The organism is Bacillus sp. DHT2 (genome assembly GCF_026241455.1).
GTDB classification, from domain to species: Bacteria; Bacillota; Bacilli; order Bacillales; family Bacillaceae_G; genus Bacillus_A; species Bacillus_A pseudomycoides.
The window spans coordinates 229,029-344,371 of the sequence record NZ_JAPHWH010000005.1 but is presented as its reverse complement, the minus strand read 5'-3'; the positions used below and the strand labels follow the sequence as shown (position 1 = coordinate 344,371).

118 protein-coding genes, 4 pseudogenes, 1 riboswitch and 1 other annotated feature (2 of these 124 cut by a window edge) are annotated in these 115,343 nt (G+C 37.6%); of the genes and pseudogenes, 77 read left to right on the top strand and 45 right to left on the bottom strand.

Going from position 1 to position 115,343, the window contains the following annotated elements; genetic code table 11:
• The 3 genes in view from ORL93_RS15255 to ORL93_RS15245 are tightly spaced (at most 11 nt apart) and all read right to left on the bottom strand, a layout consistent with a single transcriptional unit that may run on beyond the window.
• Positions 1-181: the beginning of an ABC transporter permease gene (locus ORL93_RS15255; protein ID WP_265959176.1), read on the bottom strand. It extends 626 nt beyond the left edge of the window; the window shows 181 of its 807 coding nt (coding positions 1-181); its start codon is at positions 179-181; its stop codon lies beyond the left edge, outside the window.
• A complete protein-coding gene (locus ORL93_RS15250) occupies positions 174-938 on the bottom strand; it encodes an ABC transporter ATP-binding protein (protein WP_006096294.1) in 765 nt (254 codons plus the stop codon). The genes ORL93_RS15255 and ORL93_RS15250 overlap by 8 nt, the downstream gene beginning before the upstream one ends.
• 11 nt (positions 939-949) lie before the next feature.
• Complete coding sequence (locus ORL93_RS15245; protein ID WP_265959175.1) at positions 950-1,954, bottom strand: ABC transporter substrate-binding protein; 1,005 nt, start codon at positions 1,952-1,954, stop codon at positions 950-952.
• A 120-nt stretch (positions 1,955-2,074) separates the two neighbouring features.
• Here ORL93_RS15245 and ORL93_RS15240 point away from each other — a divergent pair, with 120 nt between their 5' ends.
• The 7 genes and pseudogenes from ORL93_RS15240 to ORL93_RS15210 all read left to right on the top strand — a co-directional run bounded on the left by ORL93_RS15240 (position 2,075) and on the right by ORL93_RS15210 (position 9,197).
• On the top strand, positions 2,075-2,371 hold the full coding sequence (locus ORL93_RS15240) for a DUF3986 family protein (RefSeq protein WP_006096292.1): 297 nt from the start codon (positions 2,075-2,077) through the stop codon (positions 2,369-2,371).
• Position 2,372: 1 nt separating this feature from the next.
• A complete protein-coding gene (locus ORL93_RS15235; RefSeq protein WP_265959174.1) occupies positions 2,373-2,606 on the top strand; it encodes a hypothetical protein in 234 nt (77 codons plus the stop codon).
• Between the two features lie 222 nt (positions 2,607-2,828).
• Positions 2,829-3,791 (top strand): metallophosphoesterase, encoded by a 963-nt coding sequence (locus ORL93_RS15230; RefSeq protein WP_373926185.1) that lies wholly within the window; start codon positions 2,829-2,831, stop codon positions 3,789-3,791.
• 116 nt (positions 3,792-3,907) lie between these two features.
• A pseudogene (locus ORL93_RS31520) lies at positions 3,908-3,994 on the top strand (DUF2196 domain-containing protein); the annotation flags it as partial.
• A gap of 266 nt (positions 3,995-4,260) precedes the next feature.
• Complete coding sequence (locus ORL93_RS15220; protein ID WP_265959173.1) at positions 4,261-6,078, top strand: acyltransferase family protein; 1,818 nt, start codon at positions 4,261-4,263, stop codon at positions 6,076-6,078.
• A 363-nt stretch (positions 6,079-6,441) separates the two neighbouring features.
• On the top strand, positions 6,442-7,641 hold the full coding sequence (locus ORL93_RS15215; RefSeq protein WP_265959172.1) for an ATP-binding protein: 1,200 nt from the start codon (positions 6,442-6,444) through the stop codon (positions 7,639-7,641).
• Positions 7,642-7,976: 335 nt separating this feature from the next.
• Positions 7,977-9,197 carry an ATP-binding protein gene (locus ORL93_RS15210; RefSeq protein ID WP_003201289.1) on the top strand — a complete coding sequence of 407 codons (1,221 nt, stop codon included), beginning with the start codon at positions 7,977-7,979 and terminating at the stop codon, positions 9,195-9,197.
• 122 nt (positions 9,198-9,319) lie between these two features.
• Here ORL93_RS15210 and ORL93_RS15205 read toward each other — a convergent pair whose 3' ends face one another.
• Entirely contained in the window at positions 9,320-9,556 is a 237-nt protein-coding gene (locus ORL93_RS15205; RefSeq protein WP_003201290.1) for a hypothetical protein, read from the bottom strand.
• A 96-nt stretch (positions 9,557-9,652) separates the two neighbouring features.
• Positions 9,653-10,570 carry a Nif3-like dinuclear metal center hexameric protein gene (locus ORL93_RS15200; protein ID WP_018782074.1) on the bottom strand — a complete coding sequence of 306 codons (918 nt, stop codon included), beginning with the start codon at positions 10,568-10,570 and terminating at the stop codon, positions 9,653-9,655.
• A gap of 126 nt (positions 10,571-10,696) precedes the next feature.
• Between ORL93_RS15200 and ORL93_RS15195 the strand changes: the two genes are divergently transcribed.
• Complete coding sequence (locus ORL93_RS15195; RefSeq protein WP_006096284.1) at positions 10,697-11,020, top strand: iron-sulfur cluster biosynthesis family protein; 324 nt, start codon at positions 10,697-10,699, stop codon at positions 11,018-11,020.
• Between the two features lie 114 nt (positions 11,021-11,134).
• Positions 11,135-12,040: a DMT family transporter gene (locus ORL93_RS15190; RefSeq protein ID WP_199666635.1), complete on the top strand. Its 906-nt coding sequence runs from the start codon at positions 11,135-11,137 to the stop codon at positions 12,038-12,040.
• A gap of 28 nt (positions 12,041-12,068) precedes the next feature.
• Here the strand turns inward: ORL93_RS15190 and ORL93_RS15185 are convergent, their stop codons facing one another.
• Positions 12,069-12,290, bottom strand: coding sequence for a hypothetical protein (locus ORL93_RS15185; RefSeq protein ID WP_018782076.1), 222 nt, complete (start codon positions 12,288-12,290; stop codon positions 12,069-12,071).
• Between the two features lie 502 nt (positions 12,291-12,792).
• On the opposite strand from ORL93_RS15185, the gene ORL93_RS15180 reads away from it, so the two are divergent.
• On the top strand, positions 12,793-13,164 hold the full coding sequence (locus tag ORL93_RS15180) for an ATP synthase subunit I (RefSeq protein ID WP_017153754.1): 372 nt from the start codon (positions 12,793-12,795) through the stop codon (positions 13,162-13,164).
• Positions 13,165-13,674: 510 nt separating this feature from the next.
• On the opposite strand, the gene pckA is transcribed toward ORL93_RS15180, so the two are convergent.
• Entirely contained in the window at positions 13,675-15,261 is a 1,587-nt protein-coding gene (pckA, locus tag ORL93_RS15175) for a phosphoenolpyruvate carboxykinase (ATP) (protein ID WP_265959171.1), read from the bottom strand.
• A 229-nt stretch (positions 15,262-15,490) separates the two neighbouring features.
• Positions 15,491-15,613: riboswitch (SAM riboswitch) on the top strand.
• 164 nt (positions 15,614-15,777) lie between these two features.
• Between pckA and metK the strand changes: the two genes are divergently transcribed.
• Positions 15,778-16,977 (top strand): methionine adenosyltransferase, encoded by a 1,200-nt coding sequence (metK, locus tag ORL93_RS15170; protein ID WP_098161045.1) that lies wholly within the window; start codon positions 15,778-15,780, stop codon positions 16,975-16,977.
• A 495-nt stretch (positions 16,978-17,472) separates the two neighbouring features.
• Here the strand turns inward: metK and ORL93_RS15165 are convergent, their stop codons facing one another.
• Genes ORL93_RS15165 through ORL93_RS15155 form a run of 3 tightly spaced genes read right to left on the bottom strand, consistent with a single transcriptional unit; the run spans position 17,473 to position 18,388 of the window.
• Positions 17,473-17,997, bottom strand: a complete 525-nt coding sequence (locus tag ORL93_RS15165; RefSeq protein ID WP_003201303.1) for a GNAT family N-acetyltransferase — start codon at positions 17,995-17,997, stop codon at positions 17,473-17,475.
• 13 nt (positions 17,998-18,010) lie between these two features.
• On the bottom strand, positions 18,011-18,202 hold the full coding sequence (locus ORL93_RS15160; protein ID WP_098161047.1) for a hypothetical protein: 192 nt from the start codon (positions 18,200-18,202) through the stop codon (positions 18,011-18,013).
• Positions 18,203-18,208: 6 nt separating this feature from the next.
• Positions 18,209-18,388 carry a hypothetical protein gene (locus ORL93_RS15155; protein WP_003208786.1) on the bottom strand — a complete coding sequence of 60 codons (180 nt, stop codon included), beginning with the start codon at positions 18,386-18,388 and terminating at the stop codon, positions 18,209-18,211.
• 408 nt (positions 18,389-18,796) lie between these two features.
• Between ORL93_RS15155 and ORL93_RS15150 the strand changes: the two genes are divergently transcribed.
• Complete coding sequence (locus ORL93_RS15150; RefSeq protein ID WP_003201309.1) at positions 18,797-19,306, top strand: MogA/MoaB family molybdenum cofactor biosynthesis protein; 510 nt, start codon at positions 18,797-18,799, stop codon at positions 19,304-19,306.
• The gene (locus ORL93_RS15145) at positions 19,303-19,911 is read left to right on the top strand and encodes a molybdenum cofactor guanylyltransferase (RefSeq protein ID WP_098161049.1); all 609 of its coding nucleotides are present in this window, start codon (positions 19,303-19,305) and stop codon (positions 19,909-19,911) included. Before ORL93_RS15150 ends, ORL93_RS15145 begins: the two co-directional genes overlap by 4 nt.
• Positions 19,912-19,992: 81 nt before the next feature.
• Here ORL93_RS15145 and ORL93_RS15140 read toward each other — a convergent pair whose 3' ends face one another.
• The 3 genes from ORL93_RS15140 to ORL93_RS15130 all read right to left on the bottom strand — a co-directional run bounded on the left by ORL93_RS15140 (position 19,993) and on the right by ORL93_RS15130 (position 22,348).
• Positions 19,993-21,135 (bottom strand): glycosyltransferase family 4 protein, encoded by a 1,143-nt coding sequence (locus ORL93_RS15140; RefSeq protein WP_265959170.1) that lies wholly within the window; start codon positions 21,133-21,135, stop codon positions 19,993-19,995.
• Between the two features lie 12 nt (positions 21,136-21,147).
• Positions 21,148-21,690 carry a phosphatase PAP2 family protein gene (locus tag ORL93_RS15135; RefSeq protein ID WP_003201315.1) on the bottom strand — a complete coding sequence of 181 codons (543 nt, stop codon included), beginning with the start codon at positions 21,688-21,690 and terminating at the stop codon, positions 21,148-21,150.
• Positions 21,691-21,835: 145 nt separating this feature from the next.
• Positions 21,836-22,348, bottom strand: a complete 513-nt coding sequence (locus ORL93_RS15130; RefSeq protein WP_097794255.1) for a gamma carbonic anhydrase — start codon at positions 22,346-22,348, stop codon at positions 21,836-21,838.
• Positions 22,349-22,422: 74 nt separating this feature from the next.
• On the opposite strand from ORL93_RS15130, the gene ORL93_RS15125 reads away from it, so the two are divergent.
• Positions 22,423-23,226 (top strand): alpha/beta hydrolase, encoded by an 804-nt coding sequence (locus ORL93_RS15125; protein WP_018764577.1) that lies wholly within the window; start codon positions 22,423-22,425, stop codon positions 23,224-23,226.
• Positions 23,227-23,262: 36 nt separating this feature from the next.
• Positions 23,263-24,324: a tetraprenyl-beta-curcumene synthase family protein gene (locus tag ORL93_RS15120; protein ID WP_029427349.1), complete on the top strand. Its 1,062-nt coding sequence runs from the start codon at positions 23,263-23,265 to the stop codon at positions 24,322-24,324.
• Between the two features lie 146 nt (positions 24,325-24,470).
• Here the strand turns inward: ORL93_RS15120 and ORL93_RS15115 are convergent, their stop codons facing one another.
• The 6 genes and pseudogenes from ORL93_RS15115 to mnmL form a co-directional block, all read right to left on the bottom strand.
• Positions 24,471-25,781: a PepSY-associated TM helix domain-containing protein gene (locus ORL93_RS15115; protein ID WP_003208782.1), complete on the bottom strand. Its 1,311-nt coding sequence runs from the start codon at positions 25,779-25,781 to the stop codon at positions 24,471-24,473.
• Between the two features lie 174 nt (positions 25,782-25,955).
• Positions 25,956-26,498: a hypothetical protein gene (locus ORL93_RS15110; RefSeq protein WP_097794257.1), complete on the bottom strand. Its 543-nt coding sequence runs from the start codon at positions 26,496-26,498 to the stop codon at positions 25,956-25,958.
• 12 nt (positions 26,499-26,510) lie between these two features.
• A complete protein-coding gene (locus tag ORL93_RS15105) occupies positions 26,511-27,194 on the bottom strand; it encodes an aspartate/glutamate racemase family protein (RefSeq protein WP_097794258.1) in 684 nt (227 codons plus the stop codon).
• Positions 27,195-27,439: 245 nt separating this feature from the next.
• Positions 27,440-27,586 (bottom strand): annotated as a pseudogene (locus ORL93_RS15100) (ATP-binding cassette domain-containing protein); the annotation flags it as partial.
• Between the two features lie 128 nt (positions 27,587-27,714).
• Positions 27,715-28,287, bottom strand: a complete 573-nt coding sequence (mnmM, locus tag ORL93_RS15095; RefSeq protein WP_097794260.1) for a tRNA 5-(aminomethyl)-2-thiouridylate-methyltransferase MnmM — start codon at positions 28,285-28,287, stop codon at positions 27,715-27,717.
• Positions 28,284-29,243, bottom strand: coding sequence for a tRNA modification radical SAM protein MnmL/YtqA (gene mnmL / locus ORL93_RS15090; RefSeq protein WP_265959169.1), 960 nt, complete (start codon positions 29,241-29,243; stop codon positions 28,284-28,286). The genes mnmM and mnmL overlap by 4 nt, the downstream gene beginning before the upstream one ends.
• Positions 29,244-29,353: 110 nt before the next feature.
• Here mnmL and ORL93_RS15085 point away from each other — a divergent pair, with 110 nt between their 5' ends.
• The 9 genes and pseudogenes from ORL93_RS15085 to ORL93_RS15045 all read left to right on the top strand — a co-directional run bounded on the left by ORL93_RS15085 (position 29,354) and on the right by ORL93_RS15045 (position 38,798).
• On the top strand, positions 29,354-29,617 hold the full coding sequence (locus tag ORL93_RS15085; RefSeq protein WP_003208776.1) for a YtzC family protein: 264 nt from the start codon (positions 29,354-29,356) through the stop codon (positions 29,615-29,617).
• A gap of 15 nt (positions 29,618-29,632) precedes the next feature.
• Positions 29,633-29,782 carry a hypothetical protein gene (locus ORL93_RS15080; protein ID WP_003208774.1) on the top strand — a complete coding sequence of 50 codons (150 nt, stop codon included), beginning with the start codon at positions 29,633-29,635 and terminating at the stop codon, positions 29,780-29,782.
• 4 nt (positions 29,783-29,786) lie between these two features.
• A pseudogene (locus tag ORL93_RS15075) lies at positions 29,787-29,918 on the top strand (DUF418 domain-containing protein); the annotation flags it as partial.
• Positions 29,919-30,069: 151 nt separating this feature from the next.
• Complete coding sequence (locus ORL93_RS15070) at positions 30,070-30,432, top strand: VOC family protein (RefSeq protein WP_097794261.1); 363 nt, start codon at positions 30,070-30,072, stop codon at positions 30,430-30,432.
• Positions 30,433-30,881: 449 nt separating this feature from the next.
• Positions 30,882-31,643 carry an ABC transporter ATP-binding protein gene (locus tag ORL93_RS15065; protein ID WP_018782089.1) on the top strand — a complete coding sequence of 254 codons (762 nt, stop codon included), beginning with the start codon at positions 30,882-30,884 and terminating at the stop codon, positions 31,641-31,643.
• Between the two features lie 16 nt (positions 31,644-31,659).
• Complete coding sequence (locus tag ORL93_RS15060) at positions 31,660-33,513, top strand: FtsX-like permease family protein (RefSeq protein ID WP_097794262.1); 1,854 nt, start codon at positions 31,660-31,662, stop codon at positions 33,511-33,513.
• Positions 33,514-33,677: 164 nt separating this feature from the next.
• Entirely contained in the window at positions 33,678-34,871 is a 1,194-nt protein-coding gene (locus tag ORL93_RS15055) for an MDR family MFS transporter (protein ID WP_003201342.1), read from the top strand.
• A 52-nt stretch (positions 34,872-34,923) separates the two neighbouring features.
• Positions 34,924-35,211: a binding site (T-box leader), on the top strand.
• A gap of 66 nt (positions 35,212-35,277) precedes the next feature.
• A complete protein-coding gene (gene leuS, locus ORL93_RS15050) occupies positions 35,278-37,686 on the top strand; it encodes a leucine--tRNA ligase (RefSeq protein ID WP_018782090.1) in 2,409 nt (802 codons plus the stop codon).
• 146 nt (positions 37,687-37,832) lie between these two features.
• The gene (locus ORL93_RS15045; protein ID WP_265959168.1) at positions 37,833-38,798 is read left to right on the top strand and encodes a hypothetical protein; all 966 of its coding nucleotides are present in this window, start codon (positions 37,833-37,835) and stop codon (positions 38,796-38,798) included.
• Between the two features lie 483 nt (positions 38,799-39,281).
• Here the strand turns inward: ORL93_RS15045 and ORL93_RS15040 are convergent, their stop codons facing one another.
• The 5 genes from ORL93_RS15040 to ORL93_RS15020 form a co-directional block, all read right to left on the bottom strand.
• On the bottom strand, positions 39,282-39,710 hold the full coding sequence (locus ORL93_RS15040; RefSeq protein WP_003201351.1) for a pyrophosphohydrolase domain-containing protein: 429 nt from the start codon (positions 39,708-39,710) through the stop codon (positions 39,282-39,284).
• A gap of 96 nt (positions 39,711-39,806) precedes the next feature.
• Positions 39,807-39,992, bottom strand: coding sequence for a hypothetical protein (locus ORL93_RS15035; protein WP_003201353.1), 186 nt, complete (start codon positions 39,990-39,992; stop codon positions 39,807-39,809).
• A gap of 125 nt (positions 39,993-40,117) precedes the next feature.
• Positions 40,118-41,197, bottom strand: a complete 1,080-nt coding sequence (locus ORL93_RS15030) for a Ger(x)C family spore germination protein (RefSeq protein ID WP_097794264.1) — start codon at positions 41,195-41,197, stop codon at positions 40,118-40,120.
• A complete protein-coding gene (locus ORL93_RS15025; RefSeq protein WP_097794265.1) occupies positions 41,173-42,267 on the bottom strand; it encodes a spore germination protein in 1,095 nt (364 codons plus the stop codon). The genes ORL93_RS15030 and ORL93_RS15025 overlap by 25 nt, the downstream gene beginning before the upstream one ends.
• A gap of 16 nt (positions 42,268-42,283) precedes the next feature.
• Entirely contained in the window at positions 42,284-44,194 is a 1,911-nt protein-coding gene (locus ORL93_RS15020; RefSeq protein WP_265959167.1) for a spore germination protein, read from the bottom strand.
• A gap of 202 nt (positions 44,195-44,396) precedes the next feature.
• Here ORL93_RS15020 and ORL93_RS15015 point away from each other — a divergent pair, with 202 nt between their 5' ends.
• The 5 genes from ORL93_RS15015 (at position 44,397) to ORL93_RS14990 (ending at position 48,227) form a co-directional block, all read left to right on the top strand.
• On the top strand, positions 44,397-45,515 hold the full coding sequence (locus tag ORL93_RS15015; protein WP_097795427.1) for a homoserine O-acetyltransferase family protein: 1,119 nt from the start codon (positions 44,397-44,399) through the stop codon (positions 45,513-45,515).
• Between the two features lie 703 nt (positions 45,516-46,218).
• Positions 46,219-46,524 carry a rhodanese-like domain-containing protein gene (locus ORL93_RS15005; protein WP_003201171.1) on the top strand — a complete coding sequence of 102 codons (306 nt, stop codon included), beginning with the start codon at positions 46,219-46,221 and terminating at the stop codon, positions 46,522-46,524.
• Between the two features lie 135 nt (positions 46,525-46,659).
• Positions 46,660-46,887, top strand: coding sequence for a spore germination protein (locus tag ORL93_RS15000; protein WP_003201173.1), 228 nt, complete (start codon positions 46,660-46,662; stop codon positions 46,885-46,887).
• Between the two features lie 18 nt (positions 46,888-46,905).
• Positions 46,906-47,226: a hypothetical protein gene (locus tag ORL93_RS14995; RefSeq protein ID WP_003201175.1), complete on the top strand. Its 321-nt coding sequence runs from the start codon at positions 46,906-46,908 to the stop codon at positions 47,224-47,226.
• Between the two features lie 404 nt (positions 47,227-47,630).
• Positions 47,631-48,227 carry a YHYH domain-containing protein gene (locus ORL93_RS14990; RefSeq protein WP_265959166.1) on the top strand — a complete coding sequence of 199 codons (597 nt, stop codon included), beginning with the start codon at positions 47,631-47,633 and terminating at the stop codon, positions 48,225-48,227.
• Between the two features lie 73 nt (positions 48,228-48,300).
• Here the strand turns inward: ORL93_RS14990 and narI are convergent, their stop codons facing one another.
• The 6 genes from narI to ORL93_RS14960 form a co-directional block, all read right to left on the bottom strand.
• On the bottom strand, positions 48,301-49,002 hold the full coding sequence (narI, locus tag ORL93_RS14985) for a respiratory nitrate reductase subunit gamma (protein ID WP_144568868.1): 702 nt from the start codon (positions 49,000-49,002) through the stop codon (positions 48,301-48,303).
• 17 nt (positions 49,003-49,019) lie between these two features.
• The gene (gene narJ / locus ORL93_RS14980; protein ID WP_003201180.1) at positions 49,020-49,550 is read right to left on the bottom strand and encodes a nitrate reductase molybdenum cofactor assembly chaperone; all 531 of its coding nucleotides are present in this window, start codon (positions 49,548-49,550) and stop codon (positions 49,020-49,022) included.
• 18 nt (positions 49,551-49,568) lie between these two features.
• Complete coding sequence (narH, locus tag ORL93_RS14975; protein WP_018782825.1) at positions 49,569-51,044, bottom strand: nitrate reductase subunit beta; 1,476 nt, start codon at positions 51,042-51,044, stop codon at positions 49,569-49,571.
• The gene (locus ORL93_RS14970; RefSeq protein WP_097795424.1) at positions 51,034-54,717 is read right to left on the bottom strand and encodes a nitrate reductase subunit alpha; all 3,684 of its coding nucleotides are present in this window, start codon (positions 54,715-54,717) and stop codon (positions 51,034-51,036) included. The genes narH and ORL93_RS14970 overlap by 11 nt, the downstream gene beginning before the upstream one ends.
• Positions 54,718-54,934: 217 nt before the next feature.
• Complete coding sequence (locus ORL93_RS14965; RefSeq protein WP_016116713.1) at positions 54,935-55,627, bottom strand: Crp/Fnr family transcriptional regulator; 693 nt, start codon at positions 55,625-55,627, stop codon at positions 54,935-54,937.
• Between the two features lie 172 nt (positions 55,628-55,799).
• Positions 55,800-56,471: an NAD(P)H-dependent oxidoreductase gene (locus ORL93_RS14960; protein WP_018782823.1), complete on the bottom strand. Its 672-nt coding sequence runs from the start codon at positions 56,469-56,471 to the stop codon at positions 55,800-55,802.
• 140 nt (positions 56,472-56,611) lie between these two features.
• On the opposite strand from ORL93_RS14960, the gene ORL93_RS14955 reads away from it, so the two are divergent.
• The 3 genes from ORL93_RS14955 (at position 56,612) to ORL93_RS14945 (ending at position 59,207) form a co-directional block, all read left to right on the top strand.
• Entirely contained in the window at positions 56,612-56,938 is a 327-nt protein-coding gene (locus ORL93_RS14955) for a winged helix-turn-helix transcriptional regulator (RefSeq protein ID WP_018764554.1), read from the top strand.
• 225 nt (positions 56,939-57,163) lie between these two features.
• Complete coding sequence (gene moaA / locus ORL93_RS14950) at positions 57,164-58,177, top strand: GTP 3',8-cyclase MoaA (protein ID WP_018782822.1); 1,014 nt, start codon at positions 57,164-57,166, stop codon at positions 58,175-58,177.
• A gap of 16 nt (positions 58,178-58,193) precedes the next feature.
• Entirely contained in the window at positions 58,194-59,207 is a 1,014-nt protein-coding gene (locus ORL93_RS14945) for a molybdopterin-synthase adenylyltransferase MoeB (RefSeq protein ID WP_018782821.1), read from the top strand.
• Between the two features lie 35 nt (positions 59,208-59,242).
• On the opposite strand, the gene moaC is transcribed toward ORL93_RS14945, so the two are convergent.
• Positions 59,243-59,734, bottom strand: a complete 492-nt coding sequence (moaC, locus tag ORL93_RS14940) for a cyclic pyranopterin monophosphate synthase MoaC (RefSeq protein ID WP_018764551.1) — start codon at positions 59,732-59,734, stop codon at positions 59,243-59,245.
• 95 nt (positions 59,735-59,829) lie between these two features.
• Here moaC and ORL93_RS14935 point away from each other — a divergent pair, with 95 nt between their 5' ends.
• From ORL93_RS14935 to ORL93_RS14910, 6 genes are all read left to right on the top strand, one after another.
• Positions 59,830-61,119: a molybdopterin molybdotransferase MoeA gene (locus ORL93_RS14935; RefSeq protein ID WP_033799161.1), complete on the top strand. Its 1,290-nt coding sequence runs from the start codon at positions 59,830-59,832 to the stop codon at positions 61,117-61,119.
• Positions 61,083-61,604 carry a molybdopterin-guanine dinucleotide biosynthesis protein B gene (mobB, locus tag ORL93_RS14930; RefSeq protein ID WP_026008463.1) on the top strand — a complete coding sequence of 174 codons (522 nt, stop codon included), beginning with the start codon at positions 61,083-61,085 and terminating at the stop codon, positions 61,602-61,604. The genes ORL93_RS14935 and mobB overlap by 37 nt, the downstream gene beginning before the upstream one ends.
• Positions 61,601-62,071 (top strand): molybdenum cofactor biosynthesis protein MoaE, encoded by a 471-nt coding sequence (locus tag ORL93_RS14925; RefSeq protein WP_018782819.1) that lies wholly within the window; start codon positions 61,601-61,603, stop codon positions 62,069-62,071. The genes mobB and ORL93_RS14925 overlap by 4 nt, the downstream gene beginning before the upstream one ends.
• Positions 62,068-62,301, top strand: coding sequence for a molybdopterin converting factor subunit 1 (gene moaD, locus ORL93_RS14920; protein ID WP_018782818.1), 234 nt, complete (start codon positions 62,068-62,070; stop codon positions 62,299-62,301). The genes ORL93_RS14925 and moaD overlap by 4 nt, the downstream gene beginning before the upstream one ends.
• A gap of 91 nt (positions 62,302-62,392) precedes the next feature.
• Positions 62,393-63,562, top strand: coding sequence for a nitrate/nitrite transporter (locus ORL93_RS14915; protein ID WP_006096249.1), 1,170 nt, complete (start codon positions 62,393-62,395; stop codon positions 63,560-63,562).
• Positions 63,563-63,655: 93 nt separating this feature from the next.
• Complete coding sequence (locus ORL93_RS14910) at positions 63,656-63,868, top strand: hypothetical protein (RefSeq protein ID WP_142308414.1); 213 nt, start codon at positions 63,656-63,658, stop codon at positions 63,866-63,868.
• On the opposite strand, the gene ORL93_RS14905 is transcribed toward ORL93_RS14910, so the two are convergent.
• On the bottom strand, positions 63,865-64,359 hold the full coding sequence (locus tag ORL93_RS14905; RefSeq protein WP_003201207.1) for a CarD family transcriptional regulator: 495 nt from the start codon (positions 64,357-64,359) through the stop codon (positions 63,865-63,867). The two genes, ORL93_RS14910 and ORL93_RS14905, sit on opposite strands and share 4 nt — an antisense overlap.
• 285 nt (positions 64,360-64,644) lie before the next feature.
• Here ORL93_RS14905 and ORL93_RS14900 point away from each other — a divergent pair, with 285 nt between their 5' ends.
• Complete coding sequence (locus tag ORL93_RS14900) at positions 64,645-64,881, top strand: DUF2553 family protein (RefSeq protein ID WP_029427646.1); 237 nt, start codon at positions 64,645-64,647, stop codon at positions 64,879-64,881.
• A 1-nt stretch (position 64,882) separates the two neighbouring features.
• Positions 64,883-65,065: a sporulation protein Cse60 gene (locus ORL93_RS14895; protein WP_003201211.1), complete on the top strand. Its 183-nt coding sequence runs from the start codon at positions 64,883-64,885 to the stop codon at positions 65,063-65,065.
• On the opposite strand, the gene ORL93_RS14890 is transcribed toward ORL93_RS14895, so the two are convergent.
• Positions 65,049-65,318 (bottom strand): DUF3973 domain-containing protein, encoded by a 270-nt coding sequence (locus tag ORL93_RS14890; RefSeq protein WP_265959165.1) that lies wholly within the window; start codon positions 65,316-65,318, stop codon positions 65,049-65,051. The genes ORL93_RS14895 and ORL93_RS14890 overlap by 17 nt on opposite strands.
• A 359-nt stretch (positions 65,319-65,677) precedes the next feature.
• Here ORL93_RS14890 and ORL93_RS14885 point away from each other — a divergent pair, with 359 nt between their 5' ends.
• Both ORL93_RS14885 and ORL93_RS14880 read left to right on the top strand, forming a co-directional pair.
• On the top strand, positions 65,678-66,106 hold the full coding sequence (locus tag ORL93_RS14885) for an SRPBCC family protein (RefSeq protein ID WP_006096246.1): 429 nt from the start codon (positions 65,678-65,680) through the stop codon (positions 66,104-66,106).
• Positions 66,107-66,430, top strand: coding sequence for an ArsR/SmtB family transcription factor (locus ORL93_RS14880; protein ID WP_003208744.1), 324 nt, complete (start codon positions 66,107-66,109; stop codon positions 66,428-66,430).
• Between the two features lie 71 nt (positions 66,431-66,501).
• On the opposite strand, the gene ORL93_RS14875 is transcribed toward ORL93_RS14880, so the two are convergent.
• Together ORL93_RS14875 and ORL93_RS14870 are read right to left on the bottom strand one after the other, a co-directional pair.
• A complete protein-coding gene (locus tag ORL93_RS14875) occupies positions 66,502-67,935 on the bottom strand; it encodes an MDR family MFS transporter (RefSeq protein WP_018782815.1) in 1,434 nt (477 codons plus the stop codon).
• A 107-nt stretch (positions 67,936-68,042) separates the two neighbouring features.
• On the bottom strand, positions 68,043-69,314 hold the full coding sequence (locus ORL93_RS14870) for a BaiN/RdsA family NAD(P)/FAD-dependent oxidoreductase (protein WP_006096244.1): 1,272 nt from the start codon (positions 69,312-69,314) through the stop codon (positions 68,043-68,045).
• Positions 69,315-69,464: 150 nt separating this feature from the next.
• Here ORL93_RS14870 and ORL93_RS14865 point away from each other — a divergent pair, with 150 nt between their 5' ends.
• Together ORL93_RS14865 and ORL93_RS14860 are read left to right on the top strand one after the other, a co-directional pair.
• Positions 69,465-71,117 (top strand): putative polysaccharide biosynthesis protein, encoded by a 1,653-nt coding sequence (locus ORL93_RS14865; RefSeq protein ID WP_003201221.1) that lies wholly within the window; start codon positions 69,465-69,467, stop codon positions 71,115-71,117.
• Between the two features lie 42 nt (positions 71,118-71,159).
• Positions 71,160-71,894 (top strand): pseudouridine synthase, encoded by a 735-nt coding sequence (locus tag ORL93_RS14860; RefSeq protein ID WP_003201223.1) that lies wholly within the window; start codon positions 71,160-71,162, stop codon positions 71,892-71,894.
• Positions 71,895-71,976: 82 nt separating this feature from the next.
• Here ORL93_RS14860 and ORL93_RS14855 read toward each other — a convergent pair whose 3' ends face one another.
• Complete coding sequence (locus ORL93_RS14855; protein ID WP_000805512.1) at positions 71,977-72,198, bottom strand: DeoR family transcriptional regulator; 222 nt, start codon at positions 72,196-72,198, stop codon at positions 71,977-71,979.
• A 357-nt stretch (positions 72,199-72,555) separates the two neighbouring features.
• Between ORL93_RS14855 and pepV the strand changes: the two genes are divergently transcribed.
• From pepV to ORL93_RS14835, 4 genes are all read left to right on the top strand, one after another.
• Complete coding sequence (gene pepV / locus ORL93_RS14850) at positions 72,556-73,962, top strand: dipeptidase PepV (RefSeq protein ID WP_006096242.1); 1,407 nt, start codon at positions 72,556-72,558, stop codon at positions 73,960-73,962.
• A gap of 113 nt (positions 73,963-74,075) precedes the next feature.
• Positions 74,076-74,630, top strand: coding sequence for an RNA 2',3'-cyclic phosphodiesterase (gene thpR, locus ORL93_RS14845; RefSeq protein ID WP_097795421.1), 555 nt, complete (start codon positions 74,076-74,078; stop codon positions 74,628-74,630).
• Between the two features lie 431 nt (positions 74,631-75,061).
• A complete protein-coding gene (gene pulA, locus ORL93_RS14840) occupies positions 75,062-77,203 on the top strand; it encodes a type I pullulanase (RefSeq protein WP_098641423.1) in 2,142 nt (713 codons plus the stop codon).
• Between the two features lie 486 nt (positions 77,204-77,689).
• Positions 77,690-78,487: a phosphotransferase family protein gene (locus ORL93_RS14835; RefSeq protein ID WP_003201231.1), complete on the top strand. Its 798-nt coding sequence runs from the start codon at positions 77,690-77,692 to the stop codon at positions 78,485-78,487.
• Positions 78,488-78,495: 8 nt separating this feature from the next.
• Here ORL93_RS14835 and ORL93_RS14830 read toward each other — a convergent pair whose 3' ends face one another.
• Entirely contained in the window at positions 78,496-78,774 is a 279-nt protein-coding gene (locus ORL93_RS14830) for a YtzH-like family protein (protein WP_003201233.1), read from the bottom strand.
• A 274-nt stretch (positions 78,775-79,048) separates the two neighbouring features.
• Between ORL93_RS14830 and trmB the strand changes: the two genes are divergently transcribed.
• The 7 genes from trmB to ORL93_RS14795 all read left to right on the top strand — a co-directional run bounded on the left by trmB (position 79,049) and on the right by ORL93_RS14795 (position 86,977).
• Entirely contained in the window at positions 79,049-79,702 is a 654-nt protein-coding gene (trmB, locus tag ORL93_RS14825) for a tRNA (guanosine(46)-N7)-methyltransferase TrmB (protein ID WP_097795419.1), read from the top strand.
• A 229-nt stretch (positions 79,703-79,931) separates the two neighbouring features.
• On the top strand, positions 79,932-80,795 hold the full coding sequence (locus ORL93_RS14820) for a YtnP family quorum-quenching lactonase (protein WP_097795418.1): 864 nt from the start codon (positions 79,932-79,934) through the stop codon (positions 80,793-80,795).
• A gap of 203 nt (positions 80,796-80,998) precedes the next feature.
• Entirely contained in the window at positions 80,999-82,561 is a 1,563-nt protein-coding gene (locus tag ORL93_RS14815) for a fatty acid--CoA ligase (RefSeq protein ID WP_097795417.1), read from the top strand.
• Positions 82,561-83,706, top strand: coding sequence for an acyl-CoA dehydrogenase family protein (locus ORL93_RS14810; RefSeq protein WP_018782807.1), 1,146 nt, complete (start codon positions 82,561-82,563; stop codon positions 83,704-83,706). Before ORL93_RS14815 ends, ORL93_RS14810 begins: the two co-directional genes overlap by 1 nt.
• A complete protein-coding gene (locus ORL93_RS14805; protein WP_029427643.1) occupies positions 83,706-84,821 on the top strand; it encodes a CaiB/BaiF CoA transferase family protein in 1,116 nt (371 codons plus the stop codon). Before ORL93_RS14810 ends, ORL93_RS14805 begins: the two co-directional genes overlap by 1 nt.
• A gap of 135 nt (positions 84,822-84,956) precedes the next feature.
• Positions 84,957-85,829 (top strand): 3-hydroxyacyl-CoA dehydrogenase family protein, encoded by an 873-nt coding sequence (locus tag ORL93_RS14800; RefSeq protein ID WP_265959164.1) that lies wholly within the window; start codon positions 84,957-84,959, stop codon positions 85,827-85,829.
• Entirely contained in the window at positions 85,826-86,977 is a 1,152-nt protein-coding gene (locus ORL93_RS14795; RefSeq protein ID WP_265959163.1) for a thiolase family protein, read from the top strand. The genes ORL93_RS14800 and ORL93_RS14795 overlap by 4 nt, the downstream gene beginning before the upstream one ends.
• Positions 86,978-87,169: 192 nt before the next feature.
• Here ORL93_RS14795 and ORL93_RS14790 read toward each other — a convergent pair whose 3' ends face one another.
• The gene (locus ORL93_RS14790) at positions 87,170-87,481 is read right to left on the bottom strand and encodes a PepSY domain-containing protein (RefSeq protein ID WP_003201250.1); all 312 of its coding nucleotides are present in this window, start codon (positions 87,479-87,481) and stop codon (positions 87,170-87,172) included.
• A 142-nt stretch (positions 87,482-87,623) separates the two neighbouring features.
• Here ORL93_RS14790 and ORL93_RS14785 point away from each other — a divergent pair, with 142 nt between their 5' ends.
• From ORL93_RS14785 to ORL93_RS14715, 15 genes are all read left to right on the top strand, one after another.
• On the top strand, positions 87,624-88,697 hold the full coding sequence (locus tag ORL93_RS14785; RefSeq protein ID WP_016116681.1) for a M42 family metallopeptidase: 1,074 nt from the start codon (positions 87,624-87,626) through the stop codon (positions 88,695-88,697).
• 201 nt (positions 88,698-88,898) lie between these two features.
• Complete coding sequence (locus ORL93_RS14780; protein ID WP_003201255.1) at positions 88,899-89,408, top strand: DUF84 family protein; 510 nt, start codon at positions 88,899-88,901, stop codon at positions 89,406-89,408.
• A gap of 82 nt (positions 89,409-89,490) precedes the next feature.
• The gene (locus ORL93_RS14775; protein ID WP_003201257.1) at positions 89,491-89,805 is read left to right on the top strand and encodes a thioredoxin family protein; all 315 of its coding nucleotides are present in this window, start codon (positions 89,491-89,493) and stop codon (positions 89,803-89,805) included.
• 80 nt (positions 89,806-89,885) lie between these two features.
• Positions 89,886-90,698, top strand: a complete 813-nt coding sequence (locus ORL93_RS14770) for a DUF1444 domain-containing protein (protein ID WP_097795415.1) — start codon at positions 89,886-89,888, stop codon at positions 90,696-90,698.
• Complete coding sequence (gene ytpR / locus ORL93_RS14765; protein ID WP_018764527.1) at positions 90,695-91,309, top strand: YtpR family tRNA-binding protein; 615 nt, start codon at positions 90,695-90,697, stop codon at positions 91,307-91,309. Before ORL93_RS14770 ends, ytpR begins: the two co-directional genes overlap by 4 nt.
• Positions 91,310-91,842: 533 nt before the next feature.
• On the top strand, positions 91,843-92,199 hold the full coding sequence (locus ORL93_RS14760; RefSeq protein ID WP_003201263.1) for a hypothetical protein: 357 nt from the start codon (positions 91,843-91,845) through the stop codon (positions 92,197-92,199).
• 239 nt (positions 92,200-92,438) lie between these two features.
• Complete coding sequence (locus ORL93_RS14755; RefSeq protein ID WP_265959162.1) at positions 92,439-93,413, top strand: N-acetylmuramoyl-L-alanine amidase; 975 nt, start codon at positions 92,439-92,441, stop codon at positions 93,411-93,413.
• Between the two features lie 322 nt (positions 93,414-93,735).
• Positions 93,736-97,491 carry a DNA translocase FtsK gene (locus ORL93_RS14750; RefSeq protein WP_265959161.1) on the top strand — a complete coding sequence of 1,252 codons (3,756 nt, stop codon included), beginning with the start codon at positions 93,736-93,738 and terminating at the stop codon, positions 97,489-97,491.
• Positions 97,492-97,551: 60 nt separating this feature from the next.
• Positions 97,552-98,670: a nicotinate phosphoribosyltransferase gene (locus tag ORL93_RS14745; RefSeq protein ID WP_006096096.1), complete on the top strand. Its 1,119-nt coding sequence runs from the start codon at positions 97,552-97,554 to the stop codon at positions 98,668-98,670.
• A 251-nt stretch (positions 98,671-98,921) separates the two neighbouring features.
• Entirely contained in the window at positions 98,922-100,232 is a 1,311-nt protein-coding gene (gene murC, locus ORL93_RS14740; RefSeq protein ID WP_003201097.1) for a UDP-N-acetylmuramate--L-alanine ligase, read from the top strand.
• 39 nt (positions 100,233-100,271) lie between these two features.
• Positions 100,272-100,706: a DMT family transporter gene (locus ORL93_RS14735; RefSeq protein ID WP_098160169.1), complete on the top strand. Its 435-nt coding sequence runs from the start codon at positions 100,272-100,274 to the stop codon at positions 100,704-100,706.
• A gap of 64 nt (positions 100,707-100,770) precedes the next feature.
• On the top strand, positions 100,771-101,319 hold the full coding sequence (locus ORL93_RS14730; protein WP_006096098.1) for a GNAT family N-acetyltransferase: 549 nt from the start codon (positions 100,771-100,773) through the stop codon (positions 101,317-101,319).
• Positions 101,316-101,807, top strand: a complete 492-nt coding sequence (locus ORL93_RS14725) for a GNAT family N-acetyltransferase (RefSeq protein ID WP_018782796.1) — start codon at positions 101,316-101,318, stop codon at positions 101,805-101,807. Before ORL93_RS14730 ends, ORL93_RS14725 begins: the two co-directional genes overlap by 4 nt.
• 90 nt (positions 101,808-101,897) lie before the next feature.
• The gene (locus ORL93_RS14720; RefSeq protein WP_033799127.1) at positions 101,898-102,296 is read left to right on the top strand and encodes a PH domain-containing protein; all 399 of its coding nucleotides are present in this window, start codon (positions 101,898-101,900) and stop codon (positions 102,294-102,296) included.
• A 13-nt stretch (positions 102,297-102,309) separates the two neighbouring features.
• Positions 102,310-102,495 carry a hypothetical protein gene (locus tag ORL93_RS14715; protein ID WP_018764520.1) on the top strand — a complete coding sequence of 62 codons (186 nt, stop codon included), beginning with the start codon at positions 102,310-102,312 and terminating at the stop codon, positions 102,493-102,495.
• A 69-nt stretch (positions 102,496-102,564) separates the two neighbouring features.
• Here ORL93_RS14715 and ORL93_RS14710 read toward each other — a convergent pair whose 3' ends face one another.
• Entirely contained in the window at positions 102,565-103,680 is a 1,116-nt protein-coding gene (locus tag ORL93_RS14710) for an aminopeptidase (RefSeq protein ID WP_033796453.1), read from the bottom strand.
• 142 nt (positions 103,681-103,822) lie between these two features.
• Between ORL93_RS14710 and ORL93_RS14705 the strand changes: the two genes are divergently transcribed.
• The 5 genes from ORL93_RS14705 (at position 103,823) to ORL93_RS14685 (ending at position 108,301) form a co-directional block, all read left to right on the top strand.
• On the top strand, positions 103,823-104,380 hold the full coding sequence (locus tag ORL93_RS14705; protein ID WP_003201109.1) for a DUF948 domain-containing protein: 558 nt from the start codon (positions 103,823-103,825) through the stop codon (positions 104,378-104,380).
• Position 104,381: 1 nt separating this feature from the next.
• Positions 104,382-104,708, top strand: coding sequence for a bacillithiol system redox-active protein YtxJ (gene ytxJ / locus ORL93_RS14700; protein ID WP_265959160.1), 327 nt, complete (start codon positions 104,382-104,384; stop codon positions 104,706-104,708).
• A gap of 355 nt (positions 104,709-105,063) precedes the next feature.
• Positions 105,064-106,134, top strand: coding sequence for a bifunctional 3-deoxy-7-phosphoheptulonate synthase/chorismate mutase (locus ORL93_RS14695; RefSeq protein WP_006096104.1), 1,071 nt, complete (start codon positions 105,064-105,066; stop codon positions 106,132-106,134).
• A gap of 273 nt (positions 106,135-106,407) precedes the next feature.
• Positions 106,408-107,406 (top strand): catabolite control protein A, encoded by a 999-nt coding sequence (gene ccpA / locus ORL93_RS14690; RefSeq protein WP_018782792.1) that lies wholly within the window; start codon positions 106,408-106,410, stop codon positions 107,404-107,406.
• Between the two features lie 622 nt (positions 107,407-108,028).
• Positions 108,029-108,301: a DUF3917 domain-containing protein gene (locus ORL93_RS14685; RefSeq protein ID WP_018782791.1), complete on the top strand. Its 273-nt coding sequence runs from the start codon at positions 108,029-108,031 to the stop codon at positions 108,299-108,301.
• Between the two features lie 47 nt (positions 108,302-108,348).
• On the opposite strand, the gene mscL is transcribed toward ORL93_RS14685, so the two are convergent.
• Positions 108,349-108,753 (bottom strand): large conductance mechanosensitive channel protein MscL, encoded by a 405-nt coding sequence (mscL, locus tag ORL93_RS14680; protein WP_098160172.1) that lies wholly within the window; start codon positions 108,751-108,753, stop codon positions 108,349-108,351.
• 156 nt (positions 108,754-108,909) lie between these two features.
• A complete protein-coding gene (locus ORL93_RS14675; protein ID WP_018782789.1) occupies positions 108,910-109,836 on the bottom strand; it encodes a Gfo/Idh/MocA family protein in 927 nt (308 codons plus the stop codon).
• A 132-nt stretch (positions 109,837-109,968) separates the two neighbouring features.
• Here ORL93_RS14675 and ORL93_RS31515 point away from each other — a divergent pair.
• Positions 109,969-110,076, top strand: a pseudogene (locus ORL93_RS31515) (DNA-binding response regulator); the annotation flags it as partial.
• Between the two features lie 5 nt (positions 110,077-110,081).
• On the opposite strand, the gene ORL93_RS14670 reads toward ORL93_RS31515, so the two are convergent.
• From ORL93_RS14670 to ORL93_RS14655, 4 genes are read right to left on the bottom strand one after another with little or no spacing between them, the layout of a single operon-like run.
• Positions 110,082-110,939 (bottom strand): alpha/beta fold hydrolase, encoded by an 858-nt coding sequence (locus ORL93_RS14670; protein ID WP_098160173.1) that lies wholly within the window; start codon positions 110,937-110,939, stop codon positions 110,082-110,084.
• Positions 110,940-110,991: 52 nt separating this feature from the next.
• Positions 110,992-112,158 carry an acetoin utilization protein AcuC gene (locus ORL93_RS14665; protein WP_080548460.1) on the bottom strand — a complete coding sequence of 389 codons (1,167 nt, stop codon included), beginning with the start codon at positions 112,156-112,158 and terminating at the stop codon, positions 110,992-110,994.
• Positions 112,155-112,799 (bottom strand): acetoin utilization AcuB family protein, encoded by a 645-nt coding sequence (locus tag ORL93_RS14660; RefSeq protein WP_003201129.1) that lies wholly within the window; start codon positions 112,797-112,799, stop codon positions 112,155-112,157. Before ORL93_RS14660 ends, ORL93_RS14665 begins: the two co-directional genes overlap by 4 nt.
• A gap of 17 nt (positions 112,800-112,816) precedes the next feature.
• Positions 112,817-113,449 (bottom strand): GNAT family N-acetyltransferase, encoded by a 633-nt coding sequence (locus ORL93_RS14655; protein WP_018764512.1) that lies wholly within the window; start codon positions 113,447-113,449, stop codon positions 112,817-112,819.
• A gap of 180 nt (positions 113,450-113,629) precedes the next feature.
• Here ORL93_RS14655 and acsA point away from each other — a divergent pair, with 180 nt between their 5' ends.
• A protein-coding gene (gene acsA, locus ORL93_RS14650; protein WP_098160174.1) for an acetate--CoA ligase crosses the window boundary here: on the top strand, positions 113,630-115,343 show its 5' portion. It continues 5 nt past the right edge of the window; 1,714 of the gene's 1,719 nt are visible here — the first part of the coding sequence; it begins with the start codon at positions 113,630-113,632; its stop codon lies off the right edge, out of view.

Below are 115,343 nucleotides of genomic sequence, written 5' to 3'. Positions count from 1 at the left end.
ATAACTCCCAAATACTTGAAGGTGAGCTAAAGAGTAAAGGATCGATCCACTCCTGTTTACTGGAGGTTTCCCATAATGTAAAGAAGAGAATGAGAAGTAAAAATTGTAAAGAGGCAGCTGTCCAAGTACGCTGACGCTCTTTTTTTCGAAACTGTTTGTGTAATTGTTTTATATTATCCAAGGCGCTCCAGCTCCTTCCATATGTCTTGAAAGAGGGCTGGAAAATCAGGGTGGTACCTTGCTTGTAACGGTGGTAGAGAGCGAATGCTTTTTGGTACTGAAAATATTTTTGCGATTTTCCCAGGGTTTGCTTGAAGCAAGTAAATACGATCACTCATTGCGATTGCTTCTTCAATGTCATGCGTGACGAGAAGAGATGTTTTCTTATATTTGTGTAATAAAGAAAATACGAGCTCCTCTAATTTTAATTTCGTTTGATAATCAAGAGCTGAAAATGGTTCATCAAGCAACAGGATTTTTGGATTTGTTGCAAGTGTACGAACGAGTGCTGCCCGTTGGCGCATGCCACCGGATAGTTCCCGAGGGGATTGCTTTTCTACGCCTTGCAAGCCGACTTGCTTTAAAAGTTGTAAGGTATGTTCTTTCGTTTCCTCTCCATATGTTTTTGTAATGTGCAGCCCAAGCATTATATTTTCTTCAATTGTTTTCCAGGGAAACAAGTAATCTTGTTGGAGCATATATCCCATTGAAGAAGTTGATTTTGTCACTGGCTCATCTTCTACAAAGACAATACCTTCAATTGGTTTTAATAGTCCTGCAATAATAGAAAGAAGCGTTGTTTTTCCACAGCCGCTTGGGCCAAGAAAGGAAATAAATTCCCCTTCTTCTACGTGTAAGTTAATATCTTCGAGGACGAGCCGGGCATTTTCTTTTGCAAAAAAGCAGTGGGAAACATTAGATATTTGTAAGAAACTCATTGTATTCGCCTCTATTTCTTAATAACGCTTTCGGCAATTTTTGTATCGACGAGCGCCTCATGTGGAACTTCTTTTTGTAATTCTCCAGCTTCTTTCATAATTTTTTGTAGTTGTTTCCATTCTTCCACGTCTAATAATGGATTTGTCGCATACGAATGTTGCTTTTTGTAGCGCTCGATTACTTTTACCGTAATATCTTTTGAAGTATCTTTAAAAAGTGGTGTAACAGCCTCGGTAATTTCTTCTGGACTATGCGTATCAACCCATTGCTGTGCTTTATATAATGCACGTGTGAATTTCTCCGCTGCTGCTTTGTCTTTCTTTAAAAAGCTTTCTTTTGCCATAAATGTTGTGTATGGAACAGTTCCAGATTCAGTACCAAAAGAAGCAACGATATAGCCCTTTCCTTCTTTTTCAAAAATACTCGCTGTTGGTTCAAACAACTGGACAAATTCGCCTGTACCAGACGCGAAGGCATTAGCGATATTAGCAAACTCAACATTTTGAATTAAATTTGTATCTTGGTGTGGATCAATGCCATTTTTCTTCAAAACGTATTCCCCAACCATTTGCGGCATACCACCTTTACGTTGACCAAGGAAAGTAACACCCTTCACATCGTTCCAATTAAAGGAGTCTAATTTTTTGCGAGAAACTAAAAATGTACCATCAGTTTGCGTGAGCTGAGCAAAGTTAATAACCGGGTCTTTTGCTCCTTGCTGGTGAACATAAATGGATGTTTCAGAGCCGACAAGTGCAATGTCAATTCCACCAGATAACAGCGCAGTCATTGTTTTATCGCCACCAGCTGTCGTTTGTAGGTCGATATCTAATTCTTCTTCTTTAAAGAATCCTTTTTCAATCCCAACATATAACGGTGCGTAGAAGAGGGAATGTGTAACTTCACCAATGCGAATCTTTTGCACTTGTTGCTTCGTATCGTCTTTTTTACTACAAGCCACAAACGTAAAAACAGTAAGTACAAGTATACAAAAAACAGCTATAAATTTTTTCAAAATGTGACACCTCCTAGAAATGAATCTACTGCCATAATATGTAGGTAAGTGCCTAGATGTGAGTGGATGTAGAAGGAATTTTTTGGATGATAAAGAAGTACAAATATAAGGGGTGATAAAATGAAATATGAATATGATGATAGCATGCATTTACATCTTGATTATTTTGGAGATGAATTTGATGTGGAATCGATTGCTTATAAAAGAAAACATGAAGATGTGTGGGATGTATTTTTTAACTTTGCTTTTTATGGGATTCCGCTAGTACAGGTACAGGAAGATGAATTTATGGATGACTATTCCGGGTATCGCGTTTTTTCTGTACATGCAAATGACTTAAGCTGGGAATTTGGAAGTGCTAAGTTTGAAGAATGGCTTTTGGAACATCGTATATTAGAGAAATCAGTGCAGAAATAGAGTGATTGACTTTCTCGTTTTGTTACTTATAGTTGTAGCAGGATTTATGATATTACAGCTTCTTGTTTATCGATTTGCAAAGAAGAATGTCTATAAATATAAGGGAATGAAACTTATGCATATTTGGTTGAATATGCATGTAAAGAAAGGGTCTAAATTAGATTTTGGTGATTATACATTTATATTAATTGTATGCATCATATGGGAAATTTGGCTACTTCCTCTCATAAGGTAAAATCTTATAAAATCATCCAAACTGCTTCTAATAGTAGAAGTAAATATCCTATCATTTTTCCCCTTAATAGAAGGACCACATGCTGCATCAAATCTTAATTTTGGTTTAATTAGTTTGCTCATGTTCACCTCAATTTTCAAAAGACATACGTTTGTAACATAGAAATGCTACAACATTATTTAAATCGTATCTTTTTATGAAGATGAATTTAGAGGTGGACACATGAAAGCGAATTTAGAACACGCCAAAACAAATAGAATGAATTTGAACGAAGAAATACCTTCTTTGGAACAAGCCAAAGAAGGTACTTCCTTATTGCGGTTTAGAAGAATATGTATCATTTCCCTCATACTATTCATTCTTCCAATAACAATTTATGTATATGCTTTTCATTTGGAAACAAAATCAATTTCAGTTACATGGAACGCTATTGAAAATCCAAATATTCCAGAAGGTTTTCATGGTGTAAAAATCTTACAGTTTTCAGATACACATTTCGGACCAAACTTTCCTCATAAACAGCAGCAAATATTAGTGGATAAAATCAATAAGCTAAAGCCTGACATTGTGGTTTTTACAGGTGATTTAATTGATAAATTTGGAGAATATGTTGTGGAAAGAGAGTACTCACAAACGATTTTGAAACAAATTCGCGCTCCTCTTGGAAAATATGCTGTGTTTGGCAATCATGATCGAGGAGGTGGCGGGGGACACTTATACGAACAGTATATGGAGAAGGCTGGCTTTACTGTTTTGAATAATGAAATGAAGAGGATTAAAGTTGCTAATGGTGATTACATTACCATTTCTGGTCTAGATGATTTTTTACTTGGAAAACCAAAAGTTAAACCTACTCTTCAGCACCTTCGAACAGAGGATTTTAATCTCCTGTTAGTACATGAACCAGATGCTGTTGATCAAATATCTGAATATCCAGTGGACCTTCAACTATCTGGTCATAGTCATGGTGGACAAGTACAGCTTCCGTTCATAGGTTCTATCATTACTACTTCACTAGCAAATAAATATGTAGAAGGACTTTATTCATTGGAAGGAAAGAGTAAGCCATTACAGTTGTATGTGAATCGTGGTATTGGTACTACTAGAATGCCGGTACGGTTTTTAAGTAAGCCGGAACTTTCTGTTTTTTCATTAAAGAGAACAAGCAGTTATGAGAAAAGATAGCGTGTTTATTGTTTGCGAAGTTATTAAAAAACAAACAATTGGATGTAACTGAGTGAAAATTCGACAAGTTACAACAAAGCTATACCCTTGTATCTGTTATCTTAAATAAGTTCGTTATTTTAACAAACACGGAGACGCATACATACGGTATTAAAGTACGATTACAAGATGGGAAAGTTGGTAGAGTTCAGAGTATCGGTTAATAAGAAAGGAGGTTATCCTAAAAATAGGATTTTTAGGATAACCTCCTTTTTTACATGAAAGTTCATAAATGAGACTATTTCATGTTAATACATAACATGGTAAAATTTTAGTTACTGTGCATGCAATCATAAAAATTGAGTGTGTTTGTTAATAGGTTTTGTAATATTTTGATTCGGTTCATATTTTTTAGAGGTAATACATATTGATAGAGTTTTATATTGTAAATATTCATGTAATTTTAGAGAAATACGGGGGTGACTGGCGGATGCCCGAACCATTAAAGAAAAGTAGTCGCTATATGGTTGGATTGGACAGTCTAAGGGGCCTAGCTATACTAGGCGTCATTTTATATCATATTAATTTTAATTGGATGCCTGGAGGATTCCTAGGTGTTACTGTATTTTTTGTACTTTCGGGTTATTTAATTACAGATATTCTAGCTATAGAATGGAAGAGAAATAAGAGGATTGACTTGAAGAAATTCTGGCTCAGTAGGGCAAGGAGATTACTTCCTGGAATGCTTGTCATGCTTGTAATTGTTTTAGCATGGATTACAATTTTTCATAGTTCTTTGCTAGGAAAGATGCGTGGGGATTCGCTAGCAGCTTTATTATATTTCAGTAACTGGTGGTATATTTATCATAAATTATCGTACTTTGATAGTTTTAGCCAACTTTCTCCACTGAATCATTTTTGGTCGTTAGCTGTTGAAGAACAGTTCTATGTAATTTGGCCATTTATTATTAGCCTGGCGTTTCGTTACATAAAAAAGAAATCACATATCATTTTATTCATTGTTTTAGGGGCAGCTGCTTCTGCATTGGCAATGGCATTTCTGTATGAACCAGGAGCTGATCCAAGCAGAATTTATTACGGTACTGATACAAGGGCCTTTTCCTTATTGATTGGAGCGGCACTTGCCTTAATTTGGCCAAGCAGTAGGCTTGCAAATAAAATTATTCCACAAGCACGTCTCATTCTTGACGTAGTTGGAGGAATAGCTCTTATTATTATCCTCGTTATGTTTTGGAAGACAAATCAATATGATCCGTTTCTATATCGCGGAGGAATGGTCATTTTATCAATTGCTACTGCCTTATTAGTGGCGAACCTTGCTCACCCAGCTAGCCGAATTGCTCAATTTTTAAGGTTTAGACCACTGCGTTGGATGGGAGTACGATCGTATGGGATATATCTTTGGCATTATCCGATTATCACGTTAACGACTCCGAAGGTAAGTGCTGGAGAGTTTTCGCTTACAAGAGCGATTCTTCAATTTTTACTTATTATAGTAGCTGCACAAATTTCATGGAAGTTTATTGAAAATCCAATCCGACAAGGGGCATTGAAGAATATTCGCTCTAGGAATTGGGAAATGAAAAACTTAGCATTAAGTGGTAAGCTAGCCTTAGTATGCGCACTATTCGTTTCTACGATCGCTGTTTTTGGATTATCAACAGCTAGTAAAGCGAAGGATAATCCAAAAAAAGATAAGGTGGAAGCAGTACAAACGGAACAAAAAGAAAAACCGAAACATCCAGTGGCAGTTAGGGAAAAACCAGCTGATGAGCCACCTCGAAATAAAGAACAACAAGAGGCTGCTGCGCAGCCTAAAGGTCCTCAAACAGTTACAGCTGTAGGTGATTCTATTATGATTGACGTCGCCCCGTATTTGAAAAATTCATTTCCTAATATTAGGATTGATGCAAAAATTGGTCGCCAACTGTCTAAAGCAATTCCTGTGGTGGAACAGCTAAAGAATGAGGGGAATTTAGGGAATCATGTCATTATTGGATTAGGTACAAATGGTGCCTTTACAAAGGATCAACTCGTATCATTAATAAAAGTGATTGGGAATGAACGTAAAATTATATTCATCAATACGAGGGTACCACGTCCGTGGGAATCATTAGTGAATGAGAAATTAAAAGAAGTCGCATCTGAGTACCAAAATGTGACGTTAGTCGATTGGTATTCAGCAAGTGCTGATAATAAGGCGTATTTTGAGCCGGATGGCGTACATTTAACGAAAACAGGTGCAGAAGCATATGCTGCGCTTGTAGCAAAAGCGGTGAATCAATAATTTGATTTGCATCACACTTTGACATAACTTCAAAGTGTGATGCAATAGATTGATTGAAATCAAAAAAGAACTTGTAGATACGCTACAAGTTCTTTTTGACTTATATTTAATAACGGGGTAGGCTCAAACACAAAGAACGGGGAGTTCTCTTTACAGTTAACCTGACAAGTTCAGTATATAACAAATAATAGCGTTTTTTAGTACATATTATTGAAAATTATGTGACTTATCAAATTGATAAGTCGGGGTAAACTTTTCTACATTATTTGATATTATTTTGGTCAAACACTATTGTCGTTTATTATAATAATGAGTGTTAGTAATAATATAGCGAAAGTATATAGCTTTTGAGGAAGTGTTAAAGTGAAAGAAAACTTTATCTCATTTCAAGAAGAAAAGAAAAATGCTCGACTCTTTTTATGGGTATTGAATATTGTATGGGTTATATATGAAACAGTTTATTCTGTTATGCTAGGAGATTCTGAAACACTAATAAGATTAGAGGTTCAAGTTCCAAAGTTTTTGTATGGAGCCTGCATAATAGCATGTAGTATGTATATGATGAAAAGGGAACAGGCATATCGTGTTAAGTATATATATTTAATAGCTTATATGTGTTCAGAAATTTTAAACTTATATTGGTATGCACTTCACAATAAAGTAGCATTTGATGATGGGCATACAATTGAATTTGTTTTTATTTTATTTGTGCCAATCTTTATGAGTAAACGGTATTTGCTTTGGTTATTTTTGGTTATTATGGGGAAATACAGTGTACTTTTGGTCCTAGGGAAAAAAGCGGCATTTATGCCGTTGGTTATGTATAGCCTCTTATTATTTGTAACGTATCTCCTATTGAATCGATTTTTACAGTACCTTTCTACTGTAAACAACGTGATGATAGAAAAGCGAGAGTCTGAAAAGCTCGTAGTTATTGGAAAAATGGCAGCATCTGTTGGACATGAAATTAAAAATCCACTTTCATCGTTAAGGGGATTTACACAATTGCAGAAAGAGAAATATGTAGATGATAAAGTGTATGAACATATGATTGATGAAATTGAGCATATAAACAATATGATAAGTGAGCTTATGGTAATGGCAACTTGTAAACCTTCTACCTACAGTAGTTATTTAATAGAAGGTATTGTATCAAATGCGTTGAAAGAAATGAGTGCAGAAATCAACAGGAAACAGCTGTATCTCATTTATGATGTTGCACCTGATCAAATAAAAATAGATTGTGATCATCGTAAATTAAAAGGAGTATTTCTATACATAATAAAGAACGCAATTGAAGCGATGGAACATGGCGGAACACTTCAAATACATATAAACAAAAGAAATGAAGATGGTGTAATAGTAAGTATTGTAGATAATGGGTGCGGTGTGCAGGAAGAGAATTTACAGCGTATAACAGAAGCCTTTTATACGACAAAGAAAAATGGCATCGGTTTAGGGCTTACTGTTGCTTGCAAGATTATTGAAGAACATGATGGGAAAATACACATTACGAGTAAAAGAAACGTAGGAACGAAAGTAGACATTATTTTACCTATATAAGAAAATTGAAAAACCGACATAAAACCTTTCTTTTTAGGTGAGAGAGAGCATCCGGCCATGGATAGAAGCGGTCAGATCCTTTTCCAGCCCCATGCCAAGTGAAAACAAAGAGAGAACACGAGTGCAGGTCACCTTTTGTTTTTCATAGCAGCTTATATGTGAAAAATCAAAAAGGAGTTATCCCGCAAAAGCTCGACGGGTGATGGAAGTTTCACTTTATATAAATACAAATTGAAAAATCGACAGAAAACCTAATTTATGTTAAAAATCAAAATGGGTTTATAGAGAAGGCAAGATTCGCGAAGTATGTGTATTGTGAATAGAGGAGTTACTACATGGACAGTGTTTATAAATTAACAAGGGAAGAGATTCGAACGTTAAAGCTGTTTTTAAGTTTATTCTTTACAACTTTTTTTATTTATGATGTTGCATATTATTATATTATGCCTAAGCTAGAAGGGGGAGGAGATGGGGGTCCAATTCTAGAAATGGGTTTAGGGATATGGTTGTATATTCTCATGGTTATATTGGTGTTTGTGGGAATATATGTGGCGAAGCGACAGAATCCATATGCTGTGAAATATATTATTTTCATAGGATATAATATATTAGATTTCATTCATAATTTTATCATTTACTATGGAACAGATTTAGAGTTTGATGCAGGGAATATAGTGGAAGGGTTTTTCTTTCTTTTTGCACCATTATTTGTAAATAAACGCTATTTTTGGTTAGTAACCGGAGGGACAATAATAAAGTATGTTTTAATGGGATTCATTGTGAATTCTTTTATTGTTCTCATTCCTATTGTTCTTTGTAGCTTGTTTTCCATTATAGGATGGATTATTTTATTGAGATTCCAATCTTATATACACACAATTGAAATGACACATAAGGAATTGCAACAATCGGAGAAGATGGCTGTAATTGGAAGGGTGGCAACAGTTATCGGTTTTAAAATGCGTAATCCATTGATGCTGTTGAACGGTTTTGTTAGAGGACAAAAAGAAAAGTATCCTGAGGATAAAGCCTATTGTGATATTATGGAGCAAGAAATCGAAAGAATCGATACAATTGCCACCGAACTGGTGGAGCTTGGAAATTCTAAGCCAATGGAATGCGGGAATCATAATATAAAAGACATTCTTTCATACGTGGTAAGAATTATGGGACAGCCTGCTTCGGAACGAGGAATTAAAATACATACCATTTATAAAGGTGAGTTACCAAGTATAATATGTAATGAAAAACGTTTAAAACAAGTGTTTTTAAATTTAATAAAAAATGCGATTGAATCTATGCAAGATGGTGGAATAATTATCATTGAGGTTACATTAAAAGATGCAATGATCATTCGAATCAAGGATGAGGGATGTGGCATACCGAAAGACAAAATGCCTAAACTGAGCGAAGCTTTTTATACAACGAAAGATGATGGAACTGGTTTAGGATTAATGGTTACATATAAGATTATTGAAGAACATCAAGGCAAGATACAGTTTGAGAGTGAAGTTGGAGTAGGGACTACAGTTGAAATTACGTTGCCAATTCACTGATGAATGGGAAAGAGAGGGAAGCAGATCCTCTCTTTTTATTTAAAATGATCGTTACATATACCTTATTAGATTTATTATCTATTCCTGATAACTAAAAGATCCGCAGTATTAGCGAATCTTTTTTAATCTCGTAGACCAAATCCAATTACTTTCTTTGTTTTCATATCAACAAATGCATCTACATTTCCAAGTTTGTAAGAACGATCAGATGGGAATGAAATACGATAAACCTCTTTTCCTATATAAGAGGAATCTTTGACCGAAGATATTCCGGCTTGCAATGTTTCAGTTGTAATTGTAGCATGCTTCCAGCCATCACTTAGTTCTTCTTTCGTATGTTCAGATAATTGATCCCACACTGTTTTTCTTAATTCGTCTTCAGGGTTATTTTTACATGCACCTAATAAAAAACAGGTAAGAAAGAGAAATATGAAAAAATTTTTTCGAATGCGCATTTAATACCACCATTTCTTTTGCGGAAGTAAAACAACATCCACATCAAAGTTTTCTATAAACCAATCACGCATTAATGTTTTCTTCACTAAGTATTCAGAAGCAGAGTGTGACACACCGATAAGTGACATATTCGTTTCTTTCACATATTCCATAATTAATGAATACTTATGTTTGCCGTATTCGTTATCAATATGGCAATGAATTTCACCTGTAATATACGCCTCAGCGCCCTTTTCTTCTGCTTCTTTAAGAAGATCTATTTTATCACCGCATCCAGCGATAATTGCAATTTTTGTGATAAATTCATGTCGTTTGCCTTCAAAGTCTATATATGGAATGTGAAAGAGTTCTTTTAGTTGGTTTTCGAGTTTTCTTGTTGTTGTTTCAGGAATTTTGCAAATGAGTCCACATGGTATATCTTTACCATCATAAGCAAAACCATCTACTATATCGGCCTCTAGAGCTTTTGCAATCGCAATGCTTGTTCCGTATGTTTGATGATGATCCATTGGAACATGGCATGTATAAATAGAAAGGTCTTTATCTTTGATTTCTTGTAAATAGTGAGCTGGAATCGGTAAAAAGCCTCGTCCGGATTTTCCAAGAGGATCACCGCATTCCATCACAAGAGGATGATGCATAAAAAGTAAATCACCTGGTTTCGATTGTAAGATGAACTTTTCAAGAACATCATCTGTTGGGAAGACTGCTAAAAAGACGCTATTTACAGTTGCAGCCCCTTTTATCATAAGTCCGTTAAAGGTATTTACAAAGTCTGTTTCAAAAAAATGTTGCCAAGGAAAATCAATTGGATCGTATACAGCTGGAATAAAGCGGCTGAAGGCACCGTCTTTTCCATATTTTTTAATTTGAAATAAATGATCAAGTGCTTGTTGTATTTCTTGTAAAGCTGGCATAATTCATCCTCCTTTATCACATACATTTTATATTAGTCTTAATTTTCTGTATGCAATAAATAGATAGAATTCATAAAAAGAATGGTACAATATAAGAATTATGTACCGAGGTAGGAGGGACAATATATGTACGTTACTGTAACAGATGCAGCATATAAAAAGATTATGGATACGATTCCAAGTGAAGCGAAGTTTATAAAATTATTTTATGATAATGAAGGATGCGGCTGTGTGATGAGTGGAATTATTGATTTGGTGGCTGTATCAGAGAAAGATGAACGTGATGTAGATATTGATTCAAATAAACTACAGTTTATTGCGGATCGCACAAAGCTTGTTTTTATGGATGATAAATTGACTGTTGATTTACATGAATCAGGTGGATATTTTCAATTGAAGAGTCCGAATCAGTTTTATAATCCGAATATGAAACTCCATATTCGAGTATAACTTATGAAAAAAGGAGCAAACTGTACGCTCCTTTTTCTTATGAAATTCTTCAGTTCATAAAATGTACATTTAATTAAATTTTCTGTATAATCATCTGTGCGGAGGGGATTACGCATGAGAAGATGGGGGATTGAATTATTACTTTTAAATGTTGTTATCATTTGGGGGATAAATTATACGATCGGGAAATACGGACTTGAGGAGTTTTCAGCAGTTGAGTTTACTGCGCTCCGTATGATAGCAGCAGCACCGCTACTATTATTGCTTACATTTTATATTGAAAAGTCATTGTATATGGAGAGAAGGGACATACTAAGGCTCATTGTTGTGAGTATTGTCGGTATCGTATTGTATCAAACGTTATTTATGGAAACTATTAAATATACATCCGCTACGAACGCTTCTTTACTCATTTCTATTTCACCTATTTTTACAACGATGTTTGCCATTTTGTTTAAGCAAGAGAAATTTTCTTCGCGAAAATTAGTTGGTTCTACCATAGCCTGTGGGGGAGCCGCTCTCGTTTTATTAGCTGGACATTCGCTTGTTGGGTCTTTTTACGGAAATGGAATTGGACTGATTACATCAATGTGCTGGGGGCTATATCCAGTGTTAGCAGGACCACTTATTAAAAAATATTCAGCGCTTCGTGTGACTGCATGGTCAGCAGTTGTTGGAGCGATTCCTCTTGTTATACTAAGCGGATGGCATATTTTTTCGATGCCGTTTCAAATTGAACAAGGAATGACATGGTTTGCACTATTATATTCTATTTTCTTTGTAACGGTATTCGGTTTAGTTATGTGGTATATTGGTGTTCAAAAAATTGGAGCTTCTCATACGATGGTATATATGTATATTACACCGCTTGTTGCGGTTGTATTTGCAGCGGTATGGGCGAAGGAACAGATTTCATTACAACAAATAATTGGCGGGTGTGTTATTTTTCTCGGATTATGGTTTGTGAAATCCGAAAAACCTGGGACGCAGCCTGTCGCGTCAGAACATATATCAAAATAGGAAAACAGATCAGTCATGATCTGCTTTCCTATTTTTTTATTTTGGGTAGAAATATGAGGAACAAAATGGCAGTAATAAGTGGGATTAAGTTGAGAAAAGGTATGCGGAACAGTGCAATGAGAATAATTCCGGAGAGAAGAACACTGAGGACAGCATAGAAGATACTATGTTTTTTTGTGTACCAATATAATGAGAGTCCTATAAGTGCAGGGATAATGAGGTGAATGAGAGCCATTAAAAAATAAATCATTATACGCCCCCTTTTTTGTGTACTTACTACATGCATGTAAATTGAAAAACTGACGTAAAACCTTTCTTTTTAGGTGGGAGAGAGAATCCGGCTATGCGTAGTAGCGGTCAGAGTCCTTTCCTGCCCCATGTCAAGTTAGAACAGAGAGGAAAAGAGTGCAGGTAACTTTTGGTGCTTCGTGGCAGCGATTTTATATGTTGGAAAATGAAAGCGGATATATATACATCATATCCATATTCTTATAGATTGATATCACTTTTTTATAAATCTATGAAAAAATGTTTGCAAAAACGTCACAAAATGATCCTACTTCCAAGCTAGAAATCTTGTATAATATTATTTCCGAAAAATATTTTAACAACATAAGTGTAGTGGTTATGTTGTTTTTCTTTGAATGTAACAGATAAAGTGAAACTTTAATCAGTGGGGGACTTCCTGCCCGTTAAGGCGGGATAAAGTCTGATGATATGTAAATAAGATGATAATGATAAAGGAGAATTGCATGATTAGTATGTCACTAAGGTCATTTAAAATCCAAATGTATTATTTGCTGGGCGCGATGCTATTAGGCTGGGCGATGACACCTTTTTCTGCTCACTTTTTAGGTGTGGGGATTGGTTTACTCGTTAGTATGTATTGTGTTTGGATTTTAGGAAGACGTATTGAAAAGCTTGGAGATAGTATTGTAAAAAAGAGTAAGGCACCAACACTTGGTATGATTAATCGCTTTGCAGCAGCGATACTTGGTGCGATTATTATGTATGAGATTGAACACCATATGGTCATGTGGGCATTTGCTGTTGGAATTATGGGTGGTTATTTTTTAATCGTTATTAATTTAGGGTATTACAGTATGAAGGATGCGAAGAAATAAATACAAAAACCTTTTCTTTTAGGTAGAAGAGAGGCTCCGTCCATGGATAGAAGCGGTCAGTGCCTTTTTTCGCCTCATGCCGCGTGAAAACAAAAGGAGAAGGTGAGTGGGGAATCTGTTTTTGTTTTCGAAGCCGCGATTTATATGTTGGAAAATGAAAGTGGATATATATAAATTGCCCCCTTGGTATAAAATCTTTTCTTTTAGGTAGAAGAGAGGCTCCGTCCATGGATAGAAGCGGTCAGTGCCTTTTTTCGCCCCATGCCGCGTGAAAACAAAAAGAGAAAGTGAGTGGGGAATCTGTTTTTGTTTTCGAAGCTGCGATTTATATGTTGGGAAATCAAAATATATATAGAAAGAAGCTTACGTTTTTATCGTAAGCTTCTTTTTTATTGTAAGTATGTGTAACCTATTAAGCCGCATGGGTTTTGTCGGTGAGTACGCGCACTTTTTAGGCTACAACATACTTATTCATATGAGTAAAGGGGTATTCAAACAGTAAAGGTTAAATTAAGCGATTGGACCGCCTAATTTGATCATGTTTTCAGAAACGTTCTCGAACTTCTTGAAGTTTTCTTTGAATTTACCTGCAAGTTCGATTGCTTTTGTTTTGTAAGCAGATTTATCAGCCCATGTTTGTTCAGGCATTAATACTTCATCAGGTACACCTGGTACATGAAGTGGTACTTCAAGACCGAAGATGTCATGTTTCACTGTTTCAGCGTTATCAAGCTCGCCGTTTAATGCGGCTTGCACCATTGCACGAGTGTAACCTAAGTTCATACGTTTTCCAACGCCGTATTCGCCACCAGTCCAGCCAGTGTTTACTAGGAATACTTTTGCATCATGTTTCTCGATCTTCTCACCAAGCATTTCAGCATAGCGAGATGCATCAAGTGGTAAGAATGGAGAGCCGAAGCAAGTTGAGAATGTCGCTTGCGGAGATGTTACGCCGCGCTCTGTTCCAGCTAGTTTGCTAGTGTAACCGCTTAAGAAATGGTACATAGCTTGCTCTTTATTTAATTTACTGATTGGAGGTAATACCCCAGATGCATCAGCAGTTAAGAAAATAATTGTATTTGGATGTCCAGCAACACTTGGTACGACGATATTATCAATCGCATCAATTGGGTATGCAGCACGTGTATTTTCTGTTAATGTAGTATCATTGTAATCTGCAACGCGTGTTTGATCATCAATTACAACGTTCTCAAGTACAGATCCGAATGTAATGGCATCAAAAATTTGCGGCTCTTTTTCATGAGAAAGGTTAATACATTTTGCGTAGCAACCGCCTTCAATATTGAATACACCGTTATCAGACCAACCGTGCTCATCATCACCAATTAATTTACGGTGTGGGTCAGCAGATAATGTTGTTTTACCTGTTCCAGATAAACCGAAGAATAAAGCGACATCGCCTTCTTCACCTACATTTGCAGAGCAGTGCATAGATAAAATATCTTGTTCTGGAAGTAAGAAGTTCATAATAGAGAAGATTGATTTTTTCATTTCTCCAGCGTATTCCGTACCACCGATTAATACGATGCGTTTTTCAAATGAAACCATGATGAATGCTTCAGAGTTTGTACCGTCGATCTCTGGATCTGCTTTAAAGCTTGGTGCAGAAACAATTGTGAACTCAGCTTCATGATTTGTTAATTCTTCTTCAGTTGGACGAATAAATAATTGATGTACAAATAAATTGTGCCATGCATATTCGTTAACAACTTGTAATGGAAGACGATAGTTACGATCAGCACCAGCGAATCCTTTAAATACGAATAATTCTTCTTTTTCCTTTAAGTATTCTAATACTTTTGTATATAATTTATTAAAATGTTCTTCAGAAATCGGTTGATTTACAGGTCCCCAAGCGATCTTATCGGCAACCGACGCTTCTTTCACAATAAATTTATCTTTAGGAGAACGTCCTGTATATTTTCCTGTAGAAGCAGAGACGGCACCAGTAGAAGTTAATTTTCCTTCATTTCTCATTAGTACTTTTTCCACTAATTGTGGAACGCTTAATTGAACCTGTGCATTGCTTCCGTTCAGTAATTCGTGTAATCCAATTTGGACATTCACAGTACTCATATTTATATACCATCCTTTTCATTTTAATGAAATATTTCTCGTAATCCCCATCAAGAGTATAACACAATCATATAAATAATGTATACTATTTATTTATTTTTGTTTGTGCGAATGTATTATTTTCCTATTTATATTTCGTCCAACAAATAATGCGAAAAACTTGTAGGAATATGTGAATATTAATTGACAAATGAATATCATTTCTTTAGTATAGGTTGGGACGGATACTCTCTTATCCCGAGCTGGCGGAGGGACAGGCCCGATGAAGCCCAGCAACCTCACTTGTAACGGTAATAAACAAGTGAATAGGTGCTAAAACCTGTGCGAGGCGAACGGTCTCGAACGATAAGAGCGAAGGGCAAAAAGCAGTATGCAAGTAGCAAATCAAACCTTTCCTCTATATAGGAAAGGTTTTTCTTTATACTTGTGTGGGAGAATAAATGAATGTCGCAGTTTGTGGCAAATTAAGGATGAGTTCCGTACAATATATACGATTACTGTAGGGAGGTTTACCACATGACAAAACAACGTCATCTGTTCACATCTGAGTCTGTAACTGAAGGACATCCAGATAAAATTTGTGACCAAATTTCTGATTCAATTTTAGACGCGATCTTAGCAAAAGACGCAAATGCACGTGTAGCTTGTGAAACAACAGTAACAACTGGTTTAGTATTGGTAGCGGGGGAAATTACGACTTCTACTTATGTAGATATTCCAAAAATCGTTCGTGAAACAATTCAAGGTATCGGTTACACTCGTGCAAAATACGGATTCGATGCAGAAACTTGTGCAGTTTTAACATCTATCGATGAGCAATCTGCTGACATCGCTATGGGTGTTGACCAAGCGTTAGAAGCACGTGAAGGTCAAATGACTGACGCTGAGATTGAGGCAATTGGTGCAGGGGACCAAGGTTTAATGTTTGGTTTCGCATGTAATGAAACAAAAGAATTAATGCCACTTCCAATCTCACTTGCTCACAAATTAGCTCGTCGTTTAACGGAAGTTCGTAAAGATGAAACATTAGAATATTTACGTCCAGACGGTAAAACGCAAGTTACAGTTGAGTATGATGAAAATGGTAAACCAGTACGCATCGATACAATTGTAATTTCTACACAGCATCATCCAGAAGCTACATGGGAACAAATCGATCGCGATTTAAAAGAGCACGTAATCAAAGCTGTAGTACCAACAGAATTAATGGATGAGGAAACGAAATTCTTCATTAACCCAACAGGCCGCTTCGTAATCGGTGGACCACAAGGGGATGCTGGTTTAACAGGACGCAAAATTATCGTTGATACTTACGGCGGATACGCTCGTCACGGCGGCGGTGCATTCTCTGGTAAAGATGCAACAAAAGTTGACCGTTCTGCAGCATACGCAGCTCGTTATGTTGCGAAAAACATCGTAGCAGCTGGTCTTGCTGAAAAAGCAGAAGTACAACTTGCATACGCAATCGGCGTGGCACAACCAGTATCAATTTCAGTTGATACATTCGGCACTGGTAAAGTATCTGAAGAAGTACTAGTAGAACTAGTTCGTAACAACTTCGATCTTCGCCCAGCTGGTATCATCAAAATGTTAGACTTACGTCGCCCGATTTACAAACAAACAGCAGCTTACGGCCACTTCGGACGTACTGATGTAGAGCTTTCATGGGAACGTACAGACAAAGCAGCAACTTTAAAAGAGCAAGCTGGTCTATAATATAAGAAGAAAAAAGCTTTGCGCGAAGGCGCGAAGCTTTTTTTTAGGCATGTTAACACACATTTGGGTAAAGTTAATCTTGAACTTTATTCAAATGTATATTGGTTAATTTGATTGCACATAATTGTGGAATCAAATTTAGGAAGTTAACTACTGTCAATAATTGGATGGGTGTTAATGGTTTAAAATATCCCCCAAAATATTCATCACTTGTTACATGGATAAAATAATATGAGATTATTGCAGATAATATATTGCCTATTATAAAAGTGGCTGTAGTATTCAAGCATTTACAACAAAAAGCAAGTAGTGAAGTTACAAGCAGCATAATGAAATAACCAATCATAGAACGATCAGTGAAATCTTTATACATGGAAAAATATACGAACGGAAAGCAGTATACACAGATGATTAGTATAGTAAGGATTACTTTTTTATTTATTTACCACCTTAAAAAGTAGTTGTTTTACATTCTTCACTGATGGAAATTTCACATTACTTGTAGTTGTTCTGCAGCAAGGCAAACATTTCAATATCATGCCATTTCCCATTTCGGAATACAGCTTCTTTACAGGTACCTTCATGTTGAAAGCCGAGCTTTTTATAGAGAGAAATGGCTTTATCATTAAATGAAAATACACGTAAGGATACACGATGTAAGTTCAATTCTAAAAAGGCATAATTTAATAACACTGTTAAGGCTTCTTTCCCGTATCCTTGTCCCCAGCAATTCTTTTTACCGATATCAATAATACATTCCGCATTCCGATTGTGTGGATCGATGTTAATTAAAGAAGTGAGACCAATAGGAAGATGACTATCTTTTTGTTCAATGATATAACTTTTAGAAGTGGGAGAGTGGATGATTTGTTTGCAAAACGCTTCTGTTTCTTGAACGGAATGGACATCAAGATTAAGGATAGTGGTATTCATAACTTCTATATCGTTCCGCCAAAGATGATAGATGGGAATATCGTCTTCTGAAAACTTTCGTAAGCGAATTCGATTTGATTCGAACAATTCGGTATACCTCCTATTTCACCTCATTATTTTGTTTCGTGAATACTCCAACACACGAACCACAATATACTTCTCCATCAAGCTCAATATATTTTTTCATATTCGTCATCCCGCTTGGAGGGAACGGCATATGCATCCATGCTTTTTCATATGTTTGAATCTCTTTTCCGCATGATCTGCAAATTGTAGGTTTTTTGCGAAACAATGGTCATCATCCTTTCTTTTGACGCGCTTTTCCAGCACAAAATGCACTGCATAGTAAAAAGAGTGTCGCAAATCCCCAGCCGCCAATTGCTGAATATGGAACAGCATCCTTTAATGCCATCCCAGCACTGATGGAAGCGACAAATAGAAGGATAAATACCGTTGTGAGTTTTTGATAAAGTTCCATGAATGAACCTCCTAATTATGAAAATTTATTTAGTATGTATCTGGTTATTTCGTGCAATTCCTAATCCATTGAAATAAAATAAAGCAAGAGGAACCACGGTTCTCGATAATAACGAATAGAGTCGTCTGGCATGAATACGTATCATTTTAGAAAATTGATACCTAATCTATAGGTAATGAATTGGAAGGGAATTAGGATTATAAGAAAAGGAATTCATGGGACAGGTTGTTTAAGATTATAAAGAGATATAGAAAAACTCCCTTTTTATGGTTATATATACTTATATTGTATCATGATGTTTCGGTTATGTAATAGATAATTGTGGATATGTGATGTATTTCATATGTAATAAAGTTTCTATACGATATGATAAAATTATGAGTAGTTCATAAGAAGGGGCGAATAAAAATGAGCGTAATAGAACATAAAAAACAAGCACCCACAGAGGTGCGTTGTAAAATTATTACAATCTCTGATACACGTACAGAAGAGACGGATAAGAGTGGTAAGTTGTTAAAAGAATTATTATTAGAAGCGGGCCATATAGTAACCGCTTATAAAATTGTAAAAGATGATAAAGAAAGTATTAGGCAAGCTGTATTAAGTGGATATCATCAAGAAGATGTTGATGTTGTCTTAACAAATGGAGGAACTGGTATTACAAAGCGTGATGTTACGATTGAGGCGGTTTCGGCATTATTAGATAAAGAAATTGTTGGATTTGGTGAATTGTTTCGGATGATTAGTTATTTAGAAGATATCGGCAGCGCTGCAATGCTAAGTAGAGCAATTGGCGGAACAATTGGAAGAAAAGTTGTCTTTTCGATGCCAGGTTCTAGCGGGGCAGTTCGCCTTGCGATGAATAAATTAATTTTACCAGAGTTAGGACACATTACATTTGAGCTGCATCGTCAATGAAAAAGCTCGCTGGGATTGTATTAGCTGGTGGTATGTCGAGACGATTTGGTGAGCCGAAAGCATTGGCAAGCTGGCAAGGACATACTTTTATCGAACAGATTGTTCAAATGATGCGGGATACTATACAAGATGTAGTTGTGATTAGTCATCCTGATATAAAAGAAAGAATTGTTACCTTAGTAGACGTTCCTGTTATAGAAGATATTCCTCCCTATAAAGGAGATGGACCGCTTGCTGGAATTGTATCGGGGATGGAGCATATAGAGACGGAGTGGTATATCGTTTCGCCTTGTGATGCACCGAACCTTTCAAATGAGTGGATTACAGCATTAATAGGACAAATAAGTGGTGAATATGAGGCAATTGTTCCGGTTATTGATGGAAGAAAGCAGCCGTTATTAGCAGCGTATCATTATCGTGTAAAAGAAAAAATATACGTATTACTAAATGAAGAAAAACGAAGTATGGGACAAATTTTATCACAGTGCAACGTAAAATATGTGATGGAAGAGGAATGGAATGTAGCGAAAGAATTATTTGTGAATGTAAATACAAAAGAGGAATATGCGCGGTTACTGAATGAGAAAAAGAACAAAAAGGTATGACGTTATAGAGTCATACCTTTTTGCTCTTTATGAATACGATGGATGAGTTCATTGCTATATGTTTTGAGGTCAATTTTTTTATTACGCAAGTAGTTCGGTATTGTTTTGGTGAAGCACCTCTTCATATTGCATGTATAAACCATGAAAAATTTCATCCCAGCTTTGTGTAGTGGCGTAGAATCTAGCGGCTATGCCCATCTGTTTACGCATTTCTTCGTTATTTAACAACTGATAAATAGATGATAAAAATGAGTTCGAATTTTTGGGCTCGCAAAGAAAACCTGTTTTTCCATCTGTAATAATATTTTTTACCCCGCCAGAATTCGCACCAACGACTGGTGTACCACATGCGAGCGATTCAAGAACGACATTGCCAAACGTTTCTGTGGCCGATGGAAATATCATGAGATCGGAGCATGCATAAGCTTCTGCTAAATTTTCTTCTTGTAAATATCCCGTAAACGTAACGTTTGCTGGTAAAGTTTCACGTAATTCTTCAGCAAGGGGACCATCTCCTGCAATGAGCCAATGAATATTATCTTTTCGTTCTTTTATTGTTGTGTGAATCAGTGTACGCAGTGTTTCGATATCTTTTTCAGGGGCAATGCGTCCGATATAGGGAAGAATGTATGGAGCAGTAATATTATATTTTTTTCGGAATAGGTCTTTATTGTAAGCCTGATGGAAGAGGGAACAATCTACGCCGCGCCCCCATATATATAAATTTCGAAATCCCTTTTGAGTTAATTGCTGTAATGTTTCAGGAGAAGGGACAAAGTTTTTTTGCATACTACTGTGAAACCACTTTAAATAATTCCATAACATATTGGAGAAAAATTCAATTTTATAATATTGCAAGTAGGAATCAAAGTCAGTGTGATAAGAACCGACAAGAGGGATATTTAATTTTTTCGCGTAATACATGCCGCATAGTCCCATGTTAAAAGGAGTAGCGACATGAATGATATCCGGCTGAAAGTTAAGAAGTTCCCGCTTAATACGCGGAGTTGGAAAAGCGAATCGACATTCTGGATACAGTATTTTTAGCGGAATACTTCTCATTTTATTCACATTGGCTACGAAATCATCTTCTGCTGTATGCTGCGGTGCGAATACGGAGTAAGCAATATTTTGTTTTTGAAAATAAAGGGTCAAACGATCTAGTGTGTTTGCCACGCCATTTACTTGCGGTGTAAATGTATCAGTAAATATGGCGACTCTCATCCAATCTCTCCTTTACATGAAAAATGGAATGAATTGATAAAAAGAGATGATGCCAGAACATGTGCCAAGGCACATACCTACAAATACATCTGATGGATAATGAAGCCCGAGATAGATGCGGGAAATTCCTACAATAATTGCTAATAGAAGTAAAACGACTAATAAGTTTGGATCATAACAAATAAATGGAACAACTACCGAAAAAATAGCTGTTGTATGACCTGACGGAAAAGAATGATCTTTTAATGGATGCGATGGATATTTTGCATCTTGAATTGTTAAATAAGGCCGTTTGCGTGGATACCACCTTTTTAATATTTGCACAGGAATATGACTAATTGTTAATGAAAGAGCTGCTGTAATTGCTGCATCGTGCAGAGGACCCTGTGAAAATATAAGAAAGCATAACGTGAGCGAGATGGAAAAGATTGCACCACCGATATGTGTAATGGTACGGAAAAAGATATTTAATGTTTTTTGATCAAAGTAACGGTTAATTCCTTTGAAAATGTAACATTCTATTTTATATAAGGAGCTGCCGGATTTAGCTTTCATGAAATCTCTCCCCCTCATTTACATATATATTGAGATTATATCTTCTATTTTAATAAGACTTTATTGAGGGAATAATAAGATTTTGTAAAGAAAACGTTAGAGTTTTAACGAAAAAAGCTGCCATCGTGGTGGCAGCAAGTAGAGACTATTTTTGCAGTGACTTATAGTACTGTCCTTTTTCAACATATTGTTTGCGAATGCGTTCCATATCTTTGTGATCTTCATCTGTTAATTCGCGAATGACTTTTGCCGGACGACCGAAAGCCAGTGTATTAGGTGGAATTTTCTTTCCTTGTGAAACTAAACTACCAGCACCGATGAATGCACCTTCACCAATTTCAGCACCGTCTAAAATAATAGATCCCATCCCGATTAAAGAGTCTTTTTTTAAGGTACAGCTATGTAAAATAACTTGATGTCCAACTGTTACATCATCTTCTAAAAGAAGAGGGTACTGTGGACTTTGATGAAGTGTACATTGATCTTGTACATTTACGCGGTCTCCAATTATTACCTTAGACACATCACCACGAATGACTGTATTAAACCAAATGCTTGATTCTTCACCAATTGTGACATCGCCTGTAATCGTAACATAGTCAGCGATAAAAGTACTACTCGCAATTTTTGGATTTTTATCTTTATAAGGATATATCATGTAAAGCCTTCCTTTCTTAGAAACTAGTTTTAGTGTATCAAATTAAGGAAAAGAGTGAAATGGAGGAGTTTCGTATGTGGAATTATGAAGCGGAAGCAGCCAAAGCGGTAATCGTGATGGTGCACGGTGCGATGGAATATCACGGACGTTATGAGGCGCTAGCAGAAATGTGGAATCATTTCGGGTATCATGTTGTCATGGGAGACCTTCCAGCTCATGGAACAACTTCAAGAAATAGAGGACATATTGACTCATTTGATGAATACATAGAAGAAATAAAATTATGGGTGAAAGAAGCAAGAAAGTATCGGCTACCTATTTTTTTATTTGGACATAGTATGGGCGGTCTTATTGTCATTCGAATGATGGAAGAAACGAAGAGAGACGATATAGATGGAATTATATTAAGCTCGCCATGCTTAGGTGTATTAGCTGTACCTGCTGCTCCGCTTCGAGCTGTTTCAAAGGTGTTAAATATTCTCACGCCAAAACTTCAATTTCCCACCAAACTTACAGTAAACATGTCAACGAGAAATAAAGAAGTTCGCGATGCGATGGAAAATGATTCATTGTTCTTGCGCAAGGTATCGGTTCGTTGGTATAGTGAATTGATAAAATCTATTGAGATTGCTCATGACAAAATAGATGAGTTTCCAGACGTTCCGCTCTTGCTAATGCAGGCATGTGAGGATAAAATTGTAGATAAAACACGTGTCCGTAAATGGTTTGATAACTTAAATATTAGTGATAAGGCATATAAAGAATGGTCAAATTGTTACCATGAGCTATTAAATGAGTATGAGCAAGATGAGATTTTGAACTATATCAAGTCATTTACTGAAATACATGTAAATAACATAATAGAAACAAATAAATAATTATTTGTACATTTAATAGAGGAGATGAAGGAAGAAGTGAACGTACCGAGTAATCCCATAACGCTCATGGCGAAAGTATACCGTGATGTGTTTCCGGTTGTACACCATGAGCTAGCGATGTGGAAAGAGCGTGCCTACCATATTCCAAATGACGAACTTCATAGTCAAGCGATTGCAAGTATTGAGCATAAAACATTTCATTGTGAAGGCGGTGGTATTTTAGCGCTGCTCGCAAATGAACAACGCGAGGAATGTATTCGTTTTATTGTGGCGTATCAGACGATTAGTGATTACTTAGATAATTTATGTGATCGTAGTACATCGCTTGATCCGAATGATTTTGCTGCACTGCATGAATCAATGCTGACTGCATTAACACCAGAGAGTGAAGGAAGCAATTACTATCGTTATCGAGATGATCAAGATGATGGTGGTTATTTAGATGAGCTTGTTGCAACATGCCAAGATGTTTTAAAGAAAACGAAGCACTATGATAAAATCGCTCCGATTCTTCACGAACTTGCTTGTTATTATTGTGATTTACAAATTCATAAGCATGTGAAACTAGAAGAAAGAGAACCGCGCTTACAAACATGGTTTGAGGCTCATAAGGAAAATGTACCGCCAATGAGCTGGTTTGAATTTTCGGCATGTGCAGGATCAACACTTGGAATCTTTTGTCTCGTGGCGTATGCGTTTCATGATGAATTACTTGATGAAGATATTGCAAAGATTAAGCAAGGTTATTTCCCGTACGTACAAGGGCTTCATATTTTGCTTGATTACTTTATTGATCAAGAAGAAGACCGACTTGGCGGGGACTTAAATTTCTGTAGTTATTATGAAAATGAACAAGTCGTATTAGAGCGAATGAAGCATTTTGTGGAAGAAGCAGAAAGAAATATTGATGGCTTACCACATGCGAAGTTTCATCGCCTTATTAGCCGCGGTCTCCTTGGGATTTATTTATCTGATCAAAAGGTATCAGAGCAAAAGAATATGCAGCAAATGGCACGGCGCATCGTGAAATATGGTGGATTCACTTCACGATTCTTCTATTGGAACGGGAAGATGTACCGAAAGAAAATGGCGCAGTGATAGAAATAGAAAAAGATGTGCATTTGGTGCACGTCTTTTTCTATATTGATTTTTGGTGATGTTCTTTTTTTAATTCGTGAGAGAAAGAAAAAATTGGTCATAAATAAAAAGCATTTGTACAAGATGAATTGTACAAATGCTTTTTTCTATACTTTTTTTACCCGTATTTTAGAGAATAGATATAGTAAAAACTCAACTACAAAAATAATAAGAACAGATAAACCGAATAAAGGCATGACAATTCCTAATAAAATCATAATAAGTATAAAGGCAAATATGCTTTTTTTATCCTTTTGTTTTGATGGTGCTCCCACCTTACCTTGTGGCTTTCTTGCTAGCCACATTTTAACACCGAAATAAATGAGGAATAGTAAGGACAAGGTTGTAAGTAAGCATAGTATTTTGTTTGGCCATCCAAATAAATGTCCTTCATGAAGGGGGATGCCATAAGAAAACCACTGTGCAAATAAGCCATAATCACGATAGTCAATTTTTGAAATGAGAGTGCCGCTATATTGATCAAAATAAGCAGTAATCTCTTCATTTGGTGATACGTGCATTCCTGTAATACCAGAACCGCTAGATTTTGAAATAGTGAATACTCCTTTTGGCTCATTTGGTAATGAAATGACATATGGTTTTTCAATTTGAATAGATTTCTCTAACTCATCAATTGAAAGAGCTGTCTGTTCGTTTGAATCTGATTGTGGCGGTGTTTCTTGTCTAGTCGCCCACGGTAACTCTTTAAACTTAGACTCTGGAGGAGCCATATATAATTTCGGATATCCTAGTGATTCATTGGAAGTTGCTATGTTATAAATTTGTTTTCCCATGAAAGCAGACCAAGGTAATCCTGTTAGTACTAAGAGAACGAGTGGAATTGTAAATACAATACCGATTATGCTATGAAGTCGTTTGGATCTCTCTCTAGCGTTTGATACTGGGGGTTTCTTGAAGCGTTTTATACTCATATATAAACCAGTAACAATTAAAAAAATCGTCCAGCAAGCGGCTAGTTCGACTAAGTAGTTTACAACGGTACCGCCTACTAGAAGAGAGCTATGTAATTCTCGCATAATATTTGCAAACGTTGCATCAGCATTTTGATCCCCAACAATTTGGTTATGTTTATCTAAGTAAACATACTTCTGATCACCTGTATATTCATTTGCCATTGTGAGTCTTGTATTATGATCATCTTTAAAATAGCTAATTTTCGTCACGTTATAGTGAGGATATTTCTTTTCTGTTGTTGAAATGGATTCAGACATAGAAAGAGATTCTGTTTGCCTACTATTTCCAAAATATAAATCTTTATAGATGAAATTCTCAACTTCCTCTCGAAACAAATAACCAATGCCACTGAGTGATAAAGTAATGAGTAGTGGTGCTATGAAGAGACCGGCGTAAAAATGCCACCTCCAGAAAATATAATGAAGCGATCGATTCTTTTTCATATTTTAAATCCTCCGTCCAACCTTTTATAAAATGAATGCTCATTTAATATATCGGGATAAAGTGTGATTACTTTGAAAGAATTGTGAAAAATGTTAAAAGTTTTAGGGGCATATAAAAAAGACGTGCAGCATGTGCACGTCTTTTTAGCGATTTCTGTCGAGGGGTTGATATATTTATAGGCGCGAGGAACAATGTTGGATACATAGTTCTGTCGAGCGAATAAGTTCTTCATTTCCTTTTTTTATTCGAATTTGGAGTGCTTTTTGAAAGTAAGGTAAAGCTACATTCAGATCTCCTTCATCTAGTTTACTTTTTCCGTAATGTTGATAGAGAAAATCTTCGTAATTTGTTAAATCATTTTGGTGCAACATATGAAAGAGTTCAGCAAAGATTTCATTTGCTTTTTCAAAGTCACTTTCCCAATGATATACATGAGCAAGGCGAAGTTTGTTAATAAAAATTCCTTGCGTATGTTGTAAGGCTTCATATCTTTCTATGGCCTTTTGTAAGTAGTATTTGCTCTCAGAAAGGTTTCCTACGATTCGGTCGTAAACACCGATTAAACTGCATTGCTTCGCATATGATATATCTGAATGAGCTAAATTTGTTTTTAAAAATGTAATCCCTTGCTTCATTTCAGCAAGGGATAGTGGTTTTTCGCGGAGATTTTCATCGAATGTATAGCCCATTTCAAAAGGGATGTTTTCTATTTGCATGGAATTCTCCTTCTATACTTTTTTGTTGGATAAGTATTCATTCACCACTGCCTTCGCAAGGCAAGCTGATGAATCCACTAAATAAAGGCTGTGTGCTCCGGTGTTTAATACAACGTTTAAATCTGTACAAGCTATAATAACTCCATCTACCGTTTCAGCTAATTCTATGCAAAGTGTACGCCATGATTTAGTTGCGTCAGGCAAGTCTCCTATTTTTATGTTTGAGATAATTTGAGTGATAGCCGTTTGCCAGCTATTTTTATGTATATAGTCCATACCACGTTTTGCAATCCCATCTTGATATATACCGGATTGAACAGTCGCATCGGTTGCTAAGAGAGCTACTTTCCTTACGTGATCGGGTATTTCTTTTATCGTCTCATCCACCATATTTAAAATGGGAACTGAAATTAAATTTTGTAATTCATAAAAATATAAGTGCGCTGTATTACAAGGCATGGCAATAAAATCGACACCTGTGTTTTCAAGTTTTTGTGCGCCATTTATAATAGCATTTTCCATAGCTTTATGATCAATAGGTTTATCCATATAAAAAGGTGTTGGACAGGAATAAATCATCATATGAGGAAAATCCATATCATGTTTCGCACCGTATACTTTTTGGCATTGCTCAACTACTGTATCAACGAAGGGGCCTGTGGATTTCGGCCCCATTCCTGCTAGTATTCCAATCATTGTTGTATATCCTCCTGATTTCATAATCTAAATTTAGAAATTCTTGTTTTCGTCTACATGTTCCTTCTTTTTCGTACAAGATAAAGAAACAAACTCATTAAAACAAATGAATATGCAAGTGCTCATGCAGTAAGCCAAAGCACGTGAACAAGCAAATGATGTTCATATTGTCCAAACATCAGAAAACTATTGATAGGTGGAAAAACCGATAATAGTTCCGGCATTTCTTTTTTGAGATGAATGGAAGCAATCATTTTGAGTAAAGTACTTTTTCCAGTACCATTGCCACCGATAATGGCAACCGCCTGTCCTTTTGGAATAGATAAATGAATGTCTTTTAGTAGCAGTTGTTTGCCATCGGCCTTTTGTATTTCCTTTCGTTCTAATAACAAAATGATTGCCTCCTTCTTTATAGATTTCGCACATCCATTATATGGTATATTTTATTCTCGGAACAATAAAAAAACGTGCAGCACATGCACGTTTTTTTATAACGATCCTTGTTGAATCGCCGATATATTTAGCGTTTCTCAATCGCCACAATAAATGGCGGGTTATTTTGTTGGTTGATGAAGCCGTAACGAAGTACGTGAGCTTGTTTTTGATCCAGCTCTTCGGCGAATTGCAGGACAGCATCGCGCTCGACTTGTCCTTCTGGATGTCCATGATAAATGACTAGGACGATGATGCCTTCTGGTGCCATGACTTCTAATAATTGTTCGATAGCAGCTATCGTTGAATTTGGTTTTGTAACGATATGCTTGTCACCGCCAGGAAGGTAACCTAAGTTGAAAATGGCTCCGGTTACCTTGCCTTTTGCTTCTTCTGGTAATACAGATAACAAAGTATCGTGGCTATCATGAACGAGAACAGTTCGTTCTTCAAGTCCTCTTTCTTTTAGGTGAGTAGCCGAACTTTCAATTGCTTTACGCTGAATATCAAATCCGAATACTTTCCCGTGTTCGCCAACAATCTCCGCTAAAAAACAAGTATCGTGACCGTTGCCAAGTGTTGCGTCTACAGCATAATCACCTTCTTTGATAGCTGTTTGCAAAAGCGTGCGTGCAAACGGTAATACACGTTCTAATTTCATACGGGTTTCACCTCATTTGCATATTTTCCTTGCCAGCTTCCGCGGCGTATAAATTCCGCATCGATGGAATTTAATACTTCCCATTTATTTAAGCTCCACATTGGACCAATCATTAAGTCAGGTGGACCGTCACCTGTGATGCGGTGCACAATGACATCTGCTGGAATGATTTCAAGTTGGTCCACAACAAGACTGACATAATCTTCAAGAGAAAGGAATTCTAACTGTCCTTTTTCATATTGCTTCACCATTGGTGTTCCTTTTAATAAATGAAGTAAGTGAATTTTAATACCTTGTACATCAAGTTTTGCGACTTCACGTGCAGTTTCCATCATCATGTCGTAGTCTTCAAGCGGAAGCCCATTAATAATATGGGAGCATACTTTAATGCCATGCTTACGAAGTTTGTTTACACCTTCTACATATGATGGATAATCATGAGCACGGTTAATGAGGTTCGCAGTGCGCTCATGAACGGTTTGCAGTCCAAGTTCAACCCAAAGATACGTGCGTTTATTTAAATCAGCTAAATATTCAACGACATCGTCAGGTAAACAGTCGGGACGAGTTGCGATTGAAAGACCAACAACATCTTTTTCTGCCAACAGCGGTTCGAATTTTTCTTTTAGCATTTCTAATGGAGCATGCGTATTGGTGTATGCTTGGAAATAAGCGATACACTTTCCATCTTTCCACTTCGAGTGCATTTTTTCTTTCATTTCATGATACTGCGTTACAACATCATCGCGGCGATCGCCAGCAAAGTCACCAGAACCAGCAGCGCTGCAAAATGTGCATCCGCCGTATGCAACTGTGCCATCACGGTTTGGGCAATCAAATCCAGCGTCTAATGAAACTTTAAAGATTTTTTCGCCGTACTCTTTTCGTAAGTGATAATTCCACGTATGGTAACGTTTATTGTCATTTGTATATGGAAAAGGGTTTTGAACCTTCATTACATATCCCTCCTAAAGCCTAAAATGAAACAAAATCCATTATAACATACTCATAAGGTCGATATGGAAGGGACACACTAAGGGAGAACTAAAGGCAAGGAGGCTACATCATGGCAGAGCGTCAATCACTTGAAGAATACATTACGCAAGCAGAGCAAGCTATAGAATATGCAAAAGAGCAATTAGATATCGGAAGTAGACAAGAGCATTACAATACAATGGAGTATTCTGATGCACAATTACAATTAGAACAAGCTTATAATGATTTACAAATTATGCAGCAACATGCGAATGATGAACAACGTGAGCAATTAAATCGTGCACGTATGGCAGTTCGTCAATTACAGCACCAAATGATTATTACACCGCACTAATAAGGAGTGAATGTAATGGCAAAGCGCTCAGATCAAAATAACCCAGAGCAAAAAACGCAAAATGGACATAACGCTGAGTTCTCAAATGAACTCGATCCAGTGGTACAAGCAAAACAGCGTAATCGTAAAAAAGGACAACCACAAAAATCAAAGCAATCAGAGTAAGCCAGGTCGCTTGTTTAATTTTACAGGAAACCTGATGTATATGCAGACTCTATATGTATGTATCGCAATTTATACAATCTAAATTATTTTCAGTGTCATCTAGATGAAGTTTTTCAAGATGGGGCCATTCGAATAAATTTGGCGTGTGATTACGTATTGGACAGTTACGCCTTTAAAAAAATAATGTTGGAGAAAAAACTGCTTCAGAAATGGAGCAGCTTTTTGTATTTTTGAATCTCTCCGTTATAATTAAGTTTCAAGTAAGAATAGTAACGGAGGAAGAAATAATGATTGCACATATCGGCACAGTAGCGATTTACGTAGATGATCAACAACAGGCACTTGAATTTTGGACAGAGAAAGCGGGATTTGAAGTATATCGTAACGATCCAATGGGACCAAACGCAAGCTGGATTGAAGTAGGACCAAAAGGCACACGTTCGCACTTAGTCATTTATCCCAAAACAATGATGCCAAATGCAAATGGGCTAAAAGCATCAATCGTGTTCGTAACAGAAAATATGACAGAAACGTATGAAACAATGAAGAAGAACGGGGTAGAATTTACACAAGAGCCAAATAAAATGCCTTGGGGTACATTCTCTATCTTTAACGATAATGAAGGCAATGAATTCGTTTTAAAAGGTTAAAACAATAAAAGGAAAAGCTGAGCTTACATGGGCTCAGCTTTTTGTGTGGCATTATAATCTGAATTGCTGAATATTACGAATTTTTTATCGTTATTTATGGTAATATATGGTATGTTAATAGGTGGACATTTAAATTTTTGGATGTATTGGTTTGTTTATAAAAAGCATGTTAAGGAAAATGTGAAGGGGAAGGGATATAGATGAACAATACTATGAAAATAAAGAATGTCGATGTATATCCGAATGTAAATGTTAGCAAGGTAACACGTTTTTAATGTGATTTTTTCTATGAAATTGAATGGAATGAATCTATTGATATGGTTCTAAAAAAATGAAAAATAAGCATTTGTATTACAAAAGTGTAAGGTAAATGTAATGTTAAACAATGGTAGATGATGCAGAAATGGTACAAACTAGGAAATGGAAAAACAATTGTAGGAGGATATAGGATGAGCAAACCAGTTGTAGACGTAAAAAACGTCCAAAAAGTATACGGTAAAAAAGGCGAGAGCCAATCACATGCCTTAAAAGGTGTATCGTTTTCGATTCAAGAAGGTGAATTCGTTGGAATCATGGGACCATCTGGTTCAGGGAAAACAACGTTATTAAATGTAATTTCAACATTGGATAAAGCAACGGGCGGCGTTGTTGAAATTGCAGGTACAGATATTACAAAAATGAAGCAAGGAGAACTATCTGATTTTCGCTCACAAAAGTTAGGATTCATCTTCCAAGACTTTAACTTATTAGAAAACTTATCAATCTATGAAAATATTGCTCTGCCACTTTCTTTGCAAGGCGTTCCATCACGTAAGATTGGACCGAAAGTAGAAAAGGTAGCTGAAATGTTAGGAATTTCAGAAATACTTCAAAAGTACCCATCTGAAGTATCTGGTGGACAAAAACAGCGTTCAGCAGCAGCGCGTGCGCTTGTACATGAGCCAGCGATCATTTTAGGAGACGAGCCAACAGGAGCGCTTGATTCTAAAAATGCAACGAGTCTTTTAGATGCAATGACAAACTTAAATGAAGAACAAGGTGTATCGATTATGATGGTTACCCACGATCCATATAGCGCAAGTTACTGTCAGCGTATTTTATTCATTCAAGACGGCGAGTTATACAAAGAAATTCACCGCGGTGGTACGCGCGAAGCGTTCTATAAAGAAATTTTAGATGTGCTTGCAGACTTAGGCACACAAAAAGCATAAGAAAGGAGGTTCAGACATGTTATTTAAGCTTTCTATGTCAGGACTGAAAAGTAAGCTGAAAGATTACATTGTCTTACTTGTTGGTCTTGTAATGTCAATTTCGATCTTTTACATGTTCCAAACGTTAGCATTGAATAAAGCGTTTATTGAGGCGAATTCTGTAATCAGTAGTATTCAATTCGTCTTCCATGCTGGTGCGGTACTATTAGCTATCATTACATTCTTCTATATTTTATATGCTAATTCTTTCTTGCTATCACTTCGTCAAAAAGAATTTGGTATGTATATGATGTTAGGAGCCAAAAAGCATAAGGTGACACTGCTTATGTTTATTGAAACTATTGTATTAGGAGCAGCATCTCTTGTAGTTGGTATTGCAGTCGGTGTAGGGCTCGCGCAAGGAATTGGTAAACTACTTATGCAACAGCTTGAATTTACTGCAGGTGGCTATCATGCATTTTATGTTCCATCTATGCTTGTTACATGTATTTTCTTCTTAGTACTATTTGTTTTATCAGCAATTATGAATAGTATCAAATTATCACGTATTACGGTTCTACAACTGGTTCATGCTGATTCTAAAACAGATCGTGTTTCTAAAGCAGGAGTAAAGACTGTTATAGCTGCATTCGTTGGAATTATTCTATTAGCAATCGGCTATGCTTCTATGATTTACATGGGTAAGTTGGCGCAAATGGGGGTTATTATTGCATTAATCACTGTAACGTCCGGAACTTACATGTTATTTGGAACATTCCTTCCGCTTATTATTAAAAAGCTAAAGAGTAATAAAAAGCGTACTGAAAAAGGACTTAATGCTTTTACATTTGCACAGTTAAATTTCCGCATCAATAGCTTAACAAAAGTACTAGCTACAGTAGCGATGTTAGTGGCGCTTGGAGCGGGTGCGATTTCAGGCGGTATGGCGTTCAAAAATAACGTTATGCTTACTGTCGATGGTTTGGCAATTTATGATGTTGCGATTCATAATCCAATAGCCGAAGAGAAGAAAATTTTAGATGGTATTACATTTAAAGAGAAAAGTGAATATCGTTACAAAACAGACGATAAATATGTCTATTATTTAAAAGAAGATTTAGAGAAAAATCGTCCTTTAATACAAGATTTAAAAGATTTTAAAGGAATGAAAGATATTGGTAAAGTGAAACGAGTTTCTGAAGAACTGCCAGTAGGTGCGATTTCGAGTTCCGGTCAAGAAAAATCTGATAATGTGATTCCAAAGGAGTGGGATCAGGCATTAAGCACGATTCATCCAATTTATGTATCCCCTAATCAAACAATTAAAATTGTAGACCAAAAAATGTATGATGGTTTGCAAGGTAAAGAGGGCGTTGCATTACTTGGAAAAGTAGGTGATTTCTTAACATATAAAAAAGAGTGGAAAAAAATTGACGAGTTGCAGCTAGTTAAATATAAAAATGTAAAAGAAAATTCCTTGCAAAGTAAGAACCAGTTTTATACTGGATTTTACGGCATCGCTAGTGGAACAGTATTTATGGGGCTCTTCCTAGGAATTGCTTTCTTAGCAATGATGGCAAGTTGTTTAATGTTTAAAATTCTATCGGGTGCATCAAGCGATATTACACGTTACCAAATGCTTCGTAAAATCGGTGTTCGCCGTGAATTATTAACGAAGTCTATCTATAAAGAATTATTCTTAGTATTCTTATTCCCAGCGATTGTCGGTATTGTTCACGTGTTAGTTGGTATGAATATTTTCGGATTTATCTTAATTGACCCGTATTTCCGTATTTGGTTACCAATTGTAATTTTCGTGGTCATTTACACAATTTACTACTTCATTACAGTTCAATTGTATAAAGGAATTGTTCTTCCGAAAGAGGACTAAGAGTTAGAAAATACCGAGCAGAGGGTGCTCGGTATTTTTTCTTTTTCATTTAAATATCATTATCTGAATTTCACCAACTATTAATCAGTTGCCTTCCTATTTAAAAACGACTACAATTTTACTGTTATGTATAGAACGAAAAAAACAGAATAGGAGGGGAAACTATGCCAAGGAAAGTATGGCTATTAGTAGCTGGGATGATTATTAATGTCACGGGTGCTTCTTTTTTATGGCCATTTAATACAATTTATTTACATGATCATTTAGGAAAATCGTTATCTGTGGCCGGAATGGTATTAATGATTAACTCGTTAACAGGAGTAATTGGTAACTTACTCGGCGGTGTTTTATTTGATAAATGGGGCGGATATAAGTCGATTTTAGTAGGAATTGTGATTACACTATTAGCGATTTTAGGTCTTGTATTCTTCCATGGTTGGCCATTATATGTTGTGTGGCTTGCGTTAATTGGATTCGGTTCTGGTATGGTCTTTCCATCGATGTATGCGATGGTTGGTACGGTTTGGCCAGAAGGCGGACGGAGAGCATTTAATGCGATGTATGTTGGACAAAACGTTGGAATCGCTGTTGGTACAGCGTGCGGTGGTTTAGTTGCTTCTTATCGTTTTGATTATATTTTCTTAGCGAACTTTATTTTATACTTTATTTTCTTCTTAATTGCTTTTATCGGATTCCGTGGTATGGAAGATCAGAAAGATAAGAGTGTAGAAGTAAAAGAAGGAAAGAAAAAAGGTTGGTCACTTACCCCAGGATTCAAGGCACTTCTTATCGTATGTGTAGCATATGCTTTATGCTGGGTTACATATGTACAATGGCAAGGTGCGATTGCGACACATATGCAGGAATTAAATATTAGCCTTCGTCATTACAGCCTGTTATGGACGATAAACGGGGCGATGATTGTTTGTGCGCAGCCATTAGTAAGTACGATTATTCGTGCGATGAAGCGTTCTTTGAAACAACAAATTATGATCGGAATCGGCATTTTTGCAGTGTCATTTATTGTACTTAGTCAAGCACAGCAATTTACCATGTTCCTTGTCGCGATGGTGACATTAACAATTGGTGAATTATTTGTTTGGCCAGCTGTTCCAACGATTGCGAATATCCTTGCACCAAATGATAAGCTCGGTTTTTATCAAGGTGTTGTAAATAGCGCAGCGACTGTTGGGAAAATGTTTGGCCCAGTTGTTGGCGGAGCAATTGTTGACTTATACAATATGGAAGTATTGTTTATAGCAATCATGGTAATGCTTGTAGTAGCGCTTATCGCAACGAGCATTTATGATAAACGAGTGAAAGTGGAAGAAACAGTAGAAGAAAAAATTGCAGTTTAGTTTGACGGAACATGTAACATGTTTTAGAATATATTTAAATTAACTCATACTTGTAATAACAGTGAGAAGGAGTAGTAGTAATAGAAGCTGGTTTAGAGAGTTGACGGTTGGTGCAAGTCAATCCACGTTTCGTTATGAACTCGCCTTTGAGTTGCAGTTGTGAACCAAAGTAGCAATTGCCGTCTATCCACGTTACGGATCTAAGCGAATGTATATATTAGTGCTTGTTCAAAAGGAAGATAAAGAAATGCGACAGCTATCTTTACCGAACGTTTTGAACATCCTTTATTACATTAATTTAGGGTGGTACCGCGGGAATCTATAACCTCTCGTCCCTTTCTAGGGATGAGAGGTTTTTTGTATTTTAGGCGGTGAAAATAAATACAATTTGAATGGAGGATATCTCATGAGCTTTAATCATCAAGAAATTGAGAAGAAGTGGCAAGCGTATTGGGAAGAGAATAAAACATTCCGCACGCCAGATGAGACAGAAAAACCAAAATTTTATGCACTAGATATGTTCCCATATCCATCAGGAGCTGGGCTACACGTAGGACATCCAGAAGGATATACAGCAACGGATATTTTATCTCGTATGAAACGTATGCAAGGATATAACGTTCTTCATCCAATGGGATGGGATGCATTTGGTCTTCCAGCAGAGCAATATGCACTTGATACTGGAAATAGCCCAGCAGAATTTACAGAGAAAAACATTAACACGTTCCGTAACCAAATTAAAGCACTTGGCTTCTCTTATGATTGGGACCGTGAAGTAAATACAACAGATCCAAACTACTACAAATGGACACAATGGATCTTCTTACAGCTATTTGAAAAAGGATTAGCTTACGTAGATGAAATACCTGTAAACTGGTGCCCAGCACTTGGTACAGTACTTGCGAACGAAGAAGTTATCGACGGTAAGAGTGAGCGCGGTGGACATCCTGTTGAGCGTCGTCCGATGAAACAATGGATGTTAAAAATCACTGCATATGCAGATCGTCTACTTGAAGATTTAGATGATCTTGATTGGCCGGAAAGCTTAAAAGATATGCAACGTAACTGGATCGGTCGTTCTGAAGGTGCAGAAGTACACTTTAACATCGATGGTACAGATGAGAAGTTTACAGTCTTCACAACGCGTCCTGATACACTATTTGGTGCAACTTACTGTGTACTTGCTCCAGAGCATGCGCTTGTTGCAGAAATTACAACTGCGGATCAAAAAGAAGCAGTAGAAGCGTACATTGATTCTGTAAAAGCGAAAAGTGATTTAGAGCGTACAGAACTTGCGAAAGAAAAAACAGGCGTATTTACTGGTGCTTATGCAATTAACCCAGTAAACGGTGAGAAATTACCAATATGGATTGCTGACTATGTACTTGCAACTTACGGAACAGGTGCTGTAATGGCAGTTCCAGCCCACGATGAGCGTGATTATGAGTTTGCACAAGTATTTAGCCTTCCAATGAAAGAAGTTGTAAAAGGCGGAGACATCACGAAAGAAGTATATACAGGTGATGGTCCACACGTAAACTCAGCATTTCTTGATGGTCTAAATAAAGAAGAAGCAATTGCAAAAATGATTGAATGGCTTGAAGTAACAAGTGCAGGAAATCAAAAAGTAACATACCGTCTTCGTGACTGGTTATTCAGTCGTCAACGTTACTGGGGTGAGCCAATTCCAGTTATCCATTGGGAAGATGGCACAATGACAGCTGTGAAAGAAGAAGAATTACCATTAGTTCTTCCAAAAACAGAAAACATTCGTCCATCTGGTACAGGTGAATCACCACTTGCAAACATCGAAGAGTGGGTAAATGTTGTCGATCCTGAGACTGGTAAAAAAGGTCGTCGTGAAACAAATACAATGCCGCAATGGGCTGGTAGCTGCTGGTACTACCTACGTTACATCGATCCAAACAACAGCGAAGCACTTGTAGATCCTGAAAAAGTAAAACAATGGCTTCCAGTTGATATTTATATCGGCGGTGCAGAGCACGCTGTACTTCACTTACTATATGCTCGTTTCTGGCATAAAGTATTATATGATATCGGTGTGGTTCCAACGAAAGAGCCATTCCAACAATTATTTAACCAAGGTATGATTCTAGGTGAAAATAACGAGAAAATGAGTAAATCAAAAGGGAATGTTGTAAACCCTGATGATATCGTAGCAAGCCATGGTGCAGATACACTTCGTCTTTACGAAATGTTCATGGGACCATTAGATGCTTCAATTGCTTGGTCTGAAAATGGTCTTGACGGAGCTCGTCGTTTCTTAGATCGTGTATGGCGTCTATTTGTTCAAGATAACGGTGAACTAAGTGAGAAAATCACAGATGCCTCTAATCAAGAACTTGAGAAAGCATACCATCAAACAGTGAAGAAAGTTACAGAAGACTATGCAGAGCTTCGCTTTAACACTGCGATTTCTCAAATGATGATGTTCATTAACGATGCATATAAAACAGAAGTACTTCCGAAAGAATATGTAGAAGGTTTCGTGAAAATGATTGCACCAGTTGCACCGCACGTTGCGGAAGAACTTTGGAGCAAGCTTGGACACAGTGAAACAATCACATATGCAAGCTGGCCAACATTTGATGAGTCTAAACTTGTAGAAGATGAAGTTGAAATCGTTGTTCAAGTTATGGGGAAAGTTCGTGCGAAACTGAAAACGAAAAAAGACGCATCAAAAGAAGAAATGGAACAACTTGCTATCGAAGTAGTGAAAGAACAAATTGAAGGGAAAACAGTTCGTAAAGTAATTGTTGTTCCTGGAAAACTTGTTAATATCGTTGCAAATTAATAGGAAAGAGCAGTCCTTATGAGAGGGCTGCTCTTTTTTTTAGACAACTGAAAAATGAGTGGAATTCCCTTATAGACAAACACCTATTCTTGTATGAGAAATATGATAACAAAGGCAGGTTAAATTGAGAGAAAGAGGTGAAAGAAATGAAAGGGATGGATAATAATGCACCGCACGGCTTTATGATAGGTGAGGATGGCTATGCACAAATGCTAATGGGAGGAGCTGGACAACAAGGATATGGTGGGAACCCAACATGGATGGGCGGATCATCAGAAGGAGTTCCTACATCTGTAGCTGGAGCGCAAACAGGAATGCCAACATTCGTGGGAGGAGCGCAGGGTGGAGTTCCTATAGGAGTACCAACTACATTTCCGGCATTTGTAGGAGGAGCACAAGGTGGAGTTCCTGTAGGGGCACCAACTACATTTCCGGCATTTGTAGGAGGAGCACAAGGTGGAGTTCCTGTAGGGGCACCAACTACATTTCCAACATTTGTAGGCGGGGCACAATCTGGCTTCCCTGCACCAGTTGGTCCGCAACCAGGATTTGGTGGTGTTGCTCCTATTCTAGTAGGAGGAGTAGGTCCACAAATGATTCATGGTCATCACGTCCATCACGTCCATCACGGTCACCACCAACATCACGGTCACCACCAACATCATGGTCACCACCAACATCACGGTCACCACCAACATCATGGTCACCACCAGCAACACGGTCACCACCAGCAACACGGTCACCACCAGCAACACGGTCACCACCAGCAACACGGTCATCATCAGCAACACGGTCATCATCAGCAACAAGTACATCATCATGGTCACCATCAAATTCATCCACAGGCTGTTTTATATCAAACACAACACCATGGTCAGCATCAACACCATGGTCAGCATCAACACCATGGTCAGCATCAACACCATGGCCAGCATCAACACCATGGTCAGCATCAACACCATGGTCAGCATCAACATCATGGTCAGCATCAACACCATGGCCAGCATCAACACCATGGTCAACAACATCAAACATGGTATGGCGGAGCGGGAAGTGCAGGAAGTACTGCAGGAACAGCGGGCGCGGCAGGGCATGCTGGACACGGACACTAATAGAGTAAATGAAAAACATAAAAAAATTCTCTTGTACGCAAGGGGATTTTTTATTTTGGGAATAGTAAGGAGGAGAGGAGGTGCATTACATATGGGAAAAGGTAGAAGTAATAATGCTGGTAAAAAGCAACCGAATTTCGATGATTCATCTAATTTCGCTAAACAAAGTCAACCGACAGAAAAGAAGAAAAAATAAAGTGAAACTTTAATCAGTGGGGGTTTTCTTCATCCCCACTGATTATTAGCCCTCACCAATCGGGCTTTTACGGGCAGTTTATCTCTCACCTAACTTCTTTGCTTTCACCGAATTTTGAGGTGGGGGTATTACTGCCCGTTAATGCGGGATAAACAAAAAGGAGCTCTCTTCATAAAGAGAGCTCCTTTTTCAGATATATCGGCGTTTCGACACGACATATAGTTCGCTCGAAAAAATAAGACATAAGTGCGGGGCTTAACTTCCCGCGAATGGTAGCCTATTCAATCTTATTTCCCTGCTTTTGCTAATGCTTCTTGGCGTTGACGCTCAATTTCAGCACGTAACTGTGGTTCTGGTGCTTGCCAGCCTTCTGGTTTTAAAATTTTGCCATCGCCTTCACGGAAACGTGGTTTTCCGTCAGGGAATAGTTTTGCCATATTTGCATTGTTTACAATTTCAAAGCCTTTATCGGGACGAACTCCCATTTCTGCAAATGTTCCAAATGCGAAATAGATAAGGTCAATTAACGCATCATATTGATCTTCTACAGTATTAGCTTCTAAAAATTCCTCTAACTCTTCTTGCATAAAGCTTGCGCGAATTTTTGCGCGTTCTTCTGTTAATTTTGTTGGTACATCTGTAACAGGGTGTCCAAATACCTCGTGCATTTTTGCAACAAGTTCATATCCTTTATCTAAACCTTTTTCGTTAGCCATGTTGTTTCATCCTTTCACGTTTTGTGCCGAACTTTATTGTAACATAAGGAGATTGTTTAATAAAAAAAACACCTTATAAAATAAGATGTTCTTTCCCTACTCTTCTTTCTTTATTAAAAATGATAAAGCGAGATCAATTCCGAACATCCCAACAAGTAGTGTCGGTACGACAACAAGTAAATAACGTGTAAATGAAACATTTTTTAAGTATGTATGAGCAAATAAAAAGACGCCGAGAAACAGAATACCATTTAAAATAGGTTTTACTAACTTTTTAGACATAAGCTCCCCCGTAAATATCTTTTTTCTTTATGTAAGTATTATCAAAAAACTCCTCTCTCCGTTGTATCATGCCCGGAAGAGGAGTTCAATCATTATCTGACATTTTGAGGAAACTATATTTCATATTATTCGATTACACCGGAGTTTGAAATATCAACTTCATATTTTACTGTGATAGGAACGTCTTTGTACATTTTTTTCCATTCTGCTAATTTAAATGGTCGATAGTGTTGTCTAAATTTAGCTCCTAGCCCAAGAGGATCAACATTTAAAGATTTTAATTTTTTGATGAGTTTTGTGGCTTCAGTATTTAAGCTTTTTTCAACTTCTTGTGATATTTTTTTTGTGTTCTGTTTATTTTCTAGGTTTACTTGTTTCGAAAGTTCTAAGATACGTGCATCTATTTTTACTTTAATTAAAAAGGAAGGCTTTCCAGCTTTTATATTTACAGTATACGTTGGCTTGGAGCGTATATTATTGATCATTACATATCCATTATTACTTTTAAATTCGTGTGAATCTAACCGATGTTTTTCCAATAACCCCTTAAATACGAACATATCTTGTCGATCAATTTTTCCGACATACTTATCCTTTTTTAAAAGTCCAATGCCAGTGATTTTGATTTTGTCTTTACTCTTTTTTAGGATAGGCATATAAGAGTCTTGGCCTTCACGATAATAACGAAATGCACCTAAATGTAAATTATCAGTTGGTACGGGGCCAGTTTGCATGTTATGCTCTAACATTTTTTTTATATAGATAGCCACATTAGAAGAAGTTGTATATTTTCCTTTTAATAGCTCAGGTCCATTTCCTTCTAATAATCCAACATACACTGAGTTTCCGATGCTGACATCGCGAATCAGGGTATCAAAGGAGGTCGACAATCCTTTTTTTGCAATTCTTGTAGTAAATAAAGCAACGCGCATTTGTCCGCTTGCAAATGGTTGAGAAGATTCCAAAGAAGTATCAGCTTTTACTTGTTTAACGGCATTTGCTATTCCTTCAAAGACCTGTACTTTATTTCCTTTTCGCTGCACCGGACAAACCGATGTTACCTTTATTTTATTATTTTTTGCTGTATCAAAAACAACCCCTTGAATTAACTGAACATCATCAACAATATTTTTTTGCAAACAGCCTGTTATGATGAATAAACAAATACATGAAAGAAGAATTAGTTTTTTCTTGATTTTTTCCATTTTCTTTTCACCCACACGATAAGAAATAAGATTGGGATGTAAACATATATAAGCCAAAGACTAACTTTGGAAGTATGACTAATAAAATCGTTGATATCATGCCTGTTTGTTAAAAGTTGTGACACAATAATTGTAATGAACATGAAAGAAAGTAAAATGTATTTTTGCTTTACATGAAAGATTTCATGTGTTCCTCTTGTAGCAGCCCATAATGGAAGAATAAAACTTGTAAGAATTACAAGTGCATAGCCGGAGATGGCAATGTACTCTAGTCGTTCGATAAAGGGTAATTGAATAACTTGTGTCATGGAAAGCTGAGACCAAATTGTTTTTGATAACTGTTTTTCGCTAAAAAAAGCGAATGCCAAAATCGTGCTAAATAAATATAAAATGTTAGAGAATAATACACCATATTGTGCAAATTTATGAGATTTCTCGGGATTCTTCACAAATGGGTATGCCATAAGAAAAATTTCAAAGCCCGTCATAGTATAAATTGACAATTGGGATGCTTTTAAAATATTTCCCAAAGAATGCGTAAAAACAGGAAGTAAATTTTCCCAATGCGCGTACTTGAACATAAATAGGCTAAGAAAAATATAACCTAGTGTCCCACTAATTGAAACGACACAGATACCAGTGATGATGCGGAATCCTGATGAGATGATGTAGTAACTTAATAAACATAAAAAGGCGGTGAACATCCAAGTGGACCCGGTAGGAAACATCCATACTTGAACAATCTCAACATACGTTCGAACAACGGATATACTCGCAACCAAAAAATACAGCATGAATACAATATTAATGCCATTACCGAGCCACTTTCCAAAGGTTTGGTGATGAAGGTCTATTAGGTTGCCTTCTGTATTTTTTAATAAGTAATACATCATCCAAACGAGAATGTGAATGATGATTCCTGTGATGAGAACACCAATCCAAGCGTCGTAGCCCGCAGCTTTGGCGATAATGCGTGCAAATCCGAGAACTCCAGCGCCGAACTGTGCACTATGAATCAAGAAGAAAACAAAGATAGGAGATATTTGATATTTTGTTTTGACTTTACTCATATGTGCACCTCGTTTCTTATTCATCAAAATCAGATGTATGTTTTGTTGAAATCCCATGTGCTGATTTTTTTACGTGTTGCGGCCTTGCTTGAATATCTCTTGTATCAATCATAGATAATGGAAACCGAATCCAAGAGTCTTTTAGTGATTGTCGCCTTGCTGGATAAAAGAGCGCGAATGGTTTCTGTAAAGAAGAAAGCCTGAATAGATGAGTAAATAAAAAGATAAAACCTAGTGAAATTCCGAATAGTCCACCTAATTCTGCAAATAAAAGGAATGGGAATCGTAGTAAGCGAACTGCGTTCCCCATCTTATAAATCGGTGTGATAAAGGAAGCTAACGCGGATAAGGCGACAATGATTAATAAAATATTACTTGTTAGTCCTGCTTGTACAGATGCTTGTCCGATTACGATACCGCCTACAATACCGAGTGTTTGGCCTACTTTCATTGGTAGTCTAGCCCCAGCCTCTCTAAGTAAATCAATAACCAGTTCTAGAAAGAGTGCTTCTATTAAAGGTGGGAAAGGAACTTGTGCTCTTGATAAAATTAATGTTTCGAGTAAATCGCTTGGAATTAATTCGTAATGATAACTTAAAATGGCAACATATAATGGTGCTGCGCAGATGGAAAACAGAACAGCAATGAGTCGTAAAAATCTTGAAAACGTAGCGTAAAGCCAAGATACGTTGTAATCCTCTGGCGAAACAAAAAAATCAAAGTATGAAACAGGAGTGAGTAAGACGCTCGGTGAACCATCTACAAAAATAGCGATTTTTCCATCAATTAATGCGGTCGTTACTCGGTCTGTACGTTCTGTATTAATAAATAGTGGGAAGATTGATTTTTCTCCCATCAATTCTTGAATATAGGAACTGTCGTTGATTTGATCGTATTCAATTGTACGAAGTGACTCTTCTAAATAATCAACACTGTCTTTTTCAGCAAGGTTCTCTAAATACATCATGACAACTTTTGTTTTAGAGAATGTCCCAATGATAACCTCTTTTGTTTGTAGTGCTAACACTGGAAGGCGTTTCCGTACTAAGTTAAGATTCGTATCAAGATCCTCTACAAATCCCTCTTGTGGACCAATAACTGTAGATTCATTTAATGGAATAGATGGCGCCCGATAATTATCAATTGTGATATTTGCTAAGATACATTTTTGATCTTGTTCATGTAACTGTACGATAGCGTGCCCTTTTAAAACCATATCTTCGATTTTTTGAAGATCATTTGTGATCGTAATTCCGCTCATTGGAATATGCTCTTTTAATTCTTCTAATGTAGAACACGTATGCTCTAATAAAGCTGGCATTAAATACTTTTGTAATTTTTCACCATCAAGCGATGGCCGGTAATAAGAAATCCAATACGGCATTGTTTCATCATCTGATGTGTGATAACTTACAAAATCACTAGATGTTTTTAGGTTTTCTAATAAATCTTGAAGAGAGTGAACCTTTTCTTTCTCGGGTTTACTGAAATCATAAATGCTATTGCTACTATTATTTTGCTGCTTGCCTGGTGTTTGCTGGTCTTGTTTAGTAGCTTGTGCAGATTGATGTTGTTTGTTTTGTGTTTGCTGGTCTTGTTTAGTAGCTTGGGCAAATTGATGTTGTTTGTTTTGTGTTTGCGCGTCTTGTTTAGTACCTTGAGCAGATTGATGTTGTTTGTTTTGTGTTTGCTGGTCTTGTTTAGTAGCTTGGGCAGATTGATGTTGTTTGTTTTGTGTTTGCGCGTCTTGTTTAGTACCTTGAGCAGATTGATGTTGTTTGTTTTGTGTTTGCGCGTCTTGTTTAGTACCTTGAGCAGATTGATGTTGTTTGTTTTGTGTTTGTTCCTCTTGTTTAGTAGTTTGATTTTGCTCTTTTGAATCTGTTTTACTTGATTTTTTTTTCTTTCGAAACCATTTCCATATCATACGTATTCCCTCTTTAACTCATGTAAGATAATGTTAGTTTATGGCGTATTTTGTATATTATGCACATGTTTATGGGGAATCAAAAATCCTTTTTGTTAAAAGAAGGGTTTCTTTTGGAAACGTAAAAGTGTTTTGGTAAACGGGATAGATTTGTTATGGAGGATTGATATATAATGACGTATTTACAATGGAGTAGAAATTTATGATGTATGTAAAAAAAGAAAGCTTTCATTTAAAAAAGTTTACATTTGAAAATGGCATAAAGATCCCTGTTCAGATTGGATATGAGACGTACGGTAAATTAAATCGGGAAAAATCAAATGCGATTTTAGTCTGTCATTATTTTAGTGCAACAAGCCATGCGGCAGGAAAATATACGGAGCAAGATCTCATTCCTGGTTGGTGGGACGGACTGATTGGACCGGGTAAAGCAATTGATACCGATCGCTATTTTGTGATATGTACCGATAATCTTTGTAATGTACAAGTGAAAAATCCTTACGTGATTACAACGGGACCAAAGTCAGTTAATCCAATAACGGGATCTGAATATGGGATGGGGTTTCCAGTATTTACATTTTTAGATGTAGCACGTGTGCAATATGAATTAGTGAATGCAATGGGAATTACAAGGTTACATGCGGTAATCGGACCATCAGCTGGTGGAATGATTGCGCAGCAATGGGCTGTTCGTTATCCCCATATGGTAGAGCGAATGATTGGTGTAATTACGAATCCGCAAAATCCGGTTGTGACATCGGTTAATGTTCTGCAAAATGCAATTGAAGCTATTCAGTTAGATCCAAAATGGAATGATGGAAATTATGGGGATGAACAGCCGACGAAAGGGCTGCATTTAGCAGGGAAAATGATGTTTATAAATGGGTTTGATGCTCAGTATTATGAAACGACATTTCTGCGTAATAGTGCGGAAACGCTACCTTATGAGAATTTCTCAGCACGGACTTCATTTGAACAAAATATAAATGCATTGACACTTCAAAATATTACTTTTGTGGATGCGAATTCATGGATGTATACAGCGAAAGCAACGTTATTACATGATCTTGCACACGGTTTTTCCTCTTTAGAAGGGGCACTTTCTCAAATAGAGGCAGATGTGCTTATGATTCCGTGTAAACAAGATTTACTGCAACCTTCTCGTTATAATTATAAAATGGTAGAGCTGCTCCAGAAACAAGGGAAATACGCAGAGGTTTATGAGATTGAAAGTATTAATGGCCATATGGCTGGTGTATTTGATGTTCATTTATTTGAAAAGAAAGTGGATGAGTTTTTAAAGAGAAGAGTGTTTGTATAAGTGCAAATTGAAAAAAGCACATAAAACCTAATCTTTAGGTGGAAGAGAGCATTTGGCCATGCATAGAAGCGATCAGCCCCTTTTTTCTGCCCCGTGCCAAGTGAAAACAAAGAGAGAAAACAAGTAGCGGTCACTTTTGGTTCTTCGGAGCCGCGACTTATACGCTTGAAAAATTGAAATAAATATATAGCAATGTGTGAAAAAAGGTGCGAGCCGTTAAGCGAGCACCTTCTTTTTAGATGATTTTTAAACGGAAGACGTATGTAGCAATGCATAATCCAAGGCAAGCGATACTAAGTAATAAATAAAAGAATGCTCGTTCTTGAGAGGATCGTGTGGGTCTTCTTTTGTTAAATATACCGAGTGAAATGATAGCGAAAATTAAAAAAATGAGACCTATAATGAAAAGAAAAAGTGTCATGTCGATCGACTCCTTTCGTAAAACAAGTATATTGAGGATACAATGTGAGAGGTAGATTTGTAAATGTAATAAATTCACAAATGAGTTGAGGAATAATGCAAATGAGGGAATTTTCACTTCTTTGCGTTCGTAATTTTCCATGCTAAAATTGGTGATGAATAGATGAGTAGAGAAAAAATTTACTACGTCAACTACCCTTCACTTAAATACGAACGCGTTTTGAAGTGGGGACTTCTTTCGGAAATACGTTAAAGTTTTAATTATATTAAGGAGGAACGACATATGACAGAAGTAAAAACAATTACAACAGAAGAAGTGCAAGAGCGCTTAGAAAACGGGGAAACGTTATTTTTAGTAGATGTACGTGAAGATGAGGAAGTAGCACAAGGGAAAATTCCAGAAGCTGTACATATTAAAATGGGTGATATTCCAAATAAAGTAGAATTCTTTGATAAAGAAAATGAGTATATTTTTATTTGTCGATCAGGAATGCGCAGTGAAAATGTATGTCATTATTTAAATGAACAAGGGTTTAAAACAGTGAATATGGTCGGCGGTATGCTGCAATATGAAGGTGAAATTCAATAATTCATTTTTAAAACTTGAAACGCGTCTGTTTCAAGTTTTTTTCTTTTGCATACAGTGTATACAAGAATTGTTTTTCGCATATGAGTGAGCAACAATTCCTGCGATTATAATCGATTTATATAGAAAGGAGGGAGGATGGTGAGTGCGCGAATTCGTAAAATAAAGATTGTTAATAACACAGGAGCTGTTAATGTAGGTGATTGTTATACTATTGAACCATTTGCTGCTTTGAAAATATATGCTGGTTCTGGTGGATCGAGCATCGCTACTTTTTTGAATGGAAAACGGATGCCGTCAGTTACTCCTAGGACGCCAGAATTCCTTCCACCACTAGAAACAAGTGAATTAACATTAGGTTCATAACAGAAAGGTTGACTGGTCATGCCGGCAAATATTAAAGAGTTTGTGATTGTAAATAACTATGGGAATTTATTTACGGGGGATAACTTGCGGGATACTTCATTTGTTGCATCAAAGACATATAGTGGAGCAACAGGGCCAACTTGTATTGATGTTGTGACTGTAATAGGAACGGCAACAAATCTTTGCTTGAACCCAGGGGATGTAGTGACAACGACGTATACGAAAGGTTCAGCGATTGGAACAAGTATGAGCACGAATACCGCTCCAAGTGCCAACACGTCAGGTACTATGCAAGCTGTTCCGAATGCGGATAGCTTGGATTCTGTACCAGGTTTATAGAAAGAGTCCTCTACTAAAAGTAGGGGATTTTCTTATTTTTTCATTGTTTACGCCTTTTTCGTACATATGGTTGTCAAGGAGAACAAGGAGAGGGAAAAGGTGGGGGCTTGCTGCCTGCAGATAGCGGGATAAATTGGATGTTCAATACCTTTGTTGTAATAGAAACAAGAGGTTCACCTAGTAATAATATAAAATCACTATTTATTTGGGTTAGTGTCAGATACTGCCGTAGTAAAACGATTTATAAAAGGAAACGCATTATTTTAGTAGATAGAGAATATTAGAAGTCTGGGAATTTATATTTTTATAATATGTAAAAAACACAATTCTTTATTAATATCATTCGGTTATCATATAATAATGCTTGATAGATAAATAGATAGAGAGAAGGGGAAAGTGAATCTATGAAAAAGAATATGAAAGTTTTAGTGATGGCAGTTGGTCTAACAATTATGGGATCAACGACAGCTGCTTATGCAAGCCCTGGTGGATTGGACAAAAATGGTGGACATACTTGCCGAACAAACTGTGGGAAATATGGGCTTGAAACAGGAGAATACCATTATCATAACAATTGGAAACAAGATAATGGAAAGTGGTATTTCTATGATCAAAATGGAACGAAAGCGAAAGGTTGGCAACAAGTAGGTACGATATGGTATTACTTTAACGGAAATGGAGCAATGCAAACAGGCTGGCAACAAGTAGGTACGACATGGTATTACTTCAACGGAAGCGGAGCAATGCAAACAGGCTGGCAAGCAATTAGCGGCACATGGTACTACTTCAACGGAAGCGGAGCAATGCAAACAGGCTGGCAAGCAATTAGCGGCACATGGTACTACTTCAACGGAAGCGGAGCAATGCAAACAGGTTGGCAAGCAATTGATGGAAAATGGTACTACTTCAACGGAAGTGGGGCAATGCAAACAGGTTGGCAACTCATTAAAGGAGTAAAGTACTATTTCGAAAGTAATGGTGCTTGGAATCCGAATAAATAGTAAAATGAATATGGAAGATTAACGGAAAAATAAAATAGCACCTATCTTATTTTTATAGGATAGGTGCTATTTTTTATTGGATTTTTGCTTTTTCAGATTCAATAGGTTGTCTTTTTCGATAAATAACATAACTGCGTCGTAAATATTTCACTGGAACGCTAAAGACATGTACAAGTCTTGTAAATGGCCATGTTGCAAAGAGCCCCATCGCTGCAATGATATGGATTTTAAACCAAATAGGTACTTCTGCCATATATTCTGCTTTCGGCTGAAAAACAAAGAGGCTGCGGAACCATGGACCAATTGTTGTTCGATAATCAAATCCTTTTGCATCAATATTGAAAAATGTAGAGGATAGACCTGCTAACATTACAATGAACAAGAGGACGAGGGCGACATAATCTCCTTTTGTACTTGTTGCGATAATGCGTTTTACTGTAAAGCGACGATACATTAAAATCACTAAACCAACAATTGAAGCAATTCCTGCAGGAAGACCGAAGCCGATAGCGACTATATGATACATATGCTCAGAAATACCAAAAGAGGTATATACAAATTCTGGTATTAATATTCCCATGATGTGTCCACCGATTACAAACATAATGCCAAAGTGAAAGAGTAAACTTCCGATTCGGAGCATTTTCTTCTCTAATAGTTCGCTAGATTTTGATGTCCAGCCAAATTGATCATAGTTGTATCTGAAAATGTGTCCACCGATAAAGATTGCGAAAATGATATAGGGGAACAGCACCCATAAAAATTGATCCATCATTTTGACGACACTCCTTTCTAATTCGCTTGTACTCCCCAGGCATCGATGGCGAGGAGAATGGCAGCAAGAATTGGTTCGTACATACAATTTGCTTCTTTTAACTGTCCGTGCAATGCTTGTATATCTTTCGTGTATCTACTCATAATTGGTTCGCTATCTTCTTCATTTGCGTTTGCGAGAAACTCAAGTAGAAGCGGTAGATAATCAGGTAGTTCTTTATCTGTTACCGCAAAGCCAGCTTTTTGATAGTGTTGTTTTAGCTCTAATAATTCAATTCCACGCTCTCTTTGTTCACCTGTGTTCATGTAAGTGAGATACATATTTGTTTTCTTTCCAAAGTCGAATGTATATACGTAAGAATCAATGAGTTGATCGTTTGTTTTTTCTTGAGCTTGTTTGATGAAAGCTGTAAGCAACGTGTGAATTTCTTCATGCGTAATCGTATCAATTGTTTCTTGTAGTTCTGGTAAAGCTTCTCTCCATCCTGTTTCAGGATAGGAGAGAAGGAAGGAAGCACAAGAAAAAGCAGTTTGTAAACCTTGTTTCATAGCTATTACCTCCTTAGTTTAAGAGAGTGTCATACAAGAACCTGGGCCGCCTGCGAAGGAAAGGCCGCAGCTTCCTTGTTCACTATATAAATCTGCAACTTGTTCACGGTGAGATGTAGGGATAACGAAACGGTCTTTATATTTTGCAATCGCAAGAAGGCGATACATATCTTCTACATCTTCTTTTGTTAAACCGAGTTCTTTTAATACAGCTTCATCTGGTTCTTTATTAATTTGCAGTGCTCTCATATGAGTTCGCATAACAGCCATTTTTTTCAATGTAAGACGAATATGTGATTCATCTCCTGCAGTAAGTAAGTTAGCTAAATATTGAATTGGAATACGCATATTATCAATAGCAGGGAAAATTTCTTCTGCTTGCCAGTTGCTTCCTTTCCCTTCCACCATATTCATAATCGGGCTCAGCGGTGGAATATACCAAACCATCGGCATTGTCCGGTACTCTGGGTGAAGAGGAAGGGCGATTTTCCAATCAATAATCATTTTATAAATTGGTGATTCTTGAGCCGCTTTAATCCATTCTTCAGGAATACCTTGTTTTTTTGCTTCCGCAGCTACTTCTGGATCATTTGGATCTAAGAAGACAGTAAGCTGAGATTCATATAAATCTTTTTCGTCTTCGACAGAAGCGGCTTCCTTTACTTTGTCAGCGTCATATAACATTACCCCAATATAACGAATACGTCCTACGCATGTTTCCGAGCAAATCGTTGGCATACCAGCTTCGATACGCGGGAAGCACATTGTACATTTTTCTGCTTTATTTGTTTGCCAGTTAAAATATACTTTTTTATATGGACAAGAAGAAACGCAGAATCGCCAAGCGCGGCATGCATTTTGATCAACAAGGACAATCCCGTCTTCTTCACGTTTATACATCGCTCCAGATGGGCAAGAAGAAACGCAAGATGGATTCATACAATGTTCGCAAATGCGAGGCAGATACATCATAAAGACATTCTCGAAATCTGTTTTAATATCTTCTTCCATTTTCTTGACGTTCGGATCTTGCAAGCCTGTTATATGTCCGCCTGCTAAATCGTCTTCCCAGTTTGGGCCCCATTCAATTTTGTCGATAAACTCTCCAGTAATTGCTGATTTTGGGCGAGCTACCGGTTGATGTTTTCGCTGCGGACTATTTGTTAATGTTTCATAATCATAGTTCCAAGGTTCAAAGTAATCATCGATTGTAGGTTGATCTGGGTTATGAAAAATGTTCATGAGACGTTTCATTTTTGAACCGGATTTTAGCTGGATTTCACCGTTTTTTAATTCCCAGCCGCCTTTATATTTTTCTTGATCTTCCCACTGTTTTGGATAACCAATCCCAGGTTTTGTTTCCACGTTGTTGAAATACATATATTCAGCACCTGGACGATTCGTCCAGGTGTTTTTGCACGTTACGCTACAAGTATGGCAGCCGATGCATTTATCTAGGTTCATTACCATTCCGACTTGCGCTTTAATCTTCAAGCCAATCTACCTCCTTCAGTTTGCGGATCACGACGTTTAAGTCACGCTGGTTACCAGTTGGACCGTAGTAGTTAAATCCATAGCTTAATTGACCGTATCCACCAATCATATGTGTTGGTTTTACATGAATGCGGGTTGGGCTATTATGCGTTCCTCCGCGGTTGCTCGTTAATTTTGTACCAGGCACATTAATATGACGGTCTTGTGCGTGGTGCATAAAGGCCATTCCTCTTGGTATGCGGTGCGTTACAACGGCACGTGCTACGACAACGCCGTTACGGTTAAAGCATTCGATCCAGTCATTATCACTAACACCAGCTTCGGCGGCGTCATCTTTGTTCATCCAAACAGTTGGACCACCACGGAACAGCGTTAACATCGGTAAGGAATCGAAGTACATACTATGAATCGACCACTTATTATGCGGTGTTAAATAGTTTAGTGTAATTTCTTTTCCTTCTACCTCAGGGCGTGATTTACGGAACGGTTTATGTTGCAAGATTGGCTTGAATGTTGCCATTGTTTCACCGAATTCCTTCATCATATCGTGATCTAAGTAGAACGATTGTCGTCCAGTTATCGTTCTCCAAGGGATAAGGCGCTCAACATTTGTTGTAAATGGTGAGTAACGGCGTCCCCCTTTTTCAGAACCAGTAAAGGCAGGGGAAGTAATCACCGTTTTTGGCTGCGCAGTAATCTGTTCGAATGTAAAGCATTCTTCTTCGCGTTCTTCTGCTAAATCGCGCAGATGTAAATCTGTTTGTTTTTCAAGAGCTTCCCATGCTTTTACAGCCATATGACCGTTCGTTGTAGAAGAAAGGGTTAACACCGCTTCAGCAGCATTGATTGCTTCTGTTATATCAGGGCATCCTTTGGCGATAGAGTCAGTGCGAATAACGCCTAATCGACTCTTTAATTGTTCATATTCTTTTTCTGCAGACCAAGAAATCCCTTTCGTACCAATTGGCTGCTTCCCAGTGTTTGGTCCAAGCGCTGTCATCTTGTCATAAATTGTTTTATAATCTCGTTCTACAACATGAATTTGCGGCATTGTCTTTCCTGGTATTGGTTCACACTCACCTTTGCTCCAATCTTTAATCTTGCCAAGCGGCTGTGCCAATTCTTGCGGTGTATCATGAAGAAGTGGTGTTGCTACAACTTCTTTCATCGGATCAAGATCAAGTTCTGTTGCTAAATCAGAGACTGCTTTAGAAAGGGAACAGAAAATATCCCAGTCAGAGCGTGCTTCCCACGGTGAACCGATTGCCGGATTAAATGGATGTACGAACGGATGCATATCTGTACTACTTAAATCGTGTTTTTCATACCAAGTTGAGGCAGGAAGGACGATATCAGAATAAAGTGCTGTTCCAGCCATACGGAAATCTAAGTTAATCAGTAGATCAAGCTTTCCTTCAGGTGCTTCTTCATGCCACTTTATTTCTTCTGGTCGTAATGAATCGCTATCGTCATTCATTAATCCGTTTGTTGTACCTAATAAATGTTTTAAGAAATACTCGTGCCCTTTACCAGAACTTGAGATTAAGTTTGCGCGCCATACGAATAAATTGCGCGGGAAGTTATTTTTGTTATCTGGGTCTTCAATTGCAAATTTAAGTTCTTTTTCTTTTAGCTTTTGCGCAACATATTTTCCGATTTCTTCCCCCGTTGTTGCGCCACTAGCGACAGCTTCTTTATATAGTTCAATTCCATTCTTCTCGAATGTTGGATAAGAAGGTAACCAACCAAGACGAGCAGCTAACACATTGTAATCACCGTGATGTTGATAGCGTGAGTTGCCGACAACTGGCGATGCTAAATGGCCAACTGGTGTATCTTCATAGCGCCACTGATCTGTTACAAAATAGAAGAAGGATGTACCGTTTTGTAATTTCGGCGGACCTTGCCAGTCTTTTGCCATTGCAATTGTTTGCCAGCCTTCTGCCGGACGTAATTTTTCTTGCCCAACATAATGCGCCCAACCGCCACCGTTTACACCTTGTGCACCAACGAGAAGAACAAGATTTAGAACCGCGCGATAAATCGTATCAGAGTTAAACCAATGGTTAATACCAGCGCCGACAATAATCATCGAGCGTCCATTTGTATCAACAGCATTTTGAGCAAACTCACGAGCGATTTGAATAATCAGTTCTCGTTTTACTCCGGTCACTTTTTCTTGCCATGCTGGTGTAAATGGAACATCATCATTGAAGTCTTTCGGTTCTTGCCCGCCAAGTCCGCGGTTGACACCGTAGTTTGCTAACGTTAAGTCGTACACAGTTGTAACGAAAATGTCGCCTTTTTCTGTTGCAATTTTTTTCACTGGAATTGTTCGCTCTAATATTTTGTTTCCGTCATCGGAGAAGTATGGAATTTGTACAGTTTCAACTGCATCTTCCATGCCAAGTAAAGAAAGGCGTGGATCAATTTTTTCGCCTGTTTGCTCGTCTTCTAAACGTAAGTTCCATTTCTTTTCGTTATCCCAGCGTGACCCCATTGTGCCATGAGGCGTTGCAAAATTATTGGTGTTTTCGTTCCAAAGAACAGGTTTCCATTCGCCAAGCTTTGTTTCACGACCAATATCATTCGCGTTTAAGAAACGATCTGCAACAAATTGGTCTCCTTGTTGTTTTAATGTGACAAAGAACGGAAAATCAGTATATTGTTTTGCATAATTTGTGAAGTATTCCACTTGGTTGTCTACGTAAAACTCTTGTAAGATGACGTGTCCCATTGCCATCGCAAGCGCACCGTCTGTACCTTGTTTTACGCTAATCCAATCATCAGCAAATTTTGTGGATTCAGCAAAGTCAGGACTTACGGAAACGACTTTCGTTCCTTTATAACGGACCTCCGCTAAGAAATGGGCATCTGGTGTTCTTGTCATTGGTACGTTTGAACCCCATGTCATAATGTAACCAGAGTTGTACCAATCACTACTTTCAGGTACATCTGTTTGATCACCCCAAATTTGCGGAGAAGCTGGTGGTAAGTCAGCGTACCAATCGTAGAAGCTGAGCATAGGTCCACCCATGAGCTGCATAAAGCGGCTACCAGCAGCGTGACTTAACATCGACATAGCTGGAATTGGTGAGAAACCAACATTTCGGTCTGGACCATATTTGATCACTGTGTATAGTAAGGAAGCAGCGACTAGTTGTAATACTTCATCCCAACTAGCACGAATGAAGCCGCCTTTACCACGCGCCTCTTTATAAGTACGTGCTTTTTCAGGGTTTTCCACAATGCTTTTCCAAGCGTCTAGCGGTGATTTGTGATTTTGAAGTTCCTCTTGCCACATATTCCAAAGGACACCACGTACATATGGATATTTCACGCGAAGTGGACTATAAATGTACCAAGAAAAACTTGCCCCACGCGGACATCCACGCGGTTCAAAATCTGGCATATCAGGGCCGGTAGAAGGATAGTTCAGTTCTTGACCTTCCCAAGTTACAATTCCATCTTTCACATAAATATTCCAGCTGCAAGAACCAGTGCAGTTAACACCGTGTGTAGAACGGATTACTTTATCGTGTTGCCATCGTTTTCTATACACGTTTTCCCATTCACGGTCTTCATATGTTTCTTGTGTATGATTGTCGTTATAGCGATCTATCGGAGAAAAATATTTTAAACGTTTCATTAATGCTGAAGGTTTCTTTTTCATACTGTTCACTCCTTTATTGCGTCTCTCTTGCTTATTTTCACTATAAGAGAGCATACAAAATAGAGATGTGATATCTATCACAGTTCAACAGATTGTCAAAAATCAGATTGATATTAAAAAAAATTCCGAAAGGTTGTGACATTCTGCACAGTACAGAGAGAGTTTTTTATGTAGAGTAAAGGAGAAAGAAAAAAGAGTAGCATCTCAAATAGAGAGGCTACTCAATGCTACAAATAGAGGTAGGGCAATCTTCACAAGCAATTTCACATTTTAAAAATTGTAAATTATGAATGGTAATCTTTCCTTTATGGATAGAAATAATTCCTTGTTTTTTTAAATCGTTTAACATACGGTTTACACTTTCACGTGAGGTTGCACAGAAATTCGCAAGCTCTTGATTTGTTAAAGGTAGATCGATAAGAATACCATTCTCTTTTAATATGCCATAACTGTTTGTCATGCGAATGAGCGTGGAATAAAGAGCTCCTTTTTTTCCATGTAACACTAAATCACGGAATTTTGTTTGCATTCTTCGTAAATGTTCACTAATCCATTTCATAAATTCAAATGCAAGAGCAGGTTTTTCAAGCAATGCCTTTTCTAAAGCATCTCGTTTAATGACTCCAACTTCAACATCTTCCAGGCATTTCGAATTTAATAAATATTTTGCATTGTCCGTAAATAATGTTAACTCCCCGATAATATCGTGTTTTGAACAAATGCGAAGTGTTAACTCTTGTCCGTCAGCACTAATTTTACTAATCTGTACTTTTCCAGAGCGGACGATATAGAGTTCTTTTGCCTCCACACCTTCTTGGAAAATATAACTTCCTTTATTAATCTGCATTTTATATTCAACAGATGCAAGTAATTCCTTTAAGTCTTCCGATAATGCCGTACGGTTTGTCACAGCAATCACCTTTCTTTTTAAAGCAGTCTATTTCTTATTTTGGATGTAAATATGGTGAAAATGCAAGAAATATCTTTTTATTATAGGTAATAAGTTTATTTTTAGCAGTGAACAAGCGCACTTTTCACAACGAAAAAAAGAGTGTCCTTTGTAGACACTCTTTTCTTTTACATTACTTAATCCATTCAACAACCATATCCATTGTTTGACGAGTTTTATCACGTTTTGGTTCTTCCGCTCGATAACCAAAAGCAACTAAAACAGACACACCAAATGTATCACCTGAAACAATTCCCTCTTCTTTTAAAATCGCTTCTACTTTTTCTTGATGGAACCCTTCAATTGGGCAAGAATCAATGCCGATTTGGGCAGCTGCAGTCATCATATTACCAAGAGCGATGTATGTTTGTTTAGAAGCCCAATCAAACATGGCACGGTCGCTTTCAAATAATTGAAAATCAGTTTCTTGAAACGCCTTATAAAAACCAAGCTTCATCGTTACGACTTCCTCGGGAAGCTGCTGAATATTTTTCATGAAGTTAGAAATATAGGAAGAGTCATAAATCATATCTTCTTTTTTACGAGCTAATATAACGACAAAATGGCTCGCTGTTGATAATTGTTTTTGAGCTCCCCAAGCCACAGGGAGAAGTTTGTTGCGAATATCTTGATTTTGAATCACAACAAATTTCCAAGGTTCAAAACCAAATGAACTTGGAGAAAGTCGACCAGTTTCTAAAATAAAATGAAAATCTTCATCAGAGACTTTTTTATTTACATCAAATTCTTTACATGCATGTCTAAATTGATAAGCTTTTAAAATTTCTTCTTTTGTATGTTCCATTTAAATAACCACCTTTTAATTATTTACTTTTTTATAGTAAGTTGATTACAAAATTGATTCTACAATAGTACAATGAATGATATAAGTACGCACATTTTTAGCATATAGTATCAATTTGTATACTAATGGAGAGTGATAAAATGGAACAGAAAGATATAAATCGTTGTTCAGTGGAAGTAACGTTAGATGTAATCGGTGGAAAATGGAAAGGAGTTATCTTATTTCATTTAATGAATACCAAAGAGATTCGCTTTAATCAATTTTTGCGATTGATGCCTGGCATTACGCAGCGTATGTTAACAAGGCAGTTAAGAGAACTTGAGGCCGCTGGAGTAATCCACCGGGAAGTATATAAAGAAGTTCCGCCAAAAGTGGAGTATTCTTTAACGAAATTCGGAAAATCTCTTACACCAATTATTACACTTATGCGTGAGTGGGGAGAGGAATATCGGACACAAATAAAGTAATTTTAACTGAAATGTGAACAAAATTCGAACGGATTTGTGAAGAATTTTTGAATGGCAGGTACGATGTGAGAAATATCACAACGTATATCCTGCTTCTTTTTTATGATGGAGGCAAATAAAAAGCATGGAAAATCAATAAAGAGCTCGAGCAAAAACATCGCAGTTTAAAAATATATTATAATAGAATGAAGACAGATAGAATTTAGCAGAAAAGGAGGGGTGACGATGCGCGAGAAGATTAGAGATTCTTTAGGGCGTCCGCTTCAAGATTTACGCATCTCTGTCATTGATCGTTGTAACTTTCGGTGCACATATTGTATGCCGGCAGAAGTATTCGGGCCTGATTATGCATTTTTACAAGAAGAATTTTTGCTTACATTTGATGAAATTGAAAGATTAGCAAAATTGTTTGTAGGTATGGGTGTAAAAAAAATTAGGCTTACAGGCGGTGAACCATTACTACGTAAAGAGTTGCCAAAGCTTATTGAACGGCTTGCAAAGCTGGATGGCTTAACAGATATTGGACTAACGACAAATGGCATTCACTTAACGAAGCAAGCAAAGGCGTTAAAAGAAGCAGGGTTACACCGAGTGAATGTTAGTTTAGATGCGATAGAGGACGATGTGTTTCGCAAAATTAATGGCCGGAATATTAGTACAAAACCTGTGCTAAAAGGGATTACGGCAGCAAAAGAAGCTGGACTTGATGTGAAAGTGAATATGGTTGTGAAAAAAGGGATGAATGATAGTCAAATTCTTCCGATGGCTGCTTATTTCAAAGAACAGGAAATTCCGCTTCGTTTTATCGAGTTTATGGACGTCGGCAGTACGAACGGATGGAATTTTGAACAAGTAATTACGAAACAAGAATTGATTGAGAAGATTAGCGGGGTATATTCGATTGAGCCTGTAGATCCTCATTATTTTGGAGAGGTTGCTAAGCGTTATCGTTACGTGGGCAGTGATGCGGAAGTTGGATTTATCACTTCAGTTTCTGAATCTTTCTGTTCTTCTTGTACAAGAGCACGGATTTCGGCAGATGGTAAATTTTATACGTGTTTGTTTGCGACGAAAGGAACGGATTTACGGAAGCTCCTTCGAGAAGGTATTTCTGATCCCGATTTATTAAAGGTAGTGCAAGATGTATGGGAATATCGAGAAGACCGGTATTCTGATGAGCGGACTGAAGAAAGTGCAAATAACCGTCCGAAAATTGAAATGTCTTATATCGGAGGGTAAGAAGGGGGGATGTCGCGTGCAGGAGCGTTATTCAAGACAAATGTTATTTTCCGGGATTAGCGAAGCAGGCCAAAGGAAAATAAGAGAAAAGCATGTACTCATTATAGGTGCCGGTGCACTAGGAGCAGCAAGTGCAGAGGCGATTGTCAGGGCGGGAATTGGAAAACTGACGATTGCTGACCGTGATTATGTCGAGTGGAGTAACTTACAGCGGCAGCAGTTATATACAGAAGAAGATGCAAAGCAGTATAAGCCGAAAGCAGTCGCAGCATTCGAGCGTTTAAGGCAGATTAATTCTGAAGTAGAAATTGTACCAGTTGTAACAGATGTAGCGGTGCAAGAAATGGAAGAGTTAATTAAGAATGTGGATTTAATATTAGATGCGACTGACAATTTTGAAGCGCGTCTTCTTATTAATGACATTTCGCAAAAATACAATATTCCTTGGATATATGGAGGATGCGTTGGAAGCTATGGCGTCACATATACAATTCTTCCGGGAAAAACACCATGTTTTCGCTGTTTGATGGAGCATCCATCTAGTGGTGCAACGTGTGATACGGCAGGAATTATACAACCAGCTGTACAATTGGTCGTTGCGCATCAAGTGACAGAAGCACTTAAAATATTGGTAGAAGATTTTGGAGCGCTTCGTGAAACGATGCTGTCATTTGATCTTTGGAACAATCAGCACATGGCGTTTAAAGTGAATAGGCAGAAAAAAGACAAATGTCCATCTTGCGGAAAACTGCGCACGTACCCAAGTTTAACGTTTGAATCACAGACGAAAACAGAGGTTCTATGTGGGCGAAATACAGTTCAAATCCGTCCAGGGGCGCCGCAACTTCTTAATTTAGAAGAAATTAAAAAGCGCTTACAAAAAAGTGTGGATGTGCAAACGACACCATATTTACTATCGTTTCGTGTTGATGAATATCGTTTCGTGTTATTTACAGATGGCAGGGCATTTATTCATGGGACAAATGATATGAAAGTGGCGAAGCGATTATATGCAAGATATATAGGCTGAACCTAAAGGTTGTCCTTTAGGTTCAGGGGACTAAATTAGGATTGTGAATTTCTAATATAATCTCCACTTTTTCCGCCTGTTTTTTCAAGTAAATATGTTTCGCCGATAATCATACCTTTGTCAACAGCTTTACACATATCATACACGGTAAGAGCGGTCGCAGAAGCTGCTGTTAAGGCTTCCATTTCAACGCCAGTGCTACCTTCTGTTTTTACTTTTACTTCAATTCGTAAACGGTATTGCCCTTTCGCCGTTTCCCAATCGAATGAAACATCTACTCCTTTTAGAAGTAAAGGGTGGCACATCGGAATAATATCAGAAGTGCGTTTAGCAGCCATAATACCGGCGATTTGTGCGACGGCTAATACATCGCCTTTCCCAATTTCATTATGAGAGATTTTATCATAAATTTCTTTCGTAACAAGGATGCTAGAGCAAGCAATTGCTGTTCGCACTGTCACTTTTTTATCGCTAATGTCGACCATTTTGGCACGGCCTTGGTCGTTAAAGTGAGTGAATGAAGACATGGAATTCCTCCTTGAAGTAATTGCTATTATAATTAGCATTGTACAATATAAAGTGTAATCAAGATGTGATATTTTGCAAATATGGGGTGAAAACAATGTTAGAAAAACGAGTACCAATTCCAGTTGCTGAAGCAGTGGCGCGAGTTATGACATATGCACACCAAGGTGGAATGGAAAAAGTTTCTATTACCGAAAGCTACGGAAGAATTCTTGGAGAAGATGTTGTGGCAGATCACGATGTTCCGCATTTTGACCGCTCTCCATATGACGGATTTGCGATTCGGGCAGAGGATACGAAAGAGGCGGGGAACGAGCATTCAATTGAGTTTGAAGTGATAGGAGAAATAGGAGCTGGTTCTGTTTTTACAGACGAGGTAAAGGCCTTCGAAGCGGTTCGAATTATGACAGGAGCAGCGATTCCAAAAGATTGTGATGCGGTAGTTATGTTAGAGCTTACGGAAGGATTTGAAAGAAACGGAAGAACGTATATGAAGCTAAAGCGCTCTTTTCAAGTAGGTGATAATGTTTCATTCAAAGGTGAAGATGTAAAACAAAATCAAATACTTGTGAAAAAAGGTACGAAGATTAATCCAGGTGTAGCAGCACTTCTGGCGACATTTGGCTACAGTTCAGTAAACGTTATGAAACAGCCTATTGTCGGGATTGTAACGACGGGAAGTGAGTTGTTAGAAGTACATGAACCACTTGAACCAGGAAAAATTAGAAATAGTAATTCCTATATGATCGCAGCTCAAATTGTTAGAGCTGGCGGGAAAGTACGATATTATGGACAACTTGCTGACGATTTAGAAGCTTGCTATGAAGCAGTGAAAGCCGCGGTGGATGAAGTAGACATTTTAATCACAACTGGTGGTGTTTCGGTAGGTGATTACGATTATTTGCCTGCTATTTATAAAAAATTAAATGCCAATGTTCTTTTTAATAAAATAGCGATGCGACCAGGTAGTGTCACAACTGTAGCTGAAGTAAACGGGAAGCTGTTGTTTGGGTTATCTGGTAACCCGTCTGCTTGTTATGTTGGATTTGAATTACTCGTTTATCCAGTTATTCAAGCATTCCTTCATGCGAAAGAACCACATGCATATCGTACAGATGCTATATTGCAGAAAGATTTTCCAAAGGCAAACCCATTTACACGATTTGTAAGGGGGAAAGCAACGTTTATCAATGGTCAGCTGCAAGTTATACCAGTAGGGCTCGATAAATCAAGTGCGATTTCTTCTCTTGCAGATAGCAATGCTTTGATTGTATTGCCAGGAGGAACAAGAGGATTTGAAGCAGGAATGACAGTTTCGGTGTTATTACTAGAATCAAGCCAAGGAAGTGAGTGGCCGTGGGCAGAACCGCTCCAATCTTACAAATAGTTGGCTATCAAAATAGCGGAAAAACGACGCTCACGGAGAAGATGATTCAAGCTTTTTCGGATGAAGGTATGAAAGTTGCTACAATTAAGCATCACGGACATGGCGGCTACCCGGAAGTACCTCAAAAGGATAGTGAACGTCATAGGCGAGCAGGCGCTGTCGTAAGTGCTGTAGAAGGAGCAGGATTATTATCACTTTCTTCTCTTCGGGATGAATGGTCTTTACAGGAAATCATTCGACTATATGAATTTTTTGAAGTAGATCTCATTTTGATTGAAGGATATAAAAAAGAAAACTATCCAAAAGTGGTTTTGCTTCGGAGAAATGAAGATATTGCTTTACTAGATAAAATGGAGAATGTAATAGCGGTCATTATATGGAAAGAGGTTACACAAAGTTTACCAAAAGCGTATAAAACATTTCATATAACAGAGGAAGACGCATACATGGATTGGTTTACACAAACGATGAGAGGTGCACGATGACAATTTCACATTATGAAGTAGTAGATACACCAATTTCGATTGAAGAGGTTACAAATAAAGTGATTCGCCGTGAATGTGGTGCTGTGACAACTTTCACTGGTACTGTAAGAGAATTTACGAAAGGGCGTCGCACGTTATATTTAGAGTACGCAGCCTATAAGACAATGGCTGAAAAAATGCTTGCGAAAATTGGAGATGAAGTGAAAGAGAAGTGGCATGGGACACACGTTGCGATTACACATCGCATCGGTACACTTCAAATTTCTGATATTGCCGTTGTTGTTGCTGTATCAACACCACACCGAAAAGCGGCATATGAAGCAAATGAATATATTATGGAGCGCATCAAACAAATTGTTCCGATTTGGAAAAAAGAGTTTTGGGAAGATGGTGACTCATGGATTGGTGATCAATTAGAAAAAATACCGTATCCAGACGGGGAGCCTGGAAAGGAGATGAAAAAATGATTCGGGTGTTATTATTTGCGCATTTACAAGAAGATGCGGGGACAAATGAGTTAAAAGTAGATTGTGAAAATATTACTGTTGCAGAATTAAAAAATATTATTACGAAAGAACATCATATCGCAGTTTCAGAGCAGATTATGGTCGCTATCAATGAAGAATATGCAAATGAAGATGACAAAATAAAATCTGGTGATATTGTGGCATTGATTCCCCCGGTGAGCGGTGGTTGATTTTTTCCAGTCTAATCACGGAAGTACGTGATTAGACTGGAGGGAATTAATATACATTGTGAAAAAATGAACAAAATAGGAGGCGAAAAGGATGAAAAGTCCGAATTTTCAGTTAGGTTTACAAACTTCTAATCTTATTATTGGTTTTATGGTGTGGGTGATTTTATCTTCACTAATGCCATTTATTAAAGTAGACATTGCGTTAACAGCAGGACAAATTTCCCTTGTCACAGCAGTACCTGTTATTTTAGGGTCGGTGCTTCGAATACCAATTGGTTATTGGACTAATCGTTACGGAGCGAGAAAATTATTCTTTATAAGCTTTATTATGTTATTATTCCCTGTCTTTTATATTAGTATTGCGAATTCTATGATGGATTTAATTATCGGCGGTTTATTTGCAGGGATTGGCGGAGCTGTATTCTCTGTAGGTGTAACGTCTCTGCCGAAATATTATCCGAAAGAGCGTCACGGTTTTGTAAATGGTATTTACGGTGTAGGTAATGCAGGAACAGCAGTTACATCTTTCTTAGCACCTGTGATCGCGACTTCATTTGGCTGGAGAGCAACTGTGCAATCCTTTTTAATCTTACTTGCTATTTTCGCACTTCTAAACTTTTTACTAGGTGATCGTAATGAGCGAAAAGTGAATACACCATTAATGGAACAGTTAAAAGGTGTATACAAAAATGAAAAACTTTGGTTCTTATGTATTTTCTATTTCTTAACTTTTGGATCGTTTGTTGCATTTACAGTATACTTACCAAACTTCTTAGTATCTCACTTTGGATTAGAAAAAGTAGATGCAGGTATGCGAACAGCTGGATTTATCGTCTTAGCAACAGTTATGCGCCCAATTGGTGGGTGGCTTGGTGATAAATTTAATCCATTTAAAATTTTAATCTTTGTATTCATCGGTTTAACACTATCTGGTATTATTTTATCGTTTATGCCAAGTATGAACGTGTATACATTTGGTTGCTTACTAGTCGCATTTTGCGCTGGAATTGGAAATGGAACAATCTTCAAACTTGTACCGATGTACTTTTCTGAGCAAGCAGGGGTTGTAAACGGACTTGTTGCAGCTTTAGGCGGCTTAGGGGGCTTTTTCCCACCGTTAATTTTAACGTTACTATTCCAACTAACTGGTCATTATGCAATTGGATTTATGGCACTTTCAGAAGTAGCGATTGCTTGTTTAATTATTACAGTGTGGATGTATAGTCAAGAAAAGTTGTTAGTGATGTTAAATAACAAATAGAGGGAACAATTACACTGTTTCTTAAAACAATCGAAAAATAAAGCAGCATGATTCTAGTTCTTGTACTGGAGTCATGTTGCTATTTGTATTGGTTTGAAGGGAAGAGTACAAGGTGACCGTTACTTGTTTTCTCCTTTGTTTTTACTTGGCATGGGGCAGGAAGAGGGTCTGACCGCTTCTATGCATGGCTCCGGATGCATTCTCTCATCAAAAAAGAAAGGTTGTATGTCAGTTTTTCAATTTGTATTTATGCAAAAAAAAATAGCGGTCAGCTATTTTCAATTTGAATATATATTTTTAGATTAATGATTGATGGTATCTTGTAGGATATAAGTTGCTTGATTTTCTGAAACATTTTGCACAAGTGCAACTTCACTAATTAAAATTCTGCGCGCGTTGTCTAGCATCTGTTTTTCACTCGCATTTAATGCTCTTTCTTTATTGCGGCGAATTAAATCGCGAACAACTTCAGCGCCGTCTAGAAGATTCCCGTTTTTCATTTTCTCCATGTTCATGGTATATCTTTGTTTCCATGAGAGTGAGTGGTCAGCTTCACCATTATGAATGTCAACTAATACATCGTTTAATGTATTTTTGTCAACAACATAACGTATGCCTGAATTTTCTACTTTATCCATAGGAATCATCACTTGCATATCGCTAATAACCATGTGTATTACACAATACTGACGTATTTTTCCTAACACTTCTTTATCCTCAATCGCTTCGATTATTCCTGCTCCGTGCATAGGGTAAACAATTTTATCACCAATTTGAAACAAATCATCCACCTCCATATGTGGTAACTATATGTAATGATAACACATATGGATAAAAATATCAAATTTATTATATTACCATATGTTATCTACCTGTGTCAATGATTTTAGTTCGTTTTTTAAATCTTGTTTTTAGTTGAAAAATCACAACATTTTTTTGAAAGAACTGCAAGTGAAAAGGGATGATATTCTGAGGAACTCTCACAGAAAAATACAAGGCATATCCACTCTTTTTTAATCATAAAATACAAAATCGTTAATACAATATACCTAAATCCGTTCTTTTTAAAGGAGGGAGAGATGGTGGGACGCACAATTAAAATTGATATTACGAATAAGGTAGTAGCAAGATTTAAATCGAATTATTTAGAATTATATACAAGTAAATTTATGATAGGTAAGTTTTATGTCTATACTGAAGATAAGCAATATGTGTTAGAAGACGGATATGTATATGAAGATGGTAAGTTTTATCGCATCATAGATACGCACCGTGGCAATAATCGAGCGGCGGAGAGCTGTGATCTAGGATGGTGTTAACATGATTCGTGTTAAGGTGTTTGATGAAAGTCATGAAAAGGACTTGGAAGACTCCGTAAATGTGTTTCTAAAGAAGCTGAATGACGAACAGCTTGTAGATATTAAATATCAAGTTGGTGTATCCATTAATGACGATGAAAATCAAATTTATTGTTTTTCGGCGATGGTTATCTATAAAACATAAAAAAGAGCTGGGGAACCAGCTCTTTTTTATGTTTTATAGTAGAAATTATATGGGTTGGTAAAGCATTCATAATGGATTGTGGTGCCAGGTTTTCTTTTGTAGATAGAACTTTTTCACCAGTGGTAGCATCTTTACACATACCGAGATGGTAGCGTTCACCTAGGAATGGATCAATATAAAAACCATTTTTGAAGACTCGATCAGTCAAACCTCTTTCATGATGAATTTCAGAGCAATGAATGCAGTAATACATATCTTTCATCTCCTTTTATTGTTAAAAATTTTTAAAGAAAAAGAGTGAGTAGGTAGTCAGTTTATTGTTTTTGAAAATCGCCACCTGCTCAAATTACATTGCGTATACATATCTCGTTTATATCAATGTGTTTTCTAAATAAATCCCAAGGGAAGGAGGGAGGCTAAGGATTGAGATGTGTTTGCTTTTGTGAGTATATTATGACGAAATGTTGCACTGGTGTTTGTCTTGTTGAAAAAATGTTGAGAATTTCTCAACGGGCAAATGGAGATTTATTGACGTGAAACCAAAAGGTGTTATATTATAAAATAAAACCAAAAGGTGTTACATTGTAACGGCCTATATAAAGGAGAAATAGTATGGATCAGCAAAATACATTACAAGATATTAAACAAACAGTTATTTTTGAAGCGCCTATTCAAAAAGTATGGAATGCAGTATCGACTTCAGAAGGGATTGCATCTTGGTTTATGCCAAATGACTTTGAACCTAAGGTAGGGCATGAGTTTCATGTGCAATCACCTTTTGGACCATCTCCGTGTAAAGTGTTAGAAATTGATGAGCCTCATCGTTTATCTTTTTCATGGGATACAGATGGTTGGGTCGTTTCATTTATTTTGAAAGATTTAGGAGATAAAACGGAGTTTACTCTTATTCATGGTGGATGGAAGCAGGCTGATACAATTCTTCCGAAAGCAAACGAGAAAAGTTCTGTTATTCGCGATAGAATGGCAGGTGGCTGGGTAGCAATTGTAAATGAAAAACTGAAAAAGGTTGTTGAGGGATAAGTGTCCTCATCAGCAGCGAAATACGATGTCTTTCAAGCAATTGCTGATCCAACACGCCGCGAAGTACTCCGGTTATTAACTGAAAAAGAATTGCCGATTTCTAAAATAACAGATCATTTTCCAATGAGTCGTACAGCTGTAGCGAAACATCTTCACATTCTTTCAGAAGCGAAATTAGTAAGCGGAAGAAAAGTTGGGAGAGAAAAGATATATCGGTTGCAGCCTGAGCCGTTGGCCGAATTACAGCAGTGGCTTTCCTATTATGAACAGTTTTGGAATAATAAATTGTCTATGCTCAAATATGTGGTGGAACATGAAGAGTAAGTGTTGTCACGTATTGTCGAAGCGCCGATATATAGAAAGAGGATGATCGCTATGAACGATCATCCTCTTTTTTACTGTTCAGTTGTTTGCGTAGCTGGCTTTAATAGAAGCCACCCGATAAATAGTGTAAGTAGTGCGAGTGCAAATGTACTCATATAAATGATGTGTACGCTCGAAGCTAATACTTCTTGTGATTTTGTTACTACATTTGTTGTACCGCCATGTCCACCTGAGACAAGATCAACATTTTGCATGCCTTGTGCATGAATCATCGTATTAAAGATTGTTCCGAAGATAGCGGCACCTAATGTTTGGCTAAATGTATTAACAAATGTGTTTAAACCAATTGCTGTTCCGCGTGTATGTGCAGGGACAGCTGCTTGGATGGTTACCATATAAATTGGTGTAATAAGTCCCATTCCTAAGCCGAATAGTCCGACTGCAACATAAATTAGAAATGCTGGTGAATGAGTTGATAATATGAATAATAAGAAGGTAGCGACTGATAAAATGCTAGCTCCAAGTAAAATGATTTGTTTCGTTTGTAACTTACCAACTAAATTCCCAGAAAGAATCGCACCAAATGTCCACATAACAGGAATTGGCATCAGAATAAGTCCAGCTTCTGTAGCATTTTTGCCTAATACCCCTTGGCTCCAAATTGGAAGGTACATTGTAATACTAATAATCATGGCGCCAGCAATAAGTGTTAGGACGTTTACAGTTGATAATGTACGGTTAGAGAAAAGTGCTAACGGAATTAATGGCTCCGGAGATTTTTTCTCAAAGAATAAGAAAATAATGAATGAAACAGCTGCAAAGATTAAGAGGCCGATAATTGTAATGTCGCCCCAGTTTTGCTTGCTGCTTCCTGTTAAGAGTGCATATAGTAACGCAATTGTACTTAATGAGAAGATAATTGCACCAGGATAATCGATATGGTGTTTTGCTGGTTTGATTGACTCCTTATAAGAAATTGCAATCATCGCACAAGCAAGAATTCCAAATGGAACATTTAAGAAGAAGATGTAGCGCCAAGAAAGAGAATCGACTAAAAATCCACCTACTAGCGGCCCAACAACACCAGAAACGCCCCAAACAGCACTCATCCAGCCTTGTGCTTTTGCGCGATCTTTCGCTTCACTATATAAGTCTCCGATAATCGTCATTGTAATTGGCATAACAGCGCCGGCACCTATACCTTGAAGAGCGCGAAAGACGATTAATTGTTCCATCGATGTCACGACTCCGCATAATGCAGAACCGATTAAAAAGATGGCTGCGCCGATGAGCAGTACTTTTTTACGTCCGAATAAATCTGCTAGTTTTCCGTAAATTGGAGTCGAGACAGCAGTTGCGAGCATATAAATTGCATACACCCAACTAACAAGTTCAACGCCAGATAAATCACTCGTTATACGAGGGATTGCCGTACTAACAATCGTTCCTTCCACAGCGGAAAGAAACGTCATTAACATTAAAGATATCATGACTTTTTTTCTCATATGTTTTCCCCTTTATAATATTCAACAATATAAAATATAAAGCTACTAAGCTATATAAGGCAACAAAAAAGAAACAGGAGGGGAAAGAATCCACCCGTGTTTCTTTTTTAGTACTGCACTTTTGCGTTTTGTCCTGCAGTTGTTCCGGCGATTCGCCCTGTGACAAGAGCGGAGGTGATATTGTAGCCGCCTGTATAGCCATGAATATCAAGAACTTCTCCGCAGAAGTATAGACCATTCATTAATTTAGAAGCCATTTCTTTCGGATGAATTTCTTTAACAGAAACGCCGCCGCCTGTAACGAATGCTTTTTCAAGTGGCTGTGTGCCGTTTACTGTTACTTTAAACTCTTTGAAGTCTTTCACAAGTGCACGGATTTTTTCGTGTGAAACTTGCCCAGCTTGTTCGCTACCGTCAATTCCATTTCTTTCTAATAAGAATAGGAAATAACGTTCAGGAACATATCCTTTTAACACATTTTTGATTCCTTTTTTGGGTTCTTCTTTCATTTGTTTCATCATGCGTTGGAAGAGCTGTTCGCTATTTTCTTCTGGCAGTGCATCGATGCTCATTTCTACTGTGCGCATTTTAAATTTTTTCATCGTTTTTACAACGAATTGGCTACAGCGAAGAGCGGCTGGGCCAGAAATACCAAAGTGGGTAAAGAGCATGTCCATTTTATGAGAAATGACAGCTTTTCCTTTTGGATTTAATACGCTTAAGTTTACATCGCGTAAAGCAAGGCCTTGCAATGTACGGTCACGAATAAATGGTTCGTTTGAAGTAATTGGGACTTCTGTTGGGAAAAGTTCTGTAATTGTATGTCCCGCTTTTTCAGCCCAAGCGTAGCCATCCCCAGTTGAACCAGTGTGAGGGACAGATTTTCCGCCAACAGCAATTACAACATGATTTGTTTCCAAAACTTCACCTGTTTTGAGAATAACGGCTTTTGTTTGTCCGTTTTCATATTCTACCGTTTCAACTGGTGTGTTCGTACGCATTTTAACGCCTAGTTCTTTTAATCGTGTTAATAAAGCATCGACAACAGATTGCGCTTTATTTGATACAGGGAACATGCGCCCATGATCCTCTTCTTTTAGCTTTACACCAAGCTTTTCGAAGAATGTAATAATATCTTCATTATTAAAGATGGAAAAAGCACTGTATAAAAAGCGACCGTTTCCTGGTATATGTTTCACAATTTCATCAAGCGGTAAGCGGTTTGTTACGTTGCAACGCCCACCGCCAGAAATCGCAAGCTTACGTCCTAGTTTATTTCCTTTATCAAGAAGCAAGACGCGTGCGCCTTCTTCAGCAGCACCGATTGCGGCCATTAATCCTGAAGGGCCTCCTCCGATGACAATCACATCATAATGCATAGTATATCGACCTCATTTTCTACATTTCCTGCCTAAAAGAATAGCATGTTTTCATAGAAAAGAAAAATTCAGTGATATACTGTTTCGCTGAAGAATTGTGGTACAATACAAAGGTTAGAGTTCAGCGTTATATATGTAGGAGGATCATCTATGTCCGATTCAAAATTTCTGCGCGGAACGCTTATTGTGACGTTAGGAACTTTTTTAGTTAAGTTTCTAGGCATGATTTATGTCTTTCCATTTCATGCCTTAGTTGGCACAGAAGGCGGAACGCTCTATACGTATGGATATATTCCATATACGATCTTTTTAAGTATTGCAACGGCGGGAGTGCCGCTTGCTGTTTCAAAGTTTGTTTCTAAATATAATGCGCTTGGAGATTATAAGACGAGCCGGAGAATGTTCCGCTCGGGAATGGTTATGATGATTGCAACAGGAATCCTTTCCTTCTTAGTTCTTTACATGTCTGCGCCATTATTTGCTGAGGCAATGCTTGGTAAACAAAGTGTACGCAATAGTATAGAAGATGTTACGATGATTATTCGCCTCGTAAGTTTTGCGCTTATTGTTGTACCAGCAGCAAGTTTAATTCGTGGTTATTTCCAAGGTCATCAATCGATGGGACCGACTACGGTATCGCAAATTATTGAACAAATTATTCGCATTGTCTTTTTATTAGCGGGTAGTTTTATTGTCATTAAAGTAATAGGTGGATCAGTAGCAGCAGCAGTTGGAGTGGCAACTTTCGCAGCGTTTGTTTCAGCTGTGGGAGCGCTTGGTGTGTTAATATGGTACTGGTTAAAACGCAAAAAGCATCTCGATCAATATTTAATTGAACAAACTGTACCAGAATCAACAGTAAGTACAGCTCAATTATTTAAAGAATTATTTGCATATGCAATTCCTTATGTTGTTATTGGATTAACAATTCCTTTATATCAACAAATTGATACATTAACATTCAACTCTATTATGCAAGCGATTGGACAAGGCGATATCGCAGAGCGAGCACTCGGCATTTTTACGATGTGGACGCATAAATTAATTATGATTCCTGTGTCACTTGCGACGGCGTTTAGTTTAACTCTTGTTCCAGCAATTACAAAATCATTTACAGAAAAACAATTTCGCTATTTAAAACTACAAATTACACAAACATTCCAGGCAAATATGTTCTTGACATTACCAGCGGTAGTTGGTATTTCGACACTTGCGTATCCGATTTATACAGCGTTTTATGAAAAGGATCCATTAGGTGGACAAGTATTGATGTGGTATGCGCCAGTTGCGTTATTATTCGCGTTATTTACAGTGACTGCAGCGATATTACAAGGGATTAATCAGCAGAAGCATGCGATTATTGCGCTTGGCATGGGCGTTATTTTGAAGTTTTTATGTAATGTGATTTTAATTCGTTACTTCGGTACAGTTGGAGCTGTTTTAGCAACAGGTATTGGATTCCTAGCTTCCATTTGGTATACGAATAAACAAATTCGAAAACATGCACACTATTCATTCGGTGTTGTATATAAACGAACATTCCAAATTGCAATATTAACAATTGTGATGGTCATTGTCGTAAAACTATCACAAGGAATTTTATCCTTTGTGATTTCGCCCGAGGGCCGATTTGGTGCACTGATTACTGTTGCGGTTTGTGCAGGTATTGGTGGCCTTACTTACGGATTGTTAGCGATTCGCACAGGTGTACTTGTAAGAGTATTTGGCGGAGAAGCTTTAGAAAAGATTCAGCGTAAGCTTGGCGGTAAGCTGAAAATAAAGATGAAATCAAAAGGGGCGTAATACACGTCCCCTTTTCTATGATAAATACAAGAAGGTGAAAGAATGAGATTAGATAAATTATTAGCAAATATGGGATATGGAAGTAGAAAAGAAGTAAAGAAGTTATTAAAGGATGGCGTTGTAAAAATTGATGGAATTTCAGTAAAAGATGCGAAGTTTCATGTGAATGTAGAAGAACAAGAGGTTACAATTCACGGTGAGATTGTTGAATATAAGGAATTTGTATATTTAATGATGCATAAACCACAAGGGGTCATTTCGGCAACAGAAGATGATAATCATGAAACAGTTGTGGATTTATTGGAATTAGAAGATGCAATCTTTGATCCGTTTCCAGTTGGAAGACTTGATATTGATACAGAAGGCTTCCTATTATTAACAAATGACGGGAAGCTTACGCATCAGTTATTATCTCCGAAAAAGCACGTTCCGAAAAAATATTATGCACACGTAGCTGGAGTTGTAACAGAAAAAGATGTAGAAGAATTTGCAAAAGGTGTTATTTTAGATGATGGCTATGAAACGAAGCCAGGTGAACTTACAATTTTGAAAAGCGATGATGTGTCTGAAATCGAGCTTGTCATTACAGAAGGAAAATTCCATCAAGTAAAGCGCATGTTTGAAGCGGTAGGGAAAAAGGTTGTCTACTTAAAGAGAACGGAGATGGGACCTTTAGTGTTAGATGAAGAATTAGAACTTGGTCAATACCGTGAATTAACAGATGAAGAAGTGGAAATGTTAAAAACGTATCAAGTTCAAACAGAGAGTCAAGATTGAGACCGATTCTAAAAATAGAAAGAACCCCTTTCTGTGAAATCAGAAAGGGGTATGTATTATATTTTAGATACAATTGTTTTCGTTATGAGGTCATTCTCACTTTCTTTCCTGTTGTTGTCCACTTACCGCGGCAAGGGCTATACACGAGTTCATTAAATTGCAACACATTCAGATCACGTTGTATCGTTCGCGGTGTGATCCCGAACTCATCTACAAGGTCTTTCGTCGTTACCGTACCATTCTCATTGATGTACATATAAATTGATTTAATGCGTGTTAGCATACGAGTAGTCGTAGGTTTCAAGAGAAAACCACTCCTCTACTAGTTTTTTTGACCCCATTCAGGAAAGAAGGTCCTTACTTCCATTGTACTCCACTTGACAAATTTCATGCTTTAACCTAGTTAAATTTTACAAAAGTTTAACAAATAATAAAATATAAAAATATTGGTAGTTGACATTCTATGTCTCTTCTATCAACTACCACATAAATTTCTACGTAAACCGTCAAATTCCTGCAAATTTTTTTAGAAAAATAAAAGAAAAATTAATGTGAAATATCTGAAATATTATAATCATTCGTTATTTCATCTTCTCTTATTGGCATATCGGATTTTCGTTTGCTATGATGAAAGAGAGAATATAGAAGAGGTGAATAAGTTATGTCAGCAATTAATTGGACAGAAGAAGTTGAGAAAAGAAAAGATGAATTAATTCATGACACGCAGCAATTCCTGCAAATTAAAAGTGTATGGGAAGAAGAAACAGCAAAAGAAGGTGCACCGTTTGGAGAAGGTGTAGCGAAAGCACTATCCTTCATGTTACATAGAGGAGAAGTTGAAGGATTTACTTCTAAAAATTTAGAAGGGTATGCAGGACACCTTGAAATGGGACAAGGAGAAGAATTGGTGGGTATTCTTTGTCACGTTGATGTTGTGCCAGAAGGAGATGGATGGACAACACCTGCATATAGCGCTGATATTCGTGACGGAAAGATTTTTGCACGCGGTGCAATTGATGATAAAGGGCCGACAATGGCTGCTTACTATGCAATGAAAATTGTAAAAGAATTAGGATTGCCGCTTTCAAAACGCGTACGCATGATTTTAGGAACGGATGAAGAAAGCAACTGGAAATGTGTCGATCATTATTTCAAAAATGAAGAAATGCCAACGATGGGGTTCGCACCAGATGCAGATTTTCCTATTATTAATGCGGAAAAAGGGATTTCTGATATACAAGTTGTGCAAAAGAATAGCGAAACAGAAGGCGGGGAATATGAGCTTGTTTCATTTGCTTCAGGTCGCCGTTTAAATATGGTTCCTGATTTTGCGGAAGCAGTGATTACGACTGAAAAAGCAGAGGAACTCAGAAATGCTTATGAACAATACTTACAAACTGTGAAGAAGACAGGTAAAGCAAATGTAGCAGGAAATACCGTGACACTACAACTAGAAGGAGTTTCAGCTCACGGTTCTACTCCTGAAAAAGGTGAAAATGCAGGACTCTTATTAGCGAACTTTTTAACAACGATTGCTCTTGACGGTAAAGGCGCTTCATTTGCGGCATTTGTTACAGAAACATTTACGAATGATACGCTTGGAGAAAAAGCAGGAATCGCTTATAAAGATGAAATTAGCGGACCGTTAACAGTCAATGTAGGTCGTCTTTCTTATACGAAAGAAGAAGGCGGAAACTTAGGTTTAAATGTGCGCTATCCAGTAACAACGAATTTTGAAGAGACAGTGCAGAAATTAAAAGACTATGTCGGCAACAAAGGCTTCCAAGTAGCTGATTATTCTAACTCACGTCCGCATCACGTTGATAAAGATCATGTTTTAATTCGTACATTACAGCGTGTGTATGAAGAACAAACAGGAGAGAAAGCGGAGCTATTAGCAATTGGTGGCGGTACATATGCTCGTTCATTAAAAGCTGGTGTAGCATTCGGTCCGCTTTTCCCTGGAAAAGAAGAACTTGCTCATCAAAAAGATGAGTATATTGAAATAGAAGATTTACTAAAAGCAACAGCAATTTATGCACAGGCAATTTATGAATTAGCGAAATAGGTTGATTTTACTGTGATATATGACCGCTCTCTATCTTAGGGAGCGGATTCTTTTTATCCAATTGAATGAGATACAAAAGAAAAGCAACAATAACAAGAAAGGAGAAGATACAAATGGTACCACATTATTTTTTAGCAGTTACCTTGCCGGATCATATAAAAGAAATACTTGAAAATTACAAAGAAGAAATGAAGGACAAGTTGCCATTTCGCTCATGGGTATATAAGGAAGACTATCATATTACCCTTGCTTTTTTAGGGAGTGCGACGCAGGAACAATTGAAAGGAATAGAGAAAGGATTACAACTCCTTACAAATAAAACGGAATTAGATCTCACGCTGCAAAATTTTTCTATATTTGGCCTAGTAGAGAGCCCACGTATATTTTGGGCTGGATTAAAAGAAAATCAAGCGTTATTTGATATGCAAAAACAGGTGCATGCTATTTGTGAAAGAAACGGTTTTTCGCTTGAAACACGTCCCTATCATCCGCATATTACTGTTGCTCGTAAGTGGATGGGAGAAGAAACATTTAATCTTAAAGATCTGAAGCAATTAGATGCGATAGTGTTTCAGGCTGATACGATTACATTGTATGAGTCTCACGTCCATCAAACTCCAAAGTATAAGTCAATTTATGAAATAAAGTTACAGAATCTTAAAGTGTGAAAACGTTTCTTATGAATGTGAATATACTATAGAAAATAGTAAGTTTGTGTAACATCCCATTTATCCTGTTATTTTCGGGCAGTAAGCCCCCCCACCTCAATATTCAGAGAGAAACAAGGGAGATGGATGGAAGATGAAGAAAACCCCCACTGATGGAAGTTTCACTTTATCTTTAGGGGATACCTATTTCTTACAGATATATATAAAACCATTTTGATTTTTCAACATAAAATCCCCTGTTATGTAAAGCAAAAAGTGATCGCTACTTGTTTTCTCTCTTTGTTTTAACGTTGCACGGGGCAGGAAGAGGTTCTGACCGCTTTTATGAATGGCCAGTTATTCTCTCCCACCTAAAGATTGGGTTTTATGTCGGTTTTTCAAATTGTATTCATATAGTTTCATTTTAATTTCGAGAATGATGGTGATTTTTTATGCTGAAAGTAAAGCGTCCATTTGAAGCCTATTTAGATGAAATGAATAAAATTACAATTTTGCTCCCGCATACGTATGGAACAAGCCGGACATTTTTTATGCAGGAAGGAAATCATGTATGGGAGCTTAAGGTTGCTCAAATTATTTCCCTTGCAGATGTAACAAAGTATGAATGTTATATAGAATATCCACTTGATGTGGGGAAGTATTATACAGTGCGGGATGAGCGGAATGAAGAAACAGATTTACAAATTGGAGCGGTTATTCGAACGGCTGTATTTGATGAAAAATATTATTATGATGGTAGCGATTTAGGAGCTTGTTATAGAAAGGAAAAAACAACTTTTAAAATGTGGGCACCAACTGCAAGACTTGCGAAAGTAAGAATTTATAAAAATGATAAAGAGTATACGGATTATGAGATGCAAAGAGAAGAGAATGGTGTTTGGTCTCGTATTTTACAAGGAGACTTTGAATTAGCAAGGTATACATTTCTCGTTTGTATTAATTTAATATGGAATGAAGCGGTAGATCCATATGCAAAATCGGTATCGGTGAATGGTAAGTATGGAATTGTAATTGATCTTGCGAAGACATATGTAAAAGAACAAACTTCATTACCTAAACTTGAATCTTTTACGGATGCAATCCTTTATGAATTGCATATTCGTGATGCCACTATGCATCCAAATAGTGGTGTGGAAAAAAAGGGGACATATACTGGATTAACAGAAGAGAATACGAAAGGGAGACTTGGGACAGAGACGGCATTTTCTTATATAAAAGGATTAGGAGTTACACATGTTGAGCTTTTACCTCTTCATCACTTTGCTGGAGTAGATGAAACGACTCCTTTTGTAACGTATAACTGGGGCTATAATCCATTATATTACAACGTTCCAACGGGAGTGTATGCAAGTGATCCTACCGCCCCTTATAACCGAATCAAGGAATGTAAACAACTTATTGAAAAGTTTCATGAGCATGGACTCCGCGTTATTTTGGATGTTGTATATAACCATGTATATGAAAGAGAAACGTCATCTTTTGAAAAGCTTGTACCAGGATACTATTTCAGACATGATGAAAATGGCATGCCATCAAATGGAACTGGAGTTGGGAATGATCTAGCATCAGAGCGAAAAATGATGCGGAAATTTATTATTGATTCTGTTTTATATTGGCTTACTGAATATAACGTGGATGGTTTTCGATTTGATTTAATGGGAATTTTAGATGTAGAAACGATGAATGAATTAGAAAAGGAAATAAGGAAAAGAAAAAAGGATGCACTGTTATTAGGGGAAGGCTGGGATTTACAAACACCGCTTCCGGCAGAGGAGAAGGCAACGCTTAACAATGCAAACAAAATGCCACAAATCGCGCAGTTCAACGATCAATTTCGTGATGGGATAAAAGGTAGCACGTTTGATGTAAGTAAACGTGGTTTTGCATTTGGAGGAAGTTTAGACCCCGCGCATTTGCAATATGTGTTATCAGGAAGTCTTGTAAATGAAAAAGGAGACGGGTTATTTTTAGAACCCATTCAAAGTATTAACTATGTGGAATGTCATGACAATATGACGATGTGGGATAAACTCGTGCGTAGCAATCAGGAAACGGAAGAAGTGCAAAAAAGGCGTCATCGTTTAGCGACAGCGATGACATTACTCTCACAAGGAATTCCATTTTTACATGCAGGACAAGAGTTTTATCGTTCTAAGAAAGGAAATGAAAATAGTTATAATGCGCTTGACGAAATTAATCAACTCGATTGGGATCAAAAAGAGAAAGAAATAGAAACAATTGCTTATATACAAGGCTTGATTGCGATTCGTAAGGCACATAGAGCGTTTCGCTTACAGTCAGCGAATCTTATAAAGGAGCATATGACATTTTTACAAACATCTCCTACTGTTGTTGCTTATCATTTGCAAAATATAGGAAAGTTCGGTCCTTGGAAGGAAATTGTGGTGTTGTTTCATAATGGTGTGCAATTAGAAACGATTTCACTGCCGAAACACGAAATGTGGTACGTATTAGCAGACAGTGCAAAAGCGAAAGTACATCCGATTTCTTCATTTCAAGGAAGTGAACTTCAAATGGTTCCGATTAGCTCGTATATATTGGCGATAATGTGACAAATCGCTACTTGACGATGAGAATATAATAAATGTAGAATTGACAAAGGTGACGATTTCGATAAGTTGTCATTGTATTATTGGTTTTGTAAAATATAAAGAATAGACGGTTAGTTTGTCTTGATTTCTTGGCCCATGCCAAGTTTTCTTTTATCAAAAAAAAGCAAGAAAACTCCACCTTCAAGGAATATGCCCAGTATAGTCTTTGAGGATGAAGATGAATTGCTAGTAACTGTCTTTATACAATATATTAAAACAGTAGTTCCAGGGGCGTTTGCCAATGGAATAGAGGGGTTGTGCATCAGGCAGCTGTGTCAACTTCACCCGTGTTAATCATCTGTTAGAGAAGATTAACACGAGAAACCCCTACTTCAAGAGCCAAAGGAGCTAAGTAGCGGGAGTTTTCATATGAATCCACAACATCTTCAAAAGGTGTTGCGGTTTTTCTTTTCATAACTATAAAAGATAAGGATTTGTTAACGGGTAATGAATATGGAATGGTTGGAACAATTATTAGGAGAAGAGTGGAGTCTTATACCAGCTGGTGGGGCAACAGGCGATGCATATATTGCGCAAAATGGACAACAAAAGCTATTTTTAAAGCGGAATACATCGCCTTTTTTAGCGGTATTGTCGGCAGAAGGAATTGTTCCAAAATTACTTTGGACAAGAAGAGTGACGAACGGTGATGTGATTTCAGCTCAAAAGTGGCTTCCAGGACAAAAGCTAGAGCCAGAGGATATGAAACTTGAGTGTGTTGCGAAGCTTTTAAAAAAAATACATTCATCTAAAGCGCTTGTGCAGATGATACAAAGGCTTGGAAAACAGCCGCTCTATGCGCAGGAGTTATTGCAACAATTGTATTTTGTTTTAAGAGGAGATTTAAGAACGGATGAAACGATTCAGACAGGGCTACGATATTTAAAAGCCACACTGAAAGATGTTGAATATGATGAGTTTGTCGTGTGCCACTGTGACGTCAATCATAACAATTGGTTATTATCGGACGAAGATGAATTATTTTTAATTGATTGGGATGGAGCGCTTATTGCGGATCCTGCTCTTGATCTTGGCATGTTATTATATTGGTATGTTCCGCGTCACGAATGGGACGAATGGTTAGCGTATTATGGAATTGAAATGAATGAATCATTGGTTCATCGTATGAAGTGGTATGTAGTGGCACAAACTATTTTATCTGTTCAATGGCATACAACAAAAAAACAGCAAGCAGAAGCTGAATATTGGCATCAATATTTACAGCAACTACTTGCTTCAGAGTAATAAATAATTTAAGAGAAATTGTCCATTCCAGAAATCCATTGCGTGAGTTGCTCTTGATTATTGGAAATATGATTGTCTAAATCAGGAGAATATTTACCCGATTGACTATAGTAATATACATCGTTTAGCATTGTTTTTACATCGCTGTTCACACTATCGTTTGCAAGCAATGATTGAATGAGCCGTTCTAATTGTTCGCACTCAGAAACCGTTCCACAGCAATCGCTTTGGTGATTGACTAGAATATCTTTTAAAATTTCTAATTGATGTTGTTGATTAATCGGCATGATTGGATCATCCTTTCTATTGTTGTTCAATTTGAACAAGTAAGAGAAATTTTCTATTTCGTCATGGAGTAGCTAATCATTGGCTAACGAAACGTTTCTACAGGAGAGTTTCGTTCTATGCTCTTTGTAGTTTGTATCAAAATGGAACACCTTATACTTGAAAGAAACGGACCGAGTGCTCGTACGTACTTGGTTTTTTGTTTGATAGATTGATTAAAAAAGAAAGAAGGAATAAACCTTCTAAAAATAGTCTGGTAAAGAGAGGAAGACATCTATGCGTTTAAGACATAAACCATATGCAATGGATCGAATTAATGAGTATTCACAGTTTGTAATTGGAAACCCAGAGGAGCGTTGTGGCAATTGGAAAGAAGTGTTTGGAAATAACCATCCGATCCATATTGAAGTAGGAACAGGTCGTGGTCGTTTCGTTTATGAGATGGCAAAAGCGAATCCGCATATTAACTATATCGGAATTGAAAAATTCACAAGTGTTATCGTAGATGCGCTTGATAGGTTAATTGAAGAAGAAGTACCAAACTTAAAATTAATTAATAAAGATGCTGAAGATTTAACAGTTTTCTTTGCGGAAGGCGAAATTGACCGTGTGTATTTAAACTTCTCAGATCCATGGCCAAAAAATCGTCACGAGAAGCGTCGTTTAACGTATAAAACATTTTTACGCAATTATGAAGAAGTGTTAGTAACAGGCGGAGAGATTCATTTTAAAACGGATAACCAAAGTTTATTTGAATACTCTCTTATGAGTATGGCTGAATATGGCATGCTACTCACATTCCTTAGCTTAGATCTTCATAACAGTGATTTCGAAGGTAACATTATGACGGAATACGAAGAGAAGTTTTCTAGTAAAGGACATCGTATTTATCGTGTTGAAGCGAAATATCGAACAGAACCTGTGCAGTAATGCGCAGGTTTTTTTGTTGTGAAAAAACATTCTGAATTTTGTGTTAGAATAAAGGGGAACTGTAATCAGTGGGGGGCTTTTTCATCCCCCACTGATTATCAGCCCGCACCAATCGGGCTTTTACGGACAGTTGATTCCCCGACTAACTTCTTTGCTTTTGCTGCATTTTGAGGTGGGAGTCTTACTGCACGCGAATAGCGGGGGGGAAATGGAAAAGGGGGAATGTGGAATGGAATCTTTAAAAATCGGAGAAATAAAAGTGACATGGCTCCGCGGAGGGAACACTCATTTAGATGGGGGAGCGATGTTTGGTGTCGTACCAAAAATCTTATGGTCACGCAAATATAAACATAATGATACAAATCATATTTATTTAAGAACAGATCCGTTGCTTGTACAAACGAAAGAAGGAAATATGCTCATTGATTCAGGAATTGGAAATAATAAAATGAATGAAAAAATGAAGCGGAATCAAGGGGTAACAGAAGAATCGTCAGTTGAACATTCTCTAGCGGAACACGGTCTAACAGCTGAAGATATTCATTATGTATTAATGACACACCTTCATTTTGATCATGCATCAGGATTAACAAAATCGGAAGATGGTGAGCTTGTTCCGACGTTTCCAAATGCAAAAGTGTATGTATCAGAAATAGAATGGAATGAAATGAGAAACCCTAATATCCGCTCTCGTAATACATATTGGAAAGAAAATTGGGAGCCAATTGTAGAGCAAATTGTCACTTTCAAAGACGAAATACAAATTTCAGATGAAGTCAGAATGGTACATACAGGAGGGCATAGTGATGGTCATGCTGTAATTGTTCTTGAAAGTAAAGGAGAAACGATGCTTCATTTAGCGGATCTCTTGCCAACGCATGCTCATCAAAACGTATTATGGGTGATGGCATATGATGATTATCCAATGACTTCAATTGAACATAAGCAAAAATGGATGAAGTATGGCACAGAAAAGAAAGCATGGTTCACCTTTTATCATGATGCCTATTATCGCGCTGTGAAGTGGGATGAGGAAGGGAATATGGTTGAGAAGGTAGAACGAAAAGAGGAAAATGTATCAAGTGAAGTGTAAGAAAGATAGAAGTATGGAGTGGAGGGTCATCCCCTCCACTAAAAAGTAAATTTTTTGTGCTCTTGTTCAACTATAAACACATTGCAAGGATTTGTCGAAAGAAATACTGTTAAAATATTTTGAAAATTGCTATAATATCTCTGAGTTACTGCATTATGACATGCTCTATATGAGAAGCTTTTTATTCGAAAGGGGAAAATATATTGCATATAACGATTGGAAATTTACTTGAACTGACTACTGGAAATTATCCAAATAAAGAAGCGATTGTTGAACCGAAAAAAAATATTCGCTGGACGTATACAGAATGGAATGAACAGGTGAATAAGCTAGCTCATGCGCTCCAAAAAAGTGGTATACAAAAAGGTGACCGCGTCTCGACTTTTCTCTTTAATAGTAGTGAACTAGCAACTACATGTTTCGCTTGTGCAAAAATTGGCGCCGTATTTAATCCGATTAATTTTAGATTAAAACCACAAGAACTCAGTTATATATTAGAAGATGCTTCTCCAAAAATCGTACTTTTTGAAAAGCAATTATCCTCCCAAATACAAAGTATTCATAAACAATTTCCTCATATCCAGTTCTGGTACATTGACCAAAATCATCCACCGTTTTCTATTTCATATGAAGAAAAACTATCAAATGTATTACCGGATTTTGAAACAGTAGAAGTAAAAGAAGATGATATTTGTTCCATTATGTATACAAGTGGAACAACCGGTTATCCGAAGGGAGTACTTCACCGTCACCGAGAAATTATCGATCAAAGCTTGATGGGAATCGCATATTTACATTATACCGAGAATAGTCGTGGTCTTGTAACAGCACCGATGTTTCATTGTGCTGAGCTGCACTGTTGCTTCGTTCCAAGGGTACATAGCGGCGGGGCGAATATTATTCTGCATCATTTCGATGCAAAGAATGTGCTCGAAACGATTGAAAAAGAGAAGGTTACTGTTATGTTCGCGGCACCTACAATGTGGAATATGATGTTGCAGGAAGACTTAATGCAGTATGATTTATCTTCTCTTAGGTACGGTTTATATGGAGCAGCTTCAATGGCACCGGCACTTGTAAAAGCTTGTGATGAAAAATTGAATGTTTCATTAGTACAAGCCTATGGTATGACGGAAATGGGACCGGCAGTTACTTTTTTACGAGAGAATGAGCAACTTACTAAAGTAGGTTCTGCAGGAAAAGCTGCCTATAATCATGAAATCCGTGTTGTCCGTCCAAATGAAGAAGGGCCATCTGAGCCGAATGATATATTACGACCGTATGAAATCGGAGAAATTATTATGCGAGGTTCCTGTTTGATGAAAGGGTATTACAACAATGAAGAGGCAACAGCAAAAGCATTATATAAAGGATGGTACCATTCAGGAGATTTGGGGTATGTAGATACAGATGGTTATTTATACGTTGCGGATCGCGTTGACGATATGGTTGTTAGTGGTGGAGAAAACATTTACCCACGTGAGGTCGAGGATTTTTTGTATACACATGAAAGTGTTTTAGATGTTGCGGTGCTTGGAGAGAAAGATGAGCTTTGGGGAGAAAGTGTTCTAGCATACATCGTTTCAAAAGATCAGTTTCTTACCGAAGAGATATTAGATGAGTATTGCAAAGTAAGTGATAAGCTTGCTGATTATAAACGTCCACGTCGCTATGTGTTTGTTGAACAACTGCCAAGAAATGCAAGCGGTAAAATTCAAAAGTTTATTTTGCGTAATGCAGAAACGGAAGCTAAGGGGAGGATATGATGAGGCATAAATATTTACAGGAGGAGCATCACATTTTTCGTGATGCTTTTCATAAATTTTTAGAAAAGGAAGCATATCCATACTATAACGAATGGGAAAAAGAAGGAATAATTCCTCGTGCTTTTTGGACAAGTATGGGGAGTAAAGGTTTTCTTTGTCCAATGGTAGATGAGCGGTATGGTGGAGCAGGTGCTGATTTTGGATATTCGGTTGTCATTAACGAGGAACTTGAAAAGGTTGGATCAAGTTTAATCGGAATTGGTTTGCACAATGACATTGTCGTTCCATACTTCACGCAGTATGGAACAGAAGAACAAAAGAAACGTTGGTTACCAAAATGTGTAAGCGGTGAATGTATAACTGCAATTGCGATGACGGAGCCAGGAGCAGGTTCGGACTTGGCGAGTATTCGAACAACTGCAAGAAAAGAAGGTGATTATTATGTCGTGAATGGAGAAAAAACATTTATTACAAATGGTATTCATGCAGATTTAGTTATCGTTGTTTGTAAGACAGACACAAATATTAAACCGGCTCATAAAGGCATGAGTCTACTTGTTTTAGAAAGAGGAATGGAGGGATTTAAAAGAGGAAAAAAACTAAAAAAAATCGGCTTACATAGTCAAGATACAGCAGAACTTATTTTTGAAGATGTAAAAGTGCCTGCTTCGAATTTGCTAGGGGAAGAAGGAAAAGGTTTTTATTATCTCATGGAAAAGTTGCAGCAAGAACGTCTCATTGTTGCAATTGCAGCTAAAACAGCCGCGGAAGTGATGCTACATATAACGAAAAACTATGTCCAAGAGCGAAAAGCATTTGGGAAAAGTATAAGCGATTTTCAAACAGTACAGTTTCGATTAGCAGAGATGTATACGGAAATTGAAATTGGTAGAACATTTGTCGATGACTGTATTGCCAATCACATGAATGGTGAGAACATCGTAACGAAAGTATCGATGGCGAAGTGGTGGCTGACAGATCTTGCAAAAAAAGTGTCAGCAGAGTGCATACAACTGCACGGTGGATATGGATATATGGAAGAATACGAGATTGCGCGGCGTTATCGTGATATTCCAGTAAGCGCGATTTATGCTGGTGCGAATGAGATTATGAAAAATATAATTGCAAAGGGTATGGGCTTATGATGTTGAAAGGAATAACAGTTGTTGATTTTTCTCATTACTTACCAGGTCCGTATGCAGCACTTCGCCTTGCTGATTTAGGTGCAGAAGTGATAAAGGTAGAACCGCTTTATGGTGATTTAGCAAGAGGGTTGGAATCTGGTAATCAGGCATTTTTTTGTGCGAATAATCGTAACAAGAAAAGTATTGCAATAAACGTAAAGCATCCAGAAGGAGTAGTGGTAGTGAAAAAACTTCTTCAAAAATCTGATGTTTTAATAGAAAGCTTTCGGCCTAACGTAATGAACCGTCTTGGTCTTGGATATGAAGAAGTTAAACGGGTAAATAAAAGTATCATTTATACTTCATTAACTGGATATGGACAAAATAAAGAACATTCGGATCTTGCAAGCCACGATATAAATTTTATGGCAGTAAGCGGCGTATTAGCACAGTTGAAAGATCAAGAAGGAATTCCGGTTCATCCCAAAATTACCCTTGGGGATGAGATAGGCGGAATGATGACTTCAGAAAAAATTATGGCAGCATTGTTTCAAAGAGAGCGAACTGGGGAAGGGAGTTATCTCGATATTTCCCTCACAGATAGCTTAATGATGTTAATGAACAATCATATCATGCTTGAAAAAATGTATAACAAACGTCATGGGCTAGATTTGCTTAGCGGTAAGATTGTGTGTTATTCCCTCTACGAAACGAGCGATGAAAGGTTTGTTGCGCTTGGAGCAGTTGAACAGAAATTTTGGCATTCCTTTTGTGAAGCGGTAGGAAGAGTAGAATGGGGGGATAAGCAATATGAACTAACTCAAGATGGTCAAATCATTTATGAGCAAATGAAAGCACTCTTTGCTAGTAAGCCATTGGCGTATTGGACGAAATTTGCGATGGAAGTGGATTGTTGTTTGGCGCCTGTTTTGGAGACAAATGAATTATCGTCGTCACCATTTACAAGGCATCTAGTAAATGAGAAAGGATATGTATTTACACATACGAGTCATACATTTGCGAATCCACCGAAGCTTGGTGAGCATACTGAAGAAGTGTTGCAAAAGCTTGGATTATCGAAGTTAGAGATTGAGAGATTGGAACAATTAGATGTAATTGAGCGAGTTCGTGTATGAATAATTAGAGAGAAGATAGAGAATCAAGAGGACATTTATTTCTCGTAAATATGCAAGACTATTTCGGAAAGTATTGATTCGTTGTTGAAATGTATGTTGTGGAAATGAAAAGAAAATAATTAAAGGAGGAAAATAATGATTCAAAATATTGCAGTAATTGGTGCAGGAATTATGGGAAGTGGCATTGTCCAAGCGTTAGCGATGGGCGATAAACATGTGAAAATGTATGATATATCAGAAGAAAGTTTACAAAAAGCTTATGGAACTATCACCAAAAGCTTGGGTCGTTTCGTGAACGCAGGACGTATGACAGAGGAAGGAAAAAATGGAATTCTAGCTCATATTACTTCTACAGTTATATTGGAAGAAGCTTGCCAAAATGTAGAGCTTGTTATTGAAGCAGTACCAGAAATATTACAGTTAAAGAAGGAGATTTTTCAAAAGTTAGATTTGTATACATCGCAATCGACTATTCTAGCAACGAATACGTCTGAATTAAGTGTAACTGCAATTGCAAGTGTAACAAGTCGTCCAGAAAAAGTAGTGGGGATGCATTGGTTTAATCCTGCTCCTGTTATGAAGCTCGTTGAAATTGTACGAGGAGTGGTTACGGCAGAAAGTACGATACAAGCAGTAAGAACAGTCTCAGAAGGAATTGGGAAAGAAACGGTTGTTGTGAAAGATATGCAAGGATTTGTGACGTCGCGGGCAATTGCTATTCATATGTTAGAGTGCATGCGTATGTATGAAGAAGGAATTACAAGTAAAGAGGAGATTGATAAGGCAATTAAGCTTGGTTTGAACTATCCAATGGGACCATTTGAATTAGCGGATTATGTAGGGCTAGACACGATGCTATTTGCGAGTACAGGACTAATGGAAGCATTTGGAGATAGGTTTAGAGCGCCGCAAACACTTGTGAAACTTGTAGAGGCAGGACATCTTGGAAGAAAGACTGGGAAAGGTTTTTATGATTATTCAAAAGGGAAAGTAGGCGAGAAAATATGAAGCGGGACGTTGTTATTGTTGAAGCTGTACGTACGCCAGTTGGTAAAAGAAATGGGGCATTTCGTTTACTTCACCCTATACAACTTGCAGCAGTTGCACTGAGTGAAGTAACAAAACGTGGGAATATAGAAAAAGGACTTATAGAAGATATAGTTATGGGGTGTGTAACGCCAATTAACGAACAAGGTTTTAATATTGGAAGACTTTCGGCACTTGAAGCAGATTTTCCTATAACGGTTCCAGCAGTAACGATTAATAGGCTCTGTGGTTCAGGGCAACAGGCTATTCACTTTGCTGCGCAAGAAATTAAATCAGGGGATATGGACATTACGATTGCAGCTGGTGTTGAACATATGACAAAAGTTCCCATTTTAAGTGATGGAAATGAGCAGACGATCCCGAGTAGTCTTCACGAAAAGTATCAAATTGTGCATCAAGGTGTATCTGCTGAGATGATTGCAGAAAAATATGGTATTACACGTGAACAGTTAGATGCTTACGCGCTAGAAAGTCATAGACGTGCACTTCAAGCTATTGAATCTGGACACTTTCAGCGAGAGATTGTACCAATGCGTGGTGTAGATAAAGAAGGCAATGAAATATTAGTTGAAAATGATGAAGGTCCGAGAAGGGATACTTCTTATGAAGCGTTATCAAATTTAAAAACAGTGTTTAAAGAAACTGGAGTGATTACAGCAGGGAATGCAAGTCAAATTAGTGATGGTGCTGCAGCAATCTTGCTGATGGATAGTGAAAAGGCTAAAGAGCTAGGTTGTAAAGCACGTGCTCGTATTGTTAATCAAGTGGTTGTTGGTTCTGACCCGACAACAATGCTTGATGGCGTTATCCCTGCAACAAAAAAAGTGCTACAAAAATCAAATTTAACAATTCATGATATGGATGTTGTAGAAATCAATGAAGCATTTGCATCGGTTGTTTTAGCATGGCAAAAGGAAATGGAAGCGGATTTACAAAAGGTGAATGTTAATGGTGGTGCGATTGCGCTAGGTCATCCACTTGGGGCAACTGGTGCGAAATTAATGACTTCTCTTCTTCATGAATTGGAGCGGAGGCAGGGAAGGTACGGCCTACTGACAATTTGCATTGGACATGGGATGTCGACAGCGATGATAATTGAAAGAATGTGAAAAAGTGTGCAGAAATTCATCTGCACACTTTAATCTCACTACTCATGAGTGGTAGCCCTCACCTCAAAGTTATGCAAGCGGAGTATTATTGTCCGTAACAATCTAATTGGCCGGGAGTGAATAATCAATGTGGGAATGAAGCCCTCCACTGATCAAAGTTTCACTTTATGCTTTTTGATTTTCTGAGTTGTTTTAAGCAGCCGTTACTTCTAAAACGGTACCTGTTTTTGCATCTACTAAAAATTCAAATCGTTCTTGTATATCATTTAAAATTGTTGTAAGACCGCCGCGGTATACTTCGTACGCGACATCATATTTTTCAAACGTCTCTGGAACCATATGTACCCAAGAGCCAGTAATTTCGCCTTTATGACTTAATGCTTGTTTCACCATTTTTAATGCTTTCTCTGAAGAAATATGGGATTGTTCTTGAACTTTGTTTGCAACAAGATAACCAGCTGCAAAACCAACACCAACACCAGCTAGTAAACCTTTCCAGCGCATATATTCACCTCAATTCTATAAAGTAGTGTATTGATGATAATTATAATGCAATTTTAACGAAAAAAGAAGAAACTAGAAACATTTCGAAAATTTCGTTACAATAAAAGAGGTATTCTACTAAGGTTTGAAAGAAGGGAACTTCGTGAATAAAGAGACATTAGAATTATTTCGCACGTTAACAGAATTACAAGGTACATCAGGATTTGAGCATGATGTGCGCCGTTTTATGAAAGAGGAGTTAAGTAAATATGCAGATGAAATCGTCCAAGACGGTTTAGGTAGCGTGTTCGGTCTGAAAAAAGGGGATGAAAATGGCCCACGCGTACTTGTAGCTGGTCATATGGATGAAGTTGGCTTTATGGTTACGCAAATTACGAAAAACGGGATGATTCGTTTTCAAACGCTAGGCGGCTGGTGGAGTCAAGTGCTATTAGCACAACGTGTACAAATTATGACGAAAAACGGCCCAGTTGTTGGGGTTGTTGGTTCGATTCCACCTCATTTATTAAGTGATGCACAACGTGCGAAACCAATGGATATAAAAAATATGTTAATTGATATAGGTGCAGATAGTTATGAACAAGCGCTTGAAATTGGTGTGAAACCAGGGCAACAAATTGTTCCGATTTGTCCGTTTACACCAATGGCAAACGAAAAGAAAATTATGGCGAAAGCTTGGGATAACCGCTACGGCTGTGGTCTTGCGATTGAATTGTTAAAAGAATTAAAAGATGAAACATTACCAAACACGTTATACTCTGGTGCGACTGTACAAGAAGAAGTCGGTCTTCGCGGCGCACAAACAGCAGCTAATATGATTCAACCAGATATTTTCTATGCGCTTGATGCGAGTCCAGCAAATGATGCATCTGGGGATAAAACGCAGTTCGGTCAATTAGGAAAAGGAGCACTTCTTCGCATTTATGACCGTACAATGGTAACACATAGAGGAATGCGTGAATTTATTTTAGATACAGCAGAAACACATAATATTCCGTACCAGTACTTTATTTCACAAGGTGGTACAGATGCAGGTCGTGTACATACGAGTAACTCTGGTATTCCGTCAGCAGTAATTGGTGTTTGCGCTCGTTACATTCATACTCATGCTTCTATTTTACATGTTGATGATTATGCAGCAGCGAAAGAATTGATTACAAAACTTGTGAAAGCAACAGATAAAACAACATTAGAAACAATTAAAAACAATGCTTAAAAGAAAGGGCCGGATTCGGCCTTTTCTTTTCGTATATGAAAAGAAATAAAAACACTCTTTTTAGATGGGAGAGAGCGTCCGATCATGTATAGAAAAGTTTGGAATTTTCCCTATCCCATATAGAGTTAAAAACAAAGAAAGAACAAGAGTGTCAATTACCTTTTGTTCTTTGTAGCAATGACTTATATAGAGGTGAACAATATGAAAGTAGCAGTTGGCTCAAAAAATCAAACAAAAGTAGGAGCCGTACAAGAAGTATGGAAAGAGGTAAGTATTACTTCAGTTTCTGTTCCTTCAGGAGTTGCAGCACAGCCATTTTCTGATGAGGAAACGATGCAAGGCGCAATCAATAGAGCGAAGCGAGCACTAGAAGAAAAACAAGCTGACATCGGTATCGGACTAGAAGGCGGTGTAATGAAAACAGAGCACGGTTTGTTTATGTGCAATTGGGGTGCTTTGGCGACAAGCGCGGGGAAAGTATTTGTCGCAGGTGGGGCACGGATTATGCTTCCTGATGATTTTCTTTCTCCTCTTGAAGATGGAAAAGAGTTAAGTGAAGTAATGGAGGCATTTGTAAAACGAAAAGACATTCGTAGCCATGAAGGCGCAATCGGAATCTTTACAGATCATTATGTGGATCGTACACAATTATTTGTACATGTTGTAAAGCTCTTAATTGGGCAATATAAGTATGACGAAAAACAAGCATAAACCTTGCACCATACGTGATGTATGGTAGTATAAAAGAAGATTAGAGATGAAAAGATACACTTCGTTAGAGGAGGAAATATAGATGAAATCATTAGAAAGCATGGAACAATTTCAAGAATTAAAAAATGAAGAGAACGTCATTTTTATGTTTTCAGCAGAATGGTGCCCAGACTGCCGTTTTATTGACCCATTTATGCCAGAAGTAGAAGAAAAATATAGCGATTTCTCATTTTACTATGTAGATCGTGACGAATTTATTGACCTTTGCGTGAAATTAGACGTATTTGGCATTCCGAGCTTTGTAGCGTACAATAAAGGTGAAGAAACTGGACGCTATGTAAACAAAGATCGTAAAACACAAGAACAAATCGAAGCGTTTATTGAAGGGTTAAAATAAGGCGATCTCGCCAATTAAATTGTAAAAACAACCTCTACCTTCGCGGGGGAGGTTATTTTTTTGGAAGGGGGGCAAACGAAATGAGAATGACAAGCAAAAAGATGAAAGATGAGTTAATGACTAGATTAGCTCGTCCAGAGTGGGAATTTCATTATGATAGCGAGAAGGATACGCTCCGTATTGAACAAAAAGATACGAAAAAGGGAATTAATGTTTCACTTCCAGGAGTTGTAGCGAAATGGGAAGTGAAGAAGGAAGCAGCGATTGAAGATGTTGTGTATTACGTACAAGAGGCGCTACTTGCGATGCATAAAGAAGAAAGCGGCGCGGCAAAAATTTTACCGGTTATTCGATCCACTTCTTTTCCAAAGCAAGCTGAAGAAGGAAATCCTTTCGTAATGACAGATCATACAGCAGAAACGCGCATTTATTATGCATTAGATTCCAATAAAACATATCGATTAATTGATGAACGTTTGTTACAAAAAATAGGACTTACAGAGCAGCAAGTACGTGAAATGGCATTGTTTAATGTACGTTCCTTAAGTCATTCATTTAAACAAGATGAAGTGGCGGGGAATACATTTTATTTCTTAAACACAAATGATGGCTATGATGCGAGTCGTATTTTGAATGAATCATTATTACAATCGATGCGTGAAAAGATTTCAGGTGACATGGTTGTAGCTGTTCCGCACCAAGATGTATTAATTATTGCTGATATCGTGAACGAAATCGGTTATGATATTATTGCACAAATGACAATGAAGTTTTTTGCCGAAGGTCATGTTCCGATTACATCACTTTCATTCGTATATGAAGATGGGGATTTTGAGCCAATCTTTATTTTAGCGAAGAATCGGAAGAAGACAAATGGAAAAGAGAAAGGATGAACAAAGTGAACGTTTTTTACAACCTTGAAGGAATTGGCGACACATTAATCGTTGCCTTACAAGATATCACATTAGAAAACCGTACATTTGACCGCAAAGGAGATGTTGCACGCGTTTATGATCGTGAAAGCAACGTAACAGGAGGATTCAACATCTTTAATGCGTCTTCTTATGTAGAAGTAAAGGAAACAGGAAACATTACTTTAACAAAAGAGCTTGTTGAAAAAATCAATGACATTTTAGCAAAGAATGGCTTTGAAGAAAAAGTAGAAGCAGACCTCACGCCGAAATTCGTCGTTGGCTACGTAGCTGAAAAAGAAAAGCATCCAAATGCAGATAAACTAAACATTTGTAAAGTAGAAATCGGTACAGATACACTACAAATCGTATGTGGTGCACCAAACGTTGATGCAGGACAAAAAGTTGTTGTCGCAAAAATCGGTGCTGTAATGCCAAGTGGTATGTTAATTAAACCAGCTGAGCTTCGCGGCGTTCCATCTTCTGGAATGATTTGTTCTGCACGTGAATTAGAGCTTCCGGATGCTCCTCAGGAAAAAGGTATTCTTGTATTAGAAGACAGCTATGAGGTTGGACAAGAGTTCAAATTTTAATTGATATATAATTACAAATTGAAAACCCGACATAAAACCCAATCTTTAGGTGGGAGAGAGCATCCGGCCATGCATAGAAGTGGTCAGATCCTTTTCCTGCCCCATGCCAAGTGAAAACAAAGGGAAAAAACAAGTAGCGATCATCTTTTGTTCTTCGTAGCAGCGAACGATATGCCGGAAAATTAAAATAGAATTATATAGAAAAAATAGTCTCATGATAAAATGAGGCTATTTTTTTATTTACATGTCTTTATATTGTAACGCTTTTCTCAAAATCTATATTGTATTTCAAAAACAAATTAGTTAAAATTTAGAAAAATATATAAATGCAAATTGAAAACCCGACATAAAACCTTTCTTTTAGGGTGGGAAAGAGCATCCAGCCATGCATAGAAGCGGGCAGCCCCTTTTCTTGTCCCATGTCAAGTGAAAACAAAAAGAGAGAACGAGTACAGGTCACCTTTGTTTTTTCATAGCAGCGACTTATATGTTGAAAAATTAAAATGGAGTTATATAGAAGGAGATAGGAACATATGAGACAATTTCCAAAAGTGAAAGAGCTTCTGGGGCTTATCGAAACTTCGAAGAAACATGATATTGAATTACAATCATTTGAAATATATTTATTGCATGAAAATGAATTGGAAAAGGGACAAATTGGATATCGATATGATAAAAACAAAAATTCACTCATGAGTGGGAAAAAGGGAGATTGGCAAGAGAGTTGGATTGTTATTGGATATGATACAGATATGGGTGATCCTATCTTTGTTGATATAGATAATCCACTCCATCCGATCTACACAGCTGAACAAGGATCGGAAATATGGGAACCAGTTTGTATAGCACGTAGTATAGATGAGATTATGAAACAGTTAAAAGAAATTTAGGGTGTTTTTATATAAATGCAAATTGAAAACCCGACATAAAGCCTAATCTTTAGGTGGGAGAGAGCATCTGGCCATGCATAGAAGCGGTCAGTCCCTCTTTCAGCCCCATGCCAAGTGAAAACAAAAAGAGAGAACGAGTACAGGTCACCTTTTGTTTTTCATAGCAGCGACTTATACACTTGGAAACCAAAATGGATATATAAATAGAGTATGCGCAAAGTAGATGGGAGGAGGAAGCTATGAAATATATAAAAATGATGTGTGCAGTTGTATTACTTGGAATATATATGGAAGCGTGCTCGAAGGAACAAGAGAAGAAAATACCATCTACTGTGCAAGAAGAGAATAAAAAGGTTGTAGAACAAACGAAAGAAACGCCACCAGAGAAGCAAGCGGAAAAAGAGAAGAAAATAGAAGCTGAATTACCAGTGGAACAAAATGGAGAACAAGAGAAAAAAATTGAACAAGAACCATCCGTGGAGCAAGATGAAAAACAAGAGCTAAAGGTGGAGCAAGTACCACAGGATGAGGAATCGGCCAAAACCCTTGAGGTAAAAGCAAATGCTGAGCAAAAACAATCAAAATTTCTTGTTGTAATTGATCCAGGGCATCAAGAGAAAGCAAATTTAAATTTAGAACCAATTGGCCCGGGGGCAACTGAGCAAAAGTATAAAGTGACTGATGGAACGACAGGTGTTGTGACGAAAAAAAGAGAATCTGTTCTTGTATTAGAAGCTGCTGTCATATTGAAAGAGAAGCTCGAAGCAAAAGGTATGCAAGTACTTATGACAAGAACAACACATGATGTTGATATAAGTAATAAGGAGCGAGCGACATTTGCGAATGAGCATCAAGCAGATTTATTTTTACGCCTTCATGCGGATGGTTCAGAAAATCGAGCACAAAAAGGGTTTGCTGTGTTGACGCCAGCGGAAGGAAATACATATACAAAAGGAATCTATGCAGAAAGTTTACAAGTTTCTCAAATAATCGTAAAGAAAATGAAAGAAAACAGCCAGGTAAAAGTAAATGGAATCAAGTTTCGAGATGATCTTTCTGGATTTAATTGGTCGAAAATTCCAGGTATTTTACTTGAGCTTGGATTTATGTCGAATCCTGAAGAAGATCAGAGACTATCAGACACACAATATTTAGACTCTTTACTGCAAAGTGTAACCGAGAGTGTAGAAGAATATCGGAAGAGTAAAGCTTAAACGGCAGTCTTATATAGGAGGCTGTTTTTTTATGTATAAATACAAGTGAAAACCTTTCTTTTTGGGTGGGAGAGGGGGGACCGGCCATGTATAGAAGCGGTCAGGTCCTTTTTGAGCCCCGTGCCGGGTTTAAAACAAAGGGAGAAGGAGAGAGTAGGCCCTCTTTTGTGTTCATAGCAGCGACTTGTATGTTGAGAATCTATTGTGCTTACTGAAAATTTGAATATGGTAGACAAAATACAAGAGCGTAATTTTACCTGCACTTTTTGCCGAATGCTGATACAATAAAGGATGTTACTATTTAGTAGAAAGAGTGGTAAACATGTTAGATTGGATGAAAAAGCTGTTTAACAAAGAGGAACATCAGGAAGAAAAAGCAGCGATAAATAAAGCAGTACCGAAGAACACTGAAAGTAAGCCGAAAACTCCTCGTGTAAACCACTACACTGAAGCAAGAGAAGCACAAATGGCTAGTCGGAATTTAGGTGTGAAATGCCGATTTCCGTTAATACCTGATGATGGATTTGATGAGGAGAATGTGGAAGAATCAACACATTTTGAGCAGCAACCTCTGCCAAGGGTAACGAACATGGAGAGACGCAGGCCAAGATATGTAGAAGAACCAGTTCATACATTTGCCCCGCCACAAGCCCAACAAGAAATTGAGCCAGAGCCTATCTTGCCAAAAAAATCTGTGCCAGTACAAGAAAGCCATCGAAGACCATTTCGCCCGACAGAAATGATTTCGCCTATCTTTGGATATAAACGTCCTTCGAGAGAGAAACAAGAAGTTAAGACGGAAGAAAAAGGGCAGGAAGATCTTGAAATATCCTTTGAAGGAAAATCTGTCGTCGATGCTTGGTTGGAGAAAAAAGGATACTCTCTTTCGAATTTCTCAGACGAATCCTTTATTCCTTCTAAGAAGCAGGAGAAAAATCTGGAGCATACTGGACAACAAGAAAGCCCAAAAGAGGAAAAATCAGTTGTTGATCAGTGGCTAGAGAAAAACGGTTACGATTCTGAGCGTTCATTCACTTCGTTAGAGGGGCAAGAAAAGGTAGATGCCATTTCAGACTCTCTTCCATTTGCAACTGATAACTTTTTACATAAATCAGTTGGACAGGATAATAAGAAAGAAGAGCATACTGTTGAAATCGTACAGGTATTTGAGCAAGAACTAGATGTAGTGGCGTTATCACAATATGATAACGAAGCGAAGGAAGAAATCTTGCAAGATGAGTTGCTAGATTCTACTGTAGAGAATATGGATACAACGTCAACGGAAGAAAATGAATATAAGAAAGAAATAGAAGAAGAACAGCTAGTGGAGAAAACTATTTTAGAAGAAAATATTGTTGAAGAAGTGGAAGAAGCTGAAGAACCAACGCGGGAAGTTGAAGAAGTGGAAGAAGCTGAAGAACCAACGCGGGAAGTTGAAGAAGTGGAAGAAGCTGAAGAACCAACGCGGGAAGTTGAAGAAGTGGAAGAAGCTGAAGAACCAACGCTGGAAGTTGGAGAAGTGGAAGAAGCTGAAGAACCAACGCTGGAAGTTGGAGAAGTGGAAGAAGCTGAAGAACCAACGCTGGAAGTTGGAGAAGTGGAAGAAGCTGAAGAACCAACGCGGGAAGTGGAAGAAGCTAAAGAACCAACGCTGGAAGTTGGAGCGGTGGAAGAAGCTGAAGAACCAACGCGGGAAGTTGAAGAAGTGGAAGAAGCTGAAGAATCAACGCGGGAAGTTGGAGAAGTGGAAGAAGCTGAAGAATCAACGCGGGAAGTTGGAGAAGTGGAAGAAGCTGAAGAACCAACGCGGGAAGTTGGAGCGGTGGAAGAAGCTGAAGAACCAACGCGGGAAGTTGGAGCGGTGGAAGAAGCTGAAGAATCAACGCGGGAAGTTGAAGCAGTGGAGGAACCCGAAGAAACGCTGGTAGCAGAAACATTTGAAGAAGCAAAAATTGCCGAAACAGCGAAAGAGTCTGCAGAAGAAACGGCTCAAGTAGTAGTTGAAAAAACGACAGAACAAGAGAATTTGGTTTCTAAAGCGGAAAACAATGTTTCAGAAACATCTTCAGCAGCAGACGAGCACACGAAGGAAGCAGTTCAAAACTTTGCAAATGTATTAATCGAAGAGGCAGAAGAAAAGCAAGAAGTTGCTGTGGAACAGCCTGTTAAGCAAAAAGAAGAACCGAAACGTGAGAAAAAGCGTCATGTGCCGTTTAATGTTGTGATGTTAAAACAAGATAGAAGAAAGTTAATAGAGAGACATGTGGCAGGAATGAAAACGCCGCAGACTCCTATAAAACAAGCTGAAGAATCAGTAAAGGTGCACAAGCAGCCTGTACAACAAGTGGAAGAAGCACCACAAGGAAAAGCGCAAACTGCACAGCAAGTTATAGTGGAAACTCAAGTGGAAGAGAAACCAGTAGAACAAGTAGTGGTGGGAACTCAAGAAGAAGAGAGACCAGCACAGCAAGTAGTGGTGGGAACTCAAGAAGAAGAGAAACCAGTAGAACGAGTGGCAGTGGAAGATCAAGTAACAGAGGAGCCAGTTCAACAAACGGAAACGAAGGCACCTGTTGCAAGTGCAGGAGTACAAGAGAAAGCATACGTTATAGCGCGAAGAGAGAATGATATGCGTAATGTACTGCAAACACCGCCTGAATATGCTATGCCACCATTAACACTATTGACGATTCCAAGTCAGTCGACATTAGATAATACGGAATGGTTAGAAGAACAGAAAGAATTATTAGATACGACGTTTAATAATTTTCATGTTGGGGCTCATGTTATCAATGTTTCACAAGGACCAGCTGTAACGCGCTTCGAAGTACAACCTGATCCGGGTGTGAAAGTAAATAAAATCACAAATTTAAGTGATGATATTAAGCTGAGTTTAGCTGCAAAAGATATTCGAATTGAAGCACCGATTCCAGGGAAGAGTGCCATCGGAATTGAGGTTCCGAATAAAGAAAGTAAGCCTGTATTCCTGCGAGAAATTTTGAGAAGTCCTGTGTTCACGAAAAGTGAATCACCGCTTACTGTTGCGCTTGGACTTGATATTTCTGGTGCTCCAATTGTAACGGATATAAGGAAGATGCCGCATGGACTGATCGCTGGTGCGACTGGTTCAGGGAAAAGTGTCTGTATTAACGCGATTTTAACAAGTATTTTATATAAAGCGAAACCACATGAAGTGAAGCTGATGTTGATTGATCCGAAAATGGTTGAGCTTGCACCATATAATTCTATTCCCCATCTTGTAGCACCTGTTATTACAGATGTGAAAGCAGCTACAGCAGCGTTAAAATGGGCTGTAGAAGAGATGGAACGCCGTTATGAATTGTTTGCGCATGTTGGTGCACGTGATTTAACCCGTTATAATACCATCGTAAGTAGCCGAGAAATCCCAGGTGAAGCATTGCCGTACATTGTTATTGTAATTGATGAGTTAGCCGATTTAATGATGGTTGCTCCTGGTGATGTAGAGGAAGCAATTTGCCGCATTGCACAAAAAGCACGTGCTTGTGGTATTCACTTATTAGTTGCAACGCAGCGTCCGTCTGTGGATGTTATTACAGGATTGATTAAATCAAACATTCCAACGCGTATTGCGTTTACAGTATCATCTCAAGTAGATTCACGTACAATCATTGATATTGGAGGAGCGGAAAAATTACTTGGTCGCGGTGATATGCTATTTTTAGGAAACGGTACGTCAAAACCCGTCCGTGTACAAGGGGTATACGTATCGGATGATGAAATTGAAAAAACAGTTGAACATGTGAAAAAGCAAATGAAGTCGAACTATTTATTTAAGCAAGAGGATTTATTGGCGAAAACAGAACAACATGAAGCCGAAGATGAACTGTTTTTTGATGCATGTCAATTTGTTGTAGAACAAGGGGGAGCGTCCACATCTTCTGTACAGAGAAAATTCCGCATCGGTTATAATCGTGCGGCACGTCTTATTGAAGAGATGGAAGCACAAGGAATTATATCTGAAGCACGGGGAACAAAACCGAGAGATGTCCTTATTTCAGAGGATGAATTTGCTGCTATGCAGGAAACGAATGTATAGGAAGCGGTTTTGCTGTATACTAAGAGAAAATGTTGGATAGTAAAGTAGGGAGTAAACGACATGAAAGAAATTGAATTAAAATTAAAAGGTGAAATCAATCGACTAACAAATAAAACATTTAAATTTGATGAACGAGTTGGGGAAGGTTGGTTCTCTGCCGTTTACTTTTTAAAAACTCGTGACATTATTCAAGAATTTCGCCCGAAAAGTGTTGTGACAATGCAATTTTTCCAAAAGGAACATGCGATACTTTGCGGAACAGATGAAGTATTAGCATTGTTACAAACATTTGCTGAACATCCGGAAGAGCTTGAAATCCATTCTTTAAAAGATGGGGACAATATTAATCCATTTGAAACAGTTTTAACAATTTCTGGACCTTATGAATATTTCGGGTTTTTAGAAGGTGTAATCGATGGGATTTTAGCTCGTCGTACATCTGTTGCAACAAATGTATATAATGTTGTACAAGCTGCTCGCAGCGGTGAAAAAGAAAAACCGGTTATTTTCATGGGAGACCGTGATGATCATTATACACAGCAAGCTGGTGATGGATATGCGGCGTATATTGGTGGTATGAGTGCACAAGCAACGCATGCAATGAATGAATGGTGGGGCAAGAGTGGAATGGGGACAATGCCTCACGCATTGATTCAAATGTTTAATGGAGATGTTGTAGAAGCTGCAAAAGCGTACTATAAAAAGTTTCCAGAGGATGATTTAGTTGTACTGATTGACTACAATAATGATGTGATTACAGATGGTCTTCGTGTTGCACGTGAATTCGGCTCAGAATTAAAAGGTGTACGCATTGATACATCACGTACAATGATTGATCAGTATTTCATTCGTCATCCAGAAGTACTTGGCACATTTGACCCTCGTGGTGTAAATCCATCCCTTGTTTTCGCGCTCCGTAAAGCGCTTGATGAAGAAGGGTTCCAGCATGTAAATATTGTTGTAACTGGTGGATTTGATGAAAAACGTATTCATGAATTTGAAGCGCAAAATGTTCCTGTAGATCTATACGGAGTGGGCAGCAGTTTATTAAAAATGAACATTGGTTTTACAGGTGATAATGTAGAATTAAATGGAAAACCAGAAGCGAAAGCTGGACGTAAATATCGTCCAAACCCACGTTTAGAGCGTGTTCAATTAGAAAAAAGAGAAGATATGTAAGAAGGGGAAAAACTGATAGGGAATTGACCCTATCAGTTTTTCTGTTATCATAGTATAACGGATTGTTTTTTGCTATAATAAGTTTGTTATGGACATATAAGAAGTACGTACGTGTTTATCCCGATTGGTGAGAGCTAATGAAAGTTCCGCTGTATCGAGAATGTATGATGATTACCAAAATAAGAAAAGATTCATATACTGTCTTATAGATAGGCCGTTGTATTAGTTCGAAATGTTGGAGGTTCTTTAAGATGACAGTTTACCATTTTGTAGGAATTAAAGGAACAGGAATGAGTTCATTAGCACAAATTCTTCATGACATGAAGCATACTGTTCAAGGTTCTGATTTTGAAAAACGTTTCTTTACACAAGTAGCTTTGGAAAAGCGTGGTATCTCCATCCTTCCTTTTGATAAAAATAATGTAAAAGAAGGACAAGTGATTATCGCAGGAAATGCGTTCCCTGATACGCATGAAGAGATTGTAGCAGCGAAAGAGTTAAATATCCCAGTACACCGTTACCATCATTTTTTAGGGAATCTTATGAGTAAGTATACAAGTGTTGCTGTAACAGGTGCACATGGAAAAACATCAACAACCGGCTTGTTAGCCCATGTAATGCAAGGTGCACACCCAACGTCTTACCTTATTGGAGATGGAACAGGGCATGGGGTAGAAAATAGTAAGTATTTTGTGTTTGAGGCATGTGAGTACCGTCGTCATTTCTTGTCTTACTATCCAGACTATGCAATTATGACAAATATTGATTTTGACCATCCGGATTACTTTACAGACATTAATGATGTATTTAGTGCATTCCAAGAGATGGCACTTCAAGTGAAAAAAGGAATTATTGCATGTGGTGATGATGAAGAACTGCAAAAAATTCAAGCGAAAGTACCTGTTATTTTCTATGGATTTGGTGAAGATAATGATTTCCAAGCACGTAACATCCAAAAGAGAACAGATGGTACTGTATTTGATGTGTTCGTTCGTAATACGTATTATGAAACATTCAAAATTACAGGTTACGGCAATCACAGCGTATTAAATGCATTAGCAGTTATCGCGCTTTGTCACTATGAAAATGTTGATGTAGAAGCAGTAAAACATCAATTAACAACGTTTGGAGGCGTAAAACGTCGCTTTAATGAAAAACCGATGGGAGAACAGGTCATCATCGATGATTATGCACACCATCCGACAGAAATTAACGCAACGATTGAAGCTGCTCGTCAAAAGCATCCAGAGCGTGAAATTGTCGCTGTATTCCAGCCACACACATTCTCACGTACTGAAAAGTTCTTAGATGAGTTCGCGGAAAGCCTAAGCAAGGCTGATCAAGTATACCTATGTGATATTTTCGGATCAGCACGTGAAAACAAAGGTGACTTAACAATTCAAGATCTGCAAAAGCGTATTGATGGTGCAGAATTGATTACCGATACAACAACGAATGTATTAAAGAAACATAAAAACGGCGTTCTTATTTTCATGGGCGCAGGTGATATTCAAAAATTCGAAGCGGCTTACGTGAAAGAAGTGCAAGTTGCGGAGAAGTAATAAAGCGAAGACGTGCAGCGGTGGCTGCACGTCTTTTTTATGTCAATTGTTGTAGAATGGTCGCTATATGGTGTACTAGGTAAAAAATTTATTAAAGTTGGTAGTCCAAGACAAACAACGACATATACAATGACTGTTGGAGCGCTTGCTTTCATCATTGTGTCCTTTATGCAACAGAGTGTAGTAGCGATTCCAGAAATTCCTCTATTAGCATGGTTATCTATTTTATTTATGGCAATTGGAATAAGCGTGCTTGGTTATCTTTGGTGGAATAAAGGAATCGCGCAAATTGGGGCAGCAAAAACCTCTTTGTTCTTTAACTTAGTTCCCGTTGTTACAATGCTTGTTTCTTTTGTAGAAGGAGTGAGTATCACAATCTCGCAATGTTTAGGGATGATTTTAGTCATTACAGGTGTTCTATATTCTTTCGGCTTTCTTGCTATAAAATCCAAAAAAGAAAGTGTGAATATATAACCCTTAACATTTTATAATTAGAAATGTTAGAATAATAAGAAAAAGTGTTAGAGGGGATAGAGCAATGTTTACACTTCGAGTCGATGATGAAATCAAACTTCAATTGTTAGAAAAACATCATAAAGAAGAATTGTATCAATTAGTAGATCAAAACAGGGAGCATTTAAGAAAATGGCTTCCATGGGTAGATGGGACAAAATCTGCTGATGCATATGACGAAATTCTTCCGATGTGGCTAAAGAAATATGCGGATGGAAACGGTTTTGAAACAGGTATACGTTATAAAGGAAAGCTCGTTGGAATGGTCGGTATTCACGAGGTGAACTGGGCTAAGAAAGCAACAAGTCTTGGATACTACCTTGCAGAAGAAGCAGGTGGAAAAGGAATTATGACAAGGAGTGTAAAAGCGGTGCTTCGCTATGCGTTTGAAGAACTAAAATTGAATAAGATAGAAATCCGTTGTGGGGTAGAGAATCAGAAAAGCCGGGCGATTCCGGAGCGACTTGGCTTTAAGTTAGATGGAGTTATGCGTGATGAAGAGTGGCTTTATGACCATTTCCATGATCTTGCTGTGTATAGTTTACTAGCTTCAGAATGGAAGGAGATTCGATGAGCGATACGATTTACATTCAGTCATATGAAAGTAAGTACCAATCTGAAGTAGTCGATTTAATTATTCACATTCAGCAAAAAGAATATAACGTACCAATTACAAAGGAAGAACAGCCAGATTTACAAGAAATTGAGCAGTTTTACCAAAGAGATAACGGAAGTTTCTGGGTAGCAACACATGATGGGAAAGTAGTTGGAACTGTAGCTTTATTAGATATTGGGAATCAACAAGTAGCCTTGAGGAAAATGTTTGTGAAAAAAGAATTTCGGGGCAAGGTGTGGAATACCGCGAGCATGTTACTCCAAACAGCTATCTCTTGGGCAAAAGAAAGAGAATTAGAAGGAATTTATTTAGGAACAACAGTACAGTTTTTAGCGGCACATCGTTTTTATGAGAAAAATGGATTTCAGAGTATGAAAGTGGAAGAGTTACCAGGGAGTTTTCCGGTGCTGCAGGTAGATAAGAAATTTTATAGGTATGGTTTGTGAAGAATAGAGATCATTCAAATCGAGAATGATCTCTATTTTTTTGTTAAGGAAAATGGAAATGATGGTATAATTTAGGTGAGAGGTGATGGTATGAAATTTCCTATCCAAAGAAGCACACCAATTATGATTTTTGTAAGTGCAATGTTGATCCTTATGGTTGTTTGGCCAAGCGGAATGCTGATTATAGACAATGGAAACTGGGGATCAGCACTGATTGGGATGGCAATTTGCCTCATTGTAAATGTCCCTCTTGTTTGGGATGTATTCATTAAGAAACATACAGTCGAAAATGGTGTATTGAAATATGGCATATTGAACGAAGACGTTACACTATCTGATATAAGAATGGTGCGTCAAGTTGGAAAATCACTCGAAATTACAACGAACCGATACAAAGTCCATATGATTGCTATGCCAACAGATAAAGAAAAGTTGTTGTCACTCATTCAAGAAGCGAACCCACATGTGAAAATAGATCTAAAAGCATAATGGAGGACGAGGAATGAAACATTTTCGGCTGTTATTTTGTTTTGAATTATTGATGGTACTGGTCGTTTGCGTTAGAGGGTATGTTCGTTGGGAGTGGCCGTTGTATTTGTCGATAGGTGTAGGCATTTTAGCAGTTGTACTTTTGTTTTATTACCATTCTCGTCAAATCAGAAACAAAGGACAGGAAGTGGAGAAATAATATTGACCGTCCGACAAAACGAGACGTACCAAAAGAGCTCTCCCATCAAAAGGAGAGCTCCTTCACGTTTTATTTTAAGTTCTCAGGATTTAAAGCTTCTAATTCAGGTACAACGAAGCGACCGTCTTTACGGATTAATACGTCGTCGAAGTAAATTTCACCGCCGCCGTATTCAGGGCGCTGGATGCATACTAAATCCCAGTGGATGTTAGAGTTGTTGCCATTCCATGCATCGTCATAAGCTTGTCCAGGTGTAAAGTGGAAGCTACCGTCGATTTTTTCATCAAATAGGATATCACCCATTGGATGTAAGATGTATGGGTTTACGCCGATTGCAAATTCACCAACGTAGCGTGCACCTTCATCTGTATCGAAGATTTTGTTAATGCGTTCTGTATCGTTTGCAGTTGCTTCAACGATTTGACCGTTTTTAAATGTAAGCTGTACGTTTTCGAATGTATAGCCGTTGTAAGGTGATGGCGTGTTATAAGAAACTGTACCGTTAACAGAATCGCGAACTGGTGCAGAGTATACTTCACCGTCTGGAATGTTCAAATGACCAGAGCATTTAATAGCTGGAATATCTTTAATGGAGAATGTTAAGTCAGTTCCAGGACCAGCAAGGCGAACTTTATCTGTTTTGTTCATTAATTCAACAAGGTTATCCATTGCTTTATCCATTTTGCCATAATCCAAGTTACATACTTCGAAGTAGAAGTCTTCGAATGCTTCTGTGCTCATTTTTGCAAGTTGTGCCATAGATGCATTTGGGTAGCGAAGAACAACCCAGCGTGTTTTTGGAACACGAATGTCTCTATGAACTTTTTTACCAACTGTTTGACCGTGGATCTTCATGCGTTCACTTGGAACGTCGGCTTGTTCGTTAATGTTATCGCCAGAGCGAAGACCGATGTAAGCGTCCATATCTTTCATTACGCTTGCTTCATATGCAGCGATTTGCTCGAAGTGTTCTTCAGTAGCGCCCATTAATAATGAGCGATCGACTTGATGATCTTTCAATGAAACAAATGGGAAACCACCAGCTGCATAGGCTTCTTTTACAAGTGCAGTTACAAGTTCTTTTTGCAAGCCAAAGTTTTCAATCAATACTTTTTCGCCTTTTTGTAAGCGGATTGAGTAGTTAATTAAATTGTGTGCTAAAGTTTCAATACGTGGATCTTTCATATGTAAAGCCTCCCTACTAATTATGTATCCTTCCTTATTGTACCCTACTTGCTGGAATTTGTTTAATGATTTATGGTACATTTGACGAACAAGTGTGAAAATTCTAATGAAATCACAAGGATTAGAACGAAACGGAAAATGATTGTATAATAGGAGAAAGTATGAAAAAGATAAAGGAAGTGATGAAATGCAAGTTCTTTTATACGTAAGTGCAGCTATAGCTGCCGTTGCTTTTGCAATTTTAGTGATATATACATGTAGAACATTATTATCATTGCAGAAGACGTTAGAAAATGTTGCAAGTACATTAGAAGGCTTAGAGAAGCAAATGCAAGGGATAAGCGTAGAGACAGAACAATTATTACATAAGACAAATGCATTAGCTGATGATATTCAGCAGAAATCTCAGTCATTAAATAAAGTAGTAGAAGGCGTAGATGGAATTGGAACAACAATTCATTCTTTAAATACGAAACTTCGCAATGTATCAGATTCTGTAACAAATGAAATTGAAAATAATGCAGACAAAGTTGCACAAGTTGTACAATGGAGTAGTGCAGCGATTGAAGTGTACAATCATTTTCGTGCTACTAGACAAGAGAAGAAATTAGAAAAAGCTGAGAAGAAGCTAGAGAAGGAAGAGAAAAAAGAGAAAAAAGAGAAGCGCTCTAGACTTCCAATTCGTATGAGAGGTGAATAAAGTGAGCATGACAAAAATCGAAACAATGGAAGAGTTTGAAGCATTATTAGAAACAGCGGAACCATATATTCTTTTTAAACATAGTACAACATGTCCAATTAGCCAAGGAGCCTACGCAGAATTTGAGGCATATTGTCAAGATGCAAAAGAAACACCTACTTATTATTTATACGTACAAGATGCAAGAGATGTTTCGAATCGTATTGCAGAGCACTTTGGTATTAAACATGAGTCGCCGCAAGTGCTATATATAAAAGATGGGGTAGCGGTATGGCATATATCCCATTGGAATATTAAGAAGCAAACTTTAGAAGAGAATGTGAAGTAGGGAGAAGTAAGCGGAGACGCTTGCTTCTTTTTTTAGGGTTCATGAACTATGTAAATACAGATTGAAAAACTGATAGAAAACTGTTCTTTTTAGGTGGAAGAGAGGATCTACTCATGCATAGAAGTGGTCAGAGCCTCTTCTGCTCCCATGCCAAGTGAAAACAAAGAGAGAAAACGAGTGAAGGTTGAGTATGCTTTGTGTAAGTGAAAGGCAACAATATATATTTCAAATAAGAGAACGATTCCATTTACAATGTATATCATGTGACAACCTGATATCTATCGGATATAATAAATTATCTTAACCATGATAATAAGGTAATCTTTATATATAACTTGAAAGAGGTGGCTTTCTTATGGCATCACAAGAATTAGATCGTTTACGCTCTCAAATTGATCAAATGAACCTACAAATTTTAGAATTATTAAATGAAAGAGGTCGTCTTGTTCAAGAGGTTGGTAAGTTGAAAGAAGTACAAGGTGTGAAACGATTTGATCCTGTACGTGAGCGTAATATGCTTGATTTAATTGCTGAGAAGAATGATGGACCGTTTGAAACATCAACTCTTCAACATATTTTTAAACAAATTTTTCAAACAAGCCTAGAATTACAAGAAGATGATCACCGTAAAGCACTCCTTGTTTCACGTAAGACAAAGCCAGAGGATACGATTGTTGATATAAAAGGTGAAAAAATTGGTGATGGCAATCCTCACTTTATTATGGGACCATGTGCGGTTGAAAGTTATGAGCAAGTGCGCCAAGTTGCGGAAGCAATGAAGGAACAAGGGTTAAAGCTAATGCGCGGCGGTGCATTCAAACCTCGTACATCGCCTTATGATTTCCAAGGGCTTGGCTTAGAAGGCTTGCAAATTTTACGACAAGTGGCGGATGAATATGATTTAGCGGTCATTAGTGAAATTTTAAATCCGAATGATATTGAAAGGGCATTAGATTATGTTGATGTCATTCAAATTGGTGCTCGTAATATGCAAAACTTCGATCTACTCAAGGCTGCTGGATCGGTGAAAAAGCCAGTATTATTAAAACGTGGTTTATCAGCAACGATTGAAGAATTTATGTATGCGGCAGAATATATTATTGCACAAGGTAACGGAGATATTATTTTATGTGAGCGCGGCATCAGGACGTATGAAAAGGCAACGCGTAATACGCTTGATATTTCTGCTGTGCCAATTTTGAAGAAAGAAACACATTTACCTGTCGTAGTGGATGTAACGCACTCTACAGGACGACGTGATCTCTTATTACCAGCTGCAAAAGCAGCGATGGCAATCGGTGCTGATGCGGTTATGGCTGAAGTACATCCGGACCCGGCTGTTGCGTTATCAGATTCAGCGCAACAAATGGATATTCCAGAATTCAATGAGTTTATGAAAGAATTAAAAGCATTCCGCGGTAGATAGTCAGAAGGGGCTGTAGGGTCTATGTGACACTTGTTGCATAGACTTTTTTGCAGAAAATGTCCTTTTTTACATAAAAAATACGAAAATAGGAGAAAAGAAGCGAATTTTTTCGAAACTTTTGCGGGAAAATATTGTATGAGCCTGCATTTTTATCGTATCATTAGTAAAAGGACTCGGGAGTGACATCTTCAAGTAGAGTTGATGTCTTTTTTTCATTTTAGTGAACCGATACATAAAGATAGATAACATAATATAGAAGGAGTGTGCGAAGAGATGAACGTAACAATCTATGATGTAGCGCGCGAAGCGAACGTTTCGATGGCAACCGTATCACGTGTTGTAAACGGTAATCCAAATGTAAAGCCTACAACAAGAAAGAAAGTATTAGAAGCAATTGATCGTTTAGGATATCGCCCAAATGCGGTAGCACGTGGACTAGCAAGTAAGAAAACAACAACAGTAGGTGTTATTATTCCAGATATCTCTAATACGTTTTATGCAGAACTTGCACGTGGAATCGAAGATATCGCAACAATGTACAAATATAACATCATTTTAAGTAACTCTGACCAAAATAAAGAAAAAGAGTTTCATTTATTAAATACAATGCTTGGTAAACAAGTGGACGGTATTGTATTCATGGGTGAAGATATTACAGATGCTCATGTAGAAGAGTTTAAAAAGTCTCCAGTACCAATCGTTTTAGCAGCATCATTTGATGAGAACAATGAAACATCATCAGTAAATATCGATTATACACAAGCAGCTTATGATGCAATGAAGCATTTCTTAGGACAGGGTCATAAACGTATTGGTTTTGTATCAGGCCCTTACATTGATAAAGCGGGAAGCGCAAAGAAATTACAAGGTTATAAAAAAGCTTTAGAAGAAGCTGGTATCGCTTATGATGAAAATCTTGTAATCGACGGAGATTACACATACGACTCAGGTCTAGAAGCATTTGAAAAGCTTTGGGAACTTGATCAAAAACCAACAGCAATCTTTGTATCTTCAGATGAAATGGCACTAGGTGTAATTCATGCAGCACAAGATGCAGGATTAAATGTACCAGAAAACGTAGAAGTACTTGGTTTTGACAATACACGCCTTGCATTAATGGTACGCCCGCAGCTTTCAACAGTTGTACAACCAATGTATGACATCGGTGCAGTAGCAATGCGTCTACTTACAAAATACATGAACAAAGAAAACGTAGAAGATCATACAGTTATCTTACCTCACCGTATTCAATTTAGAGATTCAACGAAGTAAGAATAGGAAAACTCACAGGGAATCCTGTGAGTTTTTTTTGTTCTAATGATATAAGATGTAATTTCTTTCATTAAGAAAGTGATTTAATACTAGCAGATGAACCTACGGCTAGCTTAGATGTTGAAAATGAAAAAGTAATACTAGAGTATTTGAAACAATTGAATGAAAAAGGAAAAACAATAGTAGTTGTTACACATAATCAAGATATATTGCCTTATTTTTCGCGTGTCATTCGTTTACATGAATTGTTTTAAAGATAGAGGAGAGTGCAGAGTTATGAGAAGGAATTTTCATAACTCTGCACTTTTCTATTTCTCAAAGCAACTGATTCTTCTTAGTTGTACGAATAAAAAAGAATAACATGGATTATGACCTATACACATTTGCGCAGTTATTTTGAATCCTGTTAACAAATCATAAATTTGTAAAGTATGATAATTCTCTATATCTCCTGCCCTCTAGCATACTCTGTTTAACAGTACTCCAACATTCATCCCCTACCTCAAGCACTTGCAGGACATAGTCCATGTGGTAGGGAGGGGGCATTCACCGGTAAAATTTCCTACAATTACGAAATGTCATGTATAATAGAAAGAAAAGGTTTGTGAGGGGGGAAGAAAAGATGATCGTTCTTTGGATGATTACGCTTTGTATGACTACTGTTTTTGCATATATGACGTTAAAACAAAATGGTCTAAAGCGCTTTGTTCCAGGAAGTATTCTTGCAGGAATTGCCCTTATCACGTATGTAACTTCTATTTTTATTGAAAGTATTTCAGTGAATTTGAGCACAAACTTCGTATTTGTTGCAATTACATTATTTGCAGGTTCTATTATGATATTAGTGGTTGCCGGTATTATTTTGTTCATTCATATGAATTCGGAAACGCTATAAGATATAAAAAAGCATGTCCTATATGGGCATGCTTTTTATCCGTTCAATTATGCGTTATCTTTTGAAGTGTTTTGTTGTTTCAATAAGTCGCGAATTTCGCCAAGAAGTACTTCTTCTTTTGTTGATTCTGGAATTTCTTCTACTTTTTCTTTTTCTTCTTCTTTTTTGAATGTTAGTTTGTTGAAAACTTTAATAAATGCAAAGATAGCACCTGCGATGATTAAGAAGTCAAAGATAGTTTGGATGAAGTTACCATACATAATAGCTGTTTTACCAAATGTAATTTTCAAACCTGTAAAGTCGATACCACCCATTAACATACCGATTAATGGTGTGATAATATCTTTTACTAAAGAACTTACAATTTTTCCGAAAGCAGCTCCGATTACAACCCCGATAGCTAAATCAATAACATTCCCTTTTAAAGCGAACTTTTTAAACTCGTTCCACATGTATGATTCCCGTCCTTTCCACGATTCAGTATGAAATTTATAATTCCTATCAACATATTCTATAGAAGTTTATGATAGAAATAAAGGGGAAATGGGAATGAAAGTAAATTCTGAAAAGTGTATCCGTTTCCTTCTATAAAATCCAAATTATGTGATTTATTTTTTTTCGATAGATTGTAATAATGATTCTAGCATTTGTTGGGATTTTAATCCTTCTACTCCATCAACTAGTGGCTTTGTATCCCCTTGTACACAATCGATGAAATGCTGCACAGCATCCTCAAATCCGCGTTGTTTTAATGTTGTTTCCCATGAAGGGGAACCGCTTTGTGTAATGCGATTATCTTGTTCAATCTCTAGTAGGTTCATGTTTTTTACACGAATGATTTTCCCTGTTGTCACAAGTTCGATTTGTTCTAAATTTGTTCCGGCATGGCGATGCATAGCGGTAGAGAGTAATGTGCCATTTGTGCTTGTATACGTATGATGACCATAAAAGAGTTCGTTTTTTTCGTTAGTTTGTATCATATTATGAACAACACGAAGATCATCATCAGCTAACCAGCGTGCTGTATCGACGATGTGTAAATAATCATCAAGCATTGTGAAGTCATATGTATATGGACCAACTTTGTTTGTGCGATGTTTTTCAATACGAATCCATGAAATATCATTTGCTTGTTCTTTTGCAGCAACGTACATTGGAACGAAGCGACGATTGAAGCCAACCATAAGTTTTCGGTTATGTTTTTCGCTCAGCTCTACTAATTTTTCAGCCTGTTCGACAGTGGCAGCTAATGGTTTATCAACGTAAACATCGATTCCTTTTTGAAGAAGTTCGGAAACGATTTCATAATGTGTTGCAGTGGAACTATGGACAAATATTGCGTCACATTCTGAAGCGAGAGTTTGTAAATTAGAGAAGTCTTGAATACGATATTGCTTACAGATTTGTTTGCGTTTTTCAGCGTTTGGTGTAAACGCTCCCACAAATGTCCAATCTATTTCCTTTGTAAGTGTTGGAAGGTAAGCTTTTTGAGCAATGTTGCCTAGTCCTATCATACCAATCCGAGGTTTATTCATATGTTTTCCCACCCTGCTATGGATTTTTATAAGTTGTATAGTTGTATAGCAACTATACTGTAGCATATGTATTAGAAGGAAACAAAGATTAAAGTTTTGATATACCCGAAGCACTCTTTTACTGCAAGCACTTCGGATGATTATATTACAAAGCCGTTCAGTTCAAGTGAATGAGTTGCAAGAGTAAAAGCACATATCGCTCGTTATGAACGATTATCTGGAAATATGATCAAGCAGCAAGTGATTTAGTACTTGCTGCTTTCGTGCTGTAATGGTTTATAGAAAGTTTTAATAATAGACGAAAAATGATCGCTTTCTTCTAAAAAAGGATAATGGTTGCTATGTTCAAACGGAATAAAGATAGAACCAGGTATACCTTTGTGCATCTCGATAGAATATTGCACTGGACACTGAACGTCATGATTTCCACAAATGATTAATGTTTTTGCTGTAATAGATGAAAGCTGATCTCTTAAGTCGAATTGTGGGTATTCGTTAGCGAAAGCGTTCATCCGACTTACAGCCATTGTTTTATAAATCGGTTTCGAGAAGTATGTTTTATAGCGTTCTGGCTCATATAAAGATAATTTTGTTCGTTCAGATGATAATACACTTCGCTCTTTTGGAGTAAGTTTAGGGAGTTTCAATTCTTCGATGACATCTTGCATATATTGAAATTGTGGATGGCTTGGATGATAAATACAATCTGTTGTTTCTGTATAGTTACTAGCAGCGGCACCGACAACAACTAAGGATTGCAAGGAGATAGGATAGATAATTGCATACAGAAGACCAAGCATACCACCTGTAGAATGACCAGCGAAATGCCACGCTGAAAGGTGCAGTGATTCTTTTATTGCTTCTAAATCTTCAATTGTTTCGCTCATACTTAATTCATGTTCCGTTGTAGCTTTCGCAGAATGACCAGCATTTCTTAAATTAATAAGAAATACTTGGTGAGTAGAAGTAAAGATTTCAGCAAAATAATCACCAGATTCGTTAAACTCGGAGTAATGATGTGTAACGCATAGTGGGTCACCGCTGCCTTTTATAAATACTTCAAAAATACCACGCTTTGTATGTAAGAGTTTTTGTTCCCACATAAATATCACCTTTCATAAAAAAGAATAGGAGAAAGTCCCCTATTCTTATCATTTAATATAAAGCCTTTTTCGTATTATTCCGAATAATTTCAAGGGATTTTGCCACTGTTAATGCATTTTTTTCTTCAATTTCTGGCTTTCGAGGGATAGGGCTATACATGTTGTTAGGGTCTTCCCATGTGATGGGAAGTTCAATAGGTGCTTGTCCTTTCCAAGCTTCAATCCATTCTGGGGGGAGATAACCTGAGATGTTTTGGATATTGTTCATTTCGAGCCAAATGAGTGCCCATGCTCTTGGAACGACGCGCCATATATCATAGCCGCCACCACCAACGGCGATCCAGCGTCCGTCGCAGTATTCATTGGCGATTTCATGAGCAAGCTTTGGAATTTCACGATAAATTTGCATCGTTGCACAAAGGTGAGTAAGAGGATCGTAATAATGTGCATCGGCTCCGTTTTGCGTTAAAATGATATCCGGTTTAAAGTAAGCTGCGACTTCTTTTACCACGGTACGATAAGATTGTAAAAAAGATTCGTCTTCTGTAAAGGCATCGAGTGGAACGTTAAAAGAATAACTATAGCCAACACCTTGACCGCGCTCGTTTACAGCGCCGGTTCCAGGAAATAAATAGCGCCCAGTTTCATGTAGTGAGATGGTGCAGACGTTAGGGTCATCATAAAAGGACCATTGTACACCATCACCATGATGGGCATCTGTGTCAATGTATAAAACACGCAATCCATATTTTTTTTGCATATATTTTATAGCAATCGAGCTATCGTTATAAATGCAAAAACCAGATGCTTTGCCGCGAAATCCGTGGTGCAGGCCACCACCTAAATTTAATGCATGCTTTACTTGACCTGAAAGAACGGCATCTACAGCTGTTAATGTACCGCCAACAAGTAATGCGCTCGCTTCATGCATATTTGGAAACATCGGTGTATCTTCTGTTCCAAGACCGTATGACATGGCGATTGATCTTTCTAATTTTCCTTCTCCAGCACGCTTTACCGCATTTATGTATTCCTCTGTATGAATGAAAGCAATCTCCTCATCTGTTGCCATTCGCGGTGGAATGACTTGAGAAGGGTGAATCAGCCCACTCTTTTCTAGTAAATCGTAGGTGAGTGTAACACGAAGCTGATTAAAGGGATGTTCAGGGCTAAAGGAATAGCCCCGAAAATCATCTGAATAAATGAAGGCACTCTTCATGCCTGCATCCCCATTATGTTTGGCCATAAGACATGATAACCTTTTTGCTCTAATGTTTCGATCACTCTTAGAGGATTCATCGTTTGAATGCGGAAAACGAGTACTTTATCATTCTCATCTCTTGCTGGATAGACGAGAACGCTCACAATATTAATATGTAAATCACTAAAAATAGCAACTACCTTTCCGAGAATACCAGGTTCATTTTTCACTTGAATTTCAATTTGTGAACTTGGCTGATGGGCACCTGTAAGTTTGACGAGTGTATGTAATACTGTAGATTCTGATATGATTCCAACAAGCTTTCCGCCCTTTGTAACAGGAAGACAGCCAATTTTATTTTCAAAAAATAACGTCGCAATTTCCTCAACAAAATCGAGAGGATGACACGTCATTACTGGCTGTTTCATAATTAACTGAATCGGTTGTTTAAGCATATCCATTGAAACTTGTTCATCGAGAATTGAAGGACTTGCATCACGTACATCGCGGTCAGAAATGATACCGACTACGTTGTTGTTATGACCAACAATTGGAATGTGACGAATGCCCTTTGTACGTATTGTTCGAATTGCGGTTTCGATTGTGTCATCTGGGTGCAGTGCGATTACATCATGATTCATAATTTCTTCTACAATCATTCCATATGTCTCCTTTCTTAATACATAAAACGATTTTTAAAACGTAAACGGTCAAAATCTTGGATGGAATTTGTATCGACGCGGTTGCCGATACGAACCATTAAACAGTTAGCTGGGTGGGAACAAATTTCTGGATCATCTGTTGCCATCCACTCTAGTCCGCCGGCATTCATCATCTTTTCCATTACTTTACGGTATTCCCAAACATTTAAACCAGTTTGTTTTAAATCCCAGTGCCAATAATATTCAGTCGTTAATATAATATAATCTTCCATATGATCATCCATCATCGAAACCTCTAATAGATTTTTTCCAACCGAGCATCCGCGAAATGCGGGAATGACTTCAATTGCTCCGAGTTCAATTAAGTTTTCCATGTTTCCTTCTGACCATCGTTCTAGCGGATCAGGATATAAATATGTAACATATCCGACAATTGTTTGGTCATGTCTTGCGATAATGAGACGAGCTTCTGGTAATTTAGAAATTTCGACAATCGCTTTATATTGTTGATCAGCGGGACGAAAGGCAACTAAGTCTGGATGAAATTCATACATTTCAAGATTATGGGTAGATACAGGACCTTCAATGATTAAGGTTCCTCGCGTTGTTTTTAAGTTTCTTGCATTATATATTTTTTTATGAATCAATGTTTTGCTCACCACCTTGAGGGTTTGTGAATCTACTATATATTATCGTACTTTATAATATATGCGATGTGAATCGAATTTTGTCAGTAAAAATTTGTCTAAAAATCAACAAAAATACTGAAAATTTTAAATAATGTTATTATAATAGATAATAGAATACATAGGAGGGAGATGTAAAGTATGAAAGTAGAAACGCTTCCGGTTATTAAAGGGGAAAATAATTTGTTGAATTATGAAGAAACATATGCAGGTTTCAACTGGGAAGAGGTTAATAAAAACTTTTCTTGGTATGAAACAGGGCGAGTAAATATGGCATATGAGGCAATTGATAAACATGCGAAATCTGATCGGAAAAATAAAGTGGCACTTTATTATCAAAATGGATCGCGCAAAGAGAAATATACATTTAAAGAAATGAAGGAGTTCTCCAACAAAGCGGGAAATGTCCTGAAAAACTATGGTGATGTAGAAAAAGGAGATCGCGTTTTTATTTTCATGCCGCGTTCACCAGAATTATATTTCGCACTTCTTGGTGCAGTGAAATTAGGAGCAATTGTTGGTCCGTTATTTGAAGCATTTATGGAAGGAGCGGTGAGCGATCGTTTAGAAGATAGCGAAGCGAAAGTGTTAATTACAACGCCTGAATTGTTAGAGCGTGTCCCGCTTAATGATTTACCAGCGTTAAAAACAGTCTTTCTTGTTGGAGAGAATGCAGAAGAAGGCGGAAAACTTGTTGCGTTTAATCCATTATTTGAACAAGCTTCTAACAAACTTCAAATCGAATGGTTAGACCGTGAGGATGGATTAATTCTTCATTATACATCAGGTTCTACAGGGAAGCCAAAAGGTGTTCTTCACGCACAGAATGCAATGGTGCAGCATTATCAAACGGCAAAATGGGTGCTTGATTTAAAAGAAGACGATGTATACTGGTGCACAGCTGATCCAGGCTGGGTAACAGGAACTGCTTACGGGATTTTTGCGCCGTGGTTAGTAGGTGGATCAAATGTCGTTTTAGGGGGACGTTTTAGTCCAGAGGCATGGTACGAAGCGTTGCAAGATTACGGTGTAACAGTTTGGTATAGTGCGCCAACAGCATTCCGCATGTTAATGGGAGCTGGCGAAGAAGCGATTAAGAAATACGATTTATCAGCACTCCGTCACGTACTAAGTGTTGGTGAACCATTAAACCCAGAAGTAATTCGCTGGGGAATGAACGCATTTGGTCTTCGAATTCATGATACATGGTGGATGACAGAAACAGGTGCGCAAGTGATTTGTAATTATCCTTGTATGGAAATTCGCCCAGGATCAATGGGGAAACCGATTCCAGGTGTGAAAGCAGCGATTGTTGATAATGAAGGGAATGAAGTACCGCCATATACAATGGGGAACTTAGCGATTGCTAAGGGCTGGCCATCGATGATGCGCGCAGTTTGGAACAATCCGCAAAAATATGAGTCTTACTTTATGCCGGGAGATTGGTATGTATCAGGTGACTCTGCTTATATGGATGAAGATGGATATTTCTGGTTCCAAGGGCGTATTGATGATGTCATTATGACTTCTGGTGAGCGCGTTGGTCCATTTGAAGTAGAAAGTAAATTAATTGAACACTCTGCGGTAGCAGAAGCTGGTGTAATCGGTATTCCAGACCCAGTGCGCGGTGAGATTATTAAAGCGTTTATCGCACTGCGCGCAGGTTATGAAGCATCTGATGAATTAAAAGAAGAGATTCGTCAATTTGTGAAAAAAGGACTTGCAGCTCATGCAGCGCCAAGACAAATTGAGTTCCGAGATAAACTACCGAAAACGAGAAGTGGTAAAATTATGCGACGCGTGTTAAAAGCGTGGGAGCTAAACTTACCAACAGGTGACTTATCAACAATGGAAG

Excerpts from the sequence above, each read along its gene's own strand:
- ORL93_RS15250 (WP_006096294.1), bottom strand. The coding sequence starts at position 938 with ATGAGTTTCTTACAAATATCTAATGTTTCCCACTGCTTTTTTGCAAAA.
- ORL93_RS15240 (WP_006096292.1), top strand. The coding sequence starts at position 2,075 with ATGAAATATGAATATGATGATAGCATGCATTTACATCTTGATTATTTT.
- ORL93_RS15230 (WP_373926185.1), top strand. The coding sequence starts at position 2,829 with ATGAAAGCGAATTTAGAACACGCCAAAACAAATAGAATGAATTTGAAC.
- ORL93_RS15220 (WP_265959173.1), top strand. The coding sequence starts at position 4,261 with ATGCCCGAACCATTAAAGAAAAGTAGTCGCTATATGGTTGGATTGGAC.
- ORL93_RS15210 (WP_003201289.1), top strand. The coding sequence starts at position 7,977 with ATGGACAGTGTTTATAAATTAACAAGGGAAGAGATTCGAACGTTAAAG.
- ORL93_RS15200 (WP_018782074.1), bottom strand. The coding sequence starts at position 10,570 with ATGCCAGCTTTACAAGAAATACAACAAGCACTTGATCATTTATTTCAA.
- ORL93_RS15195 (WP_006096284.1), top strand. The coding sequence starts at position 10,697 with ATGTACGTTACTGTAACAGATGCAGCATATAAAAAGATTATGGATACG.
- ORL93_RS15190 (WP_199666635.1), top strand. The coding sequence starts at position 11,135 with ATGAGAAGATGGGGGATTGAATTATTACTTTTAAATGTTGTTATCATT.
- ORL93_RS15185 (WP_018782076.1), bottom strand. The coding sequence starts at position 12,290 with ATGATTTATTTTTTAATGGCTCTCATTCACCTCATTATCCCTGCACTT.
- ORL93_RS15180 (WP_017153754.1), top strand. The coding sequence starts at position 12,793 with ATGATTAGTATGTCACTAAGGTCATTTAAAATCCAAATGTATTATTTG.
- pckA (WP_265959171.1), bottom strand. The coding sequence starts at position 15,261 with ATGAGTACTGTGAATGTCCAAATTGGATTACACGAATTACTGAACGGA.
- metK (WP_098161045.1), top strand. The coding sequence starts at position 15,778 with ATGACAAAACAACGTCATCTGTTCACATCTGAGTCTGTAACTGAAGGA.
- ORL93_RS15155 (WP_003208786.1), bottom strand. The coding sequence starts at position 18,388 with ATGGAACTTTATCAAAAACTCACAACGGTATTTATCCTTCTATTTGTC.
- ORL93_RS15150 (WP_003201309.1), top strand. The coding sequence starts at position 18,797 with ATGAGCGTAATAGAACATAAAAAACAAGCACCCACAGAGGTGCGTTGT.
- ORL93_RS15145 (WP_098161049.1), top strand. The coding sequence starts at position 19,303 with ATGAAAAAGCTCGCTGGGATTGTATTAGCTGGTGGTATGTCGAGACGA.
- ORL93_RS15140 (WP_265959170.1), bottom strand. The coding sequence starts at position 21,135 with ATGAGAGTCGCCATATTTACTGATACATTTACACCGCAAGTAAATGGC.
- ORL93_RS15135 (WP_003201315.1), bottom strand. The coding sequence starts at position 21,690 with ATGAAAGCTAAATCCGGCAGCTCCTTATATAAAATAGAATGTTACATT.
- ORL93_RS15130 (WP_097794255.1), bottom strand. The coding sequence starts at position 22,348 with ATGATATATCCTTATAAAGATAAAAATCCAAAAATTGCGAGTAGTACT.
- ORL93_RS15125 (WP_018764577.1), top strand. The coding sequence starts at position 22,423 with ATGTGGAATTATGAAGCGGAAGCAGCCAAAGCGGTAATCGTGATGGTG.
- ORL93_RS15115 (WP_003208782.1), bottom strand. The coding sequence starts at position 25,781 with ATGAAAAAGAATCGATCGCTTCATTATATTTTCTGGAGGTGGCATTTT.
- ORL93_RS15110 (WP_097794257.1), bottom strand. The coding sequence starts at position 26,498 with ATGCAAATAGAAAACATCCCTTTTGAAATGGGCTATACATTCGATGAA.
- ORL93_RS15105 (WP_097794258.1), bottom strand. The coding sequence starts at position 27,194 with ATGATTGGAATACTAGCAGGAATGGGGCCGAAATCCACAGGCCCCTTC.
- mnmM (WP_097794260.1), bottom strand. The coding sequence starts at position 28,287 with ATGAAATTAGAACGTGTATTACCGTTTGCACGCACGCTTTTGCAAACA.
- mnmL (WP_265959169.1), bottom strand. The coding sequence starts at position 29,243 with ATGAAGGTTCAAAACCCTTTTCCATATACAAATGACAATAAACGTTAC.
- ORL93_RS15085 (WP_003208776.1), top strand. The coding sequence starts at position 29,354 with ATGGCAGAGCGTCAATCACTTGAAGAATACATTACGCAAGCAGAGCAA.
- ORL93_RS15080 (WP_003208774.1), top strand. The coding sequence starts at position 29,633 with ATGGCAAAGCGCTCAGATCAAAATAACCCAGAGCAAAAAACGCAAAAT.
- ORL93_RS15070 (WP_097794261.1), top strand. The coding sequence starts at position 30,070 with ATGATTGCACATATCGGCACAGTAGCGATTTACGTAGATGATCAACAA.
- ORL93_RS15065 (WP_018782089.1), top strand. The coding sequence starts at position 30,882 with ATGAGCAAACCAGTTGTAGACGTAAAAAACGTCCAAAAAGTATACGGT.
- ORL93_RS15060 (WP_097794262.1), top strand. The coding sequence starts at position 31,660 with ATGTTATTTAAGCTTTCTATGTCAGGACTGAAAAGTAAGCTGAAAGAT.
- ORL93_RS15055 (WP_003201342.1), top strand. The coding sequence starts at position 33,678 with ATGCCAAGGAAAGTATGGCTATTAGTAGCTGGGATGATTATTAATGTC.
- leuS (WP_018782090.1), top strand. The coding sequence starts at position 35,278 with ATGAGCTTTAATCATCAAGAAATTGAGAAGAAGTGGCAAGCGTATTGG.
- ORL93_RS15045 (WP_265959168.1), top strand. The coding sequence starts at position 37,833 with ATGAAAGGGATGGATAATAATGCACCGCACGGCTTTATGATAGGTGAG.
- ORL93_RS15040 (WP_003201351.1), bottom strand. The coding sequence starts at position 39,710 with ATGGCTAACGAAAAAGGTTTAGATAAAGGATATGAACTTGTTGCAAAA.
- ORL93_RS15035 (WP_003201353.1), bottom strand. The coding sequence starts at position 39,992 with ATGTCTAAAAAGTTAGTAAAACCTATTTTAAATGGTATTCTGTTTCTC.
- ORL93_RS15030 (WP_097794264.1), bottom strand. The coding sequence starts at position 41,197 with ATGGAAAAAATCAAGAAAAAACTAATTCTTCTTTCATGTATTTGTTTA.
- ORL93_RS15025 (WP_097794265.1), bottom strand. The coding sequence starts at position 42,267 with ATGAGTAAAGTCAAAACAAAATATCAAATATCTCCTATCTTTGTTTTC.
- ORL93_RS15020 (WP_265959167.1), bottom strand. The coding sequence starts at position 44,194 with ATGATATGGAAATGGTTTCGAAAGAAAAAAAAATCAAGTAAAACAGAT.
- ORL93_RS15015 (WP_097795427.1), top strand. The coding sequence starts at position 44,397 with ATGATGTATGTAAAAAAAGAAAGCTTTCATTTAAAAAAGTTTACATTT.
- ORL93_RS15005 (WP_003201171.1), top strand. The coding sequence starts at position 46,219 with ATGACAGAAGTAAAAACAATTACAACAGAAGAAGTGCAAGAGCGCTTA.
- ORL93_RS15000 (WP_003201173.1), top strand. The coding sequence starts at position 46,660 with ATGGTGAGTGCGCGAATTCGTAAAATAAAGATTGTTAATAACACAGGA.
- ORL93_RS14995 (WP_003201175.1), top strand. The coding sequence starts at position 46,906 with ATGCCGGCAAATATTAAAGAGTTTGTGATTGTAAATAACTATGGGAAT.
- ORL93_RS14990 (WP_265959166.1), top strand. The coding sequence starts at position 47,631 with ATGAAAAAGAATATGAAAGTTTTAGTGATGGCAGTTGGTCTAACAATT.
- narI (WP_144568868.1), bottom strand. The coding sequence starts at position 49,002 with ATGATGGATCAATTTTTATGGGTGCTGTTCCCCTATATCATTTTCGCA.
- narJ (WP_003201180.1), bottom strand. The coding sequence starts at position 49,550 with ATGAAACAAGGTTTACAAACTGCTTTTTCTTGTGCTTCCTTCCTTCTC.
- ORL93_RS14970 (WP_097795424.1), bottom strand. The coding sequence starts at position 54,717 with ATGAAAAAGAAACCTTCAGCATTAATGAAACGTTTAAAATATTTTTCT.
- ORL93_RS14960 (WP_018782823.1), bottom strand. The coding sequence starts at position 56,471 with ATGGAACATACAAAAGAAGAAATTTTAAAAGCTTATCAATTTAGACAT.
- ORL93_RS14955 (WP_018764554.1), top strand. The coding sequence starts at position 56,612 with ATGGAACAGAAAGATATAAATCGTTGTTCAGTGGAAGTAACGTTAGAT.
- moaA (WP_018782822.1), top strand. The coding sequence starts at position 57,164 with ATGCGCGAGAAGATTAGAGATTCTTTAGGGCGTCCGCTTCAAGATTTA.
- moaC (WP_018764551.1), bottom strand. The coding sequence starts at position 59,734 with ATGTCTTCATTCACTCACTTTAACGACCAAGGCCGTGCCAAAATGGTC.
- ORL93_RS14935 (WP_033799161.1), top strand. The coding sequence starts at position 59,830 with ATGTTAGAAAAACGAGTACCAATTCCAGTTGCTGAAGCAGTGGCGCGA.
- ORL93_RS14925 (WP_018782819.1), top strand. The coding sequence starts at position 61,601 with ATGACAATTTCACATTATGAAGTAGTAGATACACCAATTTCGATTGAA.
- moaD (WP_018782818.1), top strand. The coding sequence starts at position 62,068 with ATGATTCGGGTGTTATTATTTGCGCATTTACAAGAAGATGCGGGGACA.
- ORL93_RS14915 (WP_006096249.1), top strand. The coding sequence starts at position 62,393 with ATGAAAAGTCCGAATTTTCAGTTAGGTTTACAAACTTCTAATCTTATT.
- ORL93_RS14905 (WP_003201207.1), bottom strand. The coding sequence starts at position 64,359 with ATGGAGGTGGATGATTTGTTTCAAATTGGTGATAAAATTGTTTACCCT.
- ORL93_RS14895 (WP_003201211.1), top strand. The coding sequence starts at position 64,883 with ATGATTCGTGTTAAGGTGTTTGATGAAAGTCATGAAAAGGACTTGGAA.
- ORL93_RS14890 (WP_265959165.1), bottom strand. The coding sequence starts at position 65,318 with ATGTATTACTGCATTCATTGCTCTGAAATTCATCATGAAAGAGGTTTG.
- ORL93_RS14885 (WP_006096246.1), top strand. The coding sequence starts at position 65,678 with ATGGATCAGCAAAATACATTACAAGATATTAAACAAACAGTTATTTTT.
- ORL93_RS14875 (WP_018782815.1), bottom strand. The coding sequence starts at position 67,935 with ATGAGAAAAAAAGTCATGATATCTTTAATGTTAATGACGTTTCTTTCC.
- ORL93_RS14870 (WP_006096244.1), bottom strand. The coding sequence starts at position 69,314 with ATGCATTATGATGTGATTGTCATCGGAGGAGGCCCTTCAGGATTAATG.
- ORL93_RS14865 (WP_003201221.1), top strand. The coding sequence starts at position 69,465 with ATGTCCGATTCAAAATTTCTGCGCGGAACGCTTATTGTGACGTTAGGA.
- ORL93_RS14860 (WP_003201223.1), top strand. The coding sequence starts at position 71,160 with ATGAGATTAGATAAATTATTAGCAAATATGGGATATGGAAGTAGAAAA.
- pepV (WP_006096242.1), top strand. The coding sequence starts at position 72,556 with ATGTCAGCAATTAATTGGACAGAAGAAGTTGAGAAAAGAAAAGATGAA.
- thpR (WP_097795421.1), top strand. The coding sequence starts at position 74,076 with ATGGTACCACATTATTTTTTAGCAGTTACCTTGCCGGATCATATAAAA.
- pulA (WP_098641423.1), top strand. The coding sequence starts at position 75,062 with ATGCTGAAAGTAAAGCGTCCATTTGAAGCCTATTTAGATGAAATGAAT.
- ORL93_RS14835 (WP_003201231.1), top strand. The coding sequence starts at position 77,690 with ATGAATATGGAATGGTTGGAACAATTATTAGGAGAAGAGTGGAGTCTT.
- ORL93_RS14830 (WP_003201233.1), bottom strand. The coding sequence starts at position 78,774 with ATGCCGATTAATCAACAACATCAATTAGAAATTTTAAAAGATATTCTA.
- trmB (WP_097795419.1), top strand. The coding sequence starts at position 79,049 with ATGCGTTTAAGACATAAACCATATGCAATGGATCGAATTAATGAGTAT.
- ORL93_RS14820 (WP_097795418.1), top strand. The coding sequence starts at position 79,932 with ATGGAATCTTTAAAAATCGGAGAAATAAAAGTGACATGGCTCCGCGGA.
- ORL93_RS14810 (WP_018782807.1), top strand. The coding sequence starts at position 82,561 with ATGAGGCATAAATATTTACAGGAGGAGCATCACATTTTTCGTGATGCT.
- ORL93_RS14805 (WP_029427643.1), top strand. The coding sequence starts at position 83,706 with ATGTTGAAAGGAATAACAGTTGTTGATTTTTCTCATTACTTACCAGGT.
- ORL93_RS14800 (WP_265959164.1), top strand. The coding sequence starts at position 84,957 with ATGATTCAAAATATTGCAGTAATTGGTGCAGGAATTATGGGAAGTGGC.
- ORL93_RS14795 (WP_265959163.1), top strand. The coding sequence starts at position 85,826 with ATGAAGCGGGACGTTGTTATTGTTGAAGCTGTACGTACGCCAGTTGGT.
- ORL93_RS14790 (WP_003201250.1), bottom strand. The coding sequence starts at position 87,481 with ATGCGCTGGAAAGGTTTACTAGCTGGTGTTGGTGTTGGTTTTGCAGCT.
- ORL93_RS14780 (WP_003201255.1), top strand. The coding sequence starts at position 88,899 with ATGAAAGTAGCAGTTGGCTCAAAAAATCAAACAAAAGTAGGAGCCGTA.
- ORL93_RS14775 (WP_003201257.1), top strand. The coding sequence starts at position 89,491 with ATGAAATCATTAGAAAGCATGGAACAATTTCAAGAATTAAAAAATGAA.
- ORL93_RS14770 (WP_097795415.1), top strand. The coding sequence starts at position 89,886 with ATGAGAATGACAAGCAAAAAGATGAAAGATGAGTTAATGACTAGATTA.
- ytpR (WP_018764527.1), top strand. The coding sequence starts at position 90,695 with ATGAACAAAGTGAACGTTTTTTACAACCTTGAAGGAATTGGCGACACA.
- ORL93_RS14760 (WP_003201263.1), top strand. The coding sequence starts at position 91,843 with ATGAGACAATTTCCAAAAGTGAAAGAGCTTCTGGGGCTTATCGAAACT.
- ORL93_RS14755 (WP_265959162.1), top strand. The coding sequence starts at position 92,439 with ATGAAATATATAAAAATGATGTGTGCAGTTGTATTACTTGGAATATAT.
- ORL93_RS14750 (WP_265959161.1), top strand. The coding sequence starts at position 93,736 with ATGTTAGATTGGATGAAAAAGCTGTTTAACAAAGAGGAACATCAGGAA.
- ORL93_RS14745 (WP_006096096.1), top strand. The coding sequence starts at position 97,552 with ATGAAAGAAATTGAATTAAAATTAAAAGGTGAAATCAATCGACTAACA.
- murC (WP_003201097.1), top strand. The coding sequence starts at position 98,922 with ATGACAGTTTACCATTTTGTAGGAATTAAAGGAACAGGAATGAGTTCA.
- ORL93_RS14735 (WP_098160169.1), top strand. The coding sequence starts at position 100,272 with ATGTCAATTGTTGTAGAATGGTCGCTATATGGTGTACTAGGTAAAAAA.
- ORL93_RS14730 (WP_006096098.1), top strand. The coding sequence starts at position 100,771 with ATGTTTACACTTCGAGTCGATGATGAAATCAAACTTCAATTGTTAGAA.
- ORL93_RS14725 (WP_018782796.1), top strand. The coding sequence starts at position 101,316 with ATGAGCGATACGATTTACATTCAGTCATATGAAAGTAAGTACCAATCT.
- ORL93_RS14720 (WP_033799127.1), top strand. The coding sequence starts at position 101,898 with ATGAAATTTCCTATCCAAAGAAGCACACCAATTATGATTTTTGTAAGT.
- ORL93_RS14715 (WP_018764520.1), top strand. The coding sequence starts at position 102,310 with ATGAAACATTTTCGGCTGTTATTTTGTTTTGAATTATTGATGGTACTG.
- ORL93_RS14710 (WP_033796453.1), bottom strand. The coding sequence starts at position 103,680 with ATGAAAGATCCACGTATTGAAACTTTAGCACACAATTTAATTAACTAC.
- ORL93_RS14695 (WP_006096104.1), top strand. The coding sequence starts at position 105,064 with ATGGCATCACAAGAATTAGATCGTTTACGCTCTCAAATTGATCAAATG.
- ccpA (WP_018782792.1), top strand. The coding sequence starts at position 106,408 with ATGAACGTAACAATCTATGATGTAGCGCGCGAAGCGAACGTTTCGATG.
- ORL93_RS14685 (WP_018782791.1), top strand. The coding sequence starts at position 108,029 with ATGATCGTTCTTTGGATGATTACGCTTTGTATGACTACTGTTTTTGCA.
- mscL (WP_098160172.1), bottom strand. The coding sequence starts at position 108,753 with ATGTGGAACGAGTTTAAAAAGTTCGCTTTAAAAGGGAATGTTATTGAT.
- ORL93_RS14675 (WP_018782789.1), bottom strand. The coding sequence starts at position 109,836 with ATGAATAAACCTCGGATTGGTATGATAGGACTAGGCAACATTGCTCAA.
- ORL93_RS14670 (WP_098160173.1), bottom strand. The coding sequence starts at position 110,939 with ATGTGGGAACAAAAACTCTTACATACAAAGCGTGGTATTTTTGAAGTA.
- ORL93_RS14665 (WP_080548460.1), bottom strand. The coding sequence starts at position 112,158 with ATGAAGAGTGCCTTCATTTATTCAGATGATTTTCGGGGCTATTCCTTT.
- ORL93_RS14660 (WP_003201129.1), bottom strand. The coding sequence starts at position 112,799 with ATGATTGTAGAAGAAATTATGAATCATGATGTAATCGCACTGCACCCA.